General features: G+C 37.2%; 108 protein-coding genes, 1 pseudogene and 1 riboswitch (2 of these 110 cut by a window edge). Of the genes and pseudogenes, 75 read left to right on the top strand and 34 right to left on the bottom strand.

What is annotated here, in order from left to right:
- The 4 genes from ACQKII_RS06825 to ACQKII_RS06840 all read left to right on the top strand — a co-directional run.
- A protein-coding gene (locus ACQKII_RS06825; RefSeq protein WP_427457587.1) for an aldehyde dehydrogenase family protein crosses the window boundary here: on the top strand, positions 1–936 show its 3' portion. The gene continues 543 nt to the left of window position 1, outside the view; 936 of the gene's 1,479 nt are visible here — the last part of the coding sequence; its start codon lies off the left edge, out of view; it ends in the stop codon at positions 934–936.
- Between the two features lie 26 nt (positions 937–962).
- A complete protein-coding gene (locus ACQKII_RS06830) occupies positions 963–2,135 on the top strand; it encodes a saccharopine dehydrogenase family protein (protein WP_427457952.1) in 1,173 nt (390 codons plus the stop codon).
- A 9-nt stretch (positions 2,136–2,144) separates the two neighbouring features.
- A complete protein-coding gene (locus tag ACQKII_RS06835) occupies positions 2,145–3,338 on the top strand; it encodes an acyl-CoA dehydrogenase family protein (protein ID WP_427457589.1) in 1,194 nt (397 codons plus the stop codon).
- Positions 3,339–3,521: 183 nt separating this feature from the next.
- Positions 3,522–5,564: a beta-propeller domain-containing protein gene (locus ACQKII_RS06840; RefSeq protein ID WP_427457591.1), complete on the top strand. Its 2,043-nt coding sequence runs from the start codon at positions 3,522–3,524 to the stop codon at positions 5,562–5,564.
- 99 nt (positions 5,565–5,663) lie between these two features.
- Here the strand turns inward: ACQKII_RS06840 and ACQKII_RS06845 are convergent, their stop codons facing one another.
- Complete coding sequence (locus tag ACQKII_RS06845) at positions 5,664–7,076, bottom strand: polysaccharide deacetylase family protein (protein WP_427457593.1); 1,413 nt, start codon at positions 7,074–7,076, stop codon at positions 5,664–5,666.
- A 183-nt stretch (positions 7,077–7,259) separates the two neighbouring features.
- Between ACQKII_RS06845 and ACQKII_RS06850 the strand changes: the two genes are divergently transcribed.
- The gene (locus ACQKII_RS06850) at positions 7,260–8,012 is read left to right on the top strand and encodes a threonine/serine exporter family protein (RefSeq protein WP_427457595.1); all 753 of its coding nucleotides are present in this window, start codon (positions 7,260–7,262) and stop codon (positions 8,010–8,012) included.
- Positions 8,013–8,024: 12 nt separating this feature from the next.
- Positions 8,025–8,492: a threonine/serine exporter family protein gene (locus ACQKII_RS06855; RefSeq protein ID WP_427457597.1), complete on the top strand. Its 468-nt coding sequence runs from the start codon at positions 8,025–8,027 to the stop codon at positions 8,490–8,492.
- Between the two features lie 66 nt (positions 8,493–8,558).
- On the opposite strand, the gene ACQKII_RS06860 is transcribed toward ACQKII_RS06855, so the two are convergent.
- Positions 8,559–10,580 (bottom strand): EAL domain-containing protein, encoded by a 2,022-nt coding sequence (locus ACQKII_RS06860; protein ID WP_427457599.1) that lies wholly within the window; start codon positions 10,578–10,580, stop codon positions 8,559–8,561.
- A gap of 187 nt (positions 10,581–10,767) precedes the next feature.
- Between ACQKII_RS06860 and ACQKII_RS06865 the strand changes: the two genes are divergently transcribed.
- From ACQKII_RS06865 to ACQKII_RS06880, 4 genes are all read left to right on the top strand, one after another.
- A complete protein-coding gene (locus ACQKII_RS06865; protein ID WP_427457600.1) occupies positions 10,768–11,661 on the top strand; it encodes a DMT family transporter in 894 nt (297 codons plus the stop codon).
- A gap of 76 nt (positions 11,662–11,737) precedes the next feature.
- Positions 11,738–13,459, top strand: a complete 1,722-nt coding sequence (locus tag ACQKII_RS06870) for an ABC transporter ATP-binding protein (protein ID WP_427457602.1) — start codon at positions 11,738–11,740, stop codon at positions 13,457–13,459.
- A complete protein-coding gene (locus tag ACQKII_RS06875) occupies positions 13,459–15,285 on the top strand; it encodes an ABC transporter ATP-binding protein (RefSeq protein WP_427457604.1) in 1,827 nt (608 codons plus the stop codon). Before ACQKII_RS06870 ends, ACQKII_RS06875 begins: the two co-directional genes overlap by 1 nt.
- Positions 15,286–15,631: 346 nt before the next feature.
- Positions 15,632–16,501, top strand: coding sequence for a GNAT family N-acetyltransferase (locus ACQKII_RS06880; RefSeq protein WP_427457606.1), 870 nt, complete (start codon positions 15,632–15,634; stop codon positions 16,499–16,501).
- A gap of 435 nt (positions 16,502–16,936) precedes the next feature.
- Here ACQKII_RS06880 and helD read toward each other — a convergent pair whose 3' ends face one another.
- Positions 16,937–19,165, bottom strand: coding sequence for an RNA polymerase recycling motor HelD (gene helD, locus ACQKII_RS06885; RefSeq protein ID WP_427457608.1), 2,229 nt, complete (start codon positions 19,163–19,165; stop codon positions 16,937–16,939).
- Positions 19,166–19,427: 262 nt separating this feature from the next.
- Here helD and ACQKII_RS06890 point away from each other — a divergent pair, with 262 nt between their 5' ends.
- A complete protein-coding gene (locus ACQKII_RS06890) occupies positions 19,428–20,150 on the top strand; it encodes a glycerophosphodiester phosphodiesterase (protein ID WP_427457610.1) in 723 nt (240 codons plus the stop codon).
- Between the two features lie 47 nt (positions 20,151–20,197).
- On the opposite strand, the gene ACQKII_RS06895 is transcribed toward ACQKII_RS06890, so the two are convergent.
- Positions 20,198–21,220 carry a DUF2804 domain-containing protein gene (locus ACQKII_RS06895; RefSeq protein ID WP_427457612.1) on the bottom strand — a complete coding sequence of 341 codons (1,023 nt, stop codon included), beginning with the start codon at positions 21,218–21,220 and terminating at the stop codon, positions 20,198–20,200.
- 247 nt (positions 21,221–21,467) lie between these two features.
- Here ACQKII_RS06895 and ACQKII_RS06900 point away from each other — a divergent pair, with 247 nt between their 5' ends.
- On the top strand, positions 21,468–21,962 hold the full coding sequence (locus ACQKII_RS06900; RefSeq protein ID WP_427457614.1) for an amidase domain-containing protein: 495 nt from the start codon (positions 21,468–21,470) through the stop codon (positions 21,960–21,962).
- Positions 21,963–22,060: 98 nt separating this feature from the next.
- Positions 22,061–22,633, top strand: a complete 573-nt coding sequence (locus ACQKII_RS06905) for a nitroreductase family protein (protein ID WP_427457616.1) — start codon at positions 22,061–22,063, stop codon at positions 22,631–22,633.
- A gap of 971 nt (positions 22,634–23,604) precedes the next feature.
- Here ACQKII_RS06905 and ACQKII_RS06910 read toward each other — a convergent pair.
- The 3 genes from ACQKII_RS06910 to ACQKII_RS06920 form a co-directional block, all read right to left on the bottom strand.
- Positions 23,605–24,987, bottom strand: coding sequence for a dipeptidase (locus ACQKII_RS06910; protein WP_427457618.1), 1,383 nt, complete (start codon positions 24,985–24,987; stop codon positions 23,605–23,607).
- Between the two features lie 90 nt (positions 24,988–25,077).
- Positions 25,078–26,280 carry a tyrosine-type recombinase/integrase gene (locus ACQKII_RS06915; protein ID WP_427457620.1) on the bottom strand — a complete coding sequence of 401 codons (1,203 nt, stop codon included), beginning with the start codon at positions 26,278–26,280 and terminating at the stop codon, positions 25,078–25,080.
- 59 nt (positions 26,281–26,339) lie between these two features.
- Positions 26,340–26,999: a helix-turn-helix domain-containing protein gene (locus tag ACQKII_RS06920; protein WP_427457622.1), complete on the bottom strand. Its 660-nt coding sequence runs from the start codon at positions 26,997–26,999 to the stop codon at positions 26,340–26,342.
- 130 nt (positions 27,000–27,129) lie between these two features.
- Here ACQKII_RS06920 and ACQKII_RS06925 point away from each other — a divergent pair, with 130 nt between their 5' ends.
- The 7 genes from ACQKII_RS06925 to ACQKII_RS06955 all read left to right on the top strand — a co-directional run bounded on the left by ACQKII_RS06925 (position 27,130) and on the right by ACQKII_RS06955 (position 34,231).
- Positions 27,130–27,402 carry a hypothetical protein gene (locus ACQKII_RS06925; protein ID WP_427457623.1) on the top strand — a complete coding sequence of 91 codons (273 nt, stop codon included), beginning with the start codon at positions 27,130–27,132 and terminating at the stop codon, positions 27,400–27,402.
- A gap of 71 nt (positions 27,403–27,473) precedes the next feature.
- On the top strand, positions 27,474–30,011 hold the full coding sequence (locus tag ACQKII_RS06930) for a DUF927 domain-containing protein (RefSeq protein ID WP_427457625.1): 2,538 nt from the start codon (positions 27,474–27,476) through the stop codon (positions 30,009–30,011).
- A 276-nt stretch (positions 30,012–30,287) separates the two neighbouring features.
- Entirely contained in the window at positions 30,288–30,608 is a 321-nt protein-coding gene (locus ACQKII_RS06935) for a hypothetical protein (RefSeq protein ID WP_427457627.1), read from the top strand.
- 639 nt (positions 30,609–31,247) lie between these two features.
- Positions 31,248–32,159, top strand: a complete 912-nt coding sequence (locus ACQKII_RS06940) for a hypothetical protein (RefSeq protein WP_427457629.1) — start codon at positions 31,248–31,250, stop codon at positions 32,157–32,159.
- Positions 32,156–32,653, top strand: a complete 498-nt coding sequence (locus tag ACQKII_RS06945; protein ID WP_427457631.1) for an HK97 family phage prohead protease — start codon at positions 32,156–32,158, stop codon at positions 32,651–32,653. The genes ACQKII_RS06940 and ACQKII_RS06945 overlap by 4 nt, the downstream gene beginning before the upstream one ends.
- 149 nt (positions 32,654–32,802) lie before the next feature.
- The gene (locus ACQKII_RS06950; protein ID WP_427457633.1) at positions 32,803–33,747 is read left to right on the top strand and encodes a DUF6731 family protein; all 945 of its coding nucleotides are present in this window, start codon (positions 32,803–32,805) and stop codon (positions 33,745–33,747) included.
- Positions 33,731–34,231, top strand: coding sequence for a hypothetical protein (locus tag ACQKII_RS06955; protein ID WP_427457635.1), 501 nt, complete (start codon positions 33,731–33,733; stop codon positions 34,229–34,231). The genes ACQKII_RS06950 and ACQKII_RS06955 overlap by 17 nt, the downstream gene beginning before the upstream one ends.
- Positions 34,232–34,529: 298 nt before the next feature.
- On the opposite strand, the gene ACQKII_RS06960 is transcribed toward ACQKII_RS06955, so the two are convergent.
- Positions 34,530–35,297: a restriction endonuclease gene (locus ACQKII_RS06960; RefSeq protein WP_427457637.1), complete on the bottom strand. Its 768-nt coding sequence runs from the start codon at positions 35,295–35,297 to the stop codon at positions 34,530–34,532.
- 443 nt (positions 35,298–35,740) lie between these two features.
- Here ACQKII_RS06960 and ACQKII_RS06965 point away from each other — a divergent pair, with 443 nt between their 5' ends.
- Positions 35,741–35,989 (top strand): hypothetical protein, encoded by a 249-nt coding sequence (locus ACQKII_RS06965; protein ID WP_427457639.1) that lies wholly within the window; start codon positions 35,741–35,743, stop codon positions 35,987–35,989.
- A 107-nt stretch (positions 35,990–36,096) separates the two neighbouring features.
- On the top strand, positions 36,097–36,396 hold the full coding sequence (locus tag ACQKII_RS06970; protein ID WP_427457641.1) for a helix-turn-helix domain-containing protein: 300 nt from the start codon (positions 36,097–36,099) through the stop codon (positions 36,394–36,396).
- 66 nt (positions 36,397–36,462) lie between these two features.
- On the opposite strand, the gene ACQKII_RS06975 is transcribed toward ACQKII_RS06970, so the two are convergent.
- Positions 36,463–36,690: a helix-turn-helix domain-containing protein gene (locus ACQKII_RS06975; protein WP_274772799.1), complete on the bottom strand. Its 228-nt coding sequence runs from the start codon at positions 36,688–36,690 to the stop codon at positions 36,463–36,465.
- 203 nt (positions 36,691–36,893) lie between these two features.
- Between ACQKII_RS06975 and ACQKII_RS06980 the strand changes: the two genes are divergently transcribed.
- The 4 genes from ACQKII_RS06980 to ACQKII_RS06995 all read left to right on the top strand — a co-directional run bounded on the left by ACQKII_RS06980 (position 36,894) and on the right by ACQKII_RS06995 (position 39,152).
- Positions 36,894–37,115, top strand: coding sequence for a hypothetical protein (locus ACQKII_RS06980; protein WP_427457643.1), 222 nt, complete (start codon positions 36,894–36,896; stop codon positions 37,113–37,115).
- A 34-nt stretch (positions 37,116–37,149) separates the two neighbouring features.
- The gene (locus ACQKII_RS06985) at positions 37,150–37,938 is read left to right on the top strand and encodes a helix-turn-helix domain-containing protein (protein WP_427457645.1); all 789 of its coding nucleotides are present in this window, start codon (positions 37,150–37,152) and stop codon (positions 37,936–37,938) included.
- A gap of 128 nt (positions 37,939–38,066) precedes the next feature.
- On the top strand, positions 38,067–38,378 hold the full coding sequence (locus ACQKII_RS06990; protein ID WP_427457647.1) for a hypothetical protein: 312 nt from the start codon (positions 38,067–38,069) through the stop codon (positions 38,376–38,378).
- Positions 38,379–38,522: 144 nt separating this feature from the next.
- Positions 38,523–39,152 carry a hypothetical protein gene (locus tag ACQKII_RS06995; RefSeq protein ID WP_427457649.1) on the top strand — a complete coding sequence of 210 codons (630 nt, stop codon included), beginning with the start codon at positions 38,523–38,525 and terminating at the stop codon, positions 39,150–39,152.
- A gap of 448 nt (positions 39,153–39,600) precedes the next feature.
- On the opposite strand, the gene ACQKII_RS07000 is transcribed toward ACQKII_RS06995, so the two are convergent.
- Positions 39,601–41,085 carry a hypothetical protein gene (locus tag ACQKII_RS07000; protein WP_427457651.1) on the bottom strand — a complete coding sequence of 495 codons (1,485 nt, stop codon included), beginning with the start codon at positions 41,083–41,085 and terminating at the stop codon, positions 39,601–39,603.
- Positions 41,086–41,399: 314 nt separating this feature from the next.
- On the opposite strand from ACQKII_RS07000, the gene ACQKII_RS07005 reads away from it, so the two are divergent.
- Entirely contained in the window at positions 41,400–41,537 is a 138-nt protein-coding gene (locus tag ACQKII_RS07005; RefSeq protein WP_427457653.1) for a hypothetical protein, read from the top strand.
- A 479-nt stretch (positions 41,538–42,016) separates the two neighbouring features.
- On the top strand, positions 42,017–42,565 hold the full coding sequence (locus ACQKII_RS07010) for an RNA polymerase sigma factor (RefSeq protein WP_427457656.1): 549 nt from the start codon (positions 42,017–42,019) through the stop codon (positions 42,563–42,565).
- 265 nt (positions 42,566–42,830) lie between these two features.
- Here the strand turns inward: ACQKII_RS07010 and ACQKII_RS07015 are convergent, their stop codons facing one another.
- From ACQKII_RS07015 to ACQKII_RS07035, 5 genes are all read right to left on the bottom strand, one after another.
- Positions 42,831–43,277 carry a MarR family winged helix-turn-helix transcriptional regulator gene (locus ACQKII_RS07015; protein ID WP_427457659.1) on the bottom strand — a complete coding sequence of 149 codons (447 nt, stop codon included), beginning with the start codon at positions 43,275–43,277 and terminating at the stop codon, positions 42,831–42,833.
- A gap of 22 nt (positions 43,278–43,299) precedes the next feature.
- A complete protein-coding gene (spx, locus tag ACQKII_RS07020) occupies positions 43,300–43,704 on the bottom strand; it encodes a transcriptional regulator Spx (RefSeq protein ID WP_036117523.1) in 405 nt (134 codons plus the stop codon).
- Between the two features lie 438 nt (positions 43,705–44,142).
- On the bottom strand, positions 44,143–45,708 hold the full coding sequence (locus tag ACQKII_RS07025) for an ABC-F family ATP-binding cassette domain-containing protein (RefSeq protein WP_427457662.1): 1,566 nt from the start codon (positions 45,706–45,708) through the stop codon (positions 44,143–44,145).
- Positions 45,709–45,735: 27 nt separating this feature from the next.
- The gene (locus ACQKII_RS07030) at positions 45,736–45,921 is read right to left on the bottom strand and encodes an SE1832 family protein (RefSeq protein WP_427457664.1); all 186 of its coding nucleotides are present in this window, start codon (positions 45,919–45,921) and stop codon (positions 45,736–45,738) included.
- 263 nt (positions 45,922–46,184) lie between these two features.
- On the bottom strand, positions 46,185–47,231 hold the full coding sequence (locus ACQKII_RS07035) for a PseG/SpsG family protein (protein WP_427457667.1): 1,047 nt from the start codon (positions 47,229–47,231) through the stop codon (positions 46,185–46,187).
- Positions 47,232–47,352: 121 nt separating this feature from the next.
- On the opposite strand from ACQKII_RS07035, the gene ACQKII_RS07040 reads away from it, so the two are divergent.
- From ACQKII_RS07040 to ACQKII_RS07060, 5 genes are all read left to right on the top strand, one after another.
- Positions 47,353–48,198, top strand: a complete 846-nt coding sequence (locus tag ACQKII_RS07040; RefSeq protein ID WP_427457670.1) for an NAD(P)H-binding protein — start codon at positions 47,353–47,355, stop codon at positions 48,196–48,198.
- A 389-nt stretch (positions 48,199–48,587) separates the two neighbouring features.
- Positions 48,588–49,142, top strand: coding sequence for an NADPH-dependent FMN reductase (locus ACQKII_RS07045; protein ID WP_427457673.1), 555 nt, complete (start codon positions 48,588–48,590; stop codon positions 49,140–49,142).
- A 215-nt stretch (positions 49,143–49,357) separates the two neighbouring features.
- Positions 49,358–53,146 carry an AAA domain-containing protein gene (locus tag ACQKII_RS07050; RefSeq protein ID WP_427457675.1) on the top strand — a complete coding sequence of 1,263 codons (3,789 nt, stop codon included), beginning with the start codon at positions 49,358–49,360 and terminating at the stop codon, positions 53,144–53,146.
- Between the two features lies 1 nt (position 53,147).
- Positions 53,148–53,897 (top strand): hypothetical protein, encoded by a 750-nt coding sequence (locus tag ACQKII_RS07055; protein ID WP_427457678.1) that lies wholly within the window; start codon positions 53,148–53,150, stop codon positions 53,895–53,897.
- Positions 53,898–54,052: 155 nt separating this feature from the next.
- Positions 54,053–55,126: a glycosyltransferase gene (locus ACQKII_RS07060; protein WP_427457680.1), complete on the top strand. Its 1,074-nt coding sequence runs from the start codon at positions 54,053–54,055 to the stop codon at positions 55,124–55,126.
- 208 nt (positions 55,127–55,334) lie between these two features.
- Here the strand turns inward: ACQKII_RS07060 and ACQKII_RS07065 are convergent, their stop codons facing one another.
- Positions 55,335–55,517: a hypothetical protein gene (locus ACQKII_RS07065; RefSeq protein ID WP_427457683.1), complete on the bottom strand. Its 183-nt coding sequence runs from the start codon at positions 55,515–55,517 to the stop codon at positions 55,335–55,337.
- Between the two features lie 506 nt (positions 55,518–56,023).
- Between ACQKII_RS07065 and ACQKII_RS07070 the strand changes: the two genes are divergently transcribed.
- The 5 genes from ACQKII_RS07070 (at position 56,024) to ACQKII_RS07090 (ending at position 60,654) form a co-directional block, all read left to right on the top strand.
- Complete coding sequence (locus tag ACQKII_RS07070) at positions 56,024–56,170, top strand: hypothetical protein (protein WP_427457686.1); 147 nt, start codon at positions 56,024–56,026, stop codon at positions 56,168–56,170.
- Between the two features lie 153 nt (positions 56,171–56,323).
- Positions 56,324–57,379, top strand: coding sequence for a Cfr family 23S rRNA (adenine(2503)-C(8))-methyltransferase (locus ACQKII_RS07075; protein WP_427457689.1), 1,056 nt, complete (start codon positions 56,324–56,326; stop codon positions 57,377–57,379).
- A gap of 90 nt (positions 57,380–57,469) precedes the next feature.
- Entirely contained in the window at positions 57,470–57,613 is a 144-nt protein-coding gene (locus ACQKII_RS07080) for a hypothetical protein (RefSeq protein WP_427457692.1), read from the top strand.
- A gap of 561 nt (positions 57,614–58,174) precedes the next feature.
- On the top strand, positions 58,175–59,653 hold the full coding sequence (locus ACQKII_RS07085; RefSeq protein WP_427457695.1) for an Lsa family ABC-F type ribosomal protection protein: 1,479 nt from the start codon (positions 58,175–58,177) through the stop codon (positions 59,651–59,653).
- Between the two features lie 620 nt (positions 59,654–60,273).
- Entirely contained in the window at positions 60,274–60,654 is a 381-nt protein-coding gene (locus tag ACQKII_RS07090) for a winged helix-turn-helix transcriptional regulator (RefSeq protein WP_427457698.1), read from the top strand.
- A 34-nt stretch (positions 60,655–60,688) separates the two neighbouring features.
- Here the strand turns inward: ACQKII_RS07090 and ACQKII_RS07095 are convergent, their stop codons facing one another.
- The gene (locus ACQKII_RS07095; RefSeq protein WP_427457701.1) at positions 60,689–61,759 is read right to left on the bottom strand and encodes an SDR family oxidoreductase; all 1,071 of its coding nucleotides are present in this window, start codon (positions 61,757–61,759) and stop codon (positions 60,689–60,691) included.
- A gap of 344 nt (positions 61,760–62,103) precedes the next feature.
- On the opposite strand from ACQKII_RS07095, the gene ACQKII_RS07100 reads away from it, so the two are divergent.
- The 24 genes from ACQKII_RS07100 to ACQKII_RS07215 all read left to right on the top strand — a co-directional run bounded on the left by ACQKII_RS07100 (position 62,104) and on the right by ACQKII_RS07215 (position 87,865).
- Positions 62,104–62,889: a MerR family transcriptional regulator gene (locus ACQKII_RS07100; protein ID WP_427457704.1), complete on the top strand. Its 786-nt coding sequence runs from the start codon at positions 62,104–62,106 to the stop codon at positions 62,887–62,889.
- Positions 62,890–62,947: 58 nt separating this feature from the next.
- The gene (locus ACQKII_RS07105) at positions 62,948–63,703 is read left to right on the top strand and encodes an SDR family NAD(P)-dependent oxidoreductase (RefSeq protein ID WP_427457707.1); all 756 of its coding nucleotides are present in this window, start codon (positions 62,948–62,950) and stop codon (positions 63,701–63,703) included.
- A gap of 633 nt (positions 63,704–64,336) precedes the next feature.
- Complete coding sequence (locus ACQKII_RS07110) at positions 64,337–66,526, top strand: DNA topoisomerase III (RefSeq protein ID WP_427457710.1); 2,190 nt, start codon at positions 64,337–64,339, stop codon at positions 66,524–66,526.
- Between the two features lie 45 nt (positions 66,527–66,571).
- Positions 66,572–66,856, top strand: a complete 285-nt coding sequence (locus ACQKII_RS07115) for a GNAT family N-acetyltransferase (RefSeq protein WP_427457713.1) — start codon at positions 66,572–66,574, stop codon at positions 66,854–66,856.
- 25 nt (positions 66,857–66,881) lie between these two features.
- Positions 66,882–67,196 carry a hypothetical protein gene (locus tag ACQKII_RS07120; protein WP_427457716.1) on the top strand — a complete coding sequence of 105 codons (315 nt, stop codon included), beginning with the start codon at positions 66,882–66,884 and terminating at the stop codon, positions 67,194–67,196.
- A 430-nt stretch (positions 67,197–67,626) separates the two neighbouring features.
- Positions 67,627–68,508, top strand: coding sequence for a MurR/RpiR family transcriptional regulator (locus ACQKII_RS07125; RefSeq protein WP_427457719.1), 882 nt, complete (start codon positions 67,627–67,629; stop codon positions 68,506–68,508).
- Positions 68,509–68,513: 5 nt separating this feature from the next.
- Positions 68,514–69,629 (top strand): M20 peptidase aminoacylase family protein, encoded by a 1,116-nt coding sequence (locus tag ACQKII_RS07130; protein WP_427457722.1) that lies wholly within the window; start codon positions 68,514–68,516, stop codon positions 69,627–69,629.
- Positions 69,630–69,837: 208 nt separating this feature from the next.
- Positions 69,838–70,650 carry a GNAT family N-acetyltransferase gene (locus tag ACQKII_RS07135; protein ID WP_427457725.1) on the top strand — a complete coding sequence of 271 codons (813 nt, stop codon included), beginning with the start codon at positions 69,838–69,840 and terminating at the stop codon, positions 70,648–70,650.
- 1 nt (position 70,651) lies between these two features.
- On the top strand, positions 70,652–71,758 hold the full coding sequence (gene menC / locus ACQKII_RS07140; protein ID WP_427457728.1) for an o-succinylbenzoate synthase: 1,107 nt from the start codon (positions 70,652–70,654) through the stop codon (positions 71,756–71,758).
- Between the two features lie 18 nt (positions 71,759–71,776).
- Positions 71,777–72,829, top strand: coding sequence for a YkvI family membrane protein (locus ACQKII_RS07145; protein ID WP_427457731.1), 1,053 nt, complete (start codon positions 71,777–71,779; stop codon positions 72,827–72,829).
- A 624-nt stretch (positions 72,830–73,453) separates the two neighbouring features.
- Positions 73,454–74,104, top strand: coding sequence for a TetR/AcrR family transcriptional regulator (locus tag ACQKII_RS07150; RefSeq protein ID WP_427457734.1), 651 nt, complete (start codon positions 73,454–73,456; stop codon positions 74,102–74,104).
- An 87-nt stretch (positions 74,105–74,191) separates the two neighbouring features.
- Positions 74,192–75,334 (top strand): acyl-CoA dehydrogenase, encoded by a 1,143-nt coding sequence (locus tag ACQKII_RS07155; protein ID WP_427457737.1) that lies wholly within the window; start codon positions 74,192–74,194, stop codon positions 75,332–75,334.
- Positions 75,335–75,365: 31 nt separating this feature from the next.
- Positions 75,366–77,000 (top strand): AMP-binding protein, encoded by a 1,635-nt coding sequence (locus ACQKII_RS07160; RefSeq protein ID WP_427457740.1) that lies wholly within the window; start codon positions 75,366–75,368, stop codon positions 76,998–77,000.
- Positions 77,001–77,015: 15 nt separating this feature from the next.
- Positions 77,016–78,374, top strand: a complete 1,359-nt coding sequence (locus tag ACQKII_RS07165) for an acetyl-CoA carboxylase biotin carboxylase subunit (RefSeq protein WP_427457743.1) — start codon at positions 77,016–77,018, stop codon at positions 78,372–78,374.
- Positions 78,375–78,618: 244 nt separating this feature from the next.
- The gene (locus ACQKII_RS07170; protein ID WP_427457955.1) at positions 78,619–78,831 is read left to right on the top strand and encodes an acetyl-CoA carboxylase biotin carboxyl carrier protein subunit; all 213 of its coding nucleotides are present in this window, start codon (positions 78,619–78,621) and stop codon (positions 78,829–78,831) included.
- A 12-nt stretch (positions 78,832–78,843) separates the two neighbouring features.
- Positions 78,844–79,761, top strand: coding sequence for a hydroxymethylglutaryl-CoA lyase (locus ACQKII_RS07175; protein ID WP_427457746.1), 918 nt, complete (start codon positions 78,844–78,846; stop codon positions 79,759–79,761).
- Positions 79,758–80,540, top strand: coding sequence for an enoyl-CoA hydratase (locus ACQKII_RS07180; RefSeq protein ID WP_427457748.1), 783 nt, complete (start codon positions 79,758–79,760; stop codon positions 80,538–80,540). Before ACQKII_RS07175 ends, ACQKII_RS07180 begins: the two co-directional genes overlap by 4 nt.
- 85 nt (positions 80,541–80,625) lie before the next feature.
- Entirely contained in the window at positions 80,626–82,164 is a 1,539-nt protein-coding gene (locus ACQKII_RS07185; RefSeq protein WP_427457750.1) for an acyl-CoA carboxylase subunit beta, read from the top strand.
- A 203-nt stretch (positions 82,165–82,367) separates the two neighbouring features.
- Positions 82,368–82,940, top strand: coding sequence for a VanZ family protein (locus ACQKII_RS07190; RefSeq protein ID WP_427457753.1), 573 nt, complete (start codon positions 82,368–82,370; stop codon positions 82,938–82,940).
- Positions 82,941–83,299: 359 nt separating this feature from the next.
- The gene (locus tag ACQKII_RS07195; RefSeq protein WP_427457756.1) at positions 83,300–84,094 is read left to right on the top strand and encodes a putative metalloprotease CJM1_0395 family protein; all 795 of its coding nucleotides are present in this window, start codon (positions 83,300–83,302) and stop codon (positions 84,092–84,094) included.
- A 24-nt stretch (positions 84,095–84,118) separates the two neighbouring features.
- A complete protein-coding gene (gene ybaK / locus ACQKII_RS07200) occupies positions 84,119–84,613 on the top strand; it encodes a Cys-tRNA(Pro) deacylase (RefSeq protein ID WP_427457759.1) in 495 nt (164 codons plus the stop codon).
- A gap of 180 nt (positions 84,614–84,793) precedes the next feature.
- Positions 84,794–85,429 (top strand): YczE/YyaS/YitT family protein, encoded by a 636-nt coding sequence (locus ACQKII_RS07205; protein WP_427457761.1) that lies wholly within the window; start codon positions 84,794–84,796, stop codon positions 85,427–85,429.
- Between the two features lie 112 nt (positions 85,430–85,541).
- Positions 85,542–86,606: a nucleotide kinase gene (locus tag ACQKII_RS07210; protein ID WP_427457764.1), complete on the top strand. Its 1,065-nt coding sequence runs from the start codon at positions 85,542–85,544 to the stop codon at positions 86,604–86,606.
- Positions 86,607–86,665: 59 nt separating this feature from the next.
- Entirely contained in the window at positions 86,666–87,865 is a 1,200-nt protein-coding gene (locus ACQKII_RS07215) for a glycine C-acetyltransferase (protein WP_427457767.1), read from the top strand.
- Between the two features lie 163 nt (positions 87,866–88,028).
- Here the strand turns inward: ACQKII_RS07215 and ACQKII_RS07220 are convergent, their stop codons facing one another.
- From ACQKII_RS07220 to ACQKII_RS07245, 6 genes are all read right to left on the bottom strand, one after another.
- Positions 88,029–89,228, bottom strand: coding sequence for a CaiB/BaiF CoA transferase family protein (locus tag ACQKII_RS07220; protein WP_427457770.1), 1,200 nt, complete (start codon positions 89,226–89,228; stop codon positions 88,029–88,031).
- Positions 89,225–90,385, bottom strand: coding sequence for an alpha-hydroxy acid oxidase (locus ACQKII_RS07225; protein WP_427457772.1), 1,161 nt, complete (start codon positions 90,383–90,385; stop codon positions 89,225–89,227). Before ACQKII_RS07225 ends, ACQKII_RS07220 begins: the two co-directional genes overlap by 4 nt.
- Positions 90,386–90,399: 14 nt before the next feature.
- Complete coding sequence (locus ACQKII_RS07230) at positions 90,400–91,179, bottom strand: enoyl-CoA hydratase/isomerase family protein (protein WP_427457775.1); 780 nt, start codon at positions 91,177–91,179, stop codon at positions 90,400–90,402.
- A 13-nt stretch (positions 91,180–91,192) separates the two neighbouring features.
- Positions 91,193–91,864 carry a methionine ABC transporter permease gene (locus ACQKII_RS07235; protein ID WP_427457778.1) on the bottom strand — a complete coding sequence of 224 codons (672 nt, stop codon included), beginning with the start codon at positions 91,862–91,864 and terminating at the stop codon, positions 91,193–91,195.
- On the bottom strand, positions 91,857–92,882 hold the full coding sequence (locus tag ACQKII_RS07240; RefSeq protein WP_427457781.1) for a methionine ABC transporter ATP-binding protein: 1,026 nt from the start codon (positions 92,880–92,882) through the stop codon (positions 91,857–91,859). The genes ACQKII_RS07235 and ACQKII_RS07240 overlap by 8 nt, the downstream gene beginning before the upstream one ends.
- 61 nt (positions 92,883–92,943) lie before the next feature.
- Positions 92,944–93,774, bottom strand: coding sequence for a MetQ/NlpA family ABC transporter substrate-binding protein (locus ACQKII_RS07245; RefSeq protein WP_427457784.1), 831 nt, complete (start codon positions 93,772–93,774; stop codon positions 92,944–92,946).
- Between the two features lie 90 nt (positions 93,775–93,864).
- A riboswitch (SAM riboswitch) is annotated at positions 93,865–93,968 on the bottom strand.
- A gap of 206 nt (positions 93,969–94,174) precedes the next feature.
- On the opposite strand from ACQKII_RS07245, the gene ACQKII_RS07250 reads away from it, so the two are divergent.
- On the top strand, positions 94,175–94,678 hold the full coding sequence (locus ACQKII_RS07250) for a PPC domain-containing DNA-binding protein (RefSeq protein ID WP_427457787.1): 504 nt from the start codon (positions 94,175–94,177) through the stop codon (positions 94,676–94,678).
- A 54-nt stretch (positions 94,679–94,732) separates the two neighbouring features.
- On the opposite strand, the gene ACQKII_RS07255 is transcribed toward ACQKII_RS07250, so the two are convergent.
- The 3 genes from ACQKII_RS07255 to ACQKII_RS07265 all read right to left on the bottom strand — a co-directional run bounded on the left by ACQKII_RS07255 (position 94,733) and on the right by ACQKII_RS07265 (position 97,549).
- Positions 94,733–95,899: a pyridoxal phosphate-dependent aminotransferase gene (locus tag ACQKII_RS07255; protein WP_427457790.1), complete on the bottom strand. Its 1,167-nt coding sequence runs from the start codon at positions 95,897–95,899 to the stop codon at positions 94,733–94,735.
- A 184-nt stretch (positions 95,900–96,083) separates the two neighbouring features.
- Complete coding sequence (locus tag ACQKII_RS07260; RefSeq protein ID WP_427457793.1) at positions 96,084–97,214, bottom strand: tyrosine-type recombinase/integrase; 1,131 nt, start codon at positions 97,212–97,214, stop codon at positions 96,084–96,086.
- Between the two features lie 56 nt (positions 97,215–97,270).
- Positions 97,271–97,549 carry an ImmA/IrrE family metallo-endopeptidase gene (locus ACQKII_RS07265; protein ID WP_427457796.1) on the bottom strand — a complete coding sequence of 93 codons (279 nt, stop codon included), beginning with the start codon at positions 97,547–97,549 and terminating at the stop codon, positions 97,271–97,273.
- 75 nt (positions 97,550–97,624) lie between these two features.
- Between ACQKII_RS07265 and ACQKII_RS07270 the strand changes: the two genes are divergently transcribed.
- The 5 genes from ACQKII_RS07270 to ACQKII_RS07290 all read left to right on the top strand — a co-directional run bounded on the left by ACQKII_RS07270 (position 97,625) and on the right by ACQKII_RS07290 (position 100,735).
- Entirely contained in the window at positions 97,625–97,990 is a 366-nt protein-coding gene (locus ACQKII_RS07270) for a hypothetical protein (RefSeq protein WP_427457798.1), read from the top strand.
- A 16-nt stretch (positions 97,991–98,006) separates the two neighbouring features.
- Positions 98,007–99,215: a polysaccharide deacetylase family protein gene (locus ACQKII_RS07275; RefSeq protein ID WP_427457800.1), complete on the top strand. Its 1,209-nt coding sequence runs from the start codon at positions 98,007–98,009 to the stop codon at positions 99,213–99,215.
- Between the two features lie 258 nt (positions 99,216–99,473).
- The gene (locus tag ACQKII_RS07280; RefSeq protein WP_427457802.1) at positions 99,474–99,719 is read left to right on the top strand and encodes a hemolysin XhlA family protein; all 246 of its coding nucleotides are present in this window, start codon (positions 99,474–99,476) and stop codon (positions 99,717–99,719) included.
- Between the two features lie 13 nt (positions 99,720–99,732).
- Positions 99,733–99,960, top strand: a complete 228-nt coding sequence (locus ACQKII_RS07285) for a phage holin (protein WP_427457804.1) — start codon at positions 99,733–99,735, stop codon at positions 99,958–99,960.
- 28 nt (positions 99,961–99,988) lie between these two features.
- Complete coding sequence (locus ACQKII_RS07290) at positions 99,989–100,735, top strand: N-acetylmuramoyl-L-alanine amidase (protein ID WP_427457806.1); 747 nt, start codon at positions 99,989–99,991, stop codon at positions 100,733–100,735.
- Between the two features lie 300 nt (positions 100,736–101,035).
- Here ACQKII_RS07290 and ACQKII_RS07295 read toward each other — a convergent pair whose 3' ends face one another.
- From ACQKII_RS07295 to ACQKII_RS07310, 4 genes and pseudogenes are all read right to left on the bottom strand, one after another.
- Entirely contained in the window at positions 101,036–101,620 is a 585-nt protein-coding gene (locus ACQKII_RS07295; RefSeq protein ID WP_427457809.1) for a hypothetical protein, read from the bottom strand.
- An 89-nt stretch (positions 101,621–101,709) separates the two neighbouring features.
- Positions 101,710–101,883 (bottom strand): hypothetical protein, encoded by a 174-nt coding sequence (locus ACQKII_RS07300; RefSeq protein WP_427457812.1) that lies wholly within the window; start codon positions 101,881–101,883, stop codon positions 101,710–101,712.
- Between the two features lie 130 nt (positions 101,884–102,013).
- Positions 102,014–102,151 (bottom strand): annotated as a pseudogene (locus ACQKII_RS07305) (protein rep); the annotation flags it as partial.
- A 346-nt stretch (positions 102,152–102,497) separates the two neighbouring features.
- Positions 102,498–102,626 (bottom strand): hypothetical protein, encoded by a 129-nt coding sequence (locus tag ACQKII_RS07310; protein ID WP_427457815.1) that lies wholly within the window; start codon positions 102,624–102,626, stop codon positions 102,498–102,500.
- A gap of 146 nt (positions 102,627–102,772) precedes the next feature.
- Here ACQKII_RS07310 and ACQKII_RS07315 point away from each other — a divergent pair, with 146 nt between their 5' ends.
- Positions 102,773–103,180 carry a helix-turn-helix domain-containing protein gene (locus tag ACQKII_RS07315; RefSeq protein ID WP_427457818.1) on the top strand — a complete coding sequence of 136 codons (408 nt, stop codon included), beginning with the start codon at positions 102,773–102,775 and terminating at the stop codon, positions 103,178–103,180.
- A 162-nt stretch (positions 103,181–103,342) separates the two neighbouring features.
- The gene (locus ACQKII_RS07320; RefSeq protein WP_427457821.1) at positions 103,343–103,720 is read left to right on the top strand and encodes a hypothetical protein; all 378 of its coding nucleotides are present in this window, start codon (positions 103,343–103,345) and stop codon (positions 103,718–103,720) included.
- Positions 103,721–103,731: 11 nt separating this feature from the next.
- Here ACQKII_RS07320 and ACQKII_RS07325 read toward each other — a convergent pair whose 3' ends face one another.
- Positions 103,732–104,361 carry an exosporium glycoprotein BclB-related protein gene (locus ACQKII_RS07325; RefSeq protein ID WP_427457823.1) on the bottom strand — a complete coding sequence of 210 codons (630 nt, stop codon included), beginning with the start codon at positions 104,359–104,361 and terminating at the stop codon, positions 103,732–103,734.
- A 280-nt stretch (positions 104,362–104,641) separates the two neighbouring features.
- The gene (locus ACQKII_RS07330) at positions 104,642–105,985 is read right to left on the bottom strand and encodes a hypothetical protein (RefSeq protein ID WP_427457826.1); all 1,344 of its coding nucleotides are present in this window, start codon (positions 105,983–105,985) and stop codon (positions 104,642–104,644) included.
- Positions 105,986–106,389: 404 nt separating this feature from the next.
- Between ACQKII_RS07330 and ACQKII_RS07335 the strand changes: the two genes are divergently transcribed.
- On the top strand, positions 106,390–107,181 hold the full coding sequence (locus ACQKII_RS07335; RefSeq protein ID WP_427457829.1) for a carbon-nitrogen family hydrolase: 792 nt from the start codon (positions 106,390–106,392) through the stop codon (positions 107,179–107,181).
- 154 nt (positions 107,182–107,335) lie between these two features.
- On the opposite strand, the gene ACQKII_RS07340 is transcribed toward ACQKII_RS07335, so the two are convergent.
- On the bottom strand, positions 107,336–108,904 hold the full coding sequence (locus ACQKII_RS07340) for a PucR family transcriptional regulator (RefSeq protein WP_427457832.1): 1,569 nt from the start codon (positions 108,902–108,904) through the stop codon (positions 107,336–107,338).
- Between the two features lie 233 nt (positions 108,905–109,137).
- Here ACQKII_RS07340 and ACQKII_RS07345 point away from each other — a divergent pair, with 233 nt between their 5' ends.
- Genes ACQKII_RS07345 through ACQKII_RS07355 form a run of 3 tightly spaced genes read left to right on the top strand, consistent with a single transcriptional unit; the run spans position 109,138 to position 113,504 of the window.
- Entirely contained in the window at positions 109,138–110,547 is a 1,410-nt protein-coding gene (locus ACQKII_RS07345; RefSeq protein WP_427457835.1) for an amino acid permease, read from the top strand.
- 26 nt (positions 110,548–110,573) lie between these two features.
- Positions 110,574–112,106, top strand: a complete 1,533-nt coding sequence (locus ACQKII_RS07350) for a CoA-acylating methylmalonate-semialdehyde dehydrogenase (RefSeq protein ID WP_427457957.1) — start codon at positions 110,574–110,576, stop codon at positions 112,104–112,106.
- A gap of 45 nt (positions 112,107–112,151) precedes the next feature.
- A complete protein-coding gene (locus ACQKII_RS07355; RefSeq protein ID WP_427457837.1) occupies positions 112,152–113,504 on the top strand; it encodes an aspartate aminotransferase family protein in 1,353 nt (450 codons plus the stop codon).
- 129 nt (positions 113,505–113,633) lie between these two features.
- On the opposite strand, the gene ACQKII_RS07360 is transcribed toward ACQKII_RS07355, so the two are convergent.
- Positions 113,634–114,800, bottom strand: a complete 1,167-nt coding sequence (locus tag ACQKII_RS07360; RefSeq protein WP_427457840.1) for an FtsW/RodA/SpoVE family cell cycle protein — start codon at positions 114,798–114,800, stop codon at positions 113,634–113,636.
- A gap of 174 nt (positions 114,801–114,974) precedes the next feature.
- On the opposite strand from ACQKII_RS07360, the gene ACQKII_RS07365 reads away from it, so the two are divergent.
- Positions 114,975–115,343, top strand: partial view of a methyl-accepting chemotaxis protein gene (locus ACQKII_RS07365; protein WP_427457843.1) — the 5' portion only. Its footprint extends 1,305 nt past the window's final position; only the first 369 of its 1,674 coding nucleotides appear in the window; it begins with the start codon at positions 114,975–114,977; its stop codon lies beyond the right edge, outside the window.

Here is a 115,343-nt window from a genome sequence, read left to right on the forward strand (position 1 = left end):
TACGAAATGGCGAAGATTTTTAACGAGATCGACTTGCCAGCTGGTGTTGCAAATATTGTCTTTGGTACAGGACCGACTGTAGGAACAGCATTAATAGAGCATCCGGATGTAAAAGTGATTTCGTTTACTGGATCTACTACGACAGGGAGTAAGGTAGCAGAGCTTGGTGGAAAACATTTGAAAAAAATCTCTTTGGAGATGGGTGGAAAAAATGCGGTTATTGTCATGGACGATGCGGACTTACATCTTGCAGCGGAAGGCATTTTATGGAGTGCATTTGGTACGGCGGGTCAAAGATGCACGGCATGTAGTCGCGTGATTGTGCATAAAGATGTAAGAGAAGAATTAGAAAGGCTTCTGTTAGAAGCAATGCAGCATTTAACAATTGGAGATGGCTTGGACGAAAGCGTAAAAATCGGTCCTGTTATAAGTAAAGCTGCCCTTGAGAAAATAAATCATTATGTGCAGATTGGTAAACAAGAAGGTGCAACATTACTAGCAGGTGGCAGGATTTTAAATGAGGCACCTTATGATACAGGGTTTTACTATGAACCCACATTGTTTACAAATGTGAAGCCCAAAATGATTATTGCGCAGGAAGAAATTTTTGGACCGGTAGTTTCTCTTATTGAAGTCGCAAATTTAGATGAAGCGATTGAAGTAAATAATGATGTGAAATTTGGTTTATCTAGCTCTATTTTCTCACAAAACGTTAATACGATTTTCCGCGCACAACGTGATTTAGACACAGGTATTGTTTATGTAAATGCAGGCACAACAGGGGCTGAAATTCATTTGCCATTCGGTGGAACAAAGGGGACGGGGAATGGTCACCGTGACTCGGGCGTTGCCGCATTGGATGTATATACAGAATGGAAGAGCATTTATATAGATTACAGCGGAAAATTACAAAGAGCACAAATCGATACAGAGTAACAGATCAATGAAAGGGGATGTTCATGATGAAAGTTGTTGTATTAGGTGCAGGTTTAATGGGGAAAGAGGTAGCTCGTGATTTAATTAAAAATAGCAATGTAGAACGTGTGTTTTTAGGAGATATTGATGTGAAGGCGGCACAGGATTTTGTAGATACGTTGAATACAGATAGAGTTGAAGTTGTTGAACTTCATGCGGAATCTGACGACTCGTTGACGTCCGTGATCTCGAAAGGAAATGTCGTAGTGAATGCCTTATTTTATTCATTCAATGAGCGAGTAGCGAGAGCAGCCATTGAAGCAGGTGTTCATTCTGTAGATTTAGGTGGTCATATCGGTGGTGTTACAGAAAAGATTTTGAAGTTTGATGAAGAAGCAAAAGCAAAGGGCGTTACAATTATTCCTGACTTGGGCGTAGCGCCAGGGATGATCAATATATTAGCAGGCTATGGTGCATCAAAATTAGATGAAGTAGAATCTATTAAGCTATTCGTTGGTGGTATACCAACAGATCCTAAGCCACCACTACACTATACACGTGTATTTTCTTTAGATGGTGTATTTGATCATTATACGCAACCTTCTAAAATGATTCAAAAGGGTAAACTTGAAGAAGTGCCATCATTAACGGGAGTCGAGCCCATTTATTTCGATGGTTTTGGCGTACTTGAGGCATTTTATACATCTGGTGGCATATCGACATTATATAAAACATTCCCAAATGTTCGAACATTAGAATATAAAACGATTCGTTATAAGGGGCACGCTGAGAAATTTAAACTGTTAGCAGATTTGGGATTCTTAGATTCTAGTAATAAGGTTGAAGTAGATAGTATAGAAGTGCCTGTTCGAGCTGTCGTACGAGAGGCGCTCAAGAAGAAATTAGAGCTTGGAACAAAACCAGATGCTGTGTTGTTACGTGTGATTGTGGCAGGTGAGAAAGCACAACAGCAAGTCACTTATGAGTACGAAATGGTTGTACGTAAAGACATGACAATTAACGAAACTGCAATGGCACGTGCAACAGCCAATACAATTTCTGTAGTTGCACAAATGATCGGCGAAGGCTCGATTACGAATCGCGGAGTTTTTGCGCCTGAAGCCATCGTCCCAGGTGATACGTATATTAAGGAAATGGCAAAACGAGGCGTTGTTATTAAAGAAACGTCTCATAAGTCTGCAATGATTGTGAAATGGTAGGTGATGGTCATGAATTTCGAATTTACAACTGAGCAGGAAATACTACGTAAAACAGTACGCCAGTTTGTTGATGATGAAATATTGCCACATATTGCGAAATGGGATGCGGAAGGAAGCTTCGATGCTGGCATTTGGTCAAGACTTGCAGAGCTTGGATTGATGGGGGTTTGTGTACCTGAGAAGTACGGAGGCAGTGGCATGGATTATAACGCACTTGCCATCGTCTGTGAGGAGCTTGAGCGAGGAGATACAGCTTTTCGAACGGCTGTATCGGTGCATACGGGCTTGAATAGCATGACATTGATGCAATGGGGTAGCGAAGCGCAAAAGGAGCAATATCTCGTTCCACAGGCAAAGGGAGTACGCATTGGTGCATTTGGATTAACAGAGCCAGGAGCAGGGTCAGACGTGGCAGCAATGTCAACTACGGCTGTACGTGACGGTGATTTTTATAGATTGAATGGACAAAAAACTTGGATTTCATTATGTGATATAGCCGATTATTTTATTGTTTTTGCTTACACAGATAAATCAAAAAAGCATCATGGCATTAGTGCTTTCATTGTTGAGCGTTCAATGGCTGGTTTTACTTCCAAGGCTATCAAAGGGAAGTATGGTATTCGTGCAGGTAATACTGGAGAACTCTTTTTCGAAGATTTGCGCGTACCTGTAGAAAATAGGTTAGGTGAAGAAGGAGAAGGCTTTAAAATTGCGATGTCAGCACTGGATAACGGTCGTTTTACAGTTGCGGCAGGTGCAGTTGGTCTTATGCAAGCATGTATCGAGTCAAGCGTGAAATACTGCCATGAGCGCGAAACGTTTGGAAAGCCAATTGGCGAGCATCAGCTAGTTGGGCAGATGATTGCGAAGATGGAGGCAGGCTATCAAATGTGCCGACTGCTTGTTTATCGTGTTGGCGAGTTGAAAAATAAAGGTATCCGTAATACAAGGGAAACATCTCTTGCGAAATGGCAAGCCTGTGATTTTGCTAATAAAGCAGCGGATGACGCACTCCAGATTCATGGAGCATACGGTTATTCGGATGATTATCCAGTTGCGCGTTTTTTACGTAACTCTAAAGCACCCGTAATTTACGAGGGTACGCGTGAAATCCATACAATTATGCAGGCGGATTATGTACTGGGTAGACGAAATGATAAACCATTAGCAAAAATGTTACCGAAATGGCCGTTTGAAGAGTAAACGAGAGGGATTCATTCCCCTCGTTTTTTTACGAAAAAAATTATCAGAAAAATGTAACTTTCCTATCTTTTGACAGTCTAATGATTAAACAAGTATATGAAGGAGTGGAAAAACATGAAAAATAGGTGGATAGCAATTTTGGTTATCTCCATACTCGCTATATTGCCAGGGGTCTCTACTTTTATGATGGTCCCAAAAGCTGAGGCAAAAGCAGCCAATACGATTATGACGACTCAAAGTTGGAAGGCGTCATTCTCTAAAACATTAAAGGCTAGCAAAATAACGGATGAAAATGTCTATGTAACGAATGATAATGGGCAAAAAGTGACGGCAACCATTACATTGGGAGAGGATAATAAAACACTTATCGTTAGTCAGTTAGCGCCAGGAAGTTATAAATTACATGTCCATAAGCAAGCATTTGCAGCAAGTGAGCTTAAGACAGCGTCACATGTTATTGCATTTACGGTTGTAGAGAAGTTGGAAGCCGTAAAATCGGAGGAAGAACTTCAACAATATTTCAAAGCAATTTTAGCGAATGGTAATAGTGAGATTGAAGTAGAATCAAGTACAGAAAATTTTATAAGTAAGGAAGATAAAGCAAGCTCCTTCACTGATTCAAGCAATTCCTCTACAACAAACAATCAAGTAGATGGTGTAGAAGAAGGTGATATTGTCGTTGTCAAAAATGACATAATCTATGCGGTAAAAGATCAAGGTATAACGGTTGTAGATGCCAGCAATCCGAAAAACTTAAAATTAGCCACGACAGTCAAGCTAAAAGAATCACAGTATATTTCAAAGCTTGCGTTGTACGATAATGTATTAATAGCAATCGGAGCTGAATATATCGAAAAAGCAGGCATGAACATGACAATGGCAACTTTTTATGATATAAAAAATCCGAAAAATCCAAAATTTATACGTGAGGTTGCACAAGAGGGATACTTACAGGATATACGCATTACGAATGACACACTGTATTTAATCGGTAATATGCATCCAAATTATTGGATGTTAAAGGAAGGCGAAACACTAGATTTAAAGCCAAAAACTTATGATAGTACAGTAAGTAAAGACTATAAAAGTTTACCGCTTGAGAAAATTACTATATTACCAAACACAATGGATGGCTCGTATAGCTTGATTACAGCTGTGGATATGAAAAATGGTGCGCAAGCAAAAGCCAATACGAAAGGCTACTTAGGCGGTAGTAGCGGGCTATACATGTCAGAAAATGCACTGTATTTAACGACACCGATTTATGATGGAAATCAAGGAGGCATTGCAGGCAAGAGGGTCATGGATATGATTTGGATGCCAACGTCAGTAGATACACAAGTATTTAAATGGGCTATTGATGGCACGGCATTGAACTTTGTCGGTGCGGCTGAAGTAAAGGGATCTGTGCTAAATCAATATTCAATGGATGAATATAAAGGTAATTTCCGCATTGTTACAACAGAGGGGAATATGTGGGATGAACAAAACGTATCTCGTAATCACCTATTCATTTTAGATAAAAATTTAAAAGAGCTTGGATCAGTGAAGGATTTAGCACCTGGTGAAAAAGTATATTCCGCTCGTTTTATGGGAGAGAAAGCATATGTTGTAACATTCAAGCAGGTTGATCCTCTCTTTGTCATTGATGTAGAGAATCCAAAGAAACCAACTGTGTTAGGACAATTGAAAATTCCTGGCTATAGCAACTATTTACACCCTTTGGATGACACACACTTAATCGGTATTGGTTATGATACAGAAGAGCGCTATGACACTTATTCGAAGCGTAACTTTACCGTTACAACGAATATGAAAATGTCTTTATTTGATGTATCAGATTTCCAAAATCCAAAAGAGCAGTCAACAGTGAAAATTGGTGGGAAAGGCTCGAGCTCAGACGTGCAATACAATCCTAAAGCGTTATTCCGCAATAACGAGTACAATTACTACGGCTTCCCAGTAGTACTGTATGAAGCAGGTCAAGGAGATGAAGTCGTATACCAAGGCCAAGGCGCACAAATATACGAAATCACAGCAGAAAAAGGAATAGTGTTAAAAGGCAATATCATTAGTAAAAATTCTGGTGATCAGTATGAGGATTGGGAGCAACTCGTACAGCGTGTTGTCTATATAGATGATACTCTATACACAGTTGCACGCAATGAAGTAAAGAGCTATCAGCTGAAGGACTTCAAAGCCCTCGACACACTGCAAATAAAATAAAAAAAAGTCCAATGAATTCTAATGGAGTTCATTGGACTTTTTCATTGATTAGCTTAGTAATACTGATAGAAGTTCTCTCACTATTACTAATGTTATTGCTTATTGGCGATACGGTAGAATTTCAGATACTGTCACGAATTCATAACCTTGCTCTTGTAAAAAGGCAAGTACAGCATCCAGTCCATCCGCGGTTGATTGATGAATATCATGCATTAAGACAATTGCATTATTGTGCAGATGATTTTTAACATAAGGGAGTAACTGTTGTGCATTTCGATGTTTCCAATCCATTGTGTCAATGCTCCATAGTACTACCGGAATTGGAATTTGAGCATTAATGTCCTTGTTTGTTGCACCGTAAGGCGGTCTAAAGACAGTCGCACCTTGATTGATAGCTAATTCAATTTCTGCTGCAGTTGAAGAATATTCCTTTAAGACTTGCTCTGATGATAGTTTTGTTAATACAGGATGGTTCCATGTGTGGTTCCCAACCTCATGTCCACGTGCAAGCACATCTCTAGCAATATCAGGATAATATTGTACGCGACTACCAAGCATGAAAAATGTAGCTTTTGCATGATATTTATCAAGGATGTCTAAAATTTGTTCTGTTACGATGGGATGTGGGCCATCGTCAAAAGTTAACGCAATACGCTTAGCGTTTGGATCTCCTGGAGTTTGTGGCTTGGTTGGTTCCATAGTTTCCATAGCAATTTGAAAATCAGATGCTAGCAATGGATTAATAAGTGTAAGTGGCAATTTTACAATTGGGGCACCAGCTGCACCGTTTGCAATTTCATATTCATCGAAGTAAAAGAGTAACGCATCATCCACAATAGCAAAACGCTCGAAATTCGCCCATTTTGGCTCCGTTGCTGTCAGTAACTCATCCTTATTGAGCTCATCTTTTAGTTGAGGATTTTGTTGTAAATCTTTGCGGACATGCGTAGCAATTGTCGATAAGTTATTTTCATCGTTTTGCAATAATGTTTTTATATCGATTTGTTCACCGGTTTCATTGTTAAAGAAAAATGTCTTTGTAGAAACTTCGTGATTGGCTCCGCCCAAGTATTGCACTTTTGTCAGGGCAAAAGAATAATATTGTTCGTGATATGGAAAGGTCTCAAAGCTAATATTTAGCTCGCCCATTGCATCTTTGGTGCTATTTTTTTTCATTTCTGCCAAGTAGTTTTCTTTTGAATCCGTTATGTACTGTAGTACGGTGTCATTAAAAACCTTATTTTCTGTTTGTGGGTAGTGAATGGCAAAAGGTGTGCGTTTATCATTGGAAACGTCTGTTACAATACGTATCCCTGGAAACGCAGAGCTTTCAGTCGATAAATTACTATTTAAAGAATCTGAGTTTGAATCTTTTGAAGCACTAATCTTTTGAAACTTAAAGTCATCCTTTGATAGGATAATGACAAGGATGATGGATGTTAATGTAATAATGAGGCCGATTAATAGGAAATCAATCATCGGGCCGCGTCGTTTTCTGCGTTCCTGCATCATGTTGGATACGCTCCCCTCTGTAAATTATTTATCTATACAATCAGACGTATGAACCATCGGAAAAGTTATATGTATCTACAAATCATGTAAAAAAATGTTGAATATTTACGGTTGAGTTTTTATCAGCAGTTCGATACTATTTACTATTGGCAAGGAACCTTTTGAAGGAGGTAGATAACTGTAATGAACTTAAATGAAGCGGATAATGAGTTTACAATTGACTGCTTGTTACTCGCAGGACGTATCATGATTGAAGGTGGTGCGGAAACATACCGTGTGGAGGATACGATGCTGCGTATGGCACAATCTCAAAATATGCTTGATGCTCAATGTTATGCTACACCTACTGGTATCATTTTTTCGTTAGGTAAGACACAGCCGACGAGAATCACCTCTATTTCCAGTAGAATTACAGATTTACAAAAAATTGCATTGGTAAATTCAGTATCTCGTAGACTCACATCTCACATAATAACATTAGATGAGGCTTATGACGAGTTAAAGTCGATACAAAAAACAAATTATTTTTTACCCATTTATATGCAAGTTTTATCAGCCGCTCTTGCGAGTGGTTGTTTTCTTATAATGTTTAAAGGTGGATGGTCGGATTTCCCTGCTGCGTTTGTAGCGGGAGGGCTAGGATTCCTTATGTTGGTGTTGATGAATTATTTAACAAAGGTGAAATTTTTCTCTGAATTCTCTGCTTCGTTAGTAATTGGTCTTATTGCCTTTTTCGCTGTAAAATCTGGATACGGTGCAGAAATAGACAAAATTATTATTAGTTCTGTCATGCCACTTGTACCGGGTATCTTAATTACGAATGCGGTGAGGGATTTAATGGCAGGTCATTTTATGTCAGGGATGGCAAAGGGAGCAGAGGCGTTTTTAACAGCATTTGCGATCGGTGCAGCAATTGCCGTCATCCTATCATTTTAGGAGGCGGATGATTTGGATATAATCATACAATTAATCGTCAGTTTTTTTGCAACAGCAGGTATCGCGATTATTTTTAATGTACCTCGAAAAACTTTGTTTCATTGTGGTTTTGTTGGCGTAGTTGGCTGGCTTATTTATTTTGTATTAACAGAACATGAAATGGATGTTGTGAACGCATCTTTCTTCGGATCGTTTGTAGTTGCCATTGTTGCACACTTGTATGCACGGCGTTTTAAAATGCCGATGATTATTTTTATTGTTGCTGGTATTATTCCACTTGTGCCGGGGGGAATGGCATACAACGCGATGCGAAATGTTGTAGAAGATGATTATTTACAAGGCTTGCAATATGGTCTAAAGGCATTTTTAATTACTGGTGCGATTGTCATGGGGTTGGTATTTGCAGAGGTATTTATGCAGCTTATATTCCGTGCAATGTATTTGAGTAAAACGAATATTAAAAAAGTATACAAAAAATAAAGCTAGTGATGTAGACTGAGTTAAAAATAAAAGGCTGTCCAATAAGTTGGACAGCCAAAAATAATATTACTTTACAAGCAATTCCTCAATTTCCTCTGGTGTAACAGGCTTACTAATATAATAACCTTGAATGGCATCACAGCCATATGTGACTAAAAGATCTGCTTGTTCAGCAGTTTCGACACCTTCAGCAACCACCTTAAGCTCCATAGATTTGCCTAATTGCACCATGCCATGCATTAGCTTTTGTGTTTTTTCAGACTTTAACATTGACCTTGTAAATGTTTGATCGATTTTCAATGTATCTATTGGTAGAATCTGCATATAGCGGAATGAACCATAGCCAATACCGAAATCGTCTAATACAAAAACAATACCTTCATTTTCAAGCTTACGCATTTGTTGCGTAATAAAGGTTGCAGCTTCTGCCTCTAAAGCAAACTTCTCTGTAATTTCAATTTGAAGAAGGCTTGCAGGACAACCTGTTTTTGCTAACATATCAAGTATGGATTTGGCCATGTTTTTATCACGAAACTCACGTACAGAAGAGTTGATGGCTACTTTTACATGCAGGCCAGCTTTTTTCCAAATTAACGCCTGCTCACAAGCTCTTTCTAACATAAATGAACCGATATTGTTTATGAGCCCTGTTTCCTCAGCAATTGGAATCAATTCATCTGGTGAAACAACACCCATTACCTCATCTTCCCAGCGAACTAGTGCTTCTACGACTGAAATTTTGCCTGTATTAACATCAATTTGTGGCTGATAAAGCACCTTAAGGTTCTTCTGATCAAGCGCTTGTAGTAAGCGTTTTTCAATTAAAGCCTTCCGATTTAAAGCTTTATGTGTTGCTTTAGATAATGAGACAATTTTATCCCCACCAGCTTCACGTACCGATGTAATTGTTGCGATGGATGCCTTCATTAATTGAGAGAAGGTTGTTTGATCTTCAGGGAAGCGTGTAATGCCACCGCTAATGGAAATAGGCACAGCAATATTACTACTGTATATTGGGTGCTGTTGTAAGTAAGATAAGAAGCCTTGAATAAACCACTCACTTAAAGGTGTTATGACAACAAAGTCATTTTCATTTATACGTGCCATTGCACTGTCTTGGAAATACATTTTTATACGATTTGTAAATTCAATAATCAGGCTCTGGTTAATTTGTTGATCGTGTAACTCTTTTAATGTGTAAAATTTATCGATGCTTAGATATACAAATGAGAAGTGTCTATCCTCTTCAATCATGCTGGAAATCACTTTTTCAAGACGATGTGCATTCATTAGACCTGTCTCGGTATCAATATAGGCAATTTTTTCAAGCTGATGCTGCATTGTTTTTGATTTCGTAATATCTTTTTCAATTAAAATAAACTGTTGTTCATTGGTTTCAAGGTTAAACGTTGGAATAGCTGTTAAGAGTACCCAATAGGATTGGCCAGTCTTCGTTACTTTCTCGACTTCACCTTGCCATGTATTACTATTGTTTAAATTGCGCCAGATAGTATTTGTTATTTTTTCACTCACATCATTATCAGGGAACAGTTGCCAAAATGTTTTACCGATAACACGTTTTGGTGTCCATTGACTTGTTTTTAGGAATTCAGCATTACATTCTAAAATAAATCCGTCCTGGTCTAGTGTTACAGTCATGAATGTTGAGTCTAAACCATGCTTTAAGTCTGCAAAAGTGCGACTATTTGATACAGAATTTATCATTAATTCAGGTAACATAAACATTAAAAGGATATGGTGTTCACCTTGTTCGATAAACGGTTTAGCCAATAATGCCGTAGTAATTTCTTCATTTGAACTTGTATACACTTGAATCTTATCTAAATACGTACTGTCCTCACTTTGAAGTATTGATTGGAACGTTTCTAATGAAAGCTGGCGTAGTAGATTTTCATGTATGAATGGAGTAGTATGTCCTTTAATATTAGTAGCAGAAAAACCAAATAGCTGTTCAGCATTCCTTCCCCAAATAGAAGCTTGTCCGTCTTGGTTTATGACAAATGCAGGAAAAGGAAGTGAATTTAAATAATATTCATCAATCGTAAATGTTTTATGGATTTGACTCATGATTTTTCAATCTCCTTGGGTAATCAATATATACTAATATTATAGAGAATTATCGGGAATTAGTCATTATGAATATATTTGTAAATATTTGATAGAGTAGAACATTAGGACTATACTAACAAAAAATATGAATAGTTTTGAAGAAAAATAATAAAAATTAGTACGTATATTAGGAAGCAGGATTGGCATGGAACGGTTAAAAGGTTTAATTTTTATTATCTCTGGCTCGATGCTGTGGGGGGCAACAGGACCTTTAATGGAATGGTTACTCAATCATACGCCATTGACAGTTTCTTTTATGTTAACAATTCGTTTGTCAGTTGCAGGTATTGTATTACTCACATACTTAGTGTTAACGGGAAAAAATATTTTTTGTATATGGCAACAAAAAACATGGAGTAGACAGCTTATCATCTTTGGAGTAGCAGGGATGTTGGGTGTACAATATGCCTTCGTAGCAGCAATAAATGAAAGCAATGCGGTACTAGCTACCTTACTTCAGTTTTTAGCGCCAATCTTTGTTGTTGCGTATGTCTCTCTTAGTTTAAAGAAATGGCCACCTAAATATCAAGTATTAGGGATTATTGGTACACTAGGGGGATTATTCTTATTACTAACGAATGCTTCATTTGACGCTTTGTTAGTTAGTAATAAAGCCTTGTTATGGGGAGTAGCGGTAGGCTTAACTTTTGCATTCTACACGCTATATCCAGCACGTCTCATGAAAGAATGGAGTGTACTGCTTGTTGTGGGCTGGGGTATGTTAATAGGTGGTCTAACGTTAGGAATTGTAAGTAGAATTTGGCAATCAAAGCAGTGGCTTGTTTTTATGGATTTGAAGGTTACAGGTTTAATGATTGCACTAATTGTCTTCGGCACAATCGCTTTTGTCCTTTTTTTAAGCAGCATGAAATATATTACAGCTGTAGAGACGAGTATCCTCTCAAGTATTGAACCGTTAACGGCTATGGTTATTTCTGTAACTATGTTTGGTACATCATTAGGATTTTGGCAATTAATGGGTATATTTGTTATGCTTGTTTGTGTAACATGGCTTTCTATTGCAGATGAAAAAGCATAAAAATATTATTCGTTGAGGTAATTAGAACTATATCGAGATTCAGTGGTGTATCTTCTCAAACAAGGGGTGAGAGAATGTGAAAGAAATTTTTTCGTATGTAAAGCCTTATAAATGGACTGCAATATTTGCTTTATGTTTAATGTTGTTAGAATTATTTGTGGAGCTTGTTCAACCAATCATTATGGCCAAAATAATAGATGAAGGAGTACGTGCTCAAAATCATGAATTGATATGGCAATGGGGAGCGGTCTTACTCATTTTATCTTTCCTAGCTTTTATAGCGGGAGTAGTCAATTCTTATTTTTCATCGCATACCGCACAAAGCTTTGCCTTTGACTTACGAAACGCAATGTTCGAGAAAATTCAATCGTTCACGCTTGCTACATATCAAAAGTTTTCAACGGCCTCTCTGATTACTCGGTTAACGAATGATGTGACACAGGTACAGACGGTACTATTTATGAGCCTACGTATTATGCTGCGGGCACCACTTGCAGTAGTTGGTAGTATCGTAATGGCCTTTGTCGTGAATGCAAAGTTAGCCCTTTTTTTGGTAATAGGTGCGCCGATTATCTTTGTGTTTCTTGTTTTTATGGTGTCAAAGGGTGTGTCTTATTTTGGACGAGTACAAAAACGTGTGGACCGATTAAACCGTGTACTACAGGAAAATCTACAAGCTATTCGCTTAGTGAAGGCTTATTTGCGTGGTACATATGAGGCGTCACGCTTTGAACAGGTGGCATCACACTTAAAAATAGATACGGTGAAGGCTCTACGCACCATGGAGTACATTATGCCTGTGCTATTATTCATCATGAATATGAGTTTACTTGCAGTACTATGGTTTGGTACAAAGCAAATCGCTACAGGCACAACGCCACTCGGAGATATCGTAGCCATTGTCAATTATGCAATGCGTATGACAGGCTCGTTTTCGATGTTTGCCTTTATCATTATTTTTTACGCGCGTGCCAAAGCCTCAGCAGAACGTATGGAAGAAGTATTGGCTGTTGAAAATGAAGTAGAGGTTGTTTCTACATCTGAAGAAGCTTCTAGCAAAGCGAAGTTTGGTGAATTAGCATTTGATAACGTGAGTTTCACGTATCCAGGTGCAGAGAAACCTGTACTGTCCAATGTGAGTTTTCAAGTTAAAGCTGGTGAGAAGTTAGCGATTATGGGCGCAACAGGAGCTGGTAAATCTACGTTATTACAACTTATTCCTCGCTTTTATGATGTGACGTCAGGTCAGATTTCGGTAGAAGGAAAAGATGTGCAACAATGGGATTTGCAAGAGCTGCGAGAAATCATAGGCTATGTACCTCAGCAGTCTTTGTTATTTACAGGTAGCATTGCTGATAACATTCGGTGGGGTGATGCAGAGGCTGAAATGGACGAAGTGCTGAAAGCAACTATGCAAGCACAAATTCATGCTTCTGTTGAAGATTTTCCAAATGGTTACGATACACGTGTTGGGCAGAAGGGTGTGAATTTATCTGGAGGTCAAAAGCAACGATTATCCATCGCAAGGGCATTACTAAGAAAAGGGCATTTATTAATGCTTGATGATAGTACTAGCGCTCTGGATGTGAAAACGGAGCAGGCGTTGTGGGAGGCTTTGAGCGATGAAAGAGCAACGATGCTTGTCGTTACACAAAAAATCCGTACGGCTAAAGAGGCAGACCGCATTCTCTTAATAGATGCAGGTGAGGTGGTCGCATATGGCACACACGATGAGCTTTTGCAGTCCTCTCTGTTATATAAAAAAATCGCAATTTCCCAACAGGAGGTGGAGGAATAATGGGATTTTTCCAAAAACCTTTTGGCTATGAACCGATTTTGACGAAGGATGATTTAAAGCAGGTCGTGCAGAAAAAAAAGGGACCTCGTGCAGCCGATTGGAAAAGTACGCTAGGGCGTTTATGGAAAATTGTCGATGAACAGCGTGTACTTTTAATGATTGTGTTTTTACTCGTTATGGCAAGCTCAATTTTGGCACTACTAGGTCCCTATTTAATCGGAAAAATGATTGATATGTATGTGATGCAAGGGGAACTTGAGGGATTGGGTAGTAGAATCTTTTTGCTAATAGGAATCTATGCGCTGTTAGCTGTATCATTATTTTTACAAAACTATTGGATGATTGGTATTGCTCAGCAAACAATCTACAGACTACGAACAAGTGTGTTCGCACATTTCCAAAGTCTTCCGATATCGTTTTTTGATCGGCGCCAACATGGGGAATTAATGAGCCGTGTGACAAATGATATAGAAGCAGTTAGTGCAACATTGAACAGTTCCTTTATCCAAGTTATTTCAAGTGTCTTAACGCTCGGAGGTACGCTTGTCATTATGCTAAGTTTGAGCCCTCTATTAACTGCACTCACAATGACAATTATTCCAATCATGTTTTTAGCAATGCGTTGGATTACACGTCGGACAGCGCCGTTATTTAAAGAACAGCAAGCGGCGATAGGGGCGCTTAATGGAATGATTGAAGAGACCATTTCTGGGCAGCGAATTGTCAAGGCATTTTCACAGGAGGAACGAGTGAAAGCGGAGTTTCGTGACAAAAGTTTACGCTTAAAAAGAACAGGCTTTTGGGCACAAACGTATTCTGGCTATATCCCTAAGGTCATGAATTTTTTAAATAATATGAGTTTCACAATTGTTGCAGGAATTGGTGGAATCCTGGCACTTTACGGTCATGTGACGATTGGAGTAATTGTTATATTCACTGAGTATGCACGACAGTTTACCCGGCCATTAAATGATTTGGCCAACCAATTCAATACAGTACTTTCAGCGATTGCAGGTGCGGAACGTGTATTTTCTTTACTGGATGAACCCCAGGAGATAGAATTCCCTACTTCACAAAAACACGTGCTCCAAGGGGAAGTAGCCTTCCAAAAAGTTTATTTTAAGTATGAACAGTCAGAGCAAGCATACACATTAAAGAATGTAAGTTTTCGAGTAGAACCAGGTCAAACTGTTGCATTGGTTGGTGCGACTGGTGCTGGGAAAACAACGATTCTCCAGCTTATTGCTAGGTTCTATGAAGTCACGAAGGGCGAGGTACTATTTGATGGTATAAACGTGCAACAAATTGAACGTGAAGCACTACGCTCACAGATGGCCTTTGTGTTACAGGATCCGTTTTTATTTGAAGCAACGGTGCGAGAAAATATTCGTTATGGACGATTAGATGCTAGTGATGAAGAAATTGAAGAGGCGGCGCAACGTGCAAACGCACACGATTTTATAATGAAGCTAAAAGATGGCTATGACACGCTTCTTGCGGCAGACGGAAGTGAAATTTCCCAAGGACAAAAGCAGCTGCTATCTATTGCCCGAGCACTTATAGCAGACCCCAAAATCTTATTACTCGATGAGGCTACAAGTAGCATTGATACGGTTACTGAACTAGCTATTCAAGAAGCACTGGAAACCTTGATGCAAGGTCGTACAAGCTTTGTTATTGCCCATCGATTAAATACTGTGTACAATGCTGATATTGTGCTTGTGATGCAAAAAGGTGAGCTAGTCGAGGCGGGTCCACAACAGAAGTTGATTGCTTCTGGTGGGATTTACGCGCAAATGCTTGAATCGTCTGCCCATCATTTATAATCATATAGTGGGACTTTAAGGTAGGGAAAGGACTACGATGCACAGATTGTGCTAGTGCTGACGTTGCAATAGCATATTGAGTTCATGGTCTACCTTTCTTCCTCCAATTATTTTGCCAAAACAGCCTCTTATTTGAGGTGATGTACATCATGTTGGTCTGAATTAATTGAATAATTATGAGTGCTTAATCTCTCATTCAAACGGATTTATGTTTAATTTTGAGGTGGGAGTTTTAGTACCTGTGAATAAAGGGTAAAAATAAGCTGGTAAACACACATAATAATGTTGCCAGCTTATTTTCTTTCTTGCTACAATAGGGCAATAGTCTGGTAAAAGAACGGAGTAAATGATGAAAATTTCTGTAATTACAGTGTCTTTTCCGTTAGACGGCGAAACATTGAATGAATTAAGAACATTATGCGAAGAAGCAACAATACATGATTATCGAGTATACGAGACTATTATGAATATACCGTTAGCAGGCTCTTTTGAATCAAAAGGTTTTATGGTGCTAGCATACGACGATGACAAGGATTTATTAGTTGGTGCCGCAAGTGCTATTGATTTAATGGGGCTATATACGTATGAGTGGTCGCTAGTTGTTTTACCAACGTATCGTCGAATGGGAATTGGTACAGCTTTAGTAGAAGTTTTACAAGCTGGACTGTTAGAAAGAGGCGCAGAAGGCCAATTGGCATTAGTCATTGATGGTTCACCTTATGGTCATACGTTTATTGAAAATTGTTGTTATACGTACAGTTTTTCAGAGGCAACGTTAGAGACTAAAGCAGAGCCAGTGGTACTACAAGATGAGGTTATTATAGCTGCTTATGCTGGTGAGCAAGCAGAGCTAGTTTCAATTTATAGTGAGGCTTTTGGTGATTTGCCAGATGAATCACTAGAACTAATTACCTTTAATACATCTAATAATGGGCGTAATCTATGGATAGCCCACAAAGATGGTAAGGTTGTTGGTACGGTGACAACAGCAGAGGAAAATGAAGTTCAATGGGTAACAGCATTAGCCGTTCATCCAATGTACGAGGGACAAGGTATTGGTACAGCTTTATTGTTATTTACGAAGAATTATGCTAGCCAAATTGGCGCAAAGCACGTCATGCTGGATGTTGAAATCGAAAACAGAAAGGCGCTTTCTGTTTATGAAAAGGCTGGCTTTATGAAAGCACAGCAAATTGACTATTACGTAAAAAAATAAAAGAAGAGTGAAGAGTGAGGAGTGAGCTAAACGCCTCGCTACTCACTCTTTTTATTTATGAAAAACGTCAATTAATCATCTAGTAAGTGTGATTGAAGTGACACAATGTAAACAGTATGCTGAATAGAACTATCAAATCAAATGGAACCCTCAATTGGTCATAATGCAATCAATACAGTGATCAATCTCTTTTTTATCATAAATACGTACTATGCCCATATAGTATTAATAAGCCTGATGAAAGGAGTCGTTATCATGCGCATGCCGGCATTGCCAAAAAAGAAGTCTCCTCCAAAGGAAGCCCCTAGGTCATGGTGGAAGGTTGTCAAAGCATATTTATCAAAGGGTAAATTTTATCGTCTGCCACCAAGACATAAATAACCTTGCTATTCATCCATTGTCATCAAAAAGAGTCGGCTTGGTTAGCGACTCTTTTTAATTTTCTAACAGAAATGTCTTTTTTGTTGGACCAATTAAATATAGCTCATGCATGGCACGTGTTAACGCAACGTAGAGAAGTTTACGGTCAATTTTTGAATCAAAAAAGGGCGTGTTAAAGGCTGCAACAATCACTGCATCAAATTCAAGCCCCTTTGCTAAATGGCTTGGTACTACGAGTAACATTTGCTGATTTATAGACTCATCCTCTGTCAGTAGCTGTGAAGTAATGCCGTAATCGGTTAGTGCCTGATGCATGTCAATTGCATCGACTGTTGTTTTGCAAATCAAAGCAATTGACTGATGCCCATTGGCACGAATGCTATCAAAAATCTGTTCGATTTGCTGGGCATTAAAATATGCTGCCTGTACAAAGGTTGGCGGATTTCCATGACGCACGACAGGCTCAACTAGTGGAAGTTGTTCATCCATTTGCGCTAAAATTTCGTTAGCGATTTCCATGATTTCAATCGTTGTTCGGTAGCTTTTTTGAAGTGTTCGAAAGCTAGCACGTGGAAATAAATTTTGTACAGGTTCCCAGGCAGTTAGTGAGCGATAGCTATGAATCCCCTGGGCTAGGTCGCCCACCATTGTAAACATGTCTGTTTCAAGTCCAGTTTTTAAAGCAGCAAGTTGGAATAAACTATAGTCCTGTACTTCATCAATGAACACGACACGCATTTTCCATTCATCAGCAATGCCTTTCATGCGTGCTTGTAAATAATAAATGGCCGCTAAATCTTCTGACACCCATTGTTCCTTTGCATGCACTTGTAAAAACTGTTGTTGTTCGAGATAATGCCATTCGGGTGCAAGTTCTGCTAATAGTTCTGCATTTGTTAGAAGGGTACGGTAGAGCGCTTTGACATTATATTTAGAAAAGCGGCGCATGTAAGCAGAAGCTGTTGATTTGGTTTCTTTTTCAATTGCGGGAATACGTTCATCGCGTTCATCGATATACTTTGTGACAACGCGACGACGTTTGTCATCGTCACGAATGCCGTTTAAAGCTTTACCAAGTGCTTCATCATATTTAGCATGCAGCATATTTAAGACAGCCTGTTTCTTCTGACGAACATGGCTCGCCATCACCTTTTTTATATGCGCGAGTCTCTTCTCAATTGGCATATAGGAAAACTCATATAAAAATAACTTCTTTAAATGAGAGGCACGCATAATACGGTATTTTTCAATAAATACATCTTCAAATTGTGCCGCAATTTCTTGCTCAATTTTTTGCACATATCGTTCCATTACATCACGGTAATAAAGTGAGCCTTTTATTTCAGAAATCCATGTAGTTGGCTGGTTGGCACCATCTGAAACAAGTGACTCTAGCTGTTCATTTGGATTACGAAGTTTTAATTTTAGCTTTGTCGAGGCTAGAACATAGTCTGCAAACGTTGTTTGACAAATTTTATCGACACCAAGCTCCGGTAAAACGTCACCAATATAATCAATAAATAATTTATTTGGAGCTAAAATCATGAGCTGCTCCGGATTGAAATTCTCACCCATTGTGTACAAAAAGTACGAAATACGGTGGAGGGCTATCGTTGTTTTTCCACTTCCTGCAGCACCTTGTACGATAATCGGCTGACGGAGGTGAGCTCGAATAATTTCATTTTGCTCTTTCTGAATAGTTGAGACGATTTCTGTTAAACGAACATCTGCTTTGCCTGCTAATGCCTCTTGCAGTAATTCATCATTTGTTGTTAAGTCGATATCACGAATATCGAGCAATTGACCATCTTTAATTTTATATTGGCGCTTGGCAAATAAATGTCCTTTGTGAACTTCTCCGCGAACATCATATTCCATGTCGCCAAGTCGTCCGTCGTAATAGACATTTGCTACAGGGGAACGCCAATCAACAATAATTGGTTCATGCGTTTCACGATGAAATAAGGATGTTTTACCAATATATAAGAACTCTTCTGGATCTCCTGTTTTTTGGAAATGGATACGCGCGAAATAAGGCTTTTTTTGAACAGCCTCTAAGCCTTCCTTTTGGTGACGGGCCATTTCAAAGAAGCGTGCGTTTGTTAAGATGTTCAAATAGCTCAAACTCGAATCTAAATAATCGAGATCTGCCATCGACTTACGTATATTTTCTTGAGCAGATTGTAAATCTCTTTGAGACTCGCTTAAAATTTGTTGCATATAGTTTTTGGTGTAGGCGAGCCGCTCCAGTTCAGCTTGGAAATCTGGGTGTTGTGCAGTCATTTTTGCACCTCCTAAGTACTTACAAATATAATTTCTTCAGTGGATGTCATGGATTTGGAAGAGTGAATTTTGGATGTTAGTCCTAGCTCGTACACATCCATACGGTATCAGCTAACAATCCTGCATATAAGCAGGCCATCACAGAACAAAATCCTAAAATAGGTTCTCATATTACTATACAAAATTTTACTTTTCAAGAGTAAGTGTAATAATCTACTTACTGTTAGACTGTTAAGTAACAAGAAAAGGGAGGGGCATTCATTTGGACATATTTGCGCATAGAGGTGTATCTTCACACTACCCTGAAAATACAGGTGCTGCTTTTTATGCAGCATCGAAGTTACCTATTATTGGTATCGAGCTAGATGTTCATTTAACTGCAGATGGGGAAGTGGTCGTCATCCATGATGAAACAATTGACCGCACCTCTAATGGTACAGGCTATGTAAAAGATTATACGCTGCAGCAGCTACGAGCATTTGATTTTGGCTCCTGGTATGCTGATGAGTTTGTAGGAGAAAATATTCCAAGGCTTGGAGAAGTTTTAGAGCTATTTGCAGGCACACATCACCGTATTAATATTGAGTTAAAAACGGATGTTTTTCCTTACGATGGTATTGAGACGCTTGTGATAAAGGAAGTAGCAACATTTCAAATGACGGAACGAGTTATTATTTCTTCCTTTAACCATGAATCTATCCAATTGGTGTCACAAATGGCGCCGTATATTGAAACGGCTGCATTATTTGCTGAAATCTTAATTGATTTTACAACCTACACAGCCGGAATACCGACCAATGCTCTACATGTTAGCTTGCCTACAGCTTTCAGGAAATCTGTTGGTGCAGCACTTGAAAAGGGTGCTATTGTACGTGTTTACACGGTCAATGATATCGCTAAGGCTAAAGAATTACAGCAGCTCGGTATAGACGCAATTTTTACAGATGACCCTGAAAAAATACTTGCTGCATTGCATGGAAACTAAAGCACAAAAAGATGGCGTTTCAAATTCCCTTTGAGACGCCACGTTTGTTACCATTTTGCACGATGTTCTTCGATACAACCAAGCATTTGTCGAAGAACGAGGGTTTCACCGTTGTCCAGTAAAATGGAGCCATCATAATAACCAAACATTTGATGTACTTCCGATTTTACGAGTCTAGCATTTGTTGCCGCAACACGCTCAAAAAATGGAGAAAAAGTTAAGGACACCTGGTTTGTGAACTTTGTTTTTACTTTCCAACGTTGCATAAAATCTTCTCGATCATAATCGAATAATAAATCCTCATGAATTTTTGTCATTTTACCATCAACGAACACGGCATTTTCAGTCATTCCCGTACCATCTGTCCATTTACCCCCTAAATTGAGTCCAATACGTCGACCACGAACCCGTTGAGACGCCATACCCCAATTCCATGTGGCCTCCCGCGGCCAAACGCCACGTCCATAATCAAGTACGGCAAAATTTTCTTCAGGCGTAAATATAAAGCGGCGATTGCCAATCGTCACATTTCCCGAGGTAGGTAGCGTATGATGTTTGCCTGTAAATTGGAATGTTTTGCGATTCCAAGGGATGACCACATTTAATGACTCATCTGCTGGCGGATGTTGAATGACAAGGTTTGCACGTAAAACGTCTCCATCAAAATTAGGAATAGAAACGGATAAATGAGTTTCAGCGTGTATATAGGTCATATCAATGGTCATTTCACTACTGCTAAAGGATACCGATTCTAGCACTTGTGTAGGCATCTTCAATTTGCCACCAAGTGGAATTGTCATGGTTTTTTCAAAATAGCGCTGTGTTTCATATTCAAGGAAATATACGAAGCAGACCGCTGCGTAATCTAGATGGCTAATAGTAGCGGAGAATAAAATCTCATCACCATATACACACCAATAATTCCATTTCTTTTTGCGCATTATATGACCACTTAAATTGCTATTTATGAGAGGTTTTCGTGCAAATCCTATGGAAGCTGGATTCAAGTTTCCTTTTTTATCGCATAAAAGAGTAGGCTGTAAGATTTCTTTCTCAGCATGCTGCTTCACATTCAACATCCCTTCTGTTCATAAATTAAATATCTACACTTCATTCACTCCTATTGTAGCAAAAACAATCTTAAAATTGGAAAAGATAGCATCGAAGGTGAACTCTTTCATCAATTTTACCTTCATTCAGAAGGTAACCGAACATGATTGCAAATTTGGATACAATTATGTCAAGGCATAATTGATGAATAAACCTAACTAATAGAATTGCCAATCTTTACATATCATGTACGAAGGGAGGGGAAACGTGGCAAAAATGTATAATAGGCAGGCAGCCGTTCAGTATGCGAATTTGTGGTGGAACAGACGTAATCCTGCATTTCCAAACTTTGATGTTGATTGTACGAATTATATATCACAATGCTTACTTGCTGGGGGAGCACCAATGCGAGGTGCACCAAGCAGAGATAAGGGCTGGTGGATTCAGCAGGGAAATTGGAGCTTTAGCTGGTCTGTCTCACATTCCCTTAGGTGGTATTTAGAAGGCTCCAAAACGGGCTTAAAAGGTAGGCGTGTGCAAAATGCTGAGGAGTTGGAGCTAGGGGACATCATTTTTTATGATTTTCAGGGGAATGGAAGAATTGATCACTCTGTTATCGTTACGAGTATCCAGAATGGAATTCCCTATGTGAATGCGCATACTTCGGATAGTATTAACCGACCGTATTTTTATGAGGATTCGACTGCATATACACCAAGTATGACGTATTTTTACATTCATATTGATGATAGCTTTGCTTAGGGAGATAGCTATTTTAAAGCTCAACGATTTGTGATAATGTGAGAGATAGAAAATACGTATTACAATATGATGTAAAGTTCTAGAAGGAGATAAAGTAAATGAGTGAACATTTTTTATCTGTAAGAGATGCAATTATCGAGCGCCGTTCAATTAAAAAATTTAATGGGCAGCCTGTAGACCGTGAAGAATTACTAGCAATTATTGATGATGCTGTTTGGGCACCGAATCATGGGAATCGTGAACCTTGGCGTTTAGTTGTAGCATGCGGTAAAGAGTTATTTGCACTTCATGATTTATTGCGAGACTTAACTATTCCTAAGTGGCAGGATATTCCAAGTGAAGATTTAGCAAAACAAATGACGAAGTTCACGCTTCCTGGTGGTTATGCTTTTGTTATCGTACCGGAGGATGCACGCCAAAAAGAACGTCTTGAAGATTTTGCTGCTGCAAGTACTTTTATTCAAAACATGCAGTTACTCGCGTGGGATAAAGGTATCGGCTCTTGTTGGAAAACACCTGGTTTTTTAGATAATCCGAAATGCCGAGAAGCGTTAAAGGTACAGCCAGGTGAACGCGTTATTGCGATGCTGCAAGTTGGTTATTTTGATGATATTCCAAAGGCAAAAGAGCGTAAAACATCAGCTGAAATTGTAACGATTTTTGGTGAATAGTATGTAGAAGGAAAGCCCCTCTCACTGAGGGCACTGAAAAAGTCCATAAAATGAATTTTAGCCATGGCGGAAACGATTAATCGTTTCCGCCATGGCTTTTTCTTCGATGCCGTTGATTTCCGTTTCGACGGACGCTTTCCTAGGGGCGAACCCCCTTGAGCCTCCTCGTCGCTAACGCTCCTGCGTGGTCTCAAGCTGTTCGCTAGCCCCCCAAGGAGTCACCGCCTATTAAAACGACAACTAGAGGAGGCTTTTTATGTACAATCAACATAATTTATAGTGGAAATCCCATTTGAAAATTCAGCAGATAAAAGACATGAAAAATGAACGTTGGTTATGCCACATATATTGCCAATGTATTGTCATGCTGTTAAGCATGATAACCACAGGTCATCTTCGAAAAGTTGTTTGGAAAATATTAAATAAATTTATTAGTGAGGATTTAACAATCCGTATGATTTCTAGAATGATAAACCGACTCGTTTTAGAAAGCAAAAAAAGTGCACGAAGCTGGAGTTTGTTCTTTAAGAGTCTTATTCCTACCACAGAAAAATTCAACTTAAAATCCACAAAGCCAGAACGACACACTTTATTTGTTTGAATAAACTTATAAAAAATCCAAATTAAGGGTAGCTAAGAGCTACTTTATTTTGGGTTTATTTGTTATGCTCTTTTTTTGAACATATCTTATTCTAACCATAAAACACTCATTTGCAACACTAAATATTCGTAAAAATAGTAAGAATATAAAATTTGAACCTTACTATCCTTGCTAAGTACACGGCTATGGTCACCGCCTACACGCCAATCAACTAATTTTATCGTTTTTCTGAGTTTTTCATTTTTTCCAATTCACACCGAACCCTTTATAAGGAAAGCCCCTCTCGCGGAGGGGCTTTTTGTGTCGATTAAATAAGTCTTAGAACATGTTAAAAACAAATTCTAGGCTTAAAAACAATGAGAAGTAAACCTTATTTTTGTAATCCAGCTACTTCATATAAATAGTCACCTAAAACGCGTAAACCATTATCGAAGTTCTCTAAATGGAAATGCTCATTTGGAGCATGGAAGTTTTCACTGGATAAGCCAAAGCCCATTAATACGACAGGCAAGTCCAAAATTTCATCGAATGCAGCTACGATAGGAATCGAACCGCCACCTCGTGTGTAAGCAGTTGGTACGTTATAAACCTTTTCGTATGAGCGTCCTGCCGCTTGAATAAATGGATGGTCGAATGGCGTTAAGAAAGGGCGCCCTTTATCGAATTCAGAAATCGTTACTTCAACACCAGTTGGTTTATGTTTTTCGATATGTGCTTTTAAGAGTGCTACAATTTCTTCTGGCTCTTGATTTGGTACAAGGCGGCATGTGATTTTAGCGCCAGCCTCAGCAGGTAATACAGTTTTAATGCCTTCGCCTGAGAAACCACCAAACACGCCGTTAACCTCTAGTGTCGGACGAGCCCATGTTTGCTCTAAGTAAGAATAGCCAGTTTCGCCGAACAGCTCTTTCACACCGACTTCTTTTTTCACTGATTGTTCATCGAAGCCTAGTGCACGGTAAGCCTTACGTTCTTCTTCTGATAATGGTAAGACTTTGTCGTAGAAGCCTTCTACCTGAATTGTGCCATGTTCATCACGGAAGGACGCTAAAATTTCTGCTAATGCATGGATCGCATTTTGCACGCCACCACCGTATAGACCAGAGTGTAAATCACCTTTTGCCCCGCGTACATCAATTTGAACACCTGTTAATCCACGTAAGCCATAGCACACAGCAGGCTTTCCGGGTCCATAAAGACCCGTATCTGAAATCAAAATTAAATCTGCAGCTAATTTTTCCTTATGTTCTTCTACAAAGGCAGGGAGGTGAGGACTGCCGATTTCTTCTTCCCCTTCATAAATGAATTTCACATTTACGGGTAGTGTACCAGTTGTAGCAAATAGTGCTTCAATCATTTTTAAGTGCATGAATACTTGGCCTTTATCGTCACTTGCACCACGTGCGAATAATTTATTGTCACGAATCGTAGGACTGAACGGCTCGCTCTCCCATAAGTGTAATGGATCTACAGGCTGCACATCATAGTGACCATAAAAAAGGATAGTTGGTTTTCCTTCAGCATGTAACCAATCTGCATAAACAACAGGATGACCTGCTGTTTGGGTAATTGAGATGTTTTCTAAGTTTAGCTTTTTGAAGGCGTTTGCTAGCCACTCAGCAGCATCTTGAATATCTCCTTTGTGTTCTGATAATGAGCTTATGCTTGGAATACGTAAAAATTCATTTAATTCATTCAAATGAGCCTCGCGATGTTCAGTAAAGTAAGCGTTTAATTGTTGTAAATGCGTCATCAGTATCCCTCTTTCTACTATTTCGATTATAGAAATAGTATAGCATAATGCTTAGTGAGAATCCTGCTATAGCAATACATTAGGGGACTTTTACAATTGATTAGCCCCAGTTTTAGCCCCACTAGCCTGTAACGTTTGGCTGAACAACGAAACAGATTCTACCTCTAATTCCTTTAGAACATGACCGTATACATCCATAATCATCTTTGGTGTATTTCCTAACCTTTCGGAAATAACTTTCACATTGAGCCCACGATTTAACAAGATGGTGCAATGTGTATGCCGTAAACCATGTATCGTTGTTTTTGGAAGTCCAGTCCGATCTAAAATTTTATTGAATGCATAAGTAGGACTTGTCGGAGCAATTGGATCAGCTGCGTGTTCAAATATAAACACAAACGTATCATCTTTTGATAAGTCATCTTGCAACTTACGGCCATTTTTAAATAACGCTTTTTTACACCACTTTAAATAAGTTTCGAGTTGTCTCATAATCGCTTCATCCACTAGAATAGTTCTATAGCTATTCGTTGTTTTTGGTGTATGGACGCCAATAACATCCCTAGTACGCTCAATAGTAATAGTGTTGTTTTGAAAGTCGATATTCTTCCACTGCAATCCCAATGCTTCGCCGCGGCGGATACCTGTATAGGCGATCGTAAGGAAAAAAGTGTAGTGGGTAATATTTTCATGCTGTTTGGCATCATCTAAAAAAGTGACCAATTCAGTAGGAGTAAGGAAGTTAGCAGCTTCCTTTTTCTTTTTGCTCTCAGTCGGAATTGTTACTTTCGTGAAGCGGTTACGATTGAGTAGTTCTTCTTCTACTGCAGCATTAACAGCAATTTTAAAAATGGTGTGCCATGCCCGTATTGTGCTAGCCTGGTATTCACCAACAAGTTTATTGATAAACACTCTTTGATATGTTTGCTTGTCTAACTTTTGTAACTTGTAATGGCCGAGTAGGGGCTTTAAGTGGACACGTACAATGATTTCTCGTTGAACCTGTGTCCCTTTTTTCCACTTACCTTTATTCGTTTCATACCAAGTGTACAGCCATTCACCAACGGTCATTTGGTCATTTTCTACATACCTTTTTTCACCACGCAGCGTTGCAGCCTTTACTTCCAAAAGGGCTTTCAATGCTGCTTTGTCTGTTTTAAAACCACTTTTTTTCTTCTCTCGACGTTTTCCAACACTGTCATAATACTTGTGGCGGAACATCCACAATTGTTCTTTGTCTGCATTGAAATAGTGATATATTTCAGGTTCTTTTGCTGATTTATATAACTTCACTCAAATCATCCCTTTCTAGCTTTGGCAGGCGTGTGTACAGGGATATGTGAGTTTAGTTATTATTCATTATATTTGATAAATTTTTTATCGTATAAAAAGCCTTTAATCATTAAATTTAATGTTTTCGTATCTTCCTCGCTTAATACATAATCCTTTTTATAAACTTTGATGTTTATAGTATTTTGTTCATCAACAAATACAGGTATTGAAACGCCTTTTTCGAACGCTTTGTTATTAGCCTCTAGTAAGGATACTTCGTCTTTTATATGTTCAATAACGTTTTTATAGACTTCATCATAACGATTCCATTTTTTAGATATGCGCTTTTCTAAGCGTTCTTTTCTGTTTAGTAATTCTTTTCTCTCTTCTACTGATTTAGACTTTTCAAGTTGTTGATAAATTAAATGTAATTCTTCACTGCTTTGAAGAAATGCTGCAGCTTCAAATGCCTTTTCTTCATCTTTAGTCAAAATATTATCCTTTTCACTTATATAACCAGCTTTTTCTAGTAGCTGAGTGTAATTAACATCTAATGCTTTTGATAACTTAAAAAGTGTTTCCATAGAAGGTGAATCTTTAACTCCATTTTCTAAATTAGAAATATAGGTGTTAGAAATCCCTGTCTTTTTTGCGACTTCTCTTAATGTATATCCTTTTTCCTTTCTTAATTCTTTAATAAATTCACCTAACATAAATGAATTTGTGTTTTCTCCAGACAATAAAAACACCCCCGTTTTTTCTAAATTGTATACTTAAATTCATATTTTTGCAATCTGCAGGAAACTTTAGCTTGCATTCTGTGGAATACATGATATTCTGTAGATAGCGAAATGATTAGAGGTGAGATGAATGTTTCCTGCAGCGAACATAGAGGTTCAAATTGATAAAAATGCGATACGCCAATATATAAATCAAAAAATCGAAGAAGAAGTTAAACAAACTCTTTGGTTTGTGGATGTAAAACGTTTGGCGGACTTAACATGTATGAGTGAAAGATTTTTAGAAGATGAGTTTTTAGCAGATCCTCGAATGAGGGCAATTGAAATGAAGAAATCTCGTAAGCGCTGGTATCCAGCAGAAAAAGCTCAAGAAGTGATTTTAGAAATCGCGAATGAATGGTAATTAAAAATATGCTTTGGCAGGCGTGTGTACAGGGATAATTATCAACGGCACAAATGGAAGTAGGTGAGTAAATGGCAATATTGGAGAAAGAAAAAATTCTTTTAGTTGCTGCTGAAAACATTCCAGAAGAACTAAAACAATTGAAAAACTGGGTACTGTGGAAGGCAGAATGGGATGAAAAGCAAGGTGTATTTACAAAGGTTCCTTATCGTATTAATGGGATACAAAAAGCGAGTAGCACTAACTCTCGGACTTGGAATACTTTCGATAAGATATACGAAGCTTATGAAAATGACGTAGGGGAAGGTATAGGGTTTGTATTATCCGAAACGGACCCATACGTATGCATTGATATAGATAATATTGAAAGCTTGGATACATTATCAGAGTTAGCACAGGAAATAACAAACTTATCGTATGCAGAGCTATCACCAAGTGGAAAAGGAATACATGTGTGGATTAAAAATTTTAACCTTGATAGCGATAAATTTAAGAATAAGAATACAGAGCTTGGATACGAAATTTACAGTGATAAACGATTTATAACGTTCACTGGTGAAACGTTGAATGATCTAGCAATAAGTGAAGGAAAAGAAATTGAATCGTTTATTGAAAAAGTATTTAAACGGGAAGAAACAGTTTCTGCACTTCCACAACAATCTAATGGACATGGTAAAGCTGCACTATCTGAATCAAAGATAATAAAAATTGCAGAAAAGAGTAAAACAGGTTCCCGATTTAAATTATTCATGAATGGCGGTTGGGAACAACTCTATAGCTCGCAATCAGAAGCAGATATGGCATTTGTGAATGATTTGGCATTTTGGACTAATTGTGATTATCACATGATGGACTGTATCTTTAGAAAATCATCTTTAATGCGTGATAAGTGGGACCGTAAACAAAATAAAACTACTTATGGTGATGAACAATTAACTAAAGCTATTCAGGAATGCACAAATACATTCGTTCCAGATCAAAAGGTTGATTTGATTCCTTACGGATACCAAATAAAACATGGTTCGTTATATCAGATTTCTGAAAAGGTATTACGTGATGGATCCGTAGAGCAAAAGGAACATTTAATTTGTAGTCAATCTCCTTTGATCGTGAGATCATTTGAAAATGTTGAAACGGATGATCTGTATTATGAACTGAATTGGAAAGACGAACATCGACTTAGAAAAGCTATTGTTCTCGCTTCTCAAATCGGTTCCAGAAAAGAGTTAGTTATGTTATCCAATAGATCATTAGCTGTCACAGAAAACAATGCGAAAAATATGATTGATTACTTTTACAGTTACTTAATGCATAACAAGTCTAAATTAACACGGGAACATTTGGTTAGTCGAATAGGCCATATAAAAGGTTATTTCGTTCATCCGATGCTGTCAAATGAAATAATGATTAAACCAAATGATTTAGGAGAAAAGCAGCTATTAGATGCCTTTCAAATGTCTGGAACGGTTGAAGATTGGATTGAACATGTTTTAAATCCTATTAAAAATCACCCCAGAGCGTTATTGATGATACTTGCAAGCTTTGCATCTGTACTATTGAAAGATTTAAAATTTCAGCCATTTATTATTGATTTTGCTGGTGAAACATCGAACGGTAAAACTACTATTCTACGAGCCTGTGCAAGTGTTTGGGGAACAGACACATTAATGAGTGAATGGAACATTACAAAGGTAGCAGCAGAGCGTAAAACCACTTTTTTGAATAGTTTTCCTTTGATACTGGATGATTCACGAAAAGCAAATGAAAAAACATTAGGTGATTTCATTTATAACTTTAGTGGTGGACGTTCAAAGGGGCGAGGATCCACTACAGGGAGTCAGCAAGAGTTTACTTGGAATAACATTTTAATTTCAACTGGTGAGGCAAGCCTTACAGCATATGCGGAGCAAAAAGGTGGGGTGGCTGCACGTATTATCTCTATTGAGGGGATTCCATTTGAAAATGTGAAGCCTAGCTTCTTTACTAGCTTACATAACGGAATCGATTCCTATTATGGAGAAATAGGCAAGCAATTTGTAGAGAAATGGCAACAGCATAAAAAAAATTTACTTCCACAATTTAATGAGTATGTGGAAGTCTGCCAGAAAAAAGCTGAGAACAATCCTGTTATTGTCCGTGTAGCTAGAAATTTCGCAGTACTAATTTATACAGGGAAACTTCTGAATATGTTCTTCAAATTAGATATAGATTTAATGCAGTTCTACAAATTATTTGATGAATTAGTATCCGAGAACAAGGCATTGGACAAGCCGAAGCAGTTACTTGAAATGATGCTACAAGATTTAGATTCAGATCGTGGAGCAATTTTCCGTAAATATGAATTAAGCCGTCCGATGAAAGCAGTCTATAAAGATGGTGTGTTATGGATAACACCGAATTATTTGAAGGAATTATTAGGTGTAGAAGAAAAAACTATTAGAGCTGCATGGTTAAATCGTAAATTCATTGTTGGGAGAGAGGAGCGAGGAAAAATAGTAGATTATCATTCGAAAAAAATTAGTGGCAAGACCTTCCGCTTAGTGTGTGTTAGTAAAGGAGTTATCCAAGAGTTAGGCTTTGACTTCTCGGAACAATTAGAAAGATATTAGGTTACATGAGGTTACACTTTAAAACCAATTGATGTAACCTCAAAAATCCTAATATATCAATAGTTTGTAGTGATAAGTTACATAAGTTACAAGGTTACATTAATAAAATACATTCGCATGTATTTATTTCAAAGAAAACTAACATAAAGAATTATATATAGTGTGTATTTTTTCTTGTAACCATGTAACTTTGTAACTTTTGTTGTCGAACCCTTGATATGACTGGATTTAGGAGGTTACAAGTTAGGTTACAAAATAGGGAGGGTTACAAGAGCCATGACCAGACAATACAAAATTATCCGTTCATTATCTAAGAAACAACAAGAAGAACAAAAAGCAACGTATGTTGCACATATAGAAGCTAATAAGCCAAATGTAAATAAAGCAATTATCGTGCCAAATGGTAAGCACTATTTATTAGTAGTTCCTGAATGTTTTGCTTGTGGGCTGACACATTTTCATGGTGAAGGTTTAGGACCAAGGACAGGGCATACAAGATGTGTGGTAGATCGATACGATATCAAGATTGATTGGTCCGATGAAGAGAATATATGTCTTGCCAAAAGGTACAACATTGATAAGAAAGAGGCCAAATAATGAAAGAGATACGATGTGCTAAGTGTAGTAAGTTATTACTTAAAACAAATAAAGAGTATGAATTAAGTACAAATGATTGTGAGTTAGAAGTGCAATGCACACGATGCAAGGCAATCAATCGTTACAAAGCTATATAACATTAGAAGCTCACGAAGCTCATTACATTCCAGCAATGGGGTGTGGGGGGCTTTTTATTTTTTGTCACACTTGGGCGATAGCCCCCCTACCAAATTAATTTTTTTGCCATTTTACTGTAGACCGTATGAGCATACAAACGCGCGCCTCAAAATGATTTTTTGAAAAAATTTTTAGTGTGACAAAAGGCAGTAAGCAATATATAACCCCGGTTTCATGCTACTTACAGGGTCTGTGCCATTTTGTCACACCTTGTCACAGTACTCCATTGTGACAAAGTATGACCTTATGCTGAAAGGGGGTGAAAGTTATGAAACGAATTGAACAGGCTTCAATGTTTACAGAATCACGTGCAGCTGCTATTGAAACGTTTAAACGCGAAAAAGAGCTTTATGAAAAGTGACATGCACTAATTATTAAGATTAATAAAGTATTGAAGAAATAACCCAACAATGAGCGTGTATGATTGTGTACACGCTCCTATTTCAAGGAGATGAAATAAGGATGATTGATTATAAAGCATTAGTCGATAAATTACCTAAGAGAGATCGAGAAGCATTTTTAAAGATTGAAGAAGAATATTATGCTTCTTGGGAATTATTGCAACACAAGAGTGAAAGCATGCGCCAAAAAGGACAAAAGGAATATATGGAGAAATCACATGCTTTTACAACGGCACTATCATTACTTAAAAATGGAATATTTGCGGCTGACGGTCCAAAAAGACCACAATTAAGTAAAGCAGAATTGTTATTGCAATCTAAAAGTAAAGAACTTTTAAAAATGGTTCCTTCATTTGCTGAGCTATTAATGTTAGTGGATGATAAACCAGCTTTAATAGAAAAAAAGAAGCAAACAATTAAAAAGCTTCAGGAAGATATAAAACAATTGGAAGGGATTCAATTAAATAATAGCTATAGTTTACTTAATCCTAAACGATTCTTTAACAAACTTTCTACAGAAGAATGTGCGAGGAAAATTGAAGAATTACAACGTGAAATTTCCAATGAGGAAACTGAAATTAAGAATTTGCAAGCTGTTGAATCTATTGAACTATTTGATGTATCTAAAATCTCAACTGAAATGGAGTTAGTATTAAACACTTCAAAAAGCAAGCTCGATGAAACGGCTGAGAAAGTATTAACTGCCCAAAAGCAGTATTTCGACCTATTGAGACAATACGGCGAGATAAAGAGAGCAGCAAGTCATTTTAGTAATGAAATTAAAAACATCATTGATAAGGAGTACCAGAAGGTAGCAGCTGCTTCACAAAATCTATCTTATCCGAACCAACCAAGTAAAAGGTTTACCATTCCTGTAACACTGGAATTTGATCCACGTATTAGGGAAGGACATATTGAACGAATTATTGATTTTCACGGTCAAATCACAAATGAGGTTATGAAACGGCCATGACGAAACCTTTAGTTATTAGTGGATACGCGCTTTGTTGGAATGAACGAGCGTGTATCCATGATAATCAAGGAAGATTTTACGAGCAGTTTCTACCAGGAGCATTTGTAGACTCTATAAAAAAACGGAATCAAACAGCTCGATATTTCCACATGAGTTCGCTAGATTTTGCTAGTGCAGAAGCTGGACAACTTACATTATTTGAAGATGAAAGAGGGTTGTCATTTCGTATTGAATTAAAAAATAACCATGAAAATCGTATGTTTTATAATTTGGTGAAAGATAAGGAAGTATGTCACGTTTCAGTGGGCTTTCACAGTGTGGAATATGATGAAGTAAAAAGAGGTCGACAGATAATAAGGTATATAAAACGTGCTGAATTAATTGAAATTAGTTTAGTGGAGAATCCAGCATATAAAACTTCATCTGTGCAAGTTGGGTGTAACAATAGGCGATTAGAGTTAATTTCCAAAATTGATAAGGCATTGAGTAGATAAACACTTACTTCGGTAGGTGTTTTTTTTAATATGTGGTCACTCGTAGTGCGTAGTCTTTTGTTACTTTTTCAACCCCGTTTTAAAAGGAAAAGATATTAAGTGATGTTTGTAGTAAAATATAGTATATACAGGTAATAGGAGGAAAAATGATGTCGAAAAAAAAACCTATAGGATTTAATTTTTTTAGGCCAATTATAAAACAGAAGAATAAAGATTATTATTTTAGTTTTAAAGAAGTATTTGAAGAAATTCGAATCAAATATGTAAAGGGAAGAGAAAATAAAGAATCTGGAAAAGATGATGATTATAAATTGGTATATGTTTATAATAATGAACCTGCAAGATTAGCAGATATCGATATTGACGTTGAAACACAATACTATCATCTGGTTTTTGAAAGATTGGATTATCAAGTACCAAGTCGAACTACTCTACACGGTGATTCAAAAGCCCTGGATTTAGATCCTGATGAATATATAGGTATTGATGTTAGTGTATTATACGATTCGGTGAATCATATATTTATGATACAAAGAAACAGAAATTCTTTAGGCCCAACTGGTATAGCGTTGTTTTTAAATACAATGGTCCAGGATCTATTAGAAAAAGTTAACGCGAGCTTTGATTTAGCAATCGTTTCTGATAATTCTGCAAAGACCAGAGCATTGAAACAAAAAGCTTATAGGAAATTAAATTTTAAAGTTACAGGGAACAAAGCAAAAGGTATAATTGAGAAATTTACTAAGAAAGAAGGTGTGGGTGTAGATAGTGTGGAGATTATATTTAGTTCAAGTTTAAGTAAAAAAGCTGAAATTGAAAGTGATTTTGTAAAGGAATTTCTAGAAGAATATGTAGATGATTCCGATGTGAAAAAACTGAAAATAAGAGCAAGAGAAGATGATGAGAGCGTAATAGAACCAATTGATTTAATAGATCATAAAATGCAAACTTTTTGCGATTTTGAGATTGATAATAAACGCCATTTAAATCCTATTAGTGTCTTTGAAAAAATGAAAATTAAATATGACACTGAGGAAGGAGGATTTAAATCAAAGGTGCTAAGGGTGAGTGAAGAGGTTGAGAGCTTCATATAAGATATTAATTTGTTCGTTTATAATATCATTCATTGTGGCTATACTTGTATTTAAATATACCGCTTTATACGAAATAATGGGATTTGATAAAGCCTTAGAAGGTATTTTACTATTTTCTAGTATCAGTGTAGGGTTTTATGGAGCATGTGTGAGCGTGATTGCTTCAATCTTTAATACCAAAGTCATAAAAGACATAATGAGTGATAAGAAAGATAAAAGAGAGTTTATAATAGTAGTATGTTCTGCATTACTATCTGGTTTCCTAACAGTTTTTACTTCTATAATTTATCGTGTTCTGTTAGTTGACCCGGACACAAAGCTTCAATATTTTAAAACGATAAGTATGATTTGGTCTGGTTTTACTCTTATGTTTATCAGTATGAATTTTCTGTTCATCTTTGTTTCATTCCTAATTTACTTCAATAATAAAGAAGAGCCAAGTGCTGCTTCAAATGTTTTTGATCCAAATAGACGTGAAAACTAGAGCATTTAGTTAAATAAAGTCACATCTAACCAGGTGTGGCTTTTTATTATGTCATCAATTGTGGAAGACAAAAAGGAGCCAGTTAAAGTGATAACATTGAATCCAGGTTGACGAGCGATTCAAACAGCAACAGAAAATAGCATTAAATGGGGTATAGTTAAGAAATATCTGGTTTGTTTAGCAATCGTCATCGAGGCGGTTTACTAAAATAAATGGTAATAACCAAGACACCAATTTAACTGTCTTGGTCATGTTAATTAGATTAAAATTTTTAAATTACTCGGGTGTTAATGTGTTATTATTTATATTCGCTCAACCATTCTTTTAAATTATCAAAATCTCTTAAGCTCAGCTCATAATTTAGCGGTGAAGCAAAATCAATAGCATCTTTAGTAAAAGAAGAAGTAGTAACTATAACTCCAACATTCGCTCTTTCAGCAGATTTAACACCATATAAACCCCTGACTATTTCAACCCCTACTTTATTAGTTTTACTGTATCTTTTTGTTTCAACAACAAATAAAGTTGGTGCGATAGCATCTTTTTTTATAGCATAGATATCTTTTCCGCCATCTCTAGTTTGTGGAGTTAATGTCACCTCATATCCTTTTCTATTAAATAGTTCAGCAACTAATTCTTCAAATTTCCGGGGATCCAACTTATACATTAACTCGGGATTTCTAGATAATTGTTGAATTAATTGTGAGTTAATATCAGAAAAATCTATTCTTAGTGATGCATTAGGTACTAGTAGGCCGTTATTTAGAAGCTCTGAATAAATTTCCTTTACTGGTTGATACCTTGTGTAGCCTTGAGCACCATGCTTATTTGTAAAAGGGTAACTAACATATCCTCTTGGTCGTCTATTACCACTAGCATTTTTTTCATTTAAGTGCATATGTTCTTCACAAATAAATGGGCAAGTATAATCTTGTTCAAAAAATTCTTCATTAAATTCACGATAATAATCATATAAATACACTTCATAATTTGCTTTCTTATTACAATCTGTTACTGAACATTTTTGAGATGGTTCAAATTCTATGTACTTTTTAATATTTTCCATATATATCACGCCTTAAAATTATTTGGGAAATACCTCTCTATTTACATTATACATATAAATAAATATTTGTATTAACCAAAATCTAAGATCAGGTAATCAATTGAAGTAAACCAGGTCATTTTGTGCGCTCAGCATGGAAGTAATCTATTATCTTGAAAGTCTAAATATAGACTTGGTTGTAGGCAAAGCTTCGTTCTCCAACGCAACTTTTCTCAAAACTTCTCAAGGTATAGGAAATGTTCTATCGTTAAAATACTGAAATCTTTTGTGAGAGTAAGCATGAAGTGGTGAAAATTGAACCTTAATCATTTATTCTTTTAATCTTTTAAAACTTGCTCTTAATAATTAATATATATATCTAATCAAAGCAGCTGCTAACAATGTGGTTGCTTTTGGTAATAGGAAATCTTTAAACTTCATATATAAATTTAGAGGTGATTAGGTTGGATAAACCAATATATCTAATAGATTTAGGGATAAAGGTTAAAGTTACCCATCTTGAATTCGGTGGTGAGAAAATTCCTACCCCTGTGGGCTTGTCAGAATTATTGGAACCTGCATGGGTAATCCCTACTGAAGAAATGCTTGAAAAACGTAAGAAATTCAAACAAGAAATTGAAGAACAATATGAACGTTCAGAATACAAAAATGAAAAGGGACGTTGGGTGACGTGTTTTATAAAGAAGAAATAAATTATTATTAAAAACACTCTCGGCTGCATGATCAGCTGAGAGTGTTTTTTTATTTTATACAGCTTAATATTTGGCGATGATAATAGAAAAACAATTGGAGCGTGCCCATGAAACAATATTTGAAATTAGAGTTATTAGTAGAGCTACCGGCTGATCTAGAAGTTGAATTAATTAAGCCTCCTACACCCCAAGTTGACAACCCTATAATTGTGGAACCCGATAAAAAAATAATTGTGGATTCTGATAAAAAAATGACAATGACAGTAGATGAAATAGCAGAAGAATTACAAGTAAGCAACACAACGATTTACACCATGGTTCGTCAAAATGAAATTCCACATATAAAGGTTCGTGGCCGTATTTTATTTCATAGGGCTACTATAGAAAAATGGTTAATGAATACCTAATGAAATAAATGTAGAAAATTTTAAAAGGACACCCGAATTATTGGGCGTCCTTTTTATGTGTTGATCTTACTTTGTGGAATCTGGAGTGAATTCTAGTAAATCTGATAGTTTACATTCAAAAACTTCGCATAGAGTTATCAAGGTTTTTAAATTTGTTGATTTCATCTCCTCTTCAGTTCCTTTATACAATCGATTAATAGCATTTCTACTAAGTCCCGACTTCGCCATTAATTCTGATATTCCATCAATACGATGTTCAGCCATTAAAATTCTTAAATTTGATTTTATAGCCATTACAATACCTCTTTTTAACTTTAATTATATCACTTTTGAAGTTAAATAGTTTTTGAAAATATTAAAAAGTAACCTTGTAGGGTTAAAATTTAACTTTACATTAACTTTTTGTAGTGATATATTAACCTTGTAAGGTTAATGTGTTGAAGGTTATTTATCATTAAAAATTACTCACTTGCTACTGAAAAGAGAGGGGAAACACTATGACATACTTTGGTTTTACAATTTCGAGAGAAGATGAAGCAAGTTTTCCGGAATTCAAGGACTACAAAGAAGCTAGAGAGTATTTCAAAAAGAGATATGGCGACAAATACAATTTAGGTTACTGGGAACATATCGAAGGTTGGGGAAAAGTTTATTTTGATGATGTAGACGGACAACCTGTACAAATTCGAGAAGATGGAAATGTACATGTAGTTTACTAAGTTATTTGGTAATTGGAAAGTGAGGTGAGAAACGATGGCATTAGAATACTTAGCACAATACACAACATTTGAATCAATAGCAGATATGGATAAGAGTGTGGAGGACCACATAGCAGTTCACTATTTTAATTTGACTGATAGTGAACGTGCCATCGTTTTCAAGCTCGCTAGTCATTCATTGGAGCATCCAGGAGCATGTCACTTAAAAGCATGTACTATTGCTGCAGCATTGGAGATCAGCACAAAGACAGTTTATCGTGCAATTTCAAAATTGGAATCGCTAGGAATCATTAAGAAACAATCAACTACGAAGGTAAAGGGAGGTAGAGGGGCAAACATTTATATTATTTTATCCAGCCAATCTGAAACATACGAAAGCAGTAACAAATCATTTGAGGAATGTGGGGTAGTTCCATTACAAGAAGCTTATAACCAGGCTCATGCTGATAAAGAGACTTGTAAAGAGTTTATGAATGAGTATCAAGTGATGCTGTATGATTTTATGCATTCGTTACCACTTCCAAACAACTTTAAAGACGAGCTGTATAAAGTGGTACTAGCATCTAATGTAAGTAGCATTCAGGAATTCATAAAGGCAAAGAACATCATTTTTAAAATGGCTAATGATATTAAAGAAGGTGTGCTGACGGTTACTAAGTCATTGCGTTCCGTATTCGTAGGAGCTCATAAGAAGGCACTACAACGTAGAGATAAGCATCCCATAACAAATACACCATCTGTAAAGAAAGAATCTGCACGTGAGCGCACAGTGCCTTTCTATAATTGGTTAACTGATAGAGATGAACCAACAGAAGCATTTTAATATGAAGGAAGTGAGGACACATGAAAGTTACGGCCAAAGAATGGTGTGTCATGTCTGACCACAATAAACAATTACTTTTACATGCAGTATCAAACAAATAAAACATAAATAGAAGGGAAATGATGAACATGCAACAACAAACACAACACATATTAGAAACAGTTATACAAGAAAATAGTAGCAATACTTATAAATTATCTACACAGATGATTCAGTTAGAGGTTGTACAGTGTGCTGTAGCTCGTTTAATGGATAGAATTGATGAAATCACTTATAAAGGTTGGCATAAGGAACATGGTATGGCATGTGTATCCATTTTAGAAATTCAAGATACAGTACGTTTAATTGATATGGCATTCTTTCCGTTATTCAAAGAAATGTCAGAAGAAGTCAAGACTATTAACATTCACGCCCAGGAACTATTTGAGGCAGTGATTTAAAATAAATCAGAGCTTTGTACAGAAAAAGGCGGGAAATCAATCAATGTACAAGTAAATAAACTGATATTTTGAGTTTTTAGATAAGGTAAGAGTAAAATATATAGATGTAATAACATTTGAAAATATTAAAGTTGGTGGTCTGTTATGTGGTATGATTCACAAGCTGATTTTGCTAGTGTAATTAGATTTGAAAATAGAGGATTTAATACAAAGCCATACAATTCTTCCCAAAAGGAATATGGTTCAATTGCTTATTATCACTGCTTTTCTTTTATTTTTATAGAAGTAACGGATATTGATACTTGTTCCTGTATTTTACCTGTTGGTATAAAACGAGTAGAGCCTCAAATGGACGATACAGTGTGGTCGGGGTGTTTTGCTTTTTTAGAACATTATGATCCTAAAGCACTCGAAAATAGTTTGTTCATTAAAGCTAATCATAAAAAAAATGTGGCTTTAATAGACCGCCAAGAGAAAGTATGGGTACGAAATATCAACTATAAGGGAGATAGAATTTTTAAATATGTAGATAATGAGCGTGGATATTATTTGTTGGAGACATGTGATGAACAAGATTGGGTAATAATGAGTGTAGAAAATGCATTAAAAAGGACCCAAAAATCGAAAGAGCATTTTGGTTATTATAGAGAAGAAATTACAGAGATTTACTTAATGGAAGAACAGGTAAAGCGTTTAATAATGTCACCTGTAAGTTGTCCTTTGATGAGTATGAAGGAGTTAATTAGTTGCTTAATAAAGAATAGAGGTGTGTGAATTAAAAAGTAACGGATAGAGCACTAACTCTAAACGTTACTTTTTGTGTTTTACTTATCACCTGTCAATCACCAAATAAAAAATTGAATCCATTAAGCTCCAATCTTTCTTACTCACACATTCCTGTACACACGCTCGCCTTTTTTTCTCTTATCTAGCCCTACACACTAGCCGCTATTTTAAATTCAGCAGCCCCAATTTAGCCCCAAATAGCCCCGAAATCATGCTTTATTGTGCTTTTACCTGCATAGTGCCTTTGCTGTTGATATATTGTTTAATCATTGATACATAAGGCTTTGGAGCAATTTTACGTCTCACTTTGCACCCTGAAAATAATAGAAATAGTATAGCATAATGCTTAGGGAGAATCCTATTCTAGCAGTGAACCACTTCAAGTAGATCTCTAATTGATATCTCTTCATCAACTAGAATGGTTTTATAACTATTGTCATTTAAATTTTTTAAGCAAATTTCCCCACGCATTGAAATATGCCTCTTTAGAAGTTCGATACCAGGTGTGAATTGTATTATTTTCATGGTCAAATTCACCACCTTTTAAGACATAAACGAACCCATTCTCTTCAAAAATAATAATCTGCCAACCTTGGTCAAGATCTGAAAATGGATTGTCAATTGTACCAGTTGGTATATCCTTTTTTTTCAAATCTTTCAAGAATGTTTTAGCATTCTTCCAACATTCAAATGTAGTTAGATTCTCATTTTTGCTCCTACTATAAAAATATACGAATTCACTATAATATTTCACGCGTTTCTTAGTGATTAGGAGTTCGAAGTCGTTTACAACAGGAAACAGTTCTAAATTCAAGTTCTTTAAATTATCAATAACAACATTTGTTAATGTTTCATTATTATTAATAAGCGAATCTGTAAATATATCTTCCCTTTTAAAATCAAATTCCCCACTTTTAGTGCCAATTACCTTGATATGCTCATTCTTTCTCTTATACCTTTTAAGTAATTTACTCCATTCATTAAAATATACCTCTTTAGGAGTTCGATACCAAGTGCGCATGATATTACTTTCACGTTCACCTTCTAAGACATAAATAAATCCCTTATCTTCAAAAACAATTATTTGCCAACCTTCCTTAAGATCGTAAAATGGTTCGTCAATGGTTCCAGTTGGTATATTACTACTACTCCAATCTTTTAAGAAGACTTCAGCACAGTCCCAGCGATGAAACGTAGTTAACTGCTCATTTCTACTCGCGCTGTATAATGAAATATATTTACCCCTACGTTTCAATTTTTTTTTAGAAATTAGTACTTCAAGATCCTTTACAATAGGAAAAAGCTCCAAGTTTAAGTCCTTTAAATTATTTACATTTATATTAGTTAATGTTTCATGCTGATTAATGTATGTATCGATGCCTTTAAAGCTAAATTCGCCACTTTTAGTACCAATGAACTTAATGCCCTTTCCTACTAACCTTTTCAACAATTTTTTCCACTCGATGAAATATACTTCTCTAGAAACTTTATACCAGGTGTGAATTATATTATTTTCACATTTATATTCACTACTTTCCAAGATATAAATAAACCCTTTATGTTCAAAAATAATAATTTTTCGACCTTCCTTAAGATCGTAAAATGGTTCGTCAATGGTTCCAGTTGGTATATCCCATTTATTCCATTCTTTTAAGAAGGATTCAGCATCGTCCCACCAAGGAATTGAAGTTAACTGCTCATTTCTACTCGCACAATAAAAATAGATGTGTTTACCCTTGCCCTTGAAACTTTTCTTAGTTAGTAATATTTCAAAGTCATTTACAACAGGAAACTGTTCTAAATTTACGTTCTTTAAATTATCTGTATCAACATTTGTTAATGTTTCATTATGATTGATTTGTGTGCCTGTATCGATTTCTTTAAAATTGAAATTACCACTTTTAGTACCAGTGACCTTCATATACATTCCTCCAAAACAGACTATTCCATTACTTTTAAACGATTTAAGATTGTAGGGGTTTAAACTTTACATCTTTTGAAATCACAGCTGGAGTTTATTCCGTTTCTACAGATGTTATAACACATAGCCTCCTATACAATGGAAACCGTGAGTGGGGGAATAGTTCAAAATTTGTATCCTATTTCCTAATATATAAAATGTTAGGATTTCCTACAAATAATCATGATATGATTATTGTTGTGGTCGGCATGTCCGTCTGCATATTTTTAAGCCTCCAAGCGTGACACTGTTACGCTCGAAAGGGGGTGAACCGTTTGGAGAACCTTTCCCGAGTAGAAAGAGCAAAAGCCAATGCGGAAAAGCGTCGCATTCAAAGACTAGCCATCTTTAGAATTGCCACGGATTTATTTCGTGTAGCAGATACGCTATATCGGATTATTCGTATGCTTTAGCTAAACAAAAAAATGACTTTTCACCGTCCTTTACTAGCCATGAAGGGCGGTGTTTTTCATTTTAAGGCAAAATAAAAAGCGACTAGGAGCCACCTAGCCGCTAAACCGTCTGGAGATTCTTCCCGAGTAGTTGGAATCTCATTACACCTTTAGTTTATACGTTTTTTGCGTACAAAGTCAAGGTGCTACAAATGCATTTACCGATTCCTATTGAAACAGCAATGCCTTCTATAGTTTATTATGTTCATGCATTTTTTATACAAAAAGCATTAAATAGAAGAAACCGTTTTATTAGCAGTTTGCCATGTTGGTAGAAGGGGATGGAAGTATAGTAGAAAAACAATTTTTACGAATATTACAAGTGAAAGCAATTAAGCTTACACGATTGTAATGAAATTGAAAGCAAATACGATAGAGTGTAATACATTATTTTGCGAGAATGTGTATAGAAGCAAGAACAAGAAGCGGAGGAATACACAATGAATGAAAAATTAGAAGGCGTATATGAGGAATTTAATCGTTATATTTATCATCTATGCTTAAAGCTTACTCGCAATAATGTTGAAGCGGAAGATTTAATGCAAGAGGTTTGGGTAAAAGTTGTACGCTATGAGGATAGCGTGGCCGAAGTAGAACATATTAAAGCTTGGCTAACAACAATTACCATGAATACATTTAGAGATCGCTATCGTAAAAAAGTACGACGTAGTAAGTACATGATGAATCAACCTGAAACATTAGACGTTCCAATCTTAGATTTGGTTCCTAATAATGAGATTTCTACAGAAGAAAAAATTGAGAAAGACATTGTAACAAAACTAGTGCAGGATAAAATGGGTCAATTAGATGCGATTTACCAAAAAACTTTGTGGTATTTCTACATAGACCAATACTCACTTGCTGAAATTTCTACAATAATGAAGGTATCGATTGGGACAGTGAAATCGCGTTTATTCCGTGCGAAAGCGCGTTTGAAAGAAATGCTAATGGCAGACGTATCAATAGTGGAGGCTGTGCTGCCAGCATAAAGTAATGACACTTAGGTGTAATGACTTCTTGATTTCGCATTGATAGTTATGTGGATGACAGGACGCACACTGAAAAAGCTATAATTAGGTTCAACTCATCATCCATAGAGGTGGTTGTCGAACTGAATAAAGGTAAAATCATTGACCGCACATATAGTATTACTTAGACAGGAGTATGTTTGCGGCTAATCAAAAAAAGGGTGCATTGCAAACGATTATTTGCAGTGCATCCTTTTTTCGTGTTGTAAAAAATAGTAACATCGATTTAATCATGACGATGGATATCCACTTCGAGCAAGCATTTTGCGAAAATATCACGTAGAGTTTGTACCTCTTCAGCTGAAAGCATGCCAAACATATTGTTGATGATTGCGCTGACTTGTTGACGAGATTCTTCTAAAATATCTTCACCGTCGGAAGTGATTTCTAACTGAGAAGCCCGACGATCTGTTGCATGCTGTGTCTTTTCGATAAAGCCAGCATTGATAAGCTTGGTCGTTAAAACTGTAACGCCGCCTGTTGTTACTTTTAATCGATCTGCAATAGCAGAAGGGCGCTTAGGTCCCTCCTGCGATAAATAGTCTAAAATTAAAATATGGGTTTTTGAAAAGCCGAGCACATTATGATTGTTCCACTCGTTTGCCCATTTGCGCTCGATGGAAGAGACAACTTCAAACAACGAGGAAATGGCTTTTTGTTTTTCTTGATCCATATAGGTCATCTCCAAAACTGTTTTAACTTTCTTGGGCTAATCTTGTCATCGCATTTAATTCGTAAGCACGTACTTTGCGTGGAATAAAACGACGGATGTCCATTTCATTGTACCCAACTTGAATACGTTTTTCATCAATTAGAATTGGACTACGCAACATTCTAGGATGGGCCTGAATAATTGCATATAATTCTTGGATAGATAATTGGTCGATATCAATGTTTAGATTTTTAAAATCATTTGAATTTGTTGCAATAATTTCATCAGTTCCATCTTCTGTCATGCTTAAAATTTCTTTAAATTCTGCAAGCGTAAGTGGATGTGATGTAATGCGTTTTTCTTTATATTCGATATTGTGATCTTTTAGCCATTTTAATGCTTTTCTGGATGAAGAACAGCTCGCTTGTGAGTAAATGGTAACTGTCATTCTTCATTCCCCGCTTTCTTTTTTAGATTATATTTTATGAATATCTTATTAGTAAGTTAAATAGGTTATATATATATCTTACTAGTAAGCTATATATAAATCAATAGCTAATTGAAAAAAAGTCAATGGAAAATGAGATTTTTTCAACTATACTAAACTATACGCTTGGAATAGCGAAAAGTTTCGTTAAATTTACTTACAATGATGTAAGATTGATAGATTTCAATAGTATATATGCTGAGATGGGGAATATCATGCAAAATTCTATTTGAAATTTGAGAATGTCGAGGAGAAGCAGCTTATGCTAATAGTGGACTGTGTCTAAGGATCTTTTCCACTTCATAGAAGCTCTGAAGTAAAAAGAAGGGCTGTCCAAAAAGTAAAGCACCCCAATTGTTAGATGTGTGTCTAACAATTGGGGTGCAGTTCAGTGTGTTTTTAGCTTTGTTGTCCTGAAGTGAACCAATCTTGGACATCCCATACTTTTGTCGCTAAGCCTTCATAGAATTCAGGCTCATGGCTAACCAGCACGATTGTACCTTTAAATTCTTTCATGGCACGTTTTAATTCTTCTTTCGCATCAACATCTAAGTGGTTGGTAGGTTCGTCAAATAATAGCCAGTTCGCTTCTTCCATCATCAGTTTACAAAGTCGAACTTTAGCTTGCTCGCCCCCTGATAAAGAATTGAGGGGACGTGTAATATGATCGGTTTTCAACCCTGCACGCGCAAGAGCGGCACGAACTTGTGCTTGCTCCATTGAAGGGAAGGCGTTCCACACATCATCAATTGGTGTAATTTTATCGGCTTTTACTTCTTGTTCAAAGTAAGAAGGGGCTAAATAATCACCACGGATCACTTTGCCATCGAGTGGATTGATTTTGCCAAGCATTGTTTTTAGTAATGTGGATTTACCAACACCGTTCATGCCGACTAGAGCAATTTTTTCCCCGCGCTCAATCATAAATGAAAGAGGAGGTAGTAACGGCTTGTCTTTATCGTAACCGATGACTAAATTTTCTGCTTCCACAACATAACGGCTCGGCGTGCGAGCCTCTTTAAAGCCAAATTCAGGCTTCACTGCTGTTTCAGGACGATCAATTCGTTCTAAACGATCAAGCTGCTTCGCGCGAGATTTTGCACGACCAGTTGTAGAATAACGAGCTTTATTTTTTGCTATAAAGTCCTCTTGTTTTTTAATGAATTCCTGCTGCTTTTCATATGCATCAATATGTTGACGTTTGTTAATTTCAGCAAGCTCTATAAACTTTTCGTAAGTTGCAGTGTAGCGAGTTAACTTAGAAAATTCCAATTGGAAGATTACATCCACTGTGTTGTTCATAAATTCCGTATCATGCGAAATCAATAGGAAGGCATGCGGGTAGTTCTTTAAATAGTTTTTCAGCCACGTAATATGCTCTTCGTCAAGGTAGTTGGTCGGCTCATCAAGTAATAATACTTTAGGCTTTTCAAGCAAAAGCTTTGCCAATAACACCTTTGTACGCTGACCACCAGAAAGGGCAGCAACATCACGCTCTAAGCCAATCGCATCAAGACCTAAACCACGTGCGACTTCTTCGATTTTCATATCTAATGTATAAAAGTCTCCTGCATCCAGTGCATCTTGTACCTCAGCCATTTGCTCTAATAATAATTCTAATTCTTCAGGTGTTGCTTCAGCCATTTTACCGGTAATGTCATTGAGCTCTTCTTCCTTTTTGTAGAGAGGGAGGAAAGCGTCACGTAAGACATCACGCATTGTACGCCCGGCAGTTAGCGCAGTATGTTGATCTAAATAGCCGTAATGTGTACCAGGTAGCCATTCAACTTTTCCTGTATCGTGAATTGTTTGGCCCGTAATGATACCCATTAGCGTAGATTTACCAACACCATTTGCACCAACCAGTCCAATATGATCGCCTTCTACTAAACGGAAGGATACGTCTTTAAAAAGTGTGCGGTCACCGAATGAATGACCTAAGTTTTCAACTGTTAATATTGCCATAAATGTTCCTCCAGAAATCTAGATTACTTAAAGTGCTGCAAGTTGGTTATTTAGTTCAGCTAGTTTTGTTTCCATGTTGGCAAGGCGTTGTTCAGCCTGTGCTACTTGATCGTTATGACCTGTTGATTCAAGCTTTTCGATATCACCTTGTAAATTCATATAATCCATTTTTAATTCTTTAATTTGATACTCAATGTCACTTTTTGATGGCATGATACATGGCTCCTTTAGATTGGTATTTGTATGACAAATGCGTTTAAAGTTAAACTTTAAGCGGTGAGGGTTTTTTCATCCCCCACCGCTTATTAGTTGAACCAATCGGTACTTAAGGGTGCTCGAATCCTTACTGAAACATCCCACGTATTCTTCAATTTGAAGTGGGGGAGTTTAGCACCCTGTCGTACGGGATAAACGCTGATAAAAGCGAAAGTGTAAAAATTCTAATACATTGTATCATATTCACCTAAAAAGAATCACTAAGTTGAAGCGATATTATGACGATCATATGCGAAATCAATCAGTAATGCTTCTAGCGTCTCATTATTGCTTGCAAGTTTGAGCTGTCGTTGTTTCTTCACCGCGCGTTCGCTTCTCGCCTCATGTAATAGAAATTCCATTACGGCATTTTGAATTTGTGATTGTTTCATTTTACGGCCAAGACCGAGATGAATGAAGCCGTTATGTTCTCGAGGGAAAGCATGCAATAGTTCGGCTTCTGTTTGTGCTAGTGTGATGCAAGGTACACCATAAGAAGCGATTTTGTAAGGTGTGTAGTTGGCGTTACAAATAATGACATCGGCTTTGGGTAGTAGTTTTAGGAGTGCGTCTTTATCACGAAGAATGGCAGTATTGCGGCGACTTAGCACCATCATTTGTAAATCATCGGTTGCATGTCGGTAGCTGTCATCAATCATCACGGTAATTTGTAGTGGGATTTGTAGCTGAGTTAAGTGTCGAAGAGTTCGGTAAGTTAAGTTATGCTCGTCCCCATCCTCAAAAGCAACAACGATATGAGGTGGGTTTTCAGGTGTTTTAATGTCAGGTAAATTTTCTGAATGATGAAATGAATCAGGTAACGCAAAAGCAAAGCTCCCACCAATATAATGTGAAGGTAAATAATCTTTAACTTCTTGATAGAGTGCTAGTAAAACGCAATCGCAGGCTTGACCACCTTCACCAAAATCATCAAAATGAATGATTGTTTTACAGAAGGGTCTTAGATTGTGTACTTGCCAGCTTTCGGAATTACGACCATCCCGAACAATTAAATCAGGCTGTATTCCTTTCATATGCTTCGGTAGTTCATCAAAATGTTCGAATAGTATAGGTGATAGATTTTCATTCATTAAAATTTGTATCCCATCATTCGAAGGAGTCTTTGCGAATATGAAAACTTTCTCTTGTGCGAGTAGCTTTGCAAGCGTCGCAACCCGTTCAAAAGGATAGAGTCCTTTATCAATACAGCTTTCAATAATGAAAACAATCGTTTTGTTCGGTTTAATTGTTTGAGTTTCGTTTTGCAAATGTATCCCATCCTTTCGTCTGTCTATTTAAATTATGGTGAAAAATGGGCAAGTATGTGTAAAAATTAGGATTAGCTAAATTAATACATAAACTTCGGTAGTAGAAGGAGGGAACCTAACAATGGGAATGCGTGCAGCAATTGTTGTAGGGGCTACAGGTTTAACAGGCACCTCGCTCGTAGAACAGTTATGTGAAAATGATGAATACGTTTCAGTGACTGTTATTGCCCGTCGAAAGCCAGCGTTTGAGCACACAAAGCTTGAGGTGAAAATTCGCAATTTTGATACATTAGAAGAAAATGATATTGAATTTGCACATGAGCTCTATTGTTGTTTAGGAACAACTATAAAAAAGGCAGGGTCTCGCGAAGAATTTGAGAAAGTTGATTTTGAATATCCTTTAGCTATTGCATCATTGGCGAAAAAGCGAGGCATACCACACATGTTAGTTATTACAGCAATGGGAGCAAATGAGAACTCACCGTTTTACTACAATCGTGTAAAGGGCAAACTTGAGCATGATTTAATGGAGCTAGGCTTACAGCGTCTGTCCATTATTCGCCCATCATTATTGGTTGGAGAGCGCAAAGAATTTCGTTTTGGCGAAAAGGTGGGGGAGAAAGCACTAAAGTTTGCAAAACCTTTATTAGTGGGACCCCTTAAACGCTCTCGTGCAATAGAAGCGTCACAGGTTGCCAAGGCAATGATAGTGATTGCGTTGTACACTAGAGAGCAGCCTGTAACGATTTATCCATCACAGGAAATAGCTACGTTAGATTTTCCTGAGATAAAAGATGAGGAAGCCTTGCGTGAAAATTTGTTTAATTGGGATAAAAATAAAGCACCAAATACAATTGGAGAAGATGATAAGGTCAACCAAGATGTCATCATCGACCGTGATAAATTCAAAATAAAGGAAACAGTAGTAGATAAAGAAGTGAAATTTAAGCGGAGAGACGAGAAGTGAAAGTGTTTTTCTCCATTGAGAATTTATCCCGCATTAACGGTCAGTAATGTATCTGTTCCTAAAGCGAAGCGTCAGGTACAAGACGCCCATCTTAAGTGGAAAGATGAGAACGAGCCAACGAGGTGGGCGATCAACTGACCGTAAAAGCCCGATTGGTTCGGGGCAACAGGATGTTGGTCACACAAGCTTTTTCACAGGATGTGAAGGTTTTAGCTTGTGTTCCTCTATTTATTGTGGGGGATGAAGAAAACCCCCACTGATTGAAGTTTTACTTTATTTCATTCCGCCTAAAGACTGAATTTAAGGTCTTGACCATTACAATTCTTCACGTGCTCCTATTCATTTGTTACAATACTATTGTAGAAGATGAATGTGGAGGCAAAGTGATCATGAAAATTTTACTCGTTGATGGCACAATGTTTGGCCGTAAAACTGGTGCTATTTTAGAGCAAGTTGAACAATATATTAAAGAATACGATGCGAATTTCGAGTTAGAAATTATGCATTTTAGTGAATATAAGCATCAAATCGTCGATGGTTCACCATTAAATGATGATATGAAAAAAATGATTCAAAAATTTGAAGAAGCGGACGCTTATATTATTGCAACACCGATTTTTCAAGCTTCGATTCCAGGCGTATTGAAAAATGCATTTGATTTCTTACATCCTAAAACTATGCGCTATAAACCGGTATCCATCGTAGCAAATGGTGGCACATACCAGCATCATTTAGTAGTAGAAAATCAATTAAAACCTATTTTAGATTATTTCCGTGCACTCGTAACACCAAACTATGTCTATACACACACATCACATTTTGATGCGGACAATAATATTGTTGATGCAGATGTTCATAATCGTTTACGCGAAATGGCACGTGTTTTCGTGCAATATTGTGAAATGAGCAAAACATTACCGAAGGAAACGATTGACCAACATTAAATCATGGCAAATTCTTGCTTCATTATACTCAATACGATTTGAAGTGCGCAGAGTGTCTGGGAGTAAGTAGAACGTAGTATTAAACACACATATAAGAAAACTGAAATCCCTTGTACAGTGGAAGGAAATCACTGTGCAGGGGATATTTCTTTTCTAGAATTCTTTTACGATATGATAAAATAAGATTTTAGTGAAATCGGAAGGGAGGGCTGCTCATGCAGGACATCGCTTTACTAGAAAAACAACGCTGTAATTTGATTTTGACGAATAAGGCCAAGGAAGCGGTAGAGGAATGCTCAGCAAATGAGCATGCCTTTTTTGCGTTACAAAAAACATTTACCGTCTATATTGAAAAACGAAAGGCGAAAACACCAGGTGAAACGTTTTTGTCGATCTATTTTAATGCACAGCAAAATAATAAGTTGGAGGGCGTAATCGCAGAAAAAACAGGGATTATGGATTGTGTGCTAAAAGTTGAAGGTTTACTAGCAACCAATATCCGTTTCGTGCATATGCGCGGTCCGATTCATACAAATCGTCGTTTACCCGTTGCACTGCAATTTGTAACAAGGTCAAATAATGGTGTGGGTATTCCGTTAGACCTTCATAGCAAAATAAGAGAACTACCCATTGCCGAGGAACGTACGGAATATGTTAAAAAGCGAATTGCAAGCTGGGAAGGCTATTTAAAAATCCAAGAACGTGATGCGACAATTGAGGATATTCATACTGAATTTAAACAAAGCTATTTTAATGAGGATTTTACACGCCTTACACTTGTACGCCCCTTTGTGAAAGCTAAGGAATGGAAGCAATTAGTTGGCTTAAGCGTTAGCATTCAAGGCACACGTGGCGAAATCGGACAAGTGTTAAAAGTAAATGCCGGGAAGCAAACAGTTGAGATTGATTTAAAACCTTTCGCACAAGAACAGGCGAGAAAGGATCAACTCAATCTTCGGTCAAAACAGGCAAGCTTTAGTAATTTTGCAACATTGAGCCAAATTAGACGCTTACGCAATGGTTTTACTAAGCTCGAAAAAGGAGAGGCTGTCAACCATAGCTTAGAGACGATATTGTTTGAAAAACGTCCAACTGTAAGGACAGCTAAGCAACGGGATGATATAGATTTTCATAATAACTTAAACGACTATCAACGTCGGGCTGTTATAGGGGCTCTATCTGTAGAGGATTTATATGTCATACAAGGGCCACCTGGGACAGGGAAAACAACTGTTATCTCTGAAATCTGTCAACAAAATGTGAAGGCAGGTTTAAAAACGCTTGTTGCCTCTCAATCAAATTTAGCGGTTGATAATGCATTAGGGAGATTGCTGTCCAATCAAGAAATTCGTATTTTACGTTATGGTCGTACGGAAAGTATTGAGGAAGAGGGAAAAAAATTCATCGAGGAAAACGTCGCACTTCATTGGCGTGAACAAACACTTGCTGCTATCGAGGAAGAAATTACATCCTTTACTGAACGTGAGCATGAATTACAAAACAGTATGATGAAAGCTAAAGATGAATTAAGTAAACTAGAGACTTGGCTTGAGGAACTTACAAAGGAAATTGCTGCAAAAGAACAAGCGGCTATCGATGAACCCGTTTTACAACAAGAAATCCAAGCATTAAAAAAAGAATTGAAAGCCGTAAAGACAGAACAACAAGCTAGTGAAGCGCAAAAAGAGCATTATGAGAAGCAACTTGCACAATTAGAGCCTATTGTGCAGTCACTTGAACAGATTCTTACAGAGAATAATTCAATAGAACAATTGCAACTAAATATGCAAGAAACTACTAAAAAGATAGATCAGTGGCGAGCTGCTATTCAATATAAGGAATTACAAATCCAGATAACGCAAATGGCGCTACAGTTCCAAGATATTCAAGTGAAATATGAAGAAGAAAGCAAGCGGCTCCAGTCAATGAAGGAAGCAGAAAAGTTTACAAGCACCTTAACTACTTATGAACGCATCCATCGTTTTTTACAGCATTATCACATTCGTCCTTCACATGTGCTAGCACAGCAAATCGAACGTTTAAGGCATTTAGAGGATGCGAAGGATTTAGAAGCTTGGGCAATTATTAATACGCGCCTACGAAACGCAATTGAAAAACTTGAAGCATTAGTCTCCCCTGAAGACAAGGAACGAGCTCTTGCAAAAAGTCGGCAACAGCCGATTCAGTCCTTTTCATTGCAAAATTTAACGGGTGTGTTTGTACAGCTGAATACAGCCTTTCAAGAGGAACAGACACCAGCAAGAGAACAAATAGTAAGCTATTTACTTGGGCTCTATATGCGTCGCGATTTTGTATGGCAGAAGGGTGCTGCACAGAGACACCAGCAGGAACATAAAGATCAAGAATTTGCATCGATGCGTCAAAATGTCAGTAGTTTATTACATCAAGAGTGTGCGATTACAAGCTTTAATGTACAGAGCTTGTTACGACAATTGAAGCCGTATACCGAGCATGAAGAAAAGCTACAGCAGCTTGCTGAAACACTAGTGACGCAATGTGGCTCTATGCTAGAAGAATCTGTGGAACAATTGAAAATGCTTGTATCTGAATCGCAACTCGTGTTACAAACGGCTCGCCAACAGCTTCAAGCTGTTGAGCAGGCAAATACGCAGCTTGTACCGAAGAAAGCAGCACTTCAAACGGTACAGACAAGCTTCCAAGAGATTGAACAACAACTAATACAATTTGAAGAAACCATAAAAGATATTAATGTGACTGGTTTGAAAAAAGAAAAGCAATTGACGGCATTAACACAACTCCTTCAGTCCACTCCAGAGCGTACATATGAAGAAGTAGCTCAAGCAATTGGTACGGCTAAAACAAGCTTAGATGAACTGCAACGCAAAGAAAAGCAGCTACCACTTCGTAAAAAGTTGCAAGAGGAGTGGCGTGACAAGCTACAAAACGCAACAGAATATGATTTAGATGAAATTCGTAAATTATATGTGCGCCATGCCAATGTGATCGGAACAACATGTGTTGCTTCCGCAAGTAAAGAGTTTATGGAAAACTATCCGACCTTTGATGTCGTAATAATCGATGAGGTATCAAAGGCTACACCTCCAGAGTTATTATTACCAATGCTTAAGGGGAAGAAAGTCATTTTGGTAGGCGATCACCATCAGTTACCGCCACTTCTTGGCGATGATACGTTAGAGGAAACGCTGAAATCGATGTTAGACGAGAATCCTAACTTTGATGGGGCACAAGAGTTGAAAAATTTGCTGCGTGAATCTTTATTTGAACGATTATTTAATAATTTACCAGCGACTCATAAGCAAATGCTTGCATTGCAATACCGTATGCATGAAAAAATTATGCATAGTATTACGCCATTTTACGCCAAGGAAGAAAATGGCTTACAATGTGGGTTGCCAGATTCGGATGTGGCACGTGACCATGGTTTAGAAGGACAATTTGTCAGACGTGAGGATCATTTACTATGGATTGATATTCCAACCGAAAAGCCTTATTTAGAGGAGCAGGTCAAAGGTGGCACAAGTCGTTACAATGAAGGGGAGCTACAAACAATCCGCCGTATTTTAACAGACTTAAATGCCGCTGTCATTGCAGCGAAAAAGGCAGGACGCATACCACAAGATGCACAGAAAAGTGTCGGTGTCATTAGCTTTTATGGTGAGCAAGTTAAGAAAATTAATCGCCTACTTCAGCAGGAGTTGCAGCTACCTCATCTTCAGTTTAGAACTGGGACTGTCGATAAGTTCCAAGGTATGGAGATGGACGTCATATTAGTGAGTATGGTACGTAATACGCCTAAGGGTGGAGACATCGGCTTTGCGCGGGATTATCGTCGTTTAAATGTTGCGCTTTCACGAGCCCGCGAGCTGTTAATGTTAGTCGGTAGTGCAGATATGTTTGCAAAACGTGCAAAACATCAAGATACGCGTGATATGTATAGCCATCTTCTAACAACCGTGAAATCCTATGATGGCTTACGTAATCATGAAGGACAGGTGATATAGGATGTCAAAATTACGGCAGCGTTTAATGAGAGAGCTACAGCAAAATCGCCATCTGAAAATAGTGAAGTCAAATGAATGGTGTATTCCAATTCGCACCGTAGAAGTGACCTATGAGCCAATTCGACGTTCTACAATGGATGTCCTGATGAAAATGCTCTTAATCAGCATGCAGGAAGCGGATTTTCAAAATGCACAGGAATTGAGTGAACTTTTACTTGTAGACCCTCTTTTTATTGAAGATTTAGTATCATTGATGTCTCGGGTACGTCTGATCGAACACAGGGAAAATTTCTTTAGATTAACCTCTAAAGGTGAGCAACAATTGGAGCAGGGCATTTTCGAGGAAGAACTAGATGTCGAAACAGCTACTCTTTTATTTAGCCCATGCCATTACGGATTTCTCCCTATTGGTGAAGACCGTATTGAGGAATATGATGAGTTGCCAGAATCATACCGCTATGTGGATAAAGAGGCTGAACAGCAGGAACAATTTGAAGAAGCTATGATTATTGCAGCATTACAGCAGGAAAAAGAGGAATCCACTACCTCTCAAACGCTAATAGAAACTATTGTGAATACAGAAGCCAAACAAATTAATGATATTCCATGTCTTGAATTTCTCCTCCATGATAAGGAACAGGATATTGTCTATGTCAGAGTGTGGAATACACTGTTAAATCAATGGGATAGTACCCTAGAACAGCGATTATCGGAAAAAGAACAATTACGATGGCGAGAAGAATATTTGTAAATATATATCGGACGGATGCAGCTTAATGCTCCGTTCGTTTTTTTTTGTAAAACGAGGAATAGCCAATGAAACGGTAAACGCCATAATAAGTGGGAGAATATCCAGGCTGACAATTTTAAAACCAGCATATATTACTTAGAGAAAGGAGGGGACAGATGTTAACTATTAGTTTATGCATGATTGTAAAAGATGAAGAAAGTATTATTGAGAGATGTCTAGATTCCGTTCAACATGTAGTGGATGAAATCAATATTATTGATACTGGCTCTACTGATCGTACAAAAGAAATTGTTCAAAACTATAGCGCTCGTATCTTTGATTTTGCATGGTGCGATGATTTTGCAAAGGCTCGGAATTTTTCCTTCCAACAAGCAACGAAAGATTATATTTTATGGCTAGATGCAGATGATGTACTTACAACAGAACATCAACAAAAGTTATTGCAACTTAAGAAATCCCTTAATCCTCATATTGACGCAGTTTCAATGAACTATTACGTACAGTTAGATGAAGATGGAGAAATTGACACTATTGAACAAAGATGCCGTCTGGTAAAACGTTCGCGAAATTTTCAATGGCAGGGTGTTGTCCATGAGTCTCTACAAGTAGCCGGGAGACTGTACCATAGTGATGTAGCGATTACCCATTTACCATTAAAGAAAGATACAGATCGTAATATTAAAATTTATGAGAGCTTAAAGGCCGCAGGACATTTGTTTTCGGCAAGAGAAACGTTTCATTACGCAAATGAATTAAAAAGTCATCGGCGTTTTTTAGAAGCCATTAATCAATATAATTCATTTCTTGATGCAGCCCCTGGCTCCGCTGAGGAAAATATTGAGGCATGCTTGAATTTAGCAGATTGCTATCAGCATTTACAAGATTCAACACAAGCAACTCAGTCCGTTTTACAATCATTATTGTATGATCGACCAAGACCTGAAACTTGTTGTCGAATCGGTCGTTTTTTTATGGAGCAATTAAAAAATAAAGAAGCAATTTATTGGTATTCACAAGCATTACAACAACCTTCAACTACATTAGGTATCCATAAGCGAGCGTATTCAACGTGGATGCCACATTTGCAGTTGAGTATGTTATATGATCGGTTAGGTCTCTATGAAAATGCACATGAGCATAATGAAACAGCGCGCAAATATAAACCAAATGATAAACGCATACTAGACAATCAAAAATACTTATACAGCCGACTGAACAAGGGGAAATAGCAAGTTTGGATAAGATATATGAAAAAGCAGGGAACCACGAATTATGTGATTCCCTGCTTTTTCATTTTCATGAACGGTCAGAAAGACGTTCACCTTCAGTGGAAAGAGGAGAACGCGTACACGAAATGGTCAATAAACTGACCGTAGAAGCCCGATTGGATCAACTAATAATTTGTGAGGAAAGAAGTAAATCTCATTGACTGAAGTATCATTCTTTTGTTTTTGGTGCAATGATTTCACTTACAAAGACGCCAGATTTTTTATCAGTAATGGTGTCAGTTGTATGGACCTCTATGAGGTTTGTATAAATGGCATGGCCGGTTAATAGGGATGAACCAACAATAATTGCAATAATAATCACATTCCGTGGCCTAAAATGTCGAGCTTGCATTTTTTTGTCCCCTTCCATTTTAGAGAATATTCTGGCAATTCAATATATGTTAGGGGTCTTGGAGTATGCAAATCTGAAGTAAGATTTTTGACAATCATTCCTTTAACATATGAATCGGGATTAGAATAGGAGCCATCGTGAATTAAAAAGTAATTATTTTTTTATTTATAATTCGATAAATAAGCCATGTAAGGTCAAACATATTTATTTTCATATGCAATCTTCCATGTGAATTTTCATCGGGTATAGAACATTAAAACAATACCCTACCTGTAGTTGGATGGGGTACGTAATGCTGTTTCTACCATGCGAAAGCTTAAATGTAGTTTTATAAAAAAGATTGATCATTTAAAACAAAGTTCGATTAAGATTTCTTTTTTGCAGTATTTTTTTCTTTAACTATATAGGCAGGTTAGTTTTACAATAATTCTCGAATTGCACTTTACATATATTCACTTTTATGTTAGATTACTAAATAATAAATTTGGCAAAAGGAGGTGCAAGCAATGTTAACTGTTTTTAGAATTCTGTTTGGTAAAAATGTAAAAATTGGAAATGATTTAGCGGACAAAGGGAGTAGTCTGTCCTTTTTTATGCTAGACAACCAATACAAAAACAGTTATCGGCGCTTTGCCTCTATGGCAAATAAATAACAAAGCAATGACTTAGGTCCTTGTTTATTTATTTGTGCATGCATCGATAATTCTATCGGTGCTTTTTTTGCGTTTATGTTTAACTTAAGGGATAGACAACTCCTTTCTATTTACTCCTATAAAACTAGAGAGTCTTATGGAAGGATGAGAAAGATGCAATTAAAACTAAACAATAAGTATAGAAGAATAAAAGAATTCTTAAGGGAACATAATTACCCTAATTTTAGAATGAAACAACTATTGAATGCCATTTTTAAAGAAAGAATAAATAAATTCAACGAAATTAATGTACTTCCAAAATCGTTAAGAGAAATTTTAGTGAAGGAATTTGGAGCGTCTATTTTAGATGTTGCGCCTATAAAGGAACAACATTCTGAGCAAGTCACTAAAGTCTTATTTGAAATTTCAGGAAATGAAAAAATAGAAACAGTAAATATGAAATATAAAGCTGGGTGGGAATCATTTTGTATTTCTTCTCAGTGCGGATGTAATTTTGGGTGTAAATTTTGTGCAACAGGTGACATTGGATTAAAAAGAAATTTGACCTCAGATGAAATAACCGACCAAATCCTCTATTTTTACTTACAAGGTCACTCAATTGATAGTATTTCTTTTATGGGGATGGGAGAAGCGCTAGCCAATGTACAAGTTTTTGATGCCTTAGATGTACTCACTGATCCTACGCTGTTTGCTTTAAGCCCTCGTAGGTTATCTATTTCAACTATTGGTATTATACCAAGTATAAAAAAAATGACTCTGAATTATCCGCAAGTCAATTTGACGTTTTCGTTACATTCTCCTTTTAATGAACAGCGAAGTAAGTTGATGCCGATTAATGATAGGTATCCATTATTAGATGTTATGGACACATTAGATGAGCATATTCGAATAACATCAAGAAAAGTATATATTGCTTATATTATGTTACCTGGTGTAAATGATTCTATTGACCATGCTAAAGAAGTAGTAAGTCTATTAAAATGTCGTTATAAAGAAGGGCGTTTATATCATGTAAATTTAATCAAATATAACCCAACCGTCAGTTCTCCTTTAAGGTTCAGTGAAGTTGATGAAGGTCATGTTGTTAATTTTTACAAAAAATTAAAATCATCAGGTATTAATGTGACCATTAGAAGTCAATTTGGAATTGATATAGATGCTGCTTGTGGTCAATTGTATGGAAATTATCAAAAGAGCAATAAGCAGTAATTTGAGGTAAAGATGATGCTAAAAATTGGCTCATCACCATAACATGTGGTTGATTTCCGTTCCGGCTGGGCGCTTTCCTGGGGGCGTCCGATGAGCCGCTTGGGGCAACAGATGTTTTATGTAGCGAAAGCGAAGCGTCAGCTACAGGATGTTGGCCACGAAGGCGTAGTCACAGGATGTGATACTTTTAGCCTTCGTTCCTCTAATGGGCTCGCTCCAGGGTCTCATCTGTGACGCTAATCCCCAAGGAGTCACCCAGCCTCCACTCCAATCAACTTATATACATGGCATACTTTTTAACAAATGTCATCCACAACTTTTGGTGATGAGCCTAAAAATTGTATTTCGTAAAAAAATTTGTTAATATAAAATTACAATTATGAGAGGACTGATGGATGGACAATGATTAACTAATCTATATTTTTATTTGAAATGAATAACTTCAAACTTCAAAATATAGGGTTAGTCTGTCTATTTTTATAAATCAGTTTACGCTTTATTTGTCATGATTCCAATGGCAAATAAGAACTTATTTCATTTATGTGAAAGACTAATCCTTCCAATTACAAATTGGGAGGATTTTTTATTCTCTCATAGTTAAAAATTGATATCTTTTTCTGTAACTTGAATCTAAAGGAGAGAGAAAAATGACCGATTCAGACACTATTGTTACGCATGTAATACTCCTTATAAGTCGTTAATATCCATCAAACTTATACGGAGAAATTTAGAATAGATGGATGTACCGACTTTGTAAAAAAATAAAAAGTGTTGATATACAAAGGAGGAATTATCATGTCAATGATAAAAGTTCAAGACTTAACTTTTTCTTATCCAGGTAGCTTTGACAATATTTTTGAAGGTGTAAACTTTCAAATAGATACGGATTGGAAACTTGGGTTTATCGGTAGAAATGGTCGAGGTAAAACAACATTCTTTAATTTATTATTAGGGAATTATGAGTATAGTGGGAAAATCATTTCTTCGGTAGAATTTAATTATTTCCCCTATCCAGTTACGGATAAAAACAAGTATACGTATGAAATCTTTGAAGAAATTTGCCCCCAAGCAGAAGATTGGGAATATCTTCGTGAAATATCCTATCTAGATGTTGATGCCGAGGTTATGTACCGACCTTTTAAAACATTATCAAATGGAGAACAAACAAAGGTGTTGCTTGCTGCACTTTTTTTGACTGAGGGTCAATTTCTATTAATTGATGAGCCAACCAATCATCTAGACACTGATGCACGAAAGGTTGTCTCTGATTATTTACAGAAGAAAAAAGGGTTTATTTTAATTTCGCATGACAGAATCTTTTTAGATGGATGCGTCGACCATATCTTATCTATAAATAGGGCAAATATTGAAGTTCAAAGTGGTAACTATTCTTCTTGGAAGTTAAATTTTGATAGACAGCAGGAACACGAAGAGGCAACCAATCAGCGTTTACAAAAAGACATAGGGCGATTAAAACAGTCTTCAAAGCGTTCAGCAAGTTGGTCTAATCAAGTGGAAGCTTCCAAAAATGGGACAACGAATTCGGGTTCTAAGTTAGACAAAGGTTTTGTAGGACATAAAGCGGCAAAGATGATGAAGAGAGCTAAGAACCTTGAATCAAGGCAACAAAAAGCTATTGAGGAAAAGTCAAAACTGCTAAAAAATGTGGAAAAAACTGAGGAATTAAAATTAGAACCATTGGAATTTAAGTCAAATGAATTGATTGTTTTGGCTGATGTATCTGTTAAGTACGATGACCAAATAGTAAATAAGCCAATTAGCTTTAAAGTTGAACAAGGTGACCGAATTGTACTTGATGGAAAGAATGGAAGCGGAAAAAGTAGTATCCTAAAACTAATTCTAGGAAATCTGATACAGTATACAGGCTCAATGAATTTAAGTTCAGGCCTCGTTATTTCCTATGTTCAACAAGATACTTCTCATTTGAAGGGACTGTTATCAGACTTTATTGAAGAGCATGAGATTGATGAAACGTTATTTAAATCCATCCTACGTAAGTTGGATTTTGAGCGAATTCAATTTGAGAAAGATATATCTCATTATTCTGGTGGACAAAAGAAAAAGCTGCTTATCGCCAAAAGTTTATGTGAAAAAGCTCATTTATATATTTGGGATGAACCGTTAAATTTTATAGATATTTATTCGCGCATGCAGATTGAAGAGCTTATTCAAAGATTTAATCCCACAATGCTTATTGTTGAGCATGATCAGGTATTTCAACAAACAGTTGCAACCAAAACTATATCTATGTAGTTAAATATGGAAAATTGAAGATTTAATCAGTAAATCAGATTACTAAACTATATGGTGCTTTAGTTAAGGAATGTAGCTAAAATGATCAAACTTTTTTATGAAGATTAAACATAAATCTGTTAGTGAAAAATCCGTTTTGATCAAACTTTTTTCAAAATTTTATTTGCCTATTATTAGTGGTTTGAGGACATTTTTATCAAACTTTATTTCAAATCTACAATAAAGTTGTTTGAAAATTGGACGTTTAACATCCGTTTGCTTATAAACGAACGGATGTTTTTATTTTGGAGGGAAATGATGGCTAATACAAAACAGAAGAAAAAGAGCTTTATTTTGATTTAGAATAAAGTCGTTTAATGACAAATATAGTTTGTTACATTTACAATAAAGGATTTAAAAATGCTTATTATGTTATTCTACAATCTGGCAATTTTCTTTAATAAGTGAAGGTGTTATTTGTAAGTGAACTTACTATAAGTTATTCAATTAACGAGAGCAGGATAGCACAATATTTAGGTGGCAGTTATAATGTCAATGACGGACATTGAATGGATCCAATTCATATGATATTTACCAGCGAGATGTGTTGGAATATTCAAGAAAAATAAGGTGGGTGTGTAATGGAGGATTCTTATAAATTTTACAACACGGCGGTAGAGGCAACTTTGGAAGTTATTGGAGGGAAATGGAAACCTGTAATCCTCTTTCATCTGACATTTGGCAAGAAACGTAACAGTGAATTGAAAAACTTGATACCCGCAATTACTCAAAAAATGTTAACGCAGCAACTTCGTGAGCTTCAAGAGGAAGGGGTCATCTTACGTATTTCATATAATCAGGTTCCACCAAAAGTAGAGTATGAGTTGACAGACTATGGCTGGAGCCTAAAGGAGATCCTGCATCTGATGTGTAGATGGGGTGATTCGCATATAGAGAGAAAGTACGGGGGAAGGGCTACTGTTCTGGCCAATCCACAGCTTAAAGACGAATATGACATATAAGAAGCCGACCTAATATACAAGGTCGGCTTTCCGTTTAGGGAATGACTTTGCGTTTGCGGAAGTCATCAAAGATGTTCATAAACATTGCTTCGGTATCGACGAATTCGTGAAAACCTAAGCGACGGGCCTTAGTTCCGTCAGCGAAGAAATCGTAATCCCAAGAGAACACGAAATCACCGAATCCCCAGGAAGATACGTCTTTATAGGAATGTGGAGCAAGCCCATGTTTCTCGACCATTTCGTTCCAAAGATGCTCCTTGTCTGCCATGACAACGTCTAGGGACATCTGCAACGGAGGCGCCGTCTCCAAACCGAAGTAGTGTGCGATTTTCGGCCATAATTCATTCCAGCGGAACAAATCACCATTTGTGATATTGAATGCCTGATTGGCACAACGCTCTTCAGTCGCCGCCCATACTGTTGCTTTCGCAAGTAGTCCTGCATCTGTCATTTCCAAGAGGCTATCGTAAGCACCCAGCTTGCCTGGAAATCGTAGCGGAAGTCCAAGCTCCTTCGAAATTGAGGCGTAAATCGCAATAACCATAGCGAGGTTCATCGGATTTCCAAGCGAGAAGCCGCAGACTACAGAAGGACGGAGCGCCGACCAAGTCCAAGCCTTACCTTTTTGCCTTTGTTCTAAGAAATCTTGCTGATCAACATTGAACTCGGGCGGCATATGGTTAGCGTCTGTTTCACGAGCCGGAGTTTTGAACGGGCCGAGATGTGCGCCATATACCTTGTATCCCTGCATCAAACTTACATGTTGTAAGCCTGATGCGGCTGATTCGATCACTTCTACGGTGTTCACTAGCATGGTGAGATTAGGGGGAACAAGTTCAGCCCAAGTTGGACGGTCCTGATAGGCGGCATAGAAAATGTGTGTTACCTCAGTTAAATCACTTAACTTCTCCCGGGTGTCGTCTATATTGAGTAAATCCGCAGCCACATACCGGACACGGCCGACAGATTCTCCGCCTCGACGCGATACGCCGATCACGTCCCAATCAGGGAGAGTAATTAGGTGATCAATGAGGTTGCGACCGATGACACCATTTGCGCCTACAACTAAGGCGACTTTGCGAGTTGATTGAGATTCATTATTCAATGTTTTTTGCTCCTTTTATAATCTGCTTTGTTCACTGTTATTTTGCATCAAGGCACCCCACTTGAGAAGTACGCACTTTGAAGTGCCATAAGCACTTTTTTGTAATCTAAGAGATTTTATTGGTATTTGATTTACGAAAAATAAGTATAGGATTATGTAATTAAACAACTATTTTTGAACACGTTCCATTTCTGACCGGTGTTATATCTGTTTAAACTTAGAGATGAAACAACATTACTGTCACTACACATCACTAGTGGAGGATCCACGTTTTAATAAATTGACCTTAAATTCTATAATATATATTATAAATCTAAATAAAATTGGTAGTAGGTGATTCATTAGTGAATAATAATTTGCTTCTGATAAAGGATTTTAGCAAGTTGACTGGCTTATCACGAAAAGCTTTGTATCTGTATGATGAACATAATATTTTGAATCCTGCGTTTATTCATCCAAATAATGATTATCGATATTATGACAAGAATCAGTTACTAACTGCTAAACGAATTAATTTATTAAAACAAGCAGGATTTGGCTTAAATGAAATCAGCAAAATCATCCATAGAATGTTATCAGATTATGAAATAAATAATTTAATAGAAGAAAAGCTTCAATTGGAAATGAATAAGATAAAAGATGCAAAGCAAACAATAAACAAATTAAGAGACCTGAATCCAGCAATTATGATTTCAAATAATGAAGTACAAAAAGAGTATTTAGAATCATTGTTCGTATATGAATATGAATTATTGCCAAATGAAAATATCTGTTTAGCGCTGAATAACATCGAGGAATTAGTTAGCGAACTTAATGTTAAAAAGAATGAAAAAATCATCAAATATAAACTGATAGATAATAAAATTCACCCTATTTGTGTCTCCTTACAATTGGAAAGTCACGAATTGAATCAATTGGGAATCACAAGTTATTTTGGTTTTCAAACGCAAAAGTTTTTCTATGAAATTGATCCTTATCAAGAAGAATCGGTATTAAAAATAAATGAGATCATGAAAAATAACAAAATAAAATTATCCGAACCATATATTTATGAACGTATATTAAGCCCGGATGATTATCTATATTCCTCCAAACGCCTTTCGGAATTTATTTTTCCGTCTACGTATTAAGTAATTGACCTTCCCCTTAGGTTAACCCTTACACTCTCTTTAAAGGGAGGTATAATACATGAAAAAAAATAATTATGCATTGGTAACAGGAGCATCTAGAGGGATAGGAAAGGCAATCGCAATCCAACTTGCAAATGATGGATTCAATTTGTTATTACATTATAATCAAAATATTGAAAAAGCTAATCAAGTCAAAGCAGAAATTGAATCAATTGGCAGACAAGCACATTTAATTCAAGGTGATTTCGATTCCAGTGAAGGGATTAAAGAATTTATAGGGAAAGTCAAAAAATTGATAATCCAAGATATCAATGTATCATTGCATACAATTGTTCATAATGCCGGACATGCTACATCAAATGGATTTGGAGAAGTGGGCTATGATGAGTTCGATCGGCTATTCAATGCAAATGTTAAAGCACCATATTTTATCACACAATCTTTAATCGAATTTATTGAATCCAATGGTAGGATTATAAATCTATCATCAGGTGTGACACGTATCGCATTTCCACATATGATGGTATACAGTATGACAAAAGGCGCAATTAATACAATGACGTTTACATTAGCAAAGGAATTGGGTGAAAAAGGAATTACTATTAATTCCATAATGCCTGGAATCATTGATACGGATTCAACTGCTGACTGGCTGCATACAGAAGAAGGACAAGAAAATGCAAAGAATATGAGTGCTTTAAAAAGAGAAGGCAAACCAGAAGAAATCGCAAATGTTGTTTCATTTCTAGCAAGTGAAAAAGCGAGTTTTATTACTGGGCATAATATGGATGTAACTGGTGGAAGTCATCTGTAATTAGGTAAATGGTATAATTAGAAACCTGATTCATTTAGAGATTAGATTCATTAATTTTAAAATGTAATAAGCATTAATTAGATTCGATAATAGGCATTAAATAGTCTGTTTAACCGTATTGGACAATAAGATTCAATTAGGCTATTTTATATTATAGGCATACGAAATTTTAAAAATTTATATCTATTTACAGAAAAATGCAGATGAAATAATTATTTAGTCGGTTTTCATATAGGGACTACTGGTAATTAACTTGATCAATCTTTATTATAAAAACTAAATACAGCAACAAAACGAAAGAACCCATCTTGATTAATCTTTTTCAAAATGGATTCTTTTTGTTTACAGCAAACTCAATAGTTTCTTTTTCATTAAAGGGTAAGCCTAATTCTTTTCTAATATTTGAAGAGTATATTGGTGAAAAGCAATGGCACATCTCGATAGTTAAATATTCTAGTTCTTCTATACTCATAGGTTTTAAAATACTATACCTAGAAGACATTTTCTAACTCCCTTCAGTCGAATTACATAATTTAACAATAATTAAACTTTTTTTAGAAGAATGATGAAGCCAGATTTATTTAAATTATCTATGCTATATTAAACTTAAGGATTTACGAAAGGGTGTTTTACATGGCTAAAAGTTTAGTATTAGCAGAAAAACCTTCAGTAGCACGCGATATTGCGAATGTATTGAAGTGTAATAAAAAAGGAAATGGCTTTTTAGAAGGCGACAAATATATCGTGACGTGGGCGTTAGGGCATTTAGTAACATTAGCGGACCCAGAAAGCTACGATGAAAAATATAAACAATGGAAGCTAGAAGATTTACCGATGCTACCAGAGCGTCTGAAATTGACAACAATTAAACAAACGAGCAAGCAATATAACGCAGTAAAATCTCAATTGACTCGCGGAGATGTTAATGAAATTATCATTGCCACGGATGCTGGTCGTGAAGGCGAACTTGTGGCGCGATGGATTATTGATCGTGCGAAAGTGAATAAACCAATTAAACGTTTATGGATTTCATCTGTTACAGATAAAGCAATTAAAGAAGGCTTTGCAAATTTAAAACCAGGTAAAGCATATGAAAATTTATATCATGCAGCTGTAGCACGTAGCGAAGCAGACTGGTACTTAGGGCTGAATTCAAGTCGCGCACTTTCCACAAAACATAATGCCCAATTAAATACAGGGCGAGTTCAAACACCCGTAGTAGCAATCATCGCAAAAAGGGAAGATGAAATTAAGCACTTCAAGCCACAAACATATTATGGTATTGAAGCACAAACAGCTGATAAACTAAAACTAACTTGGCAAGATAAGAACGGTAATAGCCGCAGCTTCGAGAAAGAAAAAGTCGATGCAATCGTTAAAAAGCTTGGCAACAAGGATGCTGTTGTAACTGACATTGATCGCAAGCCTAAAAAGACGTTTTCCCCTGGTCTTTATGATTTAACAGAGCTACAACGTGATGCGAATAAAATCTTTGGCTATTCTGCAAAAGAAACGTTGAACATTATGCAAAAACTGTATGAGCAGCACAAAGTATTAACGTATCCTCGTACAGATTCACGTTATATCTCATCCGATATCGTTAGTACCCTTCCTGAGCGTTTGAAAGCGTGTGGGTTCGGAGAATATCGTTCTTTAACAAATAAAGTCTTAAACAAACCGATAAAGGCTTCTAAATCGTTTGTAGACGATAGCAAGGTATCCGATCACCACGCCATCATTCCAACTGAAGGTTATGTAAATTTATCTGCTATGACCGATAAGGAGCGTAAAATCTATGACCTAGTTGTGAAGCGTTTCTTAGCCGTTCTTTTCCCTGCTTTTGAATACGAACAGCTAACTTTGAATGCAACAATTGGCGATGAGAAATTCGTTGCACGAGGCAAAACAATCATTAACGCTGGTTGGAAGGAAGTATACGAAAACCGATTTGATGATGAGGACCAAGGCGAAGATGTAAAAGAGCAAATACTGCCTCGCCTTGAAAAAGGGCATACGTTAAAAACAAAATTAATCGCCCAAACATCAGGCCAAACAAAGCCACCTGCACGCTTCAATGAGGCGACTTTACTAACGGCCATGGAAAATCCTGTGAAATATATGGAAACAAGCGATAAACAACTGGCAGACACATTAAAATCTACTGGTGGACTTGGTACGGTTGCAACTCGCGCAGATATTATCGAAAAGCTATTTAATTCATTCTTGATTGAAAAGCGTGGTAAAGATATTCATATCACATCAAAAGGTCGCCAGCTGCTTGATTTAGTACCAGAAGCATTAAAGTCTCCTAAAACAACTGCACAATGGGAGCAAAAGCTTGAACAAATTGCAACAGGCAAGCTGAAAAAAGAAGTATTCATCAATGAAATGAAAAACCACACAAAAGAAATCGTTTCAACTATTAAAGCAAGTGATAAGAAGTACAAGCATGACAATATCTCAACAAAGTCTTGTCCGGATTGCGGTAAGCCAATGCTTGAAGTGAACGGGAAAAAAGGCAAAATGCTTGTGTGCCAAGATCGTGAATGTGGTCACCGTAAAAACGTAGCACGTGTCACAAACGCTCGCTGCCCACAATGTAAGAAAAAGCTAGAATTACGTGGTGAAGGCGATGGTCAAATTTTTGTATGTAAATGTGGCCACCGCGAGAAATTATCTGCATTCGAAGCCCGCCGTAAAAAAGAAGGCGGCGGTAAAGTAGATAAGCGATCTGTACAAAACTATATGAAACAGCAGAACAAAGAAGAAGAGCCTATTAATAACGCCTTTGCGGATTTATTAAAAGGGATGAAGTTTGATTAAATGGTTAAGATGTTGATTTGAAATAAAGTTCAACCGTTTACAGTAATGACAGATGAAAATTATCGCAATCAAGGTTTGGCTAAGCAATTAATGCAACATATTATGAAAGAACACGAAAATACCTGTGATTTCATGTATCTATTTGCGAATGATACTGTATTGGATTTTTACCCGAAGTTCGGCTTTACACGTCTAATTGAAAGTGAGTTTAGCTTAGACTTAGCAAAAAGCTCAATTCAAAAGAATTTGGATGTGAAAGTAAAGCAGCTTACTATTGAAAATGATCTTGCATTACTTGAAAAATTTGCGAAGAAACGCCATGTACTTTAGATGTTGCGATAATGAAAGTTTATTAATGTTTTATTTCACAGTAGTATTTCATGAAGCCATTTTCTATATGGAAGATTTAGAAACGATTGTGCTAATGGAGGAAGAAGATACTCTGCATATTTTCGATATCATTTCGCTAAATGCACTAAATGTTGAAGCTGTATTAGCAAGCATTGTGAAGGAAACAACGAAAAAGGTGGTATTCTATTTCACACCTGATTTTACAATCGAGGGCATGACAGCAACCATTATGCCAAATGATGATGATACTTTATTCGTCTTAACGAAAAAGTCATTGCTGAAGGGTAACTTTATGTTGCCGTTAACATCACATTGTTAATTGGAGTGAAATATCTATACTGGAGTTAGTATTGATACAGCTTACGCTTTAGAGTTTTGTGTCGAACGTGGTGCTGTCGCGGAAATCGTATTTCTAATCAATCTTTTTTATAAAAAACAAACGTTACTTAAATAATCAAAACCTCACTTTGATCAAAGTGAGGTTTTTTCTTGGTACTAAAACTACCTTTTGTAGCATCTTATTAATCAATCTTTATTTCAAACCTTCAGAACAAACAAGAAAATCTTAATAAGCATTTCTTATTGAGCTCCCATGAAAGAACTTTATTATCTTTCGTATTCCGATTACCTTAATAAGTTTTTGTAAAAAACAGAAATTTCAGAAAAGATATTGAATTGTGAAAAAAACTATGCTAGGCTATGTACATGAAAAATGAAGTTTAGACTTCAGAAAAATAAATGAAAAAAGGGTGCGCTTCAATTTGTTGGACAATAGGTCAATACAAGATATCATTCAAGAAAAATTTCATAAACTTTCAAAAAGCCAACAAAAAGTGGCGATCTTTATGCTAAAAAATTTGCAGTATGTTGGTATGCATTCAGCTACGAATGTTGGGGAGCAAGCAGGTGTTAGCGAAACGACAGTTATTCGATTTTGCTATGCAATTGGATTATCGGGATATGCACAATTACAGCGAGAGGTAACGATGCACTTATTCAATGAGGGCAATAGTAGTAGTTTGCAAAATTATTTGGAATCGAAGCAAGCACTTTTTGAAAATCCTCGTTTTTATGAGCAAACAATGGAAAGAGATGCATCGCGGATTTTAAATGTTGCAGCAAATATTAATGATAAAGATTTTAACCGCGCTTCCGTGATACTGCATACAAAGAAGAAGATTTACATTATTGGTTACGGTTCTTCGAATTTAGCTGCAAAATGGTTATACTTCACGCTGAATTTATTACGTCCGAATGTAGTACTTATGGGATTGGAAACGAACGACATTGCTAGAGCTTTACAAGAAATTGATGAAGATTCTGTGGTTATAATTCTATCGTTTCATCGCTATTTTAAAGAACCGATTCAATTAGCAGCAGAAATTCAAGGGACAAATTGCGAAATTATCGGTATAACAGATTCACCAGTAGCACCTATTGCGCAGTATGCAACAATTACGTTTGCAAATGAGCAACAAGAAATGTCGACGATTGACGCTATGCCAGCACTTATCTCATTTTTGAATACGCTAATTGCTGGGATGACAGCGCAGGATCATGAGTATTATGAAAGTCAACGTGTAAAATATGATGATTTTCAAAATAGCTTTATTGCAAATCGATGGAGTTGAATAGGATGAACGAGGTTTTACAAAGCTTACAACCAAGACTGGCTGAAATTTTTTTACATTTACATGAACATGCAGAAATTAGTTGGCAGGAACAGCAAACGACGCAATACATTGCAAATTTACTGAGGGAAGCCAATATGGAACCACAAATGTTCGACGATATGACGGGTCTTTATGTTGATATTGGTAAAGGAACACCAAGGGTAGGCTTTCGAACGGATATCGATGCGCTTTGGCAAGAAGTGGACGGTGTTTTCAAGGCAAATCATTCTTGTGGTCATGATGGCCATATGACCATGGCTATTGGAACGGCATTCCTTTTAAAGGATATGGAATCAACACTTTCTGGTGCAGTGCGCATTCTCTTTCAACCAGCGGAAGAAAAGGCAGAGGGTGCTCGTGCACTAGTCGAAAAAGGAGTTATTGATGACTTGGACTACTTATTCGGCGTTCATGTTCGTCCACTGAAAGAATTACAAGATGGAACGTATGCACCAGCGTTATATCATGGCGCGGCGAAGCTTTTCACGGGTACGATTATCGGAGAAGAGGCACATGGTGCACGACCTGAACTTGGCATTAATGCGATTGAGGTAGGGGCAGCGATTGTAGAGGGTCTACAAAAAATTTGGACAGATCCGAATGTATCAGCCTCGGCTAAAATGACGCAATTTAATGCAGGAGGTACTTCCGCTAATATTATTCCTGGAAAAGCAACATTTAGTATTGATGCACGTGCACAAACGAATGAAGTGATGCATGCGTTAACAGAAGGTATTGAACGTGTAAAGGCATCAGTGGAAGCAATGTATTGTGCGAAGATTGAACTGCAAGTGAATGCACATATTGTTGCTGCATTAGTGAATGATGAGGCATTAGAACATATGCGTGCAGCAATTATTGATGTGGTTGGGGATGTAGCGTGCGCATCACCGGTTGTTACACCAGGTGGAGAAGACTTTCATTTTTATACGTATGAAAAGCAAAAACTCAAAGCAACGATGCTAGGACTTGGTTGTGGTGTTACGCCAGGACTACATCATCCGAAAATGACATTTAATAGAGAACGACTCATAACAGGTGTAGGTATTATCACAAGAGCAATTTTACGTGCGTTATAAGATGCAGCTTGCAGGGATATATCGAGGCAATGAAAAGCGTGCTTTAGTTCAACTTTCATTCCCGACAACGACACTGAAGAAATCATCACTTATTGGCATTAAAAACTAAGCTGGTACTTGCAGGCGCTTAATTTATCGCTAATTTATTGTTTAGAGAGAGCTATCGCCTGTCAGTACGGGATAAAAGAATAGGAAAGAAGCGATTTGAATGATTGATATTCGTGAAGTGAAAACAATCGAACAACTAGAGCAGGTACAACAACTTGAATATGACGTGTGGCGTATGCCACCAATTCCAATTCATCAAACATTAACTGCGGTGAAAAACGGTGGTATCGTGGTTGGAGCTTATGATGGTGACAAATTAGTTGGTTATAGCTATGGATTTGCTGGTTTCCGAGAGGGTAAAAGTTATCTATGTTCTCATATGTTAGGTATTGATGAGCATTATCGTTCACAAGGAATTGGAGAATCATTAAAACAAGCTCAACAAGCTATTGCAGTTGAGCGAGGCTATGATTTAATGGTGTGGACATTTGACCCGCTGGAAACACGCAACGGTTATCTCAATCTGTCAAAGTTAAATGGTATTTGCCACACATATGTAGAAAATTGCTACGGTGAAATGCAGGATGGCTTAAATAAGGGATTACCTTCTGATCGTTTTGAGGTGAGCTGGTATTTAACATCTGACTACGTAGTGAACGATGTTGCCATTGATGCAACTACCGCTGTAAATGTAGCAAGTTGTACGCTCAATGAGCAAGGATTACCATATCTAAAAATATCTGAAAATTCCATCTTTAATAAAGAGGTGTACACATTACCGGTACCGAGGGATTTTCAAACGTTAAAGGCACTAGACCCTGCATTGGCATTGGATTGGCGCTTGAAAACTCGCCAATTGATACAAAGTTTATTTGTGCAAGGTTATACGGCAGTTCAATTACAGCAACAGGAAAACTATAACGAGTATGTACTCGTAAAATTAGCAACATTAGGCTTGGAAGGAGCTAACTAACATGAAAATTACTGAAATTACAGTTCGCCATCTAAAGATGAAATTAAAAGCACCATTTACAACAAGTTTTGGTACGTTCGACGATAGGGACTTTTTAGTTTTAGAAGCAAAAGATGAATCAGGTACTATTGGCTGGGGTGAATCAGTTGCATTCCATTCACCATGGTACAACGAAGAAACGCTACAAACGAACTGGCATATGCTAGAGGATTTCTTAATTCCACTAATTTTGCATAAAGAAATTAGTCATCCTGATGAAGTCAACGAACTCTTCATGCCAATTCGCAAGAATAATATGGCAAAGTCAACGTTAGAAGGTGCGATTTGGGATATTTATGCACAGCAAACGAATCAATCATTAGCCGCAGCGCTTGGTGGCAAAAAGGATAAAATTGAAGTTGGTATCAGTATTGGCATTCAAAAATCAATGGAGGATTTAGTTGGCTTAGTAGACGGTTATGTAAAAGAAGGCTATAAACGTATGAAGATTAAAATAAAGCCAGGTTGGGATGTAGAAGTGATGCGTACATTGCGTGAAACATTTCCTGATGTAGCATTTATGGCCGATGCAAACTCTGCATATAGCCTAGACGATGCGGACACGTTAAAGCAGCTTGATGCCTTTCATTTAACGATGATTGAGCAACCGCTAGCGTCAGATGATATTATCGACCATGCGAAATTGCAAGAGCTAATCGATACATCAATTTGCTTAGATGAAAGTATTCATTCATTAGAAGACGCACGAAAAGCAGTGGAGTTAGGTAGTACACGCATCATTAACATTAAAATTGGTCGTGTTGGTGGCTTAACAGAAGCGAAAAAAATTCATGATTACTGTGAAGCGAATAATATCCCAGTTTGGTGTGGCGGCATGCTTGAGTCAGGAATAGGACGAGCTCATAATGTAGCCTTAACAACTCTATCAAATTTCATCTTACCAGGTGATACTGCAGGTTCAAATCGTTATTGGGAAAAGGATGTCATCGAACCAGAGGTCGTTGCACAAGACGGTTACATTCAAGTGCCTCAAAAAGCAGGAATCGGCTTTGACGTAAATGTGGACACAATCAATTCATTTACCGTAGCACAAAAAACTTATAAATAATTGATAAGTAGGTGTTTCATGAAAAAAAGTTGGCAAATAGGCGGTGCATTTGTTGGGTTAATCGTAGGAGCTGGGTTTGCATCAGGTCAAGAAATCATGCAATACTTTACAAGTTTTGGCTTGTACGGTATTGCAGGGGCGATTGTTGCAACAATTGCATTTGCATTTTTAGGGATGAGTTTAGCGCAACTTGGTACGGATTTACAAACGACTTCGCATAAGGCAGTGATTTATCATATTGGTGGACGCTATATTGGGGCTATCTTAGATGTCTTAATTACTTTCTTTTTATTTGGCGTAGCTGTAGTAATGTTTGCTGGCTCAGGTTCTACATTCCATCAAATGTTCGGAATAAACCCGATGGTCGGTAGTATTATAATGGTGATTCTTACTATTTTAACATTGTTATTAAATGTGAAAAATATTATTAATATAATAGCGTTAGTAACGCCTTATTTAATGGGCATTATCTTTATAATATTAGTCTACTCAATTTTTACGATGGATTTGACGATTGCACAGCAGGAAGTGATCGCTAGGGAGCAAGCATCTGCTGCGCCGAACTGGTTTATGGGTGCCCTTTTGTATGTGTCATACAATATAGCAGCTGGTGCAGCTATGTTAATTGTTATGGGTGGTACACTGAAAGACCGCAAAGTGGCGGGATTAGGTGGGCTACTTGGTGGACTCATGCTCGGTGGATTAATATTGCTTATTAATATCGCAATGTTCGTGAAATTGGATGTTGTGGATGGTGTAGCGATGCCAACATTAGAACTGGCCAAACAAATCCACCCATTTGTTGGCGTACTCATGTCAATCGCATTGTTAGGCATGATGTACAACACCGCTGTTGGCATGTTTTATGCATTTACGGTCCGTTTTGTAGCACCGGAACATAAATATTTTAAACCGAGTATTGTCTTAATTGGTTTACTAGGATTTGCAGCGAGTTTAGTTGGGTTTACAACATTAGTTGGTAAAGTGTATTCAACAATGGGTTATTTAGGATTCGCGTTAATCATTGCGGTCATTATCGCATGGATACGAAAAGTAGCTACAAGTGCATAAAACAATAAGAGCATAGAAATTTAAGGATGATAACTAGAAATCGTGTATCAAAAACGTAATAATCTATTCTAGAAAGATAAAAGGGTTGTCCCAAAAGTGAAAATAGTATGCTAGGAGTATTCCTAGTGTGCTATTTTTTTGATATCAAGGTAAAAATCCTTGTAGACTCCTGCGAGAAAGCAAGAGCACGAGACCCAGCGGAGAGCGTAAACGAGCGATGCGGATTTTTATCATATAGGAAGATGGCTATTTACTTTTTAGACAATCCCTTTTATTACGAAAATTAATGCATTAAACCCTGAAGGAATTCATAGTGTATATGATTAGCAAGTTAGACAAAGCAAGTGGTTATAATCACTTAATAATTATACTGCACTAGTGGGAGTTGTTATACAAAGATAAGTATTGTACAAAATCAAAGTGATTATTCTGTATTGCTGTTTCAAGTAAAGTAAATTCTCGTAATTACTTTTAATTTCTTAAAAAATGCTAGACACCCATTTTTGCGAATGCTATATTAATGATGTCATAGTATTTTTATAATTAGGTAAAGTAAGTAAAGTGCTTATTTCCTGATTATAGGGAGTGATTGAGTAGAGTCATAAAGAGGGATGATAGAAGCCTATGGTAAAGAAAACGTTAAAACAACGAATTGTAGACGCTTCCCTAGTATTGTTTCAGCAAGATGGCTATCACAGTGTAACTGTCGATCGAATTGTCGAATATATTGGTGCATCAAAAGGTGGATTTTATCATAATTTCAAATCAAAAGATGAATTGCTGTATGAAATTCATGATGTATTTATTTCCTATGTTATCAAGCAATCACAGGAAGCTTACGATCAATACAACACACCGATTACACGTTTATGTGCAATGGTACAAACCCTGACACAGGTGTTTGATGTGTATCAGGCGCATATAACGGTATTTTATGAAGAAAGCCGTTCATTGCCAGAAGAATATAGCGTGCTTATTCATAAAAAGCGTGACCAATATCGCGATATTTTACAAAGAGTTATTGCTGAGGGCCAGGAGACAAAAGATTTTCGTTCGGAACTGCCGTGTACGATTGTAACAATGGCTATTGTTGGGATGATTAACTGGACATATAAATGGTTTAAACAAACAGGACCATTGACAATGGAGGAAATTACGGAAGTCTTTACGGATATGATATTACGTGCGATTGTCACGGAACAAGCTATGGAAGAAGCAATTCAATTTATGGTAATGGTGAAGCCAGCTACAGAGACTGGTTTTATTAATCAGTAATACAAACCGACTAGTCGGTTTAGTTTTGAGCAACTGTCGTCTGAACAAAATCCGCTATGGCGAATTTAAAATTAGGGGGAACTTGAGATGAATTTTGAACTAACAAAAGAGCAAGTGATGATTCGAGACATGGTTCGTGATTTTGCAGAGAAAGAAATTAAACCTTATGCGCGTGAAGTAGACGAAACATCAACAATGAGAATAGAAAGCTTTGAAAAAATGGCAGAACTAGGCTTATTGGGTATCCCGTTTCCAGAAGAATACGGTGGTTCAGGTGGGGATACGGTCTCCTATGCAATTGCTGTTGAAGAAATTGGCCGCGCGTGTGGGGGGACAGGTTTAAGTTATGCAGCAGCAGTTAGTTTAGGTGCTTCACCAATTTATAATTTTGGAACAGAGGAGCAAAAACGTGAGTGGCTTGTTCCATTAGCGAAAGGTGAAACACTGGGCGCATTCGGTTTAACCGAGCCCAATGCAGGCTCTGATGCAGGTGGCACACGTACAACAGCGGTGATTGATGGTGATGATTATGTCATTAACGGTGAAAAATGTTGGATTACGAATGCAGGTCACGCACGTCAAATTATCGTTACAGCAGTAACGGGTAAACGTGAAGATGGGAAAAAAATTATCTCGTCCATTATCGTCCCAGCTAATACGCCTGGTGTAACAATCAACTGTAATTACGACAAAATGGGTGTACGTGGTTCAAATACATGTGAGATTGTATTGCAAAACGTACGTGTACCAAGAACAAATTTATTAGGTGATGAAAAACGTGGTTTTGGTCAATTTTTAAACACTTTAGATGGTGGTCGAATTTCGATTGCAGCGTTATCAGTAGGGATTGCGCAGGCAGCATATGAAAAAGCATTGCAATTCGCAAAAGAACGCGAGCAATTTGGTGCACCTATCTCAAAATTACAAGCAATACAGTTTAAATTAGCTGACATGGCAATGGAAATAGAGCTTGCACGTACATTAGTACATAAGGCAGCGTGGCTTAAGGATCAGAAGAAACCATTTGGTAAAGAGGCCGCGATGGCAAAATTATTTGCTTCTGAAATGGGCTTCCGTACTTGCAATCAAGCTATTCAAATTCACGGTGGTTCAGGATATATGAAAGAATATGACGTAGAGCGTCATTTACGTGACATTAAGTTAATGGAAATTGGAGAAGGTACATCGGAAATTCAAAGACTCGTTATTGCTCGTCAAATTGGCTGTTAATAAGTAAATAGCACATATAAGGAGGATTTTCATGGCAGAGCTTGTGTATCAAACCATTGGTCAGTTGCTAGATGAACAAACTGAAAAGTATCCTAAACGTGAAGCGCTTGTGTATGCAGATAGGGATTTGCGAATGACTTATGAGGAGCTCAATCACCAAAGTCGTTTAGTTGCTAGAGGGTTAATGTCTCTTGGAATTGAAAAAGGAGACCATATTGCTGTATGGACGACAAATGTACCAGAATGGGTGCAGTTGCAGTTTGGTACAGGGAAAATGGGTGCACCAATCGTTACTGTAAACACAAATTATCGTGCGCATGAATTAGAATACTTATTAAAGCAATCAGATGCAAAAACGATTATTTTAATTGAAAATTTTCGAGACCATTCATTTATGAATACACTACAAGAGTTATGTCCGGAGCTAGAACATTGTGAACCAGGTAATTTGCAATCGAAGCGTCTCCCTTTATTGAAAAATGTTATTTTAATTGGTAACACCAAATATCCAGGTGTGCACAACTGGTCAGATGTATTAACCGCTGCAGAACAAGTAACGGAGAAACAGTTAGAACAAAGACAGCAATTGCTACATTATGATGATGTCATTAATATTCAATATACGTCGGGGACTACTGGTTTTCCAAAGGGTGTCATGTTAACACATTATAACTTAGTGAATAATGCGTTAAATATTGCCGAATGTATGCGATTAACATACGAAGATCGTTTATGTATACCTGTTCCTTTTTTCCATTGCTTTGGTTGTGTCATTGGTACATTAGCGATTACAACAAGTGGAGGAACAATGGTACCGGTGCAGGAATTCTCACCTGCGGAAGTGTTACGAACAGTTGAGCAAGAAAAATGTACAGCGCTACATGGCGTACCAACAATGTTTATTAGTGAATTGAATTTACCGAATTTTTTGTCATATGAGTTATCGTCACTACGTACAGGTGTAATGGCAGGTTCTAACTGTCCAATCGAAGTGATGAAAGCTGTTATCGACAAAATGGGTATGACAGATGTGACTATCTGCTATGGGCAAACAGAATCTTCACCAGTTATTACACAAACGAGAGCAGATGATCCTTTCGATTTAAAAGTCGAGACCGTTGGCCGTGCATTACCAAATCTAGAAGTAAAAATCGTGGTTCCTGGTACAGATGAGGAAGCGGCTCCAAATGAGCAAGGTGAACTATGTACAAGAGGATATCATGTGATGAAAGGATACTACAAAAATCCTGAAGAAACTAAAGTTGCCATCGATCAAGATGGATGGCTTCACACAGGAGATTTGGCGACGAAGGACGATGCAGGTTATATTCGAGTAACCGGTCGTTTGAAGGACATGATTATTCGTGGCGGCGAAAATTTATATCCACGAGAAATTGAGGAGTTTCTTTACACGCATCCAAAAATTTCTGATGTGCAAGTCGCGGGTGTTCCTGATCCAGTTTATGGAGAGGAAGCCGCAGCCTGGATTATTTTAAAAGAAGACGAACAGGCAACAGAAGAAGAAATTCGAGATTTTTGCAGAGATAAAATTTCAAGACATAAAATTCCAAAGTATATTTTCTTTATCGAGAGCTATCCAATGACGGCATCAGGAAAAGTTCAGAAATTTAAATTACGTGAAGGCTTTGTTGCGACGGTAAAGTAAGAGGAGGACAGGGAAATGTTCGAGAAAATTTTAATTGCCAATCGTGGTGAAATAGCTAGACGCATTATTAGAACATGTAAACGACTGAAAATTCAGACCGTTGCCGTTTATTCTGAGGCTGACGCTGAAGGCTTACATGTTAGGGAGGCAGACGAAGCATATTGTATCGGAAAGCCACCAGTTGCACAAAGTTATTTAAATATGGAGCGTATTCTTGAAGTGGCAAAGGAAAGCGGTGCTGATGCAATCCATCCAGGTTACGGCTTATTATCGGAAAACGCTAATTTTGCTAGGCGCTGTACGGAAGAAGGTTTAGTCTTTATTGGACCGAGCGCAGATGTTATTGCTTCAATGGGCAGTAAATTAGAAGCTAGAAAGACCATGAAAGCTGCAGGTGTACCGATTGTTGAAGGTGTAGAAACAGCAGTGAGGGATAGTGCTGAAGCTATTGAAATCGCTTCCCGTCTAGGATATCCCATTATGTTGAAAGCTTCTGCTGGAGGCGGTGGCATTGGTATGCAGCTCGTGGAAGATGACGAGAAGCTAGCGAAAGCCTTTGAAGGTAACCAAAAACGTGCACAATCATTTTTTGGTGATGGCACGATGTATATGGAACGATTTATCGCTAATCCCCACCATGTAGAAGTACAAATTATTGCTGATCATGCTGGCAATGTTGTCCCGTTATTCGAACGTGAGTGCTCGATTCAACGACGTAATCAAAAAGTAGTGGAGGAGGCACCATCTCCATTCATCACAGAAGAAACACGGTTACGAATGTTAGATGCTTCTATTCAGGCAGTCAAACATATAGGTTATGTGAATGCCGGAACGATTGAATATTTAGTAGATGCAGAGCAAAATTTCTATTTTTTAGAGATGAATACACGCTTACAAGTTGAACATCCCGTGACAGAAGAGATCACGAAACTAGACCTTGTAGAGGAACAATTAAAAGTAGCGGCTCAGCAGCCATTAACATTTACACGTGATAGCATTCAAAAACAGGGACATGCGATAGAAGTGCGAATTTATGCAGAAAACCCAACGACATTCTTTCCGTCCCCAGGTATGATTACAGCTCTAGAATTACCTACTGGAGAAGGTATTCGTCATGAATGCGGAGTAGAAACTGGCTCAATGGTGACACCGTTTTATGATCCAATGATAAGTAAATTAGTCGTATGGGGTGATACGCGCGCGATTGCATGTGAACGACTGATCCAAGCACTTAAGGCATACAAAGTAGAAGGCATTCAAACCAATATTTCGATGCTTTTAAAAACTGTAACCCATGAGCAGTTTTTAAAAGGACATACAACGACTAAGTTCGTCGAGGAATATTATTTACCGCAGTTAACAGAAACAAAATAAGTATGCTTGCATGTACGCCAGAAATATCGAAACAAGTTTTTACAGCATAAAAATATATTAGTGCTTTCTTTACAGCATTTGTGCCGAGTCGCATACACATGAAGATTAACTGCAGGGCAGAGGATCATGCGGTGTGTGCGGCAGCGCGAACAACAAAAGATGAAACAAAGAATGGAGAACAGCCACGATTGAGTTATTAATCTAGGATAGCCCGTTCACTATCAACTATTTGGAGGGATTTATGATGACAATGGTAAAAGCGAGTATGGCAGGAACAGTATGGAAAATCGTTGTAGCAGAAGGCGAAAAAGTGACAGCAGGGCAAGACGTAGTAATTTTAGAATCAATGAAAATGGAGATTCCCATTGCTGCAGAGGAAGACGGCGTTGTGACAAAAATTATTGCCAATGAGGGAGATTTCATTAACGTAGATGACGATATTTTAGAAATCGAGTAAGGAGGCATCTATATGCAACTACCAAAACATGTAACGTTAAAGGAAGTTGGCCCCCGTGATGGTCTGCAAAATGAAAAAATACACATTGCTACTGCAGATAAAATTCAGCTAGTGAATTTACTTAGTCAGACGGGACTAAATTATATTGAGGTAACATCGTTTGTCCATCCAAAATGGATTCCTCAGTTGGCGGATGCGGTGGAGGTACTGCAAGCCATCAAGCGAGAAAAAGATATCACATATGCAGCACTCGTTCCGAATATGCGTGGCTTAGAACGTGCATTGCAGGCAGATATTGATGAAGTGAACGTCTTTATGTCTGCAAGTGAAAGCCATAATCAAAATAATATTAATAAAACGATTGCTGAAACATTTCCTATATTACAGGAAGTAGTAACAGGGGCAAAGTCAGAGAACAAAAACGTGCGTGGTTATATTTCGACGGTAATCGGTTGCCCATATGAAGGCTACATACAGCCAGAAAAGGTTTTACGAGTAACAGATAAATTACTAGAAATGGGCGTTGATGAAATTTCGCTAGGCGATACAATCGGCGTTGGTGTGCCAACACAGGTAGAGTCTCTTTTAGAAGAGCTTTTAAAAAGGTATCCAACAGAAAAATTTGCGATGCATTTTCACGATACGCGTGGTACAGCACTTGCGAATATCATGAAATCCTTAGAAATGGGAATGACAAAATTTGATAGTGCACTAGGTGGTCTAGGTGGATGTCCATATGCAAAAGGGGCATCAGGCAATGTTGCCACGGAAGATTTATTGTATCTATTAGATGGGATGGGTATAGAAACTGGAGTTGACATGAAGTTGTTGTTAGAAGCTGCGAATTTTATAGAACAAAAACTAGGAAAAACAGTGGCGTCCAGACAAATGGCAATTGTCCGCAATGAAGGGAGAGCTAATGTTTTATGACACAACTTGTTCGTTTTGAATTGTTAGCTGGTAATATAGGACTCATCACGTTATCGAGACCTGAAGCAGCAAATGCAATGTCTGTGCAGTTATTGAATGAACTTGGAGCTACGCTTGATAAAGTAAACGGAGACCCGACAGTGCGTGTTGTATTGCTAACGGGGGCAGGCGAAAAGGCATTTTGTGCTGGGGCAGATCTAAAAGAGCGTAAAGGCATGTCTGATCGCCAAGTAAAACAAATTGTGCGCTTAATTGGTGTGACAGTTGCCAAAGTAGAAGCGTTGGCACAACCAGTTATTGCCGTGTTAAATGGTGTTGCATTTGGTGGTGGGCTTGAACTGGCTCTTGCTTGTGATTTACGTGTTGCAGCGGTCCATACAAAATTAGGCCTTACTGAAACATCGCTAGGTATAATTCCTGGAGCAGGTGGCACACAACGTTTACCGCGACTTATTGGCATTGGAAAAGCGAAGGAATTAATTTATACGGCACGGCGATTAAATGCAGTGGAAGCAAAGGACTACGGCATTGTAGAGTATGTGTTTGACGGTAATGAGCTACAGGAAAAAGCACAGCAGCTTGCACTCGAAATGACGAAAAATGCGCCGCTATCTCTTGTGCAGGCGAAAATTGCTATTAATCAAGGTATTGAAGTAGATTTAGCAACAGGCTTAAAAATTGAATCTCTTGCATATAGTGCCCTTATTCCAACGGAGGACCGTTTGGAGGGGTTGCTCGCTTTCCAAGAAAAGCGTTCGCCACAATACTTGGGACAGTAATTTACTTTGATTCGGTAATGGTAGTATCCCATCTTTCTGGTGGTGACATAAGGCGTAATTGATTGGGCAAAAGGAGGAATTGAACATGAGCAATGTATCGACAGAAAATACGACAAATACAATGAAGGAACAAATTTTAGCAGGGGGACTGCCGAAATATCACGAAAAAAATGCACAACAAGGTAAGTTATTCGTTCGTGAGCGACTCGAACTGTTATTAGATGATGGTCTTCAATCAGAAGATGGCTTGTTTGCTAACTGTTTAGCTGGTGATTTACCAGCAGATGGTGTAGTCACAGGTATCGGTAAAATTCATGGTCGCACAGTATGCATTTTGGCAAACGATTCCACGATTAAAGCAGGTTCTTGGGGAAAACGTACTGTAGAAAAAATGATTCGTATTCAAGAAACGGCTGAGAAGCTAAACTGCCCATTACTCTATTTAGTCGATTCGGCAGGTGCGCGCATTACCGATCAGTTAGAAATGTTCCCGGGGCGCCGAGGAGCAGGACGTATCTTCTATAATCAGGTAAAGCTCTCAGGTAAAGTACCACAAATTTGCTTATTGTTCGGTCCTTCGGCAGCTGGAGGCGCTTATATCCCAGCATTTTGCGACATCGTCGTGATGGTTGAGGGCAATGCTTCTATGTACTTGGGCTCGCCACGTATGGCGGAAATGGTCATTGGGGAAAAAGTAGATTTAGAAACGATGGGCGGTGCTAAGATGCATTGCTCTGTATCTGGTTGTGGGGATGTACTAGCAAAATCAGAGCAAGAAGCGATCGCCTATGCACGCAAATATTTGAGCTATTTCCCGAATAATTATGCGGAGCGTAGTAAAGTGGAAGAGCCGAAACCACCAGCATCATTCGAAAAGTCGATTGAAGAATTAATTCCAAAAAATCAAAACTCTCCTTTTGATATGTATCAATTAATTGAGCGACTAATTGATGAAGATTCTTTTTGTGAAGTAAAGAAATTATTTGCTTCAGAATTAATTACTGGGCTTGGACGCATTAATGGTCAATCAGTCGGTATTATAGCCAACCAACCTCGTGTAAAGGGAGGTGTACTGTTCCACGATTCTGCTGACAAAGCTGCGAAGTTTATTTCATTATGTGACGCATTCAATATTCCACTAATTTTCCTTGCAGATGTACCAGGCTTTATGATTGGTACACAAGTAGAAAAGGCAGGTATTATTCGTCATGGTGCGAAAATGATCTTTGCTATGAGCGAAGCAACTGTGCCAAAGTTAACAGTTATCGTTCGTAAGGCATACGGAGCAGGATTATATGCGATGGCGGGTCCAGCATTTGAACCTGATTGCTGTATTGCTCTATCAAACGCACAAATTGCCGTAATGGGCCCTGAAGCAGCAGTAAATGCAGTGTATGCAAATAAAATTGCTGAACTTCCAAAAGAAGAGCAGGCAAACTTTATCGCAGAAAAACGCAAAGAGTACCAAGAGGAAATTGACATATATCGTTTAGCATCAGAGCTTATTATTGATGATGTCATTGAGCCGAATGACTTACGTAAGGCATTAGAAACACGTTTAGAATTATATATGTCTAAATATTTATTATTCTCACAACGAAAGCATGGTGTAAATCCTGTATAATGGCAGAAAGAAAAAAATTATTGATTCGACGAGAACACTCGTGACTTCAGTCTTGAGAGGTTCAAGGTGATCATTATTCTTTCACTAGAGGAAAAGCACTCCAGATATTCTGGGGTGCATTTTTTGCTATATTTACCCCCTTGCATGGGCAGAGCAGACATATTAAAATATGGGATGGATAAGAGGAAGTGGGTGGTAAAGGCATGACAAAAAATAATATATCGAATGTCCAAGGAGATACCAAACTACCATTACCTTATCGATCGTGGTTTGATACATATTATATGCAAGTAAAGATTGTCGGCTGGATAATTTTTATTGTCTATTCTTTTATAGCATTTTATAAATTAGTGATTGATCGTCTAGTGAATGTTATCGTCATTTTTTTTCAGGGCGACTATTCTTTCGGCGAGTTAGGCTTGTTTGATTATAGTAGTTGGCGAGTAACGACAAATTTTGTGCCGTTTGAAACAATTTTACGTTATATAAATTACTCGCAGTATTTCAATTTAGACCTGCTTATACTCAACTTACTTGGCAATTTATTAATATTTACACCAATGGGTTTTTTATTGCCGCTACTGTCGAAGAAATTTCGAAAAGCATGGATAATCATTATTTTAGGTTTTTTCTCAAGTCTTATGGTAGAAACTGTGCAGTTTATATTTACGGTTGGATCAGCGGATATTGACGATTTAATATTAAATACAGTTGGTGCGTGGGTTGGTTATTTAGCCTATAAATGCTTATTAATCATACCGAAGAAACATAACTAAATTTATGATTTTTAGACAGTCCATTCATCAATGGACTGTTTTCTTTTTTTAAAGGGGGAAGTTAACACTAATTTACAAGTGTTTAGCGTAGTAAATAAAAATGATAATACAACAATAACTTAATAGATGAGTGAGAAAATTAGAAAATAATTCAGAAAAAAGCGAGTCTTTATGCTTATTTTTCCAAAATTGATTTACTTCTTTAGGATGTTAGTCGTATTTTACTCTTGAATATAAATAAGAAAATTCCGATAATGAGTGTACAGAAACTGTTCAGTTGGTATATGTATAATAATAGAATATTTCGTCATATCTACTATTCAACTTGCATATTAAGATAGAAAGTCGAGGTGAATCATATGAAACTATCAAATTTAATACAACAAGAAAGTATTTCAAATAGCCACATTCGTAAAAAGATTTTACAGCGAAAAGAGGCAGGAAATGCGTATCGAAAAAATGCACAGTATTTCCAACCGAAGAAAAATCCTTTATTACTAGAGCTTGAAAATCTCTTATTAGGACGTAAAGATCAAGATTTATATGAGCAACATAAAGAAGAGGCGAAAGAAGTAACGCCACATCAGCGGGCAATGATTAGTGACTTACAGCAAACTGAAAAAAACGTGCGTGCTCATGAGCAAGTGTATAAAGCTTTAAGTGGTGATAAAGCCGGAGCATTTTCTTACATGCAATCAATAGAGTTAGAGAATGAGCTTAATAGTTCAGATAAAGAGGTTGCTATAACTACCGATGCTGGCGTTGCACCCTATGATACTCTACAGATTTTAGAACAAGTTAGGCGTGCTGCACTGGCACCGAATGCCCCATCACCGCAAGATTTACGTGTGGCAGCGAGTGCGGATGCTCAAATACAGCAAATACAAGCGAAAGTAAATGGCTTGGCTGTAGATGAGAGAGAGCAATTCAAGGAAGAATCTACATTTGGGCGAGAAATCATTGAGGTACCAGAACGATTTTCGAAGGAATTGAAATTGGATCCATTTGCAGATACAATTTTCGGTAAGAGCTATGAGGAGGCATTCAAGGCACGGACATTTAAAAATGCATCGGCGAAGTATGCTACTCATATTCAAATGGCGAAAAATGGCTATCGACCTGAGAATGATTCAATGTTTTCAATGACCGCTTAACGCTGTAGATGGGAGATATTAAATGTGGCAAAGGCAAAGCATATGAAAACAAATGCTGTAAGATTATTAGAGCAGCAAAAATTACAATTTGATGTCATGGAATATGAAACTGGGGACGGTCAAGTGGACGGGGTGTCAGTAGCTGGAAAAATTGGTCATCCTGCTTCACGCGTTTTTAAAACTTTAGTGGCAAAGGCAGGTACTCAAAAGCTCTTTGTTTTTGTTATTCCAGTAGCAGAGGAATTGGACTTGAAAGCAGCTGCAAAAGTAGTTGGTGAGAAAAAAATCGAAATGCTTGCTGTTAAAGAGTTACTTGGCTATACAGGCTATTTACGCGGCGGGTGCTCACCAGTAGGTATGAAGAAGCTTTACCCAACAGTCATTGACGCATCTGCGCGTGAACAAGGGAGCATTATTGTCAGTGCAGGTAAAATCGGCATGCAAATTCATGTACAGCTCGATGATTTAATTGCAGTGACAAAGGCACATCTTGCACCAATCACAACTATCCATGGTTAATATTATGGATAGTTTTTTTTGAAAAGAAAAGCTTTGGTCAAGCATATTTTCGCGCTGGTATAACGAAGCAACGCTCAGGTGACTTCAAGCATTACTTAAGGAATCGGAACAGTATTCTTTCGTTATCTAGAAAATATGATACAGTTAGAGCAATATCTTGCGTAGAGAGAAGGATTACCAATGCGGAAAATTACGGGGTGGCGCTGGACGTTTTTTATCGGTGGCATGATGATTATGGCACTTGGCATTACGATGTCTATTAAAGGGAAAATTGTTGGAACGAGCCCATGGGATGTTTTACATGTAGGTTTGTTTCAAAACTTTGGTTTGACAATTGGGACCTGGTCTATTTTAACGGGATTTTTGATAGTTGTCTCGACTTCGCTAGTGTTACGAGAATGGCCCAAAATTGGTACGTGGCTAAATATGTTGCTGATTGGTTCATTTATCGATATCTTTAATTGGCTGTTGCCGTCAACGGAAATCTATGGATTACAGATCACTTATTTTGTGCTAGGCTTATTTGTTTTAAGCTTTGGCTGTGGAATGTATATAGCGCCAAACATAGGTGCTGGCCCAAGGGACACTTTAATGATGATTCTTGTTGAAAAGTTTGGTGGAACTATTAAAACAGCGCGAATGGGCATAGAGGTACTTGTGACAATTCTAGGAGGGTTACTTGGTGGCCCGGTTGGTGTTGGTACAGTATTAATTGCTTTAACTTCTGGCTATATCGTGCAATATTCATTGCCATATTGTCGAAAAGTTTTAATGAAATGTATCGGTAATATGGAGGGCATAAAGCCATTTTATTGAAAAATAGCTACTTTTATCGAGATAAAGATAAAAGTAGTTTTTTCATTTTTTAAAGAGGTAGTTCATATAATGCAGGGCATAAGGCAAAGGGGGAACGACACTGAACGGAAATGTGACCTATTATTTTGGACACGCATTGACAGGGCAAGGGAGAAAACATGTATATAAAGAAATGATGGAAGAGGCGGAGCTAGTTTATGTTCTACAAGGCGCACCAACCTTTAAAGGATCGGAGCTACTGAAGGAACTCGGGTATTTTTATGTAAAGCAAGGTTTTGAGGTGGAGTGGTTTAAACATGCATTGTTAGAAGATACCGTAGAGGCGGTCTATGTTAGAGGGTGTAATCGACTATTTGTATGGTCATCGGAGTGGGGCATTGAACCAACTTTATTCGGCACGAAGCATCGTGTGCTGTCTTTTTATGATTGTTTAGAAGAAGAACAGCTTGAGGGGATTGGTGAAAAACTTGCCAATGCTATGAAGGAGCGAGAGTTATTTCGTGAAAAGTGTATTACAATGCTGGAAATCGCTAAAAAGCTCCATGACGATTGGGAGGTTGTTACACAAAGCTGTATGGACTGGCAAGCTTTAAATAATCAAGTTGAAAATTTAAAATCGGCTGTTTTTCAATCAATCATACTCAATAAAACAGGTACGCGCACACACCGATTACTAGGAACATTAACGCCTCGAGGTGCACAAAATACAGTAGAAAGCATAACGAAAAATTTGGCTAGAAGGTGGATGATTAAGGGCAAGCCTGGCACAGGGAAGTCTTCTCTAATGAAAGGATTGGCCGACGAAGCAAATGCAAGAGGGCTAGATGCACAAATTGTGTGGTGTGGTTTAGATGCGGGCTCAGTCGATATGGTCATTATTCCAGAATTGAATTTCTGCATTTTTGATAGTACAGAGCCACATGTATTTGACCCACAGGATGGAAGATTTGGTGATGAAATTTTTGATATGGGTCAACATTGCGTACTTTCAGAGGAAGCGGAAGTGAAAATTGAAGAAATTCGTGTGAAATATAAAGCTGCACTACAAGATGCGATGGGTTATGCAACACGTTACGAGGAGGCAGAGAACACGATACGCCTGTTAATGGATCGATGCTTATCGGCTGCGATGTGGCGTGAAAAAACGGCACCTTTATTCGAAAGATTAACAAAGTGATTTATTCTAATTGTGTGCTTATGCTACACTAGGAGCAAGAATAGTTTTCATAGGAAAGGATGATATGTTTGTCTAAAGTATTAAACGCATTTTTAGATGAAAACCTACAAGCCTTACATGATCAAGGCTTATATAATGAAATCGACGCAGTAGAGAGTGCAAACGGACCAGTTATACAGGTGCGTGGTCAGCAGCTTATTAACCTATCCTCAAATAACTACCTAGGCTTAGCGACGAATGAAGAATTAAAGCGCATTGCAAAAGCAGCGACAGATAAATATGGTGTAGGTGCAGGGGCAGTTCGTACGATTAATGGTACACTCGACCTTCATGTAAAATTAGAGGAAAAGCTAGCTGAGTTTAAAGGAACGGAAGCGGCGATTTCCTATCAATCAGGTTTCAATTGCAATATGGCGGCCATTTCAGCTGTGATGGATAAAAACGATGCCATTCTTTCAGATCAATTAAACCATGCTTCTATTATTGATGGGTGTCGCTTATCGCGTGCCAAAATCATTGCTTATAATCACTCTGATATGGAAGATTTACGTGCGAAAGCAAAAGAAGCCACAGCATCAGGTTTATACAATAAGGTGATGGTCATTACAGATGGTGTCTTCTCGATGGATGGCGATATTGCCAAGCTACCTGAAATCGTTGAAATTGCTAAAGAGTTTGATTTGATTACTTATGTAGATGATGCGCATGGTTCTGGTGTAACGGGTAAAGGTAAGGGGACAGTAAAGCATTTCGGCTTGGAAAAAGAAATTGATTTCCAAATCGGCACGTTATCAAAAGCGATTGGCGTAGTTGGTGGCTATGTAGCAGGTAAGAAAAACCTAATTGACTGGTTGAAAGTACGCTCACGTCCATTCCTATTCTCAACAGCGTTACCACCAGGTGATGTAGCCGCAATTACAGCAGCTGTTCAAATGCTGATTGACTCTACAGAACTACACGATAAGCTATGGGAAAATGGCCATTATTTAAAAGCAGGACTTGCGAAGTTAGGCTTTAATATCGGAGATTCTGAAACACCGATTACGCCATGTATTATTGGTGATGAAAAGCTTACACAGACATTTTCTCGCCGCCTATTTGAAGAAGGCGTTTATGCAAAATCAATCGTTTTCCCAACAGTTCCAAAGGGTACAGGTCGTGTTCGTAATATGCCAACAGCGGCACATACAAAAGAAATGTTAGACGATGCACTAGCGATTTACGAAAAAGTAGGTCGTGAATTAGGGGTTATTCAATAAAAAAACGGGGCTCCTCAGTTGTGAGGTGCCCCATTTTAATTTGATTTTTGAAATGACGGATAGTTTAGCCAAAGTAAAGGATAGAATCGCTAAAGTGATGGATAGCTTGGCCGAAATGACGGATAGCACTTTAAATCGTCAATAGTGCCATTGCGATTATTTTTTAAGATTTTGAGTGGATTGCATTCGCTGATTCTAGCTTTCGAATGCGTTCATCTGACACATTCAATGTTTCAAAAATCTCAACATTATGTTGCCCTAAAGTAGGTGCGGCACTTGTCAACTGACCTGGTGTTTTAGAGAATTTTGCAGGAAAGCCCAGAGTACGCATTTTGCCAGCGGTAGGATGCTGATAAGAAAGGACCATACCACGTTCTAAAATATGTGGGTCATTTAATGTTTGCTCGTATGAATAGATAGGGCTTGAAGGGACGCCGTATTTGTCTAATAGCTGTAACCAATGCGTTGCGCTGTGTTTCAAGAGTTCGCTTTCGATGTCTGCTTCTAATGTTTTCACATTTTGAGCACGTAAGTAATTTGTTGCAAATAACGGATTGTCTAACCAATCTGGTCGATTCACGACGTTGGTTGCGAAAATTTCCCACAGCTTTTGATTACCAGCACCGATTAAAATATAGTCATCCTTCGTTTTAAAGCCTTGATAGGGTGCGGATACACGATGTGCGGTGCCCGTACGTTCAGGCAATTCACCTTTGCCGAAATAAGCAGCAGCTTCCCAAACGGTCCAAGCAAGTCCAGATTCTACAAGTGATACATCCACATATTGTCCTTCCCCTGTTCGAAGCTTATAAATATAGGCCATTAATATAGATTGTAGAGCTGTTTGAGCTGCAGCAATATCATTAACTGCAAAACCAACTTTGACAGGTCTGCCATCAGGTTCACCCGTCATATGCATTAAGCCACTAAGTCCCTGTGCCATAATATCGTAGCCGCCTTTTTGACTATAAGACCCTGTTTGTCCATAGCCCGAAATGGAGCAGTAGATAAGCCCGGGATTGATCGCTTTTAATGTATCATAATCAATACCAAGTTTTTTTGTCACACCGGGACGATAATTTTCTACAAGAACATCTACGGACTGAATCAGCTCTTTGAATAAATCTAATCCTTCAGGCGTTTTTAAATTGATACAAACACCTTTCTTATTACGGTTGACCATCATATACATATGACTTTCTTCATTAATGAAGGGGCCCATTGACCGAGTATCGTCTCCATGTGGATATTTTTCAATCTTGATGACTTCGGCACCCATATCCGCCAACACCATTGTGCAATAAGGACCGGCAAGTACTTGTGATAAGTCCACTACTTTTAATCCTTCTAATGCTTGTTTCATTTGCCATCAACCCCATTATTCTTCACCAAAGTGACATTGCGCAAAGCCTTCACAGAAGTAGCACCTGCTAATGCAATTGAAACTTTTAATTCATCATATAAATTCGTCATTACTTTTTCGACGCCTTGTTGTCCAGCAAGTGCTAGTCCATAAACGAAAGGACGACCAATTGCTACTGCATCAGCCCCTAAAGCCAGTGCTTTGAGCGCATCCATGCCGCGGTAAACACCGCTGTCTAAAATTACAGGGATTTGTCCATTCACCACGTCAACAATTGCAGGAAGTGCATCAAGCGAACCAATGACACCGTCTAATTGGCGACCACCGTGATTTGAAACGATAATACCATCTATGCCGTTTTCTACAGCTAATTTTGCATCTTCAGGATGTAAAATACCTTTTAGCAAAATAGGTAATGTTGTACGGCGTTTTAATTCACGCACATTTTCCCAATTCAATGTAGGGTGGAACACATTTTGCAACACACCTTGCACATAAGATTCAAAAGAATCATCAGGCAAAGAGGCCATAAAAACAGGATCATTGACATAATTTCCGCGTGCATAACCAAGTTTTAAAGGGGAGAACTGATTACGTACATCTTCCTCACGCCAACCGAGCATAACTGTATCCACAGTTAAGACAATTGCTTCAAAGCCGGCAGCTTCTGCCCGACTAGCCATGCTATAAGCAATTTCTTCATTGGTCGACCAATATAATTGGAACCATTTCGTCGCATTTGGAGCTGCTTGAGCGACATCTTCAAGCGCGTAACTAGAAACCGTACTTTGAATATAAGGAATATCTAATTCATCTGCTGCTCGAACGACAGCCAGTTCGCCATCTTCATGTGCCATCTTATTCATACCAACAGGTGCAAATAACAATGGTGTTGGATATGTTTTTCCAAATAATTCAATAGATGTATCAATGTTCGATACATTGTTTAAAAAGCGTGGGATGATAGAATATTTTTCGAAAGCGGCTCGGTTATTACGTAAAGTTTGTTCGCCACCTGCACCAGAGCGCACATAGCCATAGGGGCCCGCATCGATTTTTTCAGCAACAGCCTTTTCTAAATCGGCAAAGGAAATAGGGAAGGGGGCTTGTGCGTTAATATTTTTTAATAGTAAATCGCCATTTGTTGTGTTTGTCATCTTTACTACCTCGCTTATTTATTGAAAATGGGCTTTCTTTTATTTAAAAATGCTTGAATGCCTTCGTTGTAATCTTCAGAGCTAAATGAATCAAGAATTATTTGTGCTAACTCTTCGTTTTCTTCGGTCTCGCCATCTACAATCGCTTGAATAATTTTTTTAATGCCAGCATTGGCAACAGATGATTTACTTAATAAATGATTGGCAAACTGTAATGTTGCTTCTTCAATTTGTTCTGACTCATGTAATGCTGTAATTAAGCCAATATTTTTGCCTTCTTCAGCTGTAAAGATATTGGCTGTATATAAAATCTCTTTTGCTTTCGCAACGCCGACAATATTGATTAGTCTTTTTGTACTTTCAAGGTTATAGACAATACCAATGTTGGCAGCTGTAATACCAAGCTTACTTTTTGGCGTCGCTAGTCTGAAATCACAAGCATTGGCTAATTCCAAACCGCCACCTATAGCTAAGCCCTGTATCATTGCAATTGTAGGCTGTGGGAATTTATAGAGTGCATCAATAGCTTTCAATGCTAATTCGTTGTAAGCTTTAGCGTTTTCAGCTGCATAACGAATATCTAAAAATTCACGAATATCAGCGCCTGAGCAAAAGGCAATGTCATTTACGCCGCGCACAATCAGTACTTTAATAGAAGAATCTTCACGTAAACTTTCAAGGTTATCTAAAACGGCTTGGAACATTTCTCTCGATAAAGAATTACGTTTATCAGGACGATTTAAAACTAACGTAGCAATATAGCCATTTCTCTCTACATATATTTCGTTTGTCATGCGAATCCTCCTACTAATCTTTCTTTAGTTTTGCAGCAAAACGGTTACCAAGTGATTGAATACTTTGGACAAGAATAATTAAAATAAAGACGGTTGCATACATCACATCAACTTCATAGCGTAAGTGACCGTAACGGTATGCTAAGTCACCTAGTCCACCAGCACCAACCATTCCTGCCATTGCAGTTGCCCCAATCAGACCGACTGTAGCAATTGTTAAACCTAAAATAATAGATGGACGAGCTTCACGTAGTAATACATGCCAAATAATATGACGACGTTTAATACCCATTGCTGTATAAGCTTCCACCACGCCAGCGTCCACTTCTAAAAGCGCTGTTTCCATTAAACGAGCAATATAAGGGGCAGTATAGATGACAAGTGGTACAATAACACCTTTTACGCCAATCGTTGTCCCTACGATTATCTTCGTAAATGGAAGGATGAAGAATAGTAAAATGATGAATGGTACAGAACGGACGATATTAATGAGTAAATTGACAAGTTGATACAAAAATTTATTTTCAAAGGATTGTCCAGGGCGTGTTAAAACGATTAAAAGCCCTAAAGGAATCCCGATTAAAATGGAGAACAATAAAGAAATACCGACCATTTGAAAGGTTTCAATCATAGATTTCCCAATAATGTGTGACCAATCTGTAAAGAAGTTTTGAATGCTATCCATGTAGTTCGCCTCCCAATTCCTCAATGGCTACGCCGTTTTCTGTGAAAAACGTAAGTGCTTTTTGTACGATATGTACTTCACCGTTTAAATGGACAACGATATTACCGACAATGCCATTTTTTAATTCAATAATATTGGCTGTTAAAATGTTTGGCTGTACATCATAAATTTTGCTTACTTCGGCAAGTAAAGGCTTTCCAGTACTTTCGCCTAAAAAAGTTAAACGAATGACACTGCCTGAAACATTTAACTGTTTGATTAGCGTAGGGGATAAATTACGTTGTGAAATAGTATTTAAAAATTTTCGAGTCGTTGGATGTTGGGGTCTTGCAAAAAGCTCAATAGCAGAGCCAAACTCTACGACTTTACCAGCCTCAAGAACCGAAACGTCATCGCAAATCTTTTGTATAACATTCATTTCATGCGTAATTAGCAAAATCGTAATGCCAAGCTCACGGTTGATTTTAAGTAATAGCTCCAAAATAGCATCAGTTGTTTCAGGATCAAGTGCACTCGTTGCTTCGTCACTTAGTAAAATTTCTGGCTCTTGTGCAAGTGCGCGAGCAATCGCGACACGTTGTTTTTGACCACCTGATAATTGACTTGGATAGCTATCTAATTTCTCTGTCAGGCCAACAATTTCAGCGTACTTAGCAACACGATTTTTCACTTCACTGTCGTTATAACCAAGCAGCTTTAACGGTACGGCAATGTTGTTGTAGACTGTTGCTGTTTTTAAGAGATTAAAATGTTGGAAAATCATGCCGATTTTTTGACGTGTTTGGCGAAGGGCATTTAATGAAAGCGTTGTAATATCCACGTTATCAATAAATACTTTCCCAGCTGTAGGACGTTCTAATAAGTTCACGCATCGTATGAGTGTACTTTTACCGGCACCACTGTAGCCGATAACCCCATGAATTTCACCTTTTTTCACATGAAGATTAATGCCATCAACCGCTTTGACAGTACCTTTTTTTGATTTGAATTCTTTTGATATATTTTGTAATTGAATCATGTGATTTCTCCTTCCTAAAGGAAAAAGTTACCGTTTAGACGGTAACTTTTGTCGTGTTATATTACCAGCTTGCTATTACAGAACCATCAAATTCTTGCTCAATAAATTTACGTACTTCGTCCGATTGATAAGCATCAACGAACTTTTTAATCGTTGGGTCTTCTTTGTTTTCAGCACGCACAACAATGTAGTTTACATATGGTGAGTCAGTAGATTCTAAAAGAATGGAATCTTTTTTAGGATTGATACCAGCATCTAATGCGAAGTTTGTATTAATAGCCGCGACATCTACTTCACTTAATTGCTTTGGAATTTGTGCAGCTTCTAATTCAATAAATTTGAAGTTCTTTTTGTTTTCTTCCACATCGTGAATAGATGCTGTCAGGCCAGTGCCTTCTTTCAATTTGATATAGCCTGCTTCTTGCAGAACGAATAGGGCACGAGCTCCGTTCGTCGGATCATTTGGCAATCCAAATGTTGCACCGTCAGGAATTTCATCTAATGATTTATATTTTTCAGAGTATACACCCATTGGATTTAAAATTGTTTTTCCAACAGGCACTAAATCTGTATCATGGTCTTTGTTAAATGTATCTAGAAACGGTTCATGTTGATAGCTGTTCGCATCTAAATCACCTTGTGATAATGCAGTATTCGGTAAAACGTAATCAGAGAATGATTTTAATTCAACCTCTAAGCCATTTTCTTTTGCTACTTTCGCAGCTACCTCTGCAATTTGTTCGTGTGGGCCAGATGTTACGCCAACTACGATTTTATTTTCGTTAATAGCCTCACCATTACCTTTGCTGTCTTCCTTACTACCGCAACCGACTAATGCCACTGCTAATGTGAGACTTGCTAAACCTACTAAAAATTTGCTTTTCTTTTTCATGAAAAATTACCTCCAAAGTTGTTTTATCGGTTTTTGAAAATAAAAAAAACTCTCTTATAAACTTAAGAGAGGCTCATGAAAAGATGTCCTCTCTTATCTTTCAAACGAATATCGTTTGCAGGATTTAGCACCTTCCCAAAAAGGGGGGTTGCCGAGCTTCATAGGGCCAGTCCCTCAGCTACTCTTGATAAGAGATTTATAGTATTTTTGTAAATCCGATAGAACTAATATAATTTATAGGTTATATTAAGTCAATAAATATTTTTAATATTTTATAAAATTAAACTATATTAGATTTAGTGTTAAGGGGATAGAAACTGCCTGTAAAGACGTGAGTGCTGGGCGTGAAAGTCCCCCGTTCTATGTAAATATAATTTATTCAGGGGGAAGAGGTAAATCTATGTCTGTAAGAGTTAATTATGGGGTAGGGTCATTTGGGAAGGTTATTAGTGCACGCATCTTAATGGGGACAGATATCATTGAGGGAATTGAGGCTGTATGTGAAGAGAACGAAATTGAATCAGCAACAATTGTTAGCTGTATCGGTAGTTTTCAAAAAAGTAATTTTGTGTATTTAGTCCCGGATGAGACATCTAAAATCAAAGTACGTTTTAGTGAAGTAATTGAAAAAGAAGGGCCACTTGAATTTATTCAAGGTTCTGGCGTTATCTGTAAGCGGGATGGTGTATATGAAACCCATTTTCATGGATCGATGAGTGATCAATGGGGAGGTGTGTCTGGCGGCCATTTTGTTAAAGGTGGGAATCCCGTCATTACCGCAGATGTTGTTTTAGCAGAAGTACGGGGTGTACAGCATATCCGACGTTTCGATGAAGAAACGGGACATGTTCAATTTTATCCGTTAGAAGAGGGATTAGAGAGTCCACGAAAAATAAGTAAATAGATAAGAAAAACCGTCCAATAGGTGTAAAACACGCTGATTGGACAGTCCATCATTTTACTTAAATAAATTTAATTTCTCAATTCTAATGATAGCTTCACGTAAACGTTCTTCGCTGACAAGTAAGCCAACACGGACATAGCCTTCACCATAATCACCAAAGCCATTGCCCGCGGCAACGGCAATATCAGCGTTGTCGAGTAACAGATCAGCAAATTGCTCACTTGTATAACCTAGTGGAACAGGTAACCATGCAAAGAATGAGCCTTTTGGTGCTGTAACCTGCCAGCCAATTCGTTTGGATTCTTCTATGAGAACGTTTCGACGACGCTCGTAGGTTGCTCTTAGCTCAATTGCACAATCTTGCGAGGAAGTAAGTGCTATTGCGGCTGCCTGCTGAACAGCAGGAAATTGGCTACAAAATAAATGATCTTGAATGATATTGATAGCTTCAATTATTTTAGCGTTCCCAACGGCAAATCCAATGCGCCAGCCGGCCATATTAAATGTTTTAGATAACGTATACATTTCAATGCCGACATCTTTAGCGCCCTCTGTTTGCAGGAAGCTGACAGGTTTATTGCCATCAAAGCCAATTGCCCCATACGCAAAATCATGTGATACGATGATGTTATGTTCTTTAGCAAAACGAACTGTTTCTTCAAAAAATTCTTGTGTCGCTGTACCACCAGTGGGGTTATTCGGATAGTTTAAGTAAAGTAACTTGGCACGGGCTTTTACTTCGCCTGACAAAGCCTTATAATCAGGCAAGAAGTCGTTTTCCGCAAAAAGCGGCATGACATCAAAATTTACATTACCTAGTACAACGCCAGATAAATAGTCAGGATAGCCTGGGTCGGGTAATAGCATATAGTCGCCAGGATTTAAAACAGCCAGAGGTAGCTCAACAAGGCCAATTTTTGTACCACCAAGAATGGCTACTTCTGTATTAGGGTCAATGTCGACATTGTATTCACGTTTGTAAAAATCAGCTGCAGCTTGACGCAATTCTGCTATACCTCGGAATGGAGAGTATTTATGATGTTGCGGATTTTCGGCTGCTTCTTGTAAGGCTTTGATAATGTGTGGTGGTGTAGGCTGGTCGGGATTGCCTTGTCCAAGATTAATAACATCTCGACCTTCTGCAAGGGCCGCGTTGACCTTTTGCACAAGTGCTGCGAAAAATTGTGTTGGGAGTTGCTGTAGTTTTTTTGAGAATTCCATGTACTATCACCTTTTTCAGAATATAATAATTATTGTAGATATGTTGCAAATACTATTACTTTTTTTACGTATTGTCTAGACCCTTCAGGGCTTAAAATTATCTTCTGAGAAAAGCGACCAAAAAGCGACCAATTTATAAAATCTTATTAAAAACCTCTGTCGCAGCTTCTTTATCTTCTTTAGTTTAATGACTATATGTGTTTATAGTCATACCGACATTATTGTGGCTTAACTGCTCCTGTATAATTTTAAAATTAGTGTTATTACTTAATAAGTAAGATGCACAGGAGTGTCGTAATGCGTGAAAGTTTATATTCGGAAGCTTGAGTTTTGTTGATTGGCGTCTCCACATGGTGCTGATAGACGAAGGTGTAATTGGATAACCTAAATAACGTTGTGAAGTGATTAAAAAATCTATGTCATCGTCCGTATCATCTTTCATAGGTTTCCAAGCTTCACCTGATTTTATTTTTAATTTCTTTTGAGCAATAACTTGCTCTTTTATTTCATCCATAAACTTTTGAGGAACGTTTACAATTCGTGCTTGTTTATTTTTTGTATTACCCAATACTAATACTGATTTTTCTTCTGTGTCATATTTTAATGCTTGGTCGATCAATATAGTGTTGTTAACAAAGTTAATCTTTTCTAATCTGATAGCCGCGATTTCTGATTCACGAAGACCAACTAATGCCGCTAATTTATATATAACTCGATATTTTAGATTTAAGCTTTTTATTGCTTCCAACATTATTGATAACTGATTTGCATCATAAAATTGTAACGTTTTTTGACGAGGTTCTACATAAGGTTCTTTTACACCAGCCATTGGATTTTCTTTAATTAATTCCCACTCAGAAGCTTTTGAAAAAATACTTTTCAACACATTATATTTGTTGCCTAAATTTTTACGTTCTTCTTTTTTCTCCTCAGAAAAATATTCGACAATGTGGAACTTCTTAATTTTTTTTATCTTCATATTATCAAACTTTTCAAACGTCCCAGGTTTCAATATGCGTAAATAATGTGATTTTGTTGCAGGTGATAAATCAACTCTCGCATAATTATCCATCCAACTATTACAAAATTCCTTGAATGTAATATGTTCAGTTGTTAGCGTTATATCTACTTTAGAAACTTCAATTTCGAATTCTGTGATAGCTTTTTTAATAGCACGATCTGTAAGACTGCTTAACGTGACCGTTTTGTATTTTCTTATACGCTTTCCGGTTTCTTCATCATAACCAAGTTCAACAGTAATTTTGATACGTGGGTTACCATTTTTAGATGGTGCGAGTTCTTTATAACTTGCCATTGTTAATCTCCTTTCTTTAAATAATTGTACAGCTGAAAATTAACTCATCACCACCTTTAGGGAATGTGTGTTCCTTTTAGGGTAAAATTTTTTTTACCATCTATGCTTTTAAAAGAAAGTAGCTCGATTGGAACTCCTTTTTCTGCTATAGCATCATAGATGGTAAAACCTGAACAACATTGATCCTTGAATAATTCATCTGGTAACAACAATTCAACAGCAAATGTATTAGCCTCTATCTCAATTTTGTCAGTAGAAAATAAAGTATTCTTTTTTAAAAATGCGGTATTTTCGTCTGGGTGTAATATAGCGTGTCCTAGTTCATGAGCGCACAACTAATGATATTCACTAATCCTTATTATCATGACTTCGACTTCGACAACACTGAATATCCAGAAGAATATGTATGGATGGAATTTACTAATTATAATACTAAGTATATAGAAAAGAATAAAATTGCAATAACACAAGATACATCTGTTATATGTGGTGTAATGATTACTTTTACTGCTAACGAAAGTACAAGAGTTACTGTAGGCTTGGCTATTAGCGAAAGTTACAATATAGACAGAGATGAAATATATTGGGCAGAACAGGATGTAAGTGCAGGCACACACACTATTAGCATACCGTTTGCCCAAGAATTTAATAAAGGTGTAAGAATGGTAAATTTAGTTATAGGCGCATCAAATGGAAACATAATTATAAGAAACAATGCGGTACATGCATACATTAAAGGACAAAATTTAAGCTTAGTAGGTACAAGCATAAGCTAAAAAAGGATGTGATAATATGAATGACAATAAATTAATCCGTGACGCACTCGGTAGTCCGATTCACGGGCAGTATTGGGATGGTCAAAAGTTCGTCATACCCAATGGCGAAGGTGTTGATTTTAGCAAGCTGAAAATGTTACGTGACGCACTTGGCAGTCCAATCCCTCAATATTATGATATTGAGACCGGTGGATTCTCAGCCATTACAATCGGAACTAACAATACTTCAAAGCCAAACGGAACAATGGTGTTAGACGGTTCTTATGAGGTTGATTGGGTGAAGCGCTACGGCTATGAAATGCGTGCAGACAACAATCATATGTTACATGCTAAACAAGGTATTACCGCTATCAGTAACGGTACCGCAACAGCTATTAGAAATAACAACATTAGACCATTTAGTTTAACCAACAGAAAGACGATGACCATGTTTGTGTATGTGGAAAACCGTGAGAACTTGACAGGGCTTGCCATCTATCTAGCAAACGACATTGATTACACCTCGTATCGAAGTTATGAATTTGGCGCTAATACATTGGTGGAGGGATGGAATGAGCTTCGCATCGATTTAAACAGTCCTACTGAAAGCGAAGGACTGTTTGATTCGAGTATTAAATCTGTACAGCTATTGGTAGCTTCTGTAGAATTCTCTATCGTTAAAGTAACATTTGATTCGATTTTTGTAGGGGAAGCAACTAAGAAGCCGTCTGTGATATTCACATTTGATGATGCATGGACAAGTCAATATGAAATAGCTTTCCCAATGATGCTTGAGCGAGGTTTTAAGGGAAATATAGGTGTTATATCAAACTGGATAGGTATTGAGGATGAAATCATGTCAGAAAGCCAAATCGAAGAAATGCATCGGCATGGCTGGGATATGTTCAATCACTCTGCTAATCATAAAAATCTTACAAACGTTACTGTTGAGACTGCGGTGAGCGAAGTATTGACATGCAAGAATTGGTTAAACGAGCGAGGTTATAATAGAGCTTCGACTATCTTAGCCTATCCATACGGTGTTCATAATAAAGAAATTGTAGAAGCTTTGCAGCCACATTTACAGTATGCAAGAACACTCGTCGAAGGATTAGAGCCTACCTTTCCATTAGAGGCACTGATAGGCAAAACCAAAAACGTACTCACACTTCCAGCTGCAATACTAATGAGGCTATGTGGATCAAGCGATTACCACACAAAGCACATTGGTTTTTTGTTTGCATAAAATCGGCACCGAACAAGATGAATGGGAAACTACCTATAATCGAAATGATTTCTCAACGCTATTGGACTATATTTATGAGAAAAAAGATTTGATTGATGTGAAAATTATCTCGGAATGGGTATCTGAAAATAAAAGCTAAATGAAACGCAAGCATATGCTTAGCGTTATTTTTATTGCCTAAATTCGCAAGCGTTTGGGAATTTGTCTTCCACAGATAATTGTGGTGGGTTTTTATATTGCAAAAGGGGAAGGTGTCCTATGGGCGATGATTTAGTAAGAGATGTATATGAGCGCTTAGGGGCTATTGGTGAAAAATTAGACGGTATTAATCATATTCGTGATACAGCAAACCGAGCTGAAGATAAAGCGGATGAAGCCCTAGCAAGTACGAAAAGCGCACATCATCGATTAAATAAAATCGATAAAATTGTATGGTGGGCATCTACAACAATTATTGGAGCTGTAATTTTAGCATTATTAGCACTAGCCATTAAAACAAATTAGGGAGGTTTTGAGAGTGAAAATTAACTGGAAAGTACGTTTACAACATAAGCAATTTTGGGTGTCATTAATCGCATTACTAATCGTGCTCGCTAATCAAATAGCGGGCATTTTTCATGTCGATATTACAATTTACAACGATCAAGTTACAGCTATTTCAGAGACAGTCCTGAGCATTTTAGGACTACTTGGTATTATCATTGATCCGACAACACAAGGGCGTATGATAGCGCACAAGCACTAAATTATGATAAGCCGAAGGGCGGCGATCAATGATGGTTGCTACTCGTCAAAAATTACTGACTGACTCACAAGCGAATAAGGTCACTTATGGCAAGGGTAATGCTAAAAAATATATCGTTGTTCATGAAACAGATAATACACGTTCAGGAGCCGATGCGGACGCACATGCACGATTACAATACAATGGTAATAGTCGTTCTGCATCGTGGCATTATACAGTTGATGATAAAGAAGCTGTACAATCTTTTGAGCATACATGGAAATGTTGGGCTGCAGGAAGTAATACAGGAAACAATGAGGGAATCCAAATTGAGGTTTGTGTAAATAGCGATGGCAACTATCAAAAAGCAATGCAGAATGCTGCAGAGTTAGTTGCTAAGGTTATGAAAGAAGAAAACATACCGATTACAAATGTTGTTCAGCACAATCACTTTAGTGGTAAAAATTGTCCTCGTAATATGCGTGAAGGGAAAATTTCATGGACACAGTTTCTTGTAATGGTTGCTAATTGCACAGGCAATGCAGAGCAACAAAAGCCAGTCACAGACAATAATAAATATCGCGTCATGACAGGCACATATAGCACATTACAAGCTGCTGAAAATGTTTTAGATGTACTAAAGCATCGTTTTGGTTGGGTAGCTTACATTGAGCAAGATGGTACTAAATGGCGGGTGAAAACAGGTACATTTATAGGAATGGCAGCAGCGCAGGCAGGAGCAAATAAAATAAAGACAGCTAAACTCGCACAAGTTGCAAATACGGTAGCGGCATAAATACTAACGACTAGCAAAGCTAAATTAGCCGAGCTGGTCTTTTTTGTTTATACAATTATTGTAAATCTCTTCTGAACGCTATTCACATTATCTTCAATTATCGCTTCATTAACTCCTAGTTCTGCAAGTATCATTTTTAGCCATCGCGGACCTTCTCCATTATAACCAGATGAGAAAGCACCTCTGACAATTATTTGTCCATTTGTTCCTTAGTTAAGGATAATGACTTTATACTCAAGTGATTAAAGGTATAAAGTCTTAGAAAAAAAAGAGTAGCTTTCGCTACTCTTTTAATCAACATTACATAAAAGTAAAAGTCTCGCTATATTTCCAATCTCTTAATTCAAACCCGAAAGTATTTGTTATAACTCCGTTCGCTCTTACTCTAGCTACATGTTTTGATTCTTTCTCTGCAGTAATATTTTTAACAACAATATTTGAAATTGCTATACCGCCTTCTCTAATATAACTCACTTGACTAGATACATCAGTAATTTCCGCTCTATCATCACCACATTGTTTCATTTTTATATAAGGATATGTAGTCAAATAAGCTTTCGCTGATGAATCTATTAATCTTTTAGGTATTATATATTCTCTCCATTGATGATAACATGAAGAAGAAGCTCTAGCACTAATTGATAAAAAATCGGATTCTTCTAATCCCAATTCTTTAACTGCAGTTTCACGGTCAACATTAGCCCATTTCATATAATCTGAAATAACTTGTTCCTCTGAAACAACATTATAAGGAATTTCATCGAGATTAGTTTCTATACTAATATCAATATCACCTTCTAGTTCTTCTGCAAAAGCCAATGTATCTGTATTACCTAAAATTAAAAAAGAAATCATAAATGTAAATAAAAACACTAATTTTTTCACCAAAAAAACCTCCTATGTAAGATATATACATAGTATACACTAATTACCACAAAAATGGAACATTAATTATTATGCTAAAAAAATAAATGTTAATATAACAAAAACTTCAACAAAATATAAATCAAATAAAGTGCAGTTACTAAAATATTTAATTTTATTAAATTAGCAGCTGTTTTTTTACTAATAATATCAACTTTTAAAACTGTGAGTATAAAAAGACCAAACAAAGTCAAATAAATTAAAGCCCATATTAAAATATCCATTTCATAACCTCAATTCTAAATTTATTTTTTACTAATCAACAAACTATACATGTTACTTCTTTAGAATAAAATTATGTAACCCAATTTGCCAATATACCATCACATCAATTGCTCCATTCGTAATTTCGCCTTAATTTTCATCCACTCGAATTAAATCGTCTTCCTCAACATCATCTAAATTCAATTGCTTATGAATTTCTTTCATGAGACCACCGTAAGAAATCATTCGTTTTCGATACAAACCTTCTTCCAAATCCTTCACGAATTTTTTTTAATTTTAAATTTAGTTTGAGTTAGATTAATAGGTTCTTTTGTTGTGTCGTTATCAGTAAACTGTGCAGCCTTTACAGTATATTCTTCAGGCTTTAAATTATCCCCAGATAGATTTAATGATGATTGAGAAAGCTCGCCAACCTGTTCACTTGTATTGAAGACTTGATTAATATAAACAAACGTTTCTAAATTACTGCGGCTTTTTCCTCACTACATGCACCGTGCAGCAAGTAGATAAAGTACCTATATAAAATAGTTTTTTTATAAAATACACCTCCCCTTATATTTCTATTTTAGGGAATTTGAAGTCAAATGTACATATAAAAAACAGACAACTGTGATTAGTTATCTGTTTCATCATCTTTAGCTTTTTCAATTACTTCCTCAAAAGCTGCTTTAATTTCTTCGATTGTATAGCCTGTTTCAAGCAATTCGTTTGTTGTTTCTTCTAAAGTTTTAACTCTTATCATTACCTCTAATTGCCGTCCTCGTTATATTTTTCTACCGTCATCTAAAACGAAATTTGCTTCATATTTTACATCCAAAACTTCAGCTATTTGATTTAATTCATTTTCACTAAAATTATCACGTTTAAGCTTGTTGGAAAGATTGGGCTGTGAAGTACTCATTTTTTCAGCAAGTTGGGAGAGTGTTATATCCTTTCACAATAATTTTTAAAATGGCATTTGAATACTTAGCAGCATACACAACATTTGAATCAATAGCAGATATGGATAAGAGTGTGGAGGACCACATAGCAGCACATTATTTTGACTTAACAGAATCAGAACGCGCCATCGTTTTTATGCTTGCTTCACGCAGTCTTATGCATCCAGGGGCTTCGCATTTAAAAGCTGAAACAATTGCGGATCAAGTTGGTGTTTCGACTAAGACTGTTTACCGTAGCATTAAAAAATTAGTTGAGGTAGGCATCGTTGAAAAGGTAGCCCAAAGCAAATTAAACGGCATTAAAGGGGCTAATATCTATCGCATTCTACCTTATGTCCCATCGAGCGTGTCCTAACGAGAGATAGCTGGTGAAGCTAGTAATGACGAGGTTTGTCCTCCACAATCTGAAAACCAATCATCTAAATCTTTTAATCTTTTAAGTTCTAAACAAGCAACTAATAATTTATGTGATTTAGAAAATGAATTGGCTTTGCAAGGAGAAAAGAAAAAGGAATACATGAATGAGTACCAAGTGATGCTATTCGATTTCATGCATTCATTGCCATTAGCAGATAACTTGAAAGACCAATTACACAAGGTTGTATTAGCTACTGAGGTTCAAAATGCACCTGACTTCATTAAAGCTAAGAACGTACTATTTAAAATTGCTATGGATTTTAAAGAAGGTGTACTGACAGTTGCTAGTACATTAAGAGCTGTATTCGTAGGGGCATATAGTAAGGCTGTTGAGCGTTTGAGTAGTAAGCCGGTTGATTCATCATCTATAGAAGAAACAACAAATAGAGAGCGTCCAGTACCTTTTTATAACTGGCTAGAAGAACGCGATAGTCTTCCACAAATAAATAAGTGCATGTATCAATCATGCACTTATTAGAGGAAATTCTTTTATACAATATTAATTCCTGCACTTGCAGCACCAGAAATTCCGAAGGTTGATGCAGGAGGATTTATTACAGATGAAATAAAAAATACCATCAATAAACGATCACCAGTGGAGACAGGTACTGGCTCTATTTCTGCTGAACCAAAAGTTATTCCAGCAGGTACACCAGTAACAGGTGGAGCTAAATCAACACGTGCATTTGTAGCAGTGAAGATATTACTCCCCACAGGTGCACGATAGATTTGAGCTGTAATTGTAGTTAATCCGCTTCGGTTAAGATCTAAAAAGTAATTAAATGTTGCGGAAATAGCAGTAATATTACCATTGCGTGGAACTGAAAAGGCTTCGGTTAAAAATCCAGTTAAGTCTATCGTATTGCCAACTAAAATTGCCGCCGCGCCATTTATGGCAGTACCAAATCCTATGAGACTACCTACCGTTCCAGTGGCATTATTAATACTAAGTACAACAGAAGTTGTAATTCCAGAGGAAAAAGGAATTATTGAACCTAAACCTTCGTTGTTGTCAACAGGTGTGTTTATGCAGTTTATATCGATAGCTACAAATGGACCAAACGCATCGCATTCTCTAGGTGTAGATAAACAATTACAATTATCTTTATTTATGCACATTATTTTCCCTCCTTTCATCTTTAGGGTATGTAGAAAAATGTAAGAGAGAAGGGTTATTAACTCGATGAATTGTAATTAATTTGGTGGAGTCTTGTGCCTTTTTATAACTGGCTGAATGAGCGTAGTCGTACACAAATAAATAGTAGACCAAACATAGAAAATTGGCTGGAATGATAGGGGATATAAGATGACTCATTTTGAAATACAAGGAGGTAAGAAAAGGGGTTATACCAAAAATCATTGTTAATGACTTTTGGAACACCCCCGAATTCTTTACTGGTTATTGTTGCGGAAGATATTCTTGGCCGTTTATCGTTAGTTTAGAAGCAAAGATGAGGATTTCTTTATTTGCTGTAATATATGGTTCTAAAATTTTGTCAAAGGCATCCCATTTTTCTTCGGTTTTTTCTTGTTCTTCTTTTTCATCAAGAGCTAAGATTTCTTCATAAAGCTGTTTTAATTGCTTGCTATCTACTTCGCTTACTTCGAATTCAAAGTCTGCCATGTATTCTTCAAATGTTTGAGGCTTTTTGAACTGATTAAGGATTTCATCGAATTCTTCCCATAGCTTAGCATACAACTCTTCATTTTCATCTTTTTCTGCTTTTTGAGCATCTTCATAAATAGTTTTTAGTTTTGCTAAAGTTTCAGCAGGGATATCTAATTCCATGCCTTCAATATATTCTTCAAATGTTTGTAGTGGATAAAGTTCATCTTCATATGGTTGAAGGATTTTATAAAATTCATCATATTTTTCGTTAGCCTTTTCTTCTTGACCATCTTTTTCAAGTTTTACCCACTCTTCATATAAAGCTTTAAGTTGTACGTTATCGTTTTCTTTTATTACTATATTTTCCTCGTTAAATCCGTAATCTTCCATATATTCTTCAAATGTTTGTGGTAAATTAAGTTTATTTAAATATGGTAGAAGAATTTTATAAAATTCATCATATTTTTCCATAGCCTTTTCTATATTACCATCATCTTTTTCAAGCTTTCCAAGTTCTTCATATAAAGCTTTAAGTTGTACATTATCGTTTTCTTTTATTATTATATTTTCTTTATCGAATCCTAAATCTTCCATATATTTTTCAAATGTTTGATCTGGCTCATCTAAATATGATTCAAGGATTTTATCTTTTTCCTTTTCTAATTCCTCGTATTTCTTTTCTAACTCTTCATCTGTCATTTCTGTCTCTTTTGTAGATTCTTTTTGCAGCTGCACCATTTCATTATACAATTTTTCTAATTTTTTTAGATCTTCTTTTGAAATCTTTTTAGGTAAGTCCTTTTTATATACTTCAAATGTATAGAAATCTGAATAATCTTGGACTATGCTGCCTTCTACAGAAATTTCTTGTCCTTCTACTAATTTCATTTTTTCTATTTGCTCATCTGTATATTTATGGAATCCAATGAAGTAATTTTTACCGTCTTTTCCCTTAATGTTTACTCCGTGTTCTCGAAAGCTTTTAATAGTTCCTTTAATTTGTTGTTCAGCTTGAACAGTTATTTCGTTTGTAGTATTTAAAGTTGTAGCTCCAGCCTGATGAAGTGTGAAGACAGTCATCCCTATTGTTAGTGCTGATGCCATCATCCAAGTTTTTTTAGTAGTTTTTTTCATTGACAATTAAATTCTCCTTTTATTTAAATGGTGTTAAAATTACCAATCATTATACGATTTTCCATCCAAGAAGGTTCCCTTAAAAAGATCTTTTTAAGATTAAAGAGGAGAATTGATGAAAAGACCACTCCGTGTGATGGGTTGTCTTAATTTTTTATTTATAATAGAAGAAAGACCACCTTTTTAGGGGCAGTCGTAGATAAAAACAGGCGACTTAGGGCGACCAAAAAGCGACCAACTTAATGAAAAAATCTAAATTAGAATACTTTTAGATGTAGTATAATGAAATATAGAAAAGCTAAAACGCAGTAAAATCAACGCTTTCAGAAGTATTTAGAGTTCCGTATACCTTAATTTTAAAAACTATTACTTTTTTTACTACTTGTCTAGAGGGGGACTGAGAAATGAAAATCGGTTGTATTCAATTAAATGTTGGCTTTGGCAAAGTAGAAGAAAATTTTGCTCGGGCAGAGGAAAAGATTCGTGAGGCCGCAAGTCTGGGTGCAGAAATTATTGTATTACCAGAAATGTGGAATACAGGTTATGCACTTGAAAAACTACCAGAGCTTGCAGACGTCGATGGCGAGCGTACAAAATCATTTTTACAAAGTTTAGCGAAAGAGCTGGAAGTACATATTGTTGGTGGCTCTGTCTCAACGAAGAAGGGTGATAAATTTTACAATACAATGTATACATTTGATAACAATGGGGTGCAGGTAGGAGAATACAACAAGGCTCATTTATTCCGCTTAATGGACGAGCATTTATATTTAGAAGCGGGTGATGAAATGAATCGCTTTGCACTTGGAGATATAGAGGCTGCAGGTGTAATTTGCTATGATATCCGCTTCCCAGAATGGTTGCGTGCGCATGCATTAGATGGCGCGAAGGTCTTGTTCGTACCAGCGCAGTGGCCAACGCCACGCATTGATCACTGGAAAACGTTATTACAAGCACGTGCCATCGAAAATCAATGCTTCGTCATTGCCATCAATCGTATCGCTAAAAAGGTGGAAAACTTCAACGGTCAATCAATGATTATTCAGCCGTGGGGAGAGGTTCTTTGGGTGGGTGCAGAGGACGAAGAAGTCGCTATTATTGATGTAGACTTCACAATTGTTGATGAAGTACGAGGAAGAATTCCAGTTTATGATGACCGTAGACCTGGATTGTATAGTGCCGTTGTTGAGCAATAGAATGATAAAAAGCCTGTCTAAAAAGCTCATTTGTCTCGTTTCATTCTAGGACATCCTATTAAGGTTATGATGCGAAAAATTTGCTCTCTTTAAGCAGGCGATCCGCAAGCCTTGCAGATGCTGTGGCATCTGCGGAGTTTTGCTATGAAAAAGTTCAATTTTTATCTTCAATTAAAGAATTAGCAAGTAGCATGAACTCAAGTGTAATCCGGTTATGTCCTTTCATGAAATTTTCCCCTAACAAACTTTCAAGCTTTTTTAATCGATGATAGAGTGTTTGCCGAACAATAAATAAATGGTTGGCCGTTTGTTGCTTGGAGCCATTTGTTTGCAAATACACCTGTAGTGTTTCTAACAATTTGCTGTTGTGTTTTTTATCGTAGTCAATAACGGGTTGTAAATAATCTTGAATGACTTCTTGTAAATTCACTTGCATTTGTAGTTTATAAATAAGGTGATATAAATGCAAATCATCATAAAAGAATGATGTCGTTTGTACTTTTCGGCAAATATAGAGTGTTTCCAAGGCCGTTTGATAGCTTTTAGGGATTTCCTCAGCATCCGAAACAACCTTACCGATAGCTATTTGATAGCCTTGCAACATTTGCTTTTTATAAAAATCAGTTTTCTGAAGTGTAGAAAATAGAGTATTTAACTGTTCACGACTAGATTTACAATCTTTGGTATAGAGTAAAATAAAAATAACATAGCTTTTTCGTTCAAATAAAAACGGGATAAAGCCATTTTGCTCAAATAAGTTTCGGTAATATAACTTGCTATACACAATATCTTCTTGAACCTTCATGATTGTATTGGGCGACGATAAAATAAAAATGGCACCACTATAGAAGTGATAGTTAGCATGATGTGCCGCGATGAATTTATATATCTCCTCTTTCGAGAGCTTGTGATCTATCCAATCCGCTAAAATAGTAGCATCCTCAATATCTCTTTTCTCTTCGATATAAAATTCACGCATTAACAGTTGCGCTAAGGCAGTGGCTGTACGATCTAAGATAAGGAGCTCAAATTCTGTAAATAATCTATCTTCTCTATAAAGGGTTAAATGCGCATAATGTTGATCGACAATGAAGATTGGTTCGTGTTTAAATTGATAGGCTGTTTGCTTGATATTTAATAATTTTTGACGTTTTGAATGAGGCATATTTGGATAAAAGATGGGTTCTCGATCTTTAATGGAAAAAATAATTTGCGTCTTCAATTCATTATACATATTTTGTAAAATGTCTTCGGTATTTTGCTCGAGTAATGCATTTTTATTTAACGTTTGTGAATACGACTCTAATGAGGAAATCATTAAGTACTGTTGATTCATAATACGGCTATGTAAATCCTGTGTAATACGAACAAAAGGTACCGTTTCATGGAAAACGATTATTGGAAAACTGTGTTGGTTTGCAAGTGAAATAATCGCTTCTGGTATTGTTTGTAGATATGTTCCATACTCAATGCAAAGTGCAGCACAATTTGTATGAATCAATGATTTAACAAAAGATAGAAAGTCCTCAATACTGTGCTGAAGGCTAATTCCTGTCGTCAAAACGAGCTCATCACCTGTTAAGAAATTATCAATTTGTACTATTTCGATAACATGTGCCCATCTAACAATGCGTAATAACCCTGCTTCACCAGCAATTACCTCTGCGCTTTGAAAATGTTTACTTTCCAATACATCCTCCACTTGAATTTTATATTGACTCATTGTATGCCACCTTCCTATTGCCTGCTTTTAACAAAGAGGGTTTTTAAATATGTCAAAAAGATTATTTTTAGCTGTTATGCGTTTAAATATCATCTTTAATGTATTTATCTTCTATTTTACATTACGTTAAAAACAAAAGTATAGCGTTTTACGATTTGTCTATTACTTCAATGCTATGGAAGCTGTAAGATTTTTGGTAAGCGACAATCTAATCTAAAGAAGAGGTGATAGATATGGAGCAACAAACGCACTTACAGAAAGGGTTAAAGAAGAGGCATATGACGATGATTGCTATTGCTGGGGTTATCGGAGCTGGACTATTTATGGGAAGTGGCTCAGTCATTAACTTGGCTGGACCAGGCGCAATACTTTCTTATATGATTGCAGGATTTATCGTCATACTTGTTATGCGAATGCTCGGTGAGATGGCGGCGGTCAATCCAACAAGTGGTTCCTTTGCGCATTATGCTCATGAAGCCATTGGTCCATGGGCGGGCTTTATGATTGGTTGGCTGTATTGGTTCTTTTGGGTAGTAGCCATCGCTTTAGAGGCAACTGCAGCAGCAGCTATTATTCAATATTGGTATGATGGCATTCCTTTATGGTTATTAAGTCTTTTGTTGACTGTAGCACTCACTTTAACAAATGTACTTTCAGTAAAAGCTTTTGGTGAATTTGAATATTGGTTCTCTCTTATAAAGGTAGTAAGCATTATCGCGTTTCTTGCACTTGGTGCTTTCATTATTTTTGGGATTGCACCGAACTTCAATGCGATAGGTACAGCAAATCTAGTTGGTGAGGGTGGCTTTTTACCAAATGGTTTTGGCGCAGTATTGATGGGCGTAGTAATTGTTATTTTCTCCTTTATGGGTACTGAGATTGTAGCAATTGCGGCAGGAGAATCGGATGAACCGTTAGCAGCGGTGACTAAAGCAACGAATTCAATAACTTGGCGCATTTTAATTTTCTATGTGGGGTCTATTACAGTCGTTGTGACATTATTACCGTGGCATTCATCGGATATTCTAACAAGTCCTTATGTAGCGGTACTGGATTATATAGGTATCCCAGCAGCAGCACAAATAATGAATTTTGTAGTATTCACAGCAGTGTTATCTTGTTTGAATTCAGCTCTTTATGCAACATCACGGATGGTATTTTCATTAGCGGAAAAAGGTGAAGCCCCAAAATCATTTTTAAAATTAAACAAAAATGGTGCACCTGTTAATGCAATATTAGCAGCGACATTTTTCTCTTATATAGCAGTCATTATGAATTATGTTTCGCCAGATAAGGTCTTTATGTTTTTACTAAGCTCGTGTAGCGCGATCACGCTCATTCTTTACTTAATAATTGCCTTTTCACAATTGAAAATGCGTCGCAAGATTGAAAAAGAAAATCCAGAGTCATTAAAAGTGAAAATGTGGTTATTTCCATATTTAACATATTTCACGATAGCAGCAACAACATCTTTACTAGTGGCCATGTTCTTTATCGAATCCATGCGCTCACAAATCTTATTTACATGTGTAGTAGTTATGATTGTGATGATTTTTTATCTTGTTACGCAAAGAAATAAGGTAGTTAAACCAATCGAAGAATCAGAGCCTATTTTTCAAAAAGAAGAATTTGATTTTGAATAATGAAACAACAAAGGAGTGGAGTAATGATGACAGTTCAACAACAAATGAAAACGCTATCACATTTTATGAATGGTGTAGAGACGGTGGGAATTAGTGGACGTTTTTCGGAAGTGTTCAATCCATCAACGGGAGAAGTACTTGCACAAGTACCATTAGCAACAAAGGATGAGGTTAAACAAGCTATTAAATTTGCAAAAGCGGCTTTTCCGGCATGGAAAAAAACATCAATTGGTAAACGAGTAGAGGTATTACATCGTTTCCGACAGTTATTACTAGAAAGGCAAGATGAATTGACTGATGTAATTTGTGAGGAAAGTGGCAAAACGAAGGAGGATGCAAAAGGCGAAATCATTCGTGGCATTGAATCGATAGATATGGCTATTAGTGCACCGCAAATGCTGAAAGGGGAGTATTCAGTAAATGTAGGTGGTAATATTAATGCCTTTTCTGCAAAAGCCCCACTTGGGGTTGTGGCTACAATTGCGCCATTTAATTTCCCTGTCATGGTGCCTCTTGCTATTACAAGTATGGCTGTTGCAGTGGGGAATGCAGTTATTTTGAAGCCATCAGAGCGAGTACCTAACTCAGCGCTGTTTTTATGTGATTTATGGAAAGAAGCAGGGTTGCCAGCTGGTATTTGGACCGTTATTAATGGTGATAAAGAGGCTGTAAACGAGCTGCTTGAAAACAAGAATATTCAAGCCATTTCATTCGTTGGATCAACGCCAGTAGCAGAATATATTTATCAAACAGGCACAAAGCATAATAAGCGAGTTGCAGCATTTGGTGGTGGAAAAAACTTTATGATTGTCATGCCAGATGCGAATCTTGAACAAACAGCAAATGCCTTTTTAGGGGCAGCGTATGGAGCTGCTTCTCAACGTTGTATGGCTATTTCAGGGGCTGTAGTTGTGGGGCAGGACACTGAGAAACGTTTTACTGAAGTGTTAAAAGAGAAAATTTTGAAGTTGAAAGTTGGTCCATACACGGATAAAGATGTTGATTTTGGCCCAGTGATTACACAGCAATCGAAGGAAACTATTATTCGATACATTAATGGGGCACTTGAGGAAGGGGCAAATCTTGTCACGGACGGAAGAAACCCAAGTATTTGTGAAACATCCACAGGCTTTTATATAGGACCCACACTAATTAATCATGTAACGCCAGACATGACTATTTTTAAAGAGGAAGTTTTTGGTCCTGCACGTTTTATCGTTGGCGTTGAGTCATTACAGGATGCCATTGACCTAATTAATGACCACGAACTTGGAAATGGAGTCACAATCTTTACTAATAGTGGGGCCGCGGCACGTAAATTCCAAGAAGATATTGAGGTAGGAATGGTAGGGGTAAACGTTCCGATTCCGATTCCTGTTGGCTATCATAATTTCGGTGGTTGGAAACGTTCTAAGTTTGGTGAAGGACACATGTTTGGACCAGATCAAGCTCGATTCTTTACGAAGGCAAAAACAATTTCAGAACGTTGGCCAGACGAATCTGAGGATACAACGAGCTCGTTCGCTTTTCCAAGTAATCAAGATTCAACAATAAAATAGCTAAATCATTGGATATGTCTATATAAAATAAAGGGGTGTGTGTATATGGTTCAAACAAATGTAAAGAGTGATATTTTAAAAAAGGATGAACAGTATGTATGGCATTCGATGAAACCCTACAATCCCCAAGCAACGTATGTAGTAGAGAAGTCGAATGGCGCAAGAATTGTTGATACGGAAGGTAATGAATACATTGATGCGATGGCAGGGTTATGGTGTGTAAATGTAGGTTATGGGCGTAAGGAATTAGCAGATGTCGCACATGAGCAGATGATGAAAAATGCCTACGCACCTTTATCACAAGGGCATTTGCCAGCAGTTGAACTAGCCGAAAAGATAAATCAAATGCTCGGTGGAGATTATGTGATCTTCTTCTCAAATAGTGGGTCAGAAGCGAATGAAACGGCATTTAAAATTGCTCGTCAGTATCACCAACAAAAAGGTGAAAGTTCTCGCTATAAAATTGTCTCGCGCTATCGTGCGTATCATGGAAATTCCTTCGGTGCTCTAGCTGCAACGGGGCAAGCAGAACGAAAGTATAAATACGAACCGCTGTCTCCAGGGTTTATTCATGTAACACCGCCTGATCAGTATCGCGAATCGGAGAGTGACTCAGTAGCACCAGGAAATTTAGCGAGTGTCAAAGCTGTGGATAAGGTCATGACATGGGAGCACAGCGATACAATTGCTGCGATGATTTTAGAACCTATTATTACAGGTGGCGGTGTTATCATGCCCCCTGAAAATTATTTAAAGGGCATTGAGGAGGTCTGTAAAAAGCATGGAGCACTCATGATTGTAGATGAAGTCATTTGTGGATTTGGACGTACAGGTAAGCCATTTGGTTTTATGAATTATGGGGTGAAGCCGGATATTATTACAATGGCGAAAGGCATTACGAGTGCCTATTTACCTTTATCAGCAACAGCTGTAAAGCGCGAGATTTATGAAGCCTTCACTGGGAGCGAAGTATATGGCTATTTCCGACATGTGAATACATTTGGAGGATCACCAGTAGCGTGTGCAGTTGCTTTGAAAAATATTGAAATATTAGAACAGGAAGCATTATTTGAACGGTCTAAGTTGATTGGGGAAAATACGATACAAACGCTGCAGCGAGCATTAAAGAATCATCCAAATGTTGGAGATGTGCGAGGCAAAGGTTTATTAATTGGCATTGAATTGGTTGCTGATAAGGAATCGAAAGAGCCGTTACCTGTTGATAAAGTAAATGCAGTGATTGCTGCTTGTAAGGAGCAAGGCGTCATTATTGGCAAGAATGGAGCAACTGTTGCAGGCTTTAATAATGTTCTTACACTATCGCCACCGCTTAATATCGTACAAGAGGATCTGGATAAAATAATAGAAGTAGTAGTCGGAAATATTACGAATATTTGAGTCATCACAAGGGATTAACTGTATAAAACAGTACCAAAAAGCTGCCACTAAAAACCATATGAAGGGTTTAGGGGCAGCTTTTATTGAATAGAGGAAAATGTCCATAAGGTACGGTTCATTTTCTTCCTCCTACTGCTTATAAGTAAACATGTAACCGTTATAGGATTTATGTATAACCATTACAATGCCCATTAACATGAAGTTTGATAGAAGCGAACTACCTCCATAACTTAAAAATGGCAACGTTACACCTGTTACAGGTAAAAGTCCAAGTGTCATACCAATATTTTGTGTGATTTGGAACGCTAATAAACTGGAAATACCGGCTCCCATTAATGTCATAAATGGATCTCTTGCTTGGACAGTAATAAGTACAATGCGATAGATGACCAAAAATAATAATGCAATCACAAAGGCGCCACCAGCAAAGCCAAATTCCTCAGCAATAGCAGAAAAAATGAAATCTGTATGCTTTTCTGGAACGTAGACATTGTTGTTTAAGTAACCTTTTCCAGTAATTTCTCCTGAGCCAATTGCTAAAAAGCCCTGCCTTACTTGAAAAGAAGAGTCGGGATATTCATAAGGTTGCAGCCAGCCATAAATACGAGAAACCTGATGTCCTGATAATTTTCCAAGAAGTTTTTCTGTGAAAAAATTATTAAATTGCATATAGAGAATAACTATGGTAGCAACAATAACCGCTGGGATAGCTGTAAAGGCTACAAGTAATTTCGTTCGTATACCTGAAAAGAAAATCATCGGTAAAATCATAGCCATATACAACATAACCATGCCCGTGTCAGGTTGCTTGTAAACAACAAGTGTCGGTGGAATAACAATAAGTGCAATTTTAAGGAGTAGACCTAAATCGGTTAAATAAGAAGGTCGTACATGCTTTTCCTGATGAGCCACAATGACCTTCCCAACAACTATTAAAAAAGCAAATTTTAAAAACTCCGAAGGCTGTAGGGACCCCAAAAGTGGAATTTGATACCAGGATTTTGCTTCGTTCACAGTACGAGCAATACTCTCAGGTGCCACAATTAACCCAAGGGTTAATAAAACCATTAATCCGTAAAATGGCCAACCGATTTTCTTCAATTGTTCAATATCGAGTGTAGCCACGCCGAACATCATTGTAAAACCGATAAGGTAAAAAATACATTGTTTTATAATGAAAGAACTTTTATATTGCTCAAATACTACACTACCTGAATGTACAAAGAGACAACTAATTACACCGAGCAAAAATAGACAAACAAGTAAACCTCCATCCAATTTCTTAAGCTGCATCATTCAAACACCTCCTAAAATGTGAAAATGTGTATATACAACAAAACGTTGGGAATGTGTGGAAGGTTGCTTATTAAGGAAATAGTGAAATTCTTCGAGTAATTTTTACAAAAACATAACACTGGCTTTATATCTTCATACTATGATTATTGGTAAGAGTTGGAGAAGGAGCCAAAGATGATGCATTTTTTTCGTTACATAAAGGTGAAGGATAAGCTACTGGTTCTAATGATTGTTTGTGTATTATCGAATGTTCTACTAGGCGTATTTAGTGTAGATTATTTGCGGAAAATGTCATGGCATGCGAGCGAAAGTTATACACAGGGTCTTGTACCCATTGGGTGGTTGAATGGGATAGAAGAAGCACAAAGACAATTAGATTATTACGTTGGTTCGAATGGTACTGATGAAGAGTTGGCTACAGTTTTCAAAAATATTGAGCAGTCTATAGGTCAATTAGAGAATCTAGACATCGATAAAAAGATGAATCATCAGGTGAAAAAGCATAAAACGATACTAGCGCAGCAAGTAGACCTGATAGAAAGC

The sequence above is a fragment of the Lysinibacillus sp. NPDC048646 genome (genome assembly GCF_050272295.1).
Classification (GTDB): Bacteria; Bacillota; Bacilli; order Bacillales_A; family Planococcaceae; genus Lysinibacillus.

Coding starts and splice junctions, on each gene's coding strand:
- ACQKII_RS06830 (WP_427457952.1), top strand. CDS start 963: ATGAAAGTTGTTGTATTAGGTGCAGGTTTAATGGGGAAAGAGGTAGCT.
- ACQKII_RS06835 (WP_427457589.1), top strand. CDS start 2,145: ATGAATTTCGAATTTACAACTGAGCAGGAAATACTACGTAAAACAGTA.
- ACQKII_RS06840 (WP_427457591.1), top strand. CDS start 3,522: ATGATGGTCCCAAAAGCTGAGGCAAAAGCAGCCAATACGATTATGACG.
- ACQKII_RS06845 (WP_427457593.1), bottom strand. CDS start 7,076: ATGATGCAGGAACGCAGAAAACGACGCGGCCCGATGATTGATTTCCTA.
- ACQKII_RS06850 (WP_427457595.1), top strand. CDS start 7,260: ATGAACTTAAATGAAGCGGATAATGAGTTTACAATTGACTGCTTGTTA.
- ACQKII_RS06860 (WP_427457599.1), bottom strand. CDS start 10,580: ATGAGTCAAATCCATAAAACATTTACGATTGATGAATATTATTTAAAT.
- ACQKII_RS06865 (WP_427457600.1), top strand. CDS start 10,768: ATGGAACGGTTAAAAGGTTTAATTTTTATTATCTCTGGCTCGATGCTG.
- ACQKII_RS06875 (WP_427457604.1), top strand. CDS start 13,459: ATGGGATTTTTCCAAAAACCTTTTGGCTATGAACCGATTTTGACGAAG.
- ACQKII_RS06880 (WP_427457606.1), top strand. CDS start 15,632: ATGATGAAAATTTCTGTAATTACAGTGTCTTTTCCGTTAGACGGCGAA.
- helD (WP_427457608.1), bottom strand. CDS start 19,165: ATGACTGCACAACACCCAGATTTCCAAGCTGAACTGGAGCGGCTCGCC.
- ACQKII_RS06905 (WP_427457616.1), top strand. CDS start 22,061: ATGAGTGAACATTTTTTATCTGTAAGAGATGCAATTATCGAGCGCCGT.
- ACQKII_RS06910 (WP_427457618.1), bottom strand. CDS start 24,987: ATGACGCATTTACAACAATTAAACGCTTACTTTACTGAACATCGCGAG.
- ACQKII_RS06925 (WP_427457623.1), top strand. CDS start 27,130: ATGTTTCCTGCAGCGAACATAGAGGTTCAAATTGATAAAAATGCGATA.
- ACQKII_RS06930 (WP_427457625.1), top strand. CDS start 27,474: ATGGCAATATTGGAGAAAGAAAAAATTCTTTTAGTTGCTGCTGAAAAC.
- ACQKII_RS06935 (WP_427457627.1), top strand. CDS start 30,288: ATGACCAGACAATACAAAATTATCCGTTCATTATCTAAGAAACAACAA.
- ACQKII_RS06940 (WP_427457629.1), top strand. CDS start 31,248: ATGATTGATTATAAAGCATTAGTCGATAAATTACCTAAGAGAGATCGA.
- ACQKII_RS06945 (WP_427457631.1), top strand. CDS start 32,156: ATGACGAAACCTTTAGTTATTAGTGGATACGCGCTTTGTTGGAATGAA.
- ACQKII_RS06950 (WP_427457633.1), top strand. CDS start 32,803: ATGTCGAAAAAAAAACCTATAGGATTTAATTTTTTTAGGCCAATTATA.
- ACQKII_RS06960 (WP_427457637.1), bottom strand. CDS start 35,297: ATGGAAAATATTAAAAAGTACATAGAATTTGAACCATCTCAAAAATGT.
- ACQKII_RS06970 (WP_427457641.1), top strand. CDS start 36,097: ATGAAACAATATTTGAAATTAGAGTTATTAGTAGAGCTACCGGCTGAT.
- ACQKII_RS06975 (WP_274772799.1), bottom strand. CDS start 36,690: ATGGCTATAAAATCAAATTTAAGAATTTTAATGGCTGAACATCGTATT.
- ACQKII_RS06980 (WP_427457643.1), top strand. CDS start 36,894: ATGACATACTTTGGTTTTACAATTTCGAGAGAAGATGAAGCAAGTTTT.
- ACQKII_RS06985 (WP_427457645.1), top strand. CDS start 37,150: ATGGCATTAGAATACTTAGCACAATACACAACATTTGAATCAATAGCA.
- ACQKII_RS06990 (WP_427457647.1), top strand. CDS start 38,067: ATGCAACAACAAACACAACACATATTAGAAACAGTTATACAAGAAAAT.
- ACQKII_RS06995 (WP_427457649.1), top strand. CDS start 38,523: ATGTGGTATGATTCACAAGCTGATTTTGCTAGTGTAATTAGATTTGAA.
- ACQKII_RS07000 (WP_427457651.1), bottom strand. CDS start 41,085: ATGAAGGTCACTGGTACTAAAAGTGGTAATTTCAATTTTAAAGAAATC.
- ACQKII_RS07010 (WP_427457656.1), top strand. CDS start 42,017: ATGAATGAAAAATTAGAAGGCGTATATGAGGAATTTAATCGTTATATT.
- ACQKII_RS07015 (WP_427457659.1), bottom strand. CDS start 43,277: ATGGATCAAGAAAAACAAAAAGCCATTTCCTCGTTGTTTGAAGTTGTC.
- spx (WP_036117523.1), bottom strand. CDS start 43,704: ATGACAGTTACCATTTACTCACAAGCGAGCTGTTCTTCATCCAGAAAA.
- ACQKII_RS07025 (WP_427457662.1), bottom strand. CDS start 45,708: ATGGCAATATTAACAGTTGAAAACTTAGGTCATTCATTCGGTGACCGC.
- ACQKII_RS07030 (WP_427457664.1), bottom strand. CDS start 45,921: ATGCCATCAAAAAGTGACATTGAGTATCAAATTAAAGAATTAAAAATG.
- ACQKII_RS07040 (WP_427457670.1), top strand. CDS start 47,353: ATGGGAATGCGTGCAGCAATTGTTGTAGGGGCTACAGGTTTAACAGGC.
- ACQKII_RS07045 (WP_427457673.1), top strand. CDS start 48,588: ATGAAAATTTTACTCGTTGATGGCACAATGTTTGGCCGTAAAACTGGT.
- ACQKII_RS07050 (WP_427457675.1), top strand. CDS start 49,358: ATGCAGGACATCGCTTTACTAGAAAAACAACGCTGTAATTTGATTTTG.
- ACQKII_RS07055 (WP_427457678.1), top strand. CDS start 53,148: ATGTCAAAATTACGGCAGCGTTTAATGAGAGAGCTACAGCAAAATCGC.
- ACQKII_RS07060 (WP_427457680.1), top strand. CDS start 54,053: ATGTTAACTATTAGTTTATGCATGATTGTAAAAGATGAAGAAAGTATT.
- ACQKII_RS07065 (WP_427457683.1), bottom strand. CDS start 55,517: ATGCAAGCTCGACATTTTAGGCCACGGAATGTGATTATTATTGCAATT.
- ACQKII_RS07070 (WP_427457686.1), top strand. CDS start 56,024: ATGTTAACTGTTTTTAGAATTCTGTTTGGTAAAAATGTAAAAATTGGA.
- ACQKII_RS07075 (WP_427457689.1), top strand. CDS start 56,324: ATGCAATTAAAACTAAACAATAAGTATAGAAGAATAAAAGAATTCTTA.
- ACQKII_RS07080 (WP_427457692.1), top strand. CDS start 57,470: ATGAGCCGCTTGGGGCAACAGATGTTTTATGTAGCGAAAGCGAAGCGT.
- ACQKII_RS07085 (WP_427457695.1), top strand. CDS start 58,175: ATGTCAATGATAAAAGTTCAAGACTTAACTTTTTCTTATCCAGGTAGC.
- ACQKII_RS07090 (WP_427457698.1), top strand. CDS start 60,274: ATGGAGGATTCTTATAAATTTTACAACACGGCGGTAGAGGCAACTTTG.
- ACQKII_RS07105 (WP_427457707.1), top strand. CDS start 62,948: ATGAAAAAAAATAATTATGCATTGGTAACAGGAGCATCTAGAGGGATA.
- ACQKII_RS07110 (WP_427457710.1), top strand. CDS start 64,337: ATGGCTAAAAGTTTAGTATTAGCAGAAAAACCTTCAGTAGCACGCGAT.
- ACQKII_RS07115 (WP_427457713.1), top strand. CDS start 66,572: ATGACAGATGAAAATTATCGCAATCAAGGTTTGGCTAAGCAATTAATG.
- ACQKII_RS07120 (WP_427457716.1), top strand. CDS start 66,882: ATGTTTTATTTCACAGTAGTATTTCATGAAGCCATTTTCTATATGGAA.
- ACQKII_RS07130 (WP_427457722.1), top strand. CDS start 68,514: ATGAACGAGGTTTTACAAAGCTTACAACCAAGACTGGCTGAAATTTTT.
- ACQKII_RS07135 (WP_427457725.1), top strand. CDS start 69,838: ATGATTGATATTCGTGAAGTGAAAACAATCGAACAACTAGAGCAGGTA.
- menC (WP_427457728.1), top strand. CDS start 70,652: ATGAAAATTACTGAAATTACAGTTCGCCATCTAAAGATGAAATTAAAA.
- ACQKII_RS07145 (WP_427457731.1), top strand. CDS start 71,777: ATGAAAAAAAGTTGGCAAATAGGCGGTGCATTTGTTGGGTTAATCGTA.
- ACQKII_RS07150 (WP_427457734.1), top strand. CDS start 73,454: ATGGTAAAGAAAACGTTAAAACAACGAATTGTAGACGCTTCCCTAGTA.
- ACQKII_RS07155 (WP_427457737.1), top strand. CDS start 74,192: ATGAATTTTGAACTAACAAAAGAGCAAGTGATGATTCGAGACATGGTT.
- ACQKII_RS07160 (WP_427457740.1), top strand. CDS start 75,366: ATGGCAGAGCTTGTGTATCAAACCATTGGTCAGTTGCTAGATGAACAA.
- ACQKII_RS07165 (WP_427457743.1), top strand. CDS start 77,016: ATGTTCGAGAAAATTTTAATTGCCAATCGTGGTGAAATAGCTAGACGC.
- ACQKII_RS07170 (WP_427457955.1), top strand. CDS start 78,619: ATGACAATGGTAAAAGCGAGTATGGCAGGAACAGTATGGAAAATCGTT.
- ACQKII_RS07175 (WP_427457746.1), top strand. CDS start 78,844: ATGCAACTACCAAAACATGTAACGTTAAAGGAAGTTGGCCCCCGTGAT.
- ACQKII_RS07180 (WP_427457748.1), top strand. CDS start 79,758: ATGACACAACTTGTTCGTTTTGAATTGTTAGCTGGTAATATAGGACTC.
- ACQKII_RS07185 (WP_427457750.1), top strand. CDS start 80,626: ATGAGCAATGTATCGACAGAAAATACGACAAATACAATGAAGGAACAA.
- ACQKII_RS07190 (WP_427457753.1), top strand. CDS start 82,368: ATGACAAAAAATAATATATCGAATGTCCAAGGAGATACCAAACTACCA.
- ACQKII_RS07195 (WP_427457756.1), top strand. CDS start 83,300: ATGAAACTATCAAATTTAATACAACAAGAAAGTATTTCAAATAGCCAC.
- ACQKII_RS07205 (WP_427457761.1), top strand. CDS start 84,794: ATGCGGAAAATTACGGGGTGGCGCTGGACGTTTTTTATCGGTGGCATG.
- ACQKII_RS07215 (WP_427457767.1), top strand. CDS start 86,666: ATGATATGTTTGTCTAAAGTATTAAACGCATTTTTAGATGAAAACCTA.
- ACQKII_RS07220 (WP_427457770.1), bottom strand. CDS start 89,228: ATGAAACAAGCATTAGAAGGATTAAAAGTAGTGGACTTATCACAAGTA.
- ACQKII_RS07225 (WP_427457772.1), bottom strand. CDS start 90,385: ATGACAAACACAACAAATGGCGATTTACTATTAAAAAATATTAACGCA.
- ACQKII_RS07230 (WP_427457775.1), bottom strand. CDS start 91,179: ATGACAAACGAAATATATGTAGAGAGAAATGGCTATATTGCTACGTTA.
- ACQKII_RS07235 (WP_427457778.1), bottom strand. CDS start 91,864: ATGGATAGCATTCAAAACTTCTTTACAGATTGGTCACACATTATTGGG.
- ACQKII_RS07240 (WP_427457781.1), bottom strand. CDS start 92,882: ATGATTCAATTACAAAATATATCAAAAGAATTCAAATCAAAAAAAGGT.
- ACQKII_RS07245 (WP_427457784.1), bottom strand. CDS start 93,774: ATGAAAAAGAAAAGCAAATTTTTAGTAGGTTTAGCAAGTCTCACATTA.
- ACQKII_RS07250 (WP_427457787.1), top strand. CDS start 94,175: ATGTCTGTAAGAGTTAATTATGGGGTAGGGTCATTTGGGAAGGTTATT.
- ACQKII_RS07255 (WP_427457790.1), bottom strand. CDS start 95,899: ATGGAATTCTCAAAAAAACTACAGCAACTCCCAACACAATTTTTCGCA.
- ACQKII_RS07260 (WP_427457793.1), bottom strand. CDS start 97,214: ATGGCAAGTTATAAAGAACTCGCACCATCTAAAAATGGTAACCCACGT.
- ACQKII_RS07270 (WP_427457798.1), top strand. CDS start 97,625: ATGGAATTTACTAATTATAATACTAAGTATATAGAAAAGAATAAAATT.
- ACQKII_RS07275 (WP_427457800.1), top strand. CDS start 98,007: ATGAATGACAATAAATTAATCCGTGACGCACTCGGTAGTCCGATTCAC.
- ACQKII_RS07280 (WP_427457802.1), top strand. CDS start 99,474: ATGGGCGATGATTTAGTAAGAGATGTATATGAGCGCTTAGGGGCTATT.
- ACQKII_RS07290 (WP_427457806.1), top strand. CDS start 99,989: ATGATGGTTGCTACTCGTCAAAAATTACTGACTGACTCACAAGCGAAT.
- ACQKII_RS07300 (WP_427457812.1), bottom strand. CDS start 101,883: ATGGATATTTTAATATGGGCTTTAATTTATTTGACTTTGTTTGGTCTT.
- ACQKII_RS07310 (WP_427457815.1), bottom strand. CDS start 102,626: ATGATAAGAGTTAAAACTTTAGAAGAAACAACAAACGAATTGCTTGAA.
- ACQKII_RS07320 (WP_427457821.1), top strand. CDS start 103,343: ATGAATGAGTACCAAGTGATGCTATTCGATTTCATGCATTCATTGCCA.
- ACQKII_RS07325 (WP_427457823.1), bottom strand. CDS start 104,361: ATGTGCATAAATAAAGATAATTGTAATTGTTTATCTACACCTAGAGAA.
- ACQKII_RS07330 (WP_427457826.1), bottom strand. CDS start 105,985: ATGAAAAAAACTACTAAAAAAACTTGGATGATGGCATCAGCACTAACA.
- ACQKII_RS07335 (WP_427457829.1), top strand. CDS start 106,390: ATGAAAATCGGTTGTATTCAATTAAATGTTGGCTTTGGCAAAGTAGAA.
- ACQKII_RS07340 (WP_427457832.1), bottom strand. CDS start 108,904: ATGAGTCAATATAAAATTCAAGTGGAGGATGTATTGGAAAGTAAACAT.
- ACQKII_RS07345 (WP_427457835.1), top strand. CDS start 109,138: ATGGAGCAACAAACGCACTTACAGAAAGGGTTAAAGAAGAGGCATATG.
- ACQKII_RS07350 (WP_427457957.1), top strand. CDS start 110,574: ATGACAGTTCAACAACAAATGAAAACGCTATCACATTTTATGAATGGT.
- ACQKII_RS07355 (WP_427457837.1), top strand. CDS start 112,152: ATGGTTCAAACAAATGTAAAGAGTGATATTTTAAAAAAGGATGAACAG.
- ACQKII_RS07360 (WP_427457840.1), bottom strand. CDS start 114,800: ATGATGCAGCTTAAGAAATTGGATGGAGGTTTACTTGTTTGTCTATTT.